This window comes from Streptococcus sp. NSSLK0004, assembly GCF_059039125.1.
Map to the genome: position 1 here is coordinate 1,187,100 of NZ_CM180142.1, position 115,343 is coordinate 1,302,442.

Genomic DNA, 115,343 nt, shown 5'->3' on the forward strand with positions numbered 1-115,343 from the left:
TCAAGTTCCCGCGGAATATTCCAAAAACACCTTCCTTATCCGAAAGTTGTTATTCTTTTACTTCCATACTTCATTCCCCTAAAAAAGACGGGCAAACCCGTCTTAACTTACTATTTAATCAATTCATAGATGGCTTCTGCGTAGATGGCAGCGGCACGATAGAGTTGCTCAACTTCGATAAATTCGTTGGCTTGGTGCATAGTGTTGACATCACCTGGGAACATGGCTCCGTAGGCTACACCACGTTTGAGCAAGCGTCCAAATGTTCCACCGCCGATCACTTGTTCGTGGCCTTTCAAGCCTGTGTGTTTTTCATAAACAGACAGGAGGGTTGCGACCATTGGGTCATCGATTGGGCAGTAGTGTGGGGTATGACCATGCTCAGACAGGCTGACAGCTTCTACGCCAAGTTTTTCCAAACCAGCCTTGATAGCTTCAGGGTTGGTATTTTTTGGATAACGGAAGTTGAGGGCAATGGTGTTATCTGATGAAGTTTCATCAAACTTAAAGACACCAGCGTTCATAGAAAGAGCTCCCATTTGCTCATCGTAGATGGCTACGCCGAGTTTTTGGGCATCGTGGTCTTCCAGAAGGACTTGTCCTGCCAAGTCAAGATAGGTTTTGGCTGCTCCGTCAAAGGCAAATTGGCTGAGGAATTTTGCCAAATAGGTTGCTCCGTTGACACCTTCTTCTGGGGTTGAACCGTGGGCTGATTTTCCGATGACGGTCACTTGTACCAGTCCGTTTTTAAGGGTTTCCGCGTCAGCTTTTAGGCCATAGGCTGCTGTGAAATCTGCCAACTTGCGGTCCAGATCTGCAAGGTCTCCAGAAATAATAGCTGTCGCAGACTCAGGTACCATGTTCTCACGCAAACCACCTGTGAAAGTGTGCAGTTTAGCAGCTCCGCTATTTTCCCCAGCAAAATGGAGATAAGCTGTGATATTACCTTTTTCACCGTTGATAATCGGGAACTCGGCATCAGGTGAAAATCCGAAATCTGGCAATGGAAGTCCGACATGCTCGAAGTAATAGTCCATGTCCGCCCAGCCTGACTCCTCGTCCGTTCCGACAATAAAGCGAACTTTTTTAGAGGTCGGAAGGCCTAACTCCTTGATGATTTTCAAGCCGTAGTAGCAAGCCATGGTTGGTCCCTTGTCGTCAGATGAGCCACGGGCAAAGAGTTTTCCATCGATGATTTGTGGCTCGTAAGGGTCTGTGACCCAACCGCTACCAGCTGGCACCACGTCCAAGTGACCGAAGATACCAAGGACTTCGTCTCCCTCTCCAAATTCAAAATGACCCGCGTAGTTGTCAACGTTTTTCGTCGGATAGCCATCACGCTCTGCGATTTCTAGGAACTTGTCCAAGGCACGCACTGGACCAGGACCAAATGGGTGCTTAGCGTCTACCTGACTATCGTCACGCTCAGAATTGATGCGTAAAAGGTCAAAGAGATCCGCCATAAACTCGTCTTTGCGTTTGTCAACTTCTGCTCTAAAATTAACTGTCATATGTTCTCCTTTTCAGTATCAAAGTAAGTCTATTTTATCATAAAATGAAAGAGATTTCAGATAAGAAGCTAGGATAAAAAAAGAAAACAAAATCATTTTTATGACTTTGCTTCCTACTAATTATTTTATACCTAGGGCAATCCGGGCATAGCGACTCATTTTTTGAATGGTCCATGCTGGAGACCAAACTAATCTGACATCAACCTCTGTTACCTCTGGAACATCTTTTAAAACATCATGAATTTGATCTGTAATCAAGTCTGCTAAAGGACAGCCCATTGTTGTCAGTGTCATATCGATCTCAGCTTTCCCATCGATAAAACGAATTTCGTAAATTAAACCAAGATTGATAATATCAATACCCAATTCAGGATCAATCACTTCTTCAAGAGCATGAAAGATGCGCTCTTGAATGTCTTTAATTTGTTCTTCTGTATACATGATTCTCTCTTTCTCATCGTCTCTCGTTTAACACCAAGAGAGAACAGATGATTTTTTATTATTCCATTTATCAGCGAACGGTTAAAACAACACCGAAGTGCTGACTCTCGGTAAGCATTATACTCATTTCTGATTTTTGTCGAGTGGTTAAAACTCCTCTAAACCTTGCCAGCTTGCCAATTATTCACAAGTATTAGAAAGCCTATCCGTAGGCTTATTCCTCGCTCTTCTATTTCTTGGCTCGGGTTAAAAAGGTTCCCCGAACTCTCGCTCGTTTCCAGTTTTTAGCGAGCTCCAATAGTCTGGGAGACTATTGGAGGCGGGAGATGAAACAAACGAAGTTTGTGTCAAAACCTCCCCTGGACGTTGTCCGCTTTCGGTTTTCTAGGCGGACGTTGAGAAAGCCTATCCGTAGGCTTTCTCAATCCTCAATAAAGTCTCGGAGTGGTTTGCTACGGGATGGATGGCGAAGTTTACGGAGGGCTTTGGCTTCGATTTGACGGATACGTTCACGCGTTACGTTGAAGACTTTGCCGACATCTTCTAGCGTCCGCATTTTCCCGTCATCCAAACCAAAACGGAGACGAAGGACATTTTCTTCACGGTCTGTCAGTGTATCTAAGACTTCATCTAGTTGCTCACGAAGCACAACACGAGTTGTGTAATCAACTGGATTTTCAATCACTTCGTCTTCGATAAAATCACCTAGGTGGCTGTCATCTTCCTCACCGATCGGTGTTTCGAGAGAAACTGGCTCCTGTGCAATTTTCAAGATTTCACGCACCTTATCTGGTGTCATGTCCATACGCTCAGCAATCTGCTCTGGTGTTGGGTCTTGACCCAACTCTTGCAGAAGGTTGCGTTGCTCACGAACAAGCTTGTTAATAGTTTCCACCATGTGAACCGGAATACGAATGGTACGAGCCTGATCGGCAATAGCACGAGTAATAGCTTGACGAATCCACCAAGTTGCATAGGTTGAAAACTTGAACCCTTTGGAATAATCAAACTTATCAACTGCCTTCATCAAGCCCATATTCCCTTCTTGAATCAAATCAAGAAATTGCATTCCACGGCCCACATAGCGTTTTGCGATTGAAACTACCAAACGCAAGTTAGCTTCTGCCAATCGTTGTTTAGCTTCTGGATCACCTGCTTCAACAGCCAAGGCTAACTCTTGCTCTTCTTCGTTGGTCAACAAAGGCACCACACCAATTTCTTTCAAGTACATACGGACTGGGTCGTTAACCTTAGCAGAATTGCTTCCAAGTAATTCTTCATCTGTCAGTTCAGGCTCTTCTTCAACTTGCATAACACGAGCTGAAGGATTTCCTTCCTTATCAACAATAGAAATCCCCGCATCTTGAATACGTTGCAGTAAATCATCAATTCCATCTGCATCTAAAGTGAAAGGAATAATCAACTGATCGTTAATGACGTCATCAACAGCTATGCCTTCTTTTTTATGATTGCGAATAAAATCTGCAACTTGGACATCAAAGGTGGTTACTTCTGTTTTCTTTTCTTTTTTACTTGCCATATTTACTCCATTTTTCTTTTTTGTGCTATGAGTTGTGCTAACTCATCAAGTGCAGTTTCATCATTCCCTATATGAGCTTGTTCACGAATGATTCTGGACTTGTTTTGATTTTCCCGTTTTAACAATTCATGATTACGTCGTTCTTCTAATTCCTCCATTTCACGACTGCCAACCTCACTCGGTAGACGCTCTTCCAGCACCCTATACCAAGCCCTCTGAACTGCCTCGTCTTGCTGGGCTAAATCATAACTAGACACTTCTCCCTGTTTCTTCAAAAGATTAAAAAGAACCTGTAACTCTGGCGTTACGAAATGAAAATCTTCTCGAAGACGATAATCATTGAGAATATAAGCGTGCTCTTTCATACGATAGAGCATGTGATTCTCTGTCCGAATCAAGCGAGTAAGCTTGCTCTGTTGAGGTAGTTCCCGTATCTCCTGCAAAGGTCTACCCTGATAAACTTCCTGCTTACCACGTCCCTGACGGTTATGCAATCGTACCTGATTAACTGCTAACTCCACTTGACTATAATCAAAGTCCGTCAGTAAATCCGCTACCTTATAAATATAGGAATTCTGAGCCGTAATGGATTTAGTTGCTGCAATAATGGGAGCAATTTGATCTACAAAATCAATCTGCATCTGCAAATTATCAGGATTCTCAGGCTTCAATTGATGAATTAGAAATTCGACATTGGAAATACGCGACTTTGTCAAGGTCTGAGCCAGAATCTCTCCCGAATGCTTGGTTAGAAATTCATCTGGGTCCATATTATCCGGAAGACTAACGATTTCTACTTGAAAATCCTTTAATTCCTCCAAGGCCTTGACCGTAGCCGCCTGCCCAGCCTTATCTCCGTCATAAGTAATAATCACTTTCTGACAGAACTTAGAGATGTGCTGGACTTGCTCTCTTGTCAAAGCAGTTCCCATAGAAGCAATCGCATTATCCAAACCAGCCCTATGAGCTGCGATAACGTCCATGAAGCCTTCCATAAGATAAACTTCCCGCTCTTTTTTGATACTAGCTTTTGCCTTGTCCAAATGATATAATTCGTAACTCTTGTTGAAAATGGCAGTACTACGCGAATTTTTATACTTCGCTAACTGTTTATTTTCGATATCCGCTTTTGTCCAAATCCGACCAGAAAAAGCGACAACCTGCCCCTGTTCATTCGTTAAAGGAAAAATAATTCTTCCCTGAAAGGCATCGTACACCAAATTATTATCGGTGGTGTTAAAAAGACCAGAGTTTAACAAGTCTTCTTCTGCAAACTTTTTCGACAAAGCCTGATAAAGAACATTTTGCTCAGTTGGTGCCAACCCCAGTTGGAAATGCTTAATGACTTCGTCTGTCAATCCCCGCTGATGCAAATAAGCTCTTGCCGGCTCGCCCATCTTCGTGGTCATCAAGAGGGCATGATAGAATTTATTTGCCTCCGTATGGATGTCATAGAGAACCTGATAGGGGTGATGTTTCCTCTCAGACTGGCGTGAACCAACCTGTGGCTCTATCTGAATCCCTACTTTCTGTCCGATTTCTTGAACTGCTTCTATGAAAGAAAGGCCCCGTGATTCCTCAATAAACTTAAATACATCGCCAGATTTTCCACAGCCAAAACAATGATAAAACTGCTTATCTTCTAATACATTAAAGGAGGGAGTCTTTTCATTATGAAAGGGACATAACCCTAAATAACTACGCCCTGCTTTAGTAAGGGCAACTGATTCACCGATAACATCAACGATATTAACCGCATGTTTGATTTCATCAATCATATCTTTGGTAATCATTAGCCACCTCCTTCTAAATGCAGGGTATAAGCACAGTTTAACAAACTATATTATATCACACTCCTTGTCAACATGTAAATTTTTGAAACAAAATTTTCAAACATATCTCTTGTAATTTTTTTGTAACATGTTTATAATGGACAATGTAAAAAATTATGAAAGGACATATTTAGGATATGTTGAAAGAATTGAAAGCATTTTTGCTTCGTGGTAATATTGTTGACTTGGCAGTTGCTGTGATCATCGGGGGTGCATTCGCTGCAATCATCCAATCACTTGTGGATGACCTCATTACTCCATTGATTTTGAGCCCAGCTTTGAAAGCTGCAAACGTTGAAAACATTGCTAGCCTTGCTTGGAATGGTGTTACTTATGGTAACTTCTTGAGCGCTGTTATCAATTTCTTGATCATCGGTACTTCACTCTTCTTCGTTGTTAAGGCTGTTGAAAAAGCTATGCCTAAGAAAGTTGAAGAGCCAGCTCCTGCAGGTCCAACTCAGGAAGAATTGCTTGCTGAAATCCGTGACTTGTTAAAAAATAAATAATCCGAAAGACAGGTTGAGCCTGTCTTTTTCGTGTTTTAAAAAGGAGAGTTCTAAACTCTCCTTTTCCTATCCTTCATACCCATTGGGGTTATTTGACTGCCAATTCCAAGTATCACGGCACATGTCTTCAATTGATTTTTCTGTTTTCCAATTCAACTCAGACAAAGCTTTGTCTGCATTTGCAAAACAAGTTGCTACATCACCAGGACGACGGTCTACAATTTTATAAGGTATTGTTATGCCGTTGATTTTTTCAAAGGCATGAACCAATTCTAAGACACTTGTACCTTGACCAGATCCTAAGTTGTAAGTATGTACACCTGCAGTGGTCGAAATTTTTTCAAGAGCTTTGATATGACCAAGAGCTAGGTCAATAACATGAATATAATCACGTACACCAGTTCCATCAACTGTGTCATAATCATTACCAAATACGCTTAGTTCCTCACGCTTACCAACAGCAACTTGTGCGATAAACGGCATGAGATTATTAGGAATTCCTGCTGGATCTTCGCCAATCAAGCCTGATTCATGAGCACCAATTGGATTAAAATAACGTAGAAGGGCAATACTCCATTCTTTATCCGCTACTTCTACATCACGTAAAATTTGCTCTAGCATAACTTTTGTGTAACCGTACGGATTAGTTGCACTAGTCGGCATGGTTTCAATCAATGGAGATGGATTGTTAAGACCGTACACTGTTGCACTTGACGAGAAGACAATTTTTTTCACGCCAAATTCAGCCATGACTTCCACCAAAGACAAAGTTGACATGATGTTATTTTCGTAATACATTACAGGTTTAGCTACCGACTCTCCTACTGCCTTGTAACCTGCGAAATGAATGGCAGATTCAATCGTTTCCTGTTCAAATACTTTACGTAAAGCAACTTTATCAGCTACATCAAGTTGATAAAAACCTGGTCGTTTACCTGTAATCTCTTCAATACGGTCCAAAACCAAGATGCTGGAATTGGAAAGATTGTCTACGATAACAACTTCTTTTCCCAACTTTAATAATTCGACAACTGTATGGCTACCAATATAGCCTGCGCCCCCTGTTACCAATATGCTCATAGGAATCTCCTAACTTTACATTATATGTTTATAGTATAAGATACATCAAGAAATTTGTAAACTAAAAATCACATAGACTTAAGCACTAATCAGTAGCTTTTAAGATTATTCAAAACTATTTATCTTAGCTATTCACTCCGCTTTATCAATAGCATCGCGAACTTCCTTAGCATTGAATTTAGCAAAAAGATAGTTACGATCTTGGACAGGGAATCGTTGATCGAGTTGATCCACTGCTCCAACTTCAACAACTCCTTCTGTAATAACATAATCCATAACATGGCCACCGAAACTCAAATCATCCGATATAAAGTGCAAATGATAACCAGCTACACTGACGCCATGAAAAATTTCGGGTGTCCAAATCCCCACAATCGTTCCTGATATATCCGCCACACTGTACTCCGGTTGGTGAGTAGCAACCTCAGCAAATGCAACATCGCTCGTAGATTTGGGAATCATTCGGACATGCATATGGGAAAATCGTCCCTTTATCTTAAGCGATCGAAAGAGATTTTCACCGTCATAATATGATTCGATTCGCTCCTCTAATTGCTTACTAGTCATCTCAAAACGTTGCTTGAAGATGACCTCTGCCTGATGAAAAATGACTGCTGCATACGGAACTTTCATATCTCCAGCCACTTCTACGACTTGTGGTTTTTCACCCGATCCCTTAGCTTGATACGCTTTCCCATCCAGGACAATCAATTCACCATCGATAGAATCCAAAGTTCCAAGACCTAAATCACCATGCTTCAAAAGTTCTTCGACTGTCAAAGAACCACCGTAAAGCCCCGCCATTAAGGCGCCCAAGGTATTATACTGAAATAATTTATTCGCTTCCTTATTCATCTTGCCCATAAAATTCCTGTATATCTAAATCATCTGGCACCAAGTTCAAATAGGCTCCCGCCAGATTTTTTGCCTCTTCCAGACGGCCACAAGCTCGTAAGAGCTGGATATAATCCGATAAAAACTCCGGATTTTCAGCCAAATCTGCCCGCAGGCTTTCAAAAAGCTCTAAAGCTTCCTCATCTTTTTCCAAAGCCTGATAAGCCTTAGCTATATTCCACCGCGCCAAAACGTTGTCCAGCTCCTCATCAAAGAGAGTCACAACTTCGTCAAAACGCTCCTGTTCCAAGTAAAGATTAGATAAGCGTAGACTTACCTCATTAACATCGTCTGCCAAGGACTTGGCTTTTAGCAAGTAATCCTCTGCTCCCGTTTCATCATGCGCCTCATAGGCATACTGAGAAGCCAGTAGTAACAAGGTTGCATCAAATTCATTCTTAGCCAAACCCTTTTGCAAAATTCCAATCGCCTCGTCTAACCTATGTTCTGCATGCAAAGCCTGAGCATAGAGGTACTCGTAGCCCTCAAATTCTGGATTAATAGTATCGAGCTGTTTAAAGTAAAGACTCGATTTCTGATATTCTTCCTGTTCCAATAGCAGAGCTGCCAACTCAAAGACTGTTTGATCATCGTATTCCAACTCCACTGCCTTTTCCAGATACTCCACTGCCACTTCAAACTTACCGAGACTAGCATAAGCCAAACCGATACGCTGGTAGGTCGAAATCCCTGTTAGATCATAAATAGCACGATTATCCAACTGAGCATAAAAAGAAATAGCTTCCTTGAAATGTTCCAATTCCATGTCAATCTCAGCTAGTCCCAGTAGGACAATCGGGTCATCCGATAAGCTAACAGCTTCTAACAATTTCTCTCGTGCTACATCCGCCAAACCTTCAGACTGATAAAGATCAGCTTTAACCAGTAAAGCTTCCAGATAAAAAGGACTATCCTCTGCAATCTCTTCCAGATACCCCATAGCCTCTTCTACTAAGCCATCCTCAATGGCAATTTGAGCCAGTTGAATAGCCAGTTCTGGATTGTTTTCCAGTAAGCGCTCATAAATCGTTTTGGCCTGAGGCAAGAAACCAATTCCTTCCAAATAAGTTGCTAAATCCAGCAAAACTTCTTCAGAATCCTGCTCCAAGGCTCTCTTGAAATATTTATCCGCCTTGACCAAATCTTGCTGCTCCAGACAAACCAACATTTTTTCACTATTGTTCATTCACAACCTCATCTGTTTCTTCATCGTGATAAAGACCACTATATTGTTTGTACCATTCAAAAATTGCTTTAACAACTACTTTGATCGACGCATAAATTGGGATTCCCAGAAGAACTCCTAAAACTCCGTACATCTGACCCGCTGTCAATAAAACGAAGAGTATAGTAATTGGATGAATACTCAAGGAACTTCCAATAATCAATGGTGTAACAAATCGTCCTTCAATAGTCTGCTCAACCATAAAGACAATCAATACCTTGATGAGCATGAACGGCCCCGCTATCAAGCCTAAAATCACCGCAGGAATCATAGCTAAAAATGAGCCTAGATAAGGAATTAAATTAAGAAATCCTGCCAAAATCCCTAAAGCTACTGGATAGCTTAGGCCAATGATTGAAAACATAATCGAGAACATCAAAGCGACAATGATCGCTACCGTCACCTGACCACGAACATAATTTGACAGTTGACTATTGACATCCGTTAACACCTGCCCTACTGACTCTCGCCAATCCGTCGGCAAATACCTGGTCACATGTCCACGTAACTGGTGTCCATCCCTCAAGAGATAAAAGAGAATGAAGGGCATAATCAATATCGCTACAATAATCTGTGAAGCAGTTGAAATCAATTCTCCTGCCCAATTGACAGCATTAGAAGAAAACTTTTGTGCATACGTAACAATCTGATCATTGATTTTATTCAATTGCTCTAAAATAGTAGGTCGGAATTGCTCAAATTGTTCATTTTCCAACAAAGTTGTCACACGGCTCTCAATCTCCTGTATGTAAGTTGGAACATTTTTAGAAAAAGACTCAACCTGTTGCTGAATATTAGGAATAGCAACGGCGATTCCCCAAACTAATAAGAAAGCAATAACAATAAACAAGAAAGAAATTGCTAAAGTCCTTGAAATCCTGCATTTTTCAAGCCAATCAACAATTGGATTTAGCAAGTAATAAAGCAAGCCTGTTAGAATCGTTACAGGGGTAACAATATTAATAAAATCCCCAACTGGTTTAAAGATAAAGCTAACCTTTGTAAACACAAAAATTGTCAGCAAAATCAGCAATGTAACTAAGAAAAAAGTCACCGCTTGATTATTGATAAACCATCGAAACAACCATGACTTTCGAAATGCATTCTTTTGATCGTCCATATCTAACTCCTCATGTCTTTTTTACTATTGTATCATGTTCTCTACTATTTTTGAAAAATCATCTCGGTAGAAAGACAGACTTTTAAAAATTTTTATGCTATAATAAATCTAATTTTTTACATTAAGGAGCCTTCTATGACAGTTTATTTTGGAACCTACACCAAGCGCAGCTCACAGGGTATCTATGCTGCAGATTTTAATCAACAAACTGGCCAGCTCAGCAACCTCCGCCTCGTTGTCCAAGAGCCGAATCCAACTTATTTAGCTTTTGCTAAAGATGGAAGTCTTTATTCAGTTGGTGCAGAGCAAGGACTCGGAGGAATCGCTTCTTTCTCTTCAGATTTATCCCTTCTCAACCATGTTGTCGAAGAAGGAGCTCCACTTTGCTATGTTGCAATAGATGAAGAACGTGAACTAGTCTACGGAGCCAATTACCACAAGGGACAAGTACTAGTCTATAAGCGCCTAACAGATGGTAGTTTAGAATTGGCCGACACAGTGACCCATACAGGATCTGGTCCTCATGAAAATCAGGCCTCACCACATGTCCATTTCACCGACTTAACTCCCGATAAATACTTAGTGACTTGTGATTTAGGAACTGATCAAGTCGTAACTTATACTGTATCTGAGGCTGGAAAGCTTGAAAAATTAGCTAGCTATCATTCCGTAGCAGGTGCTGGACCACGTCACATCGCTTTTCATCCGACTGCTAAGATTGCCTATTTAATTTGCGAACTCAATTCCACTATCGAAGTCCTGATTTATGACGGATTGGGCCACTTCGAGCTCATGCAGACCATCTCTACCCTTCCAAATGACTACACAGGTTTCAACGGTACTGCTGCTATTAGAATTTCCAAGGACGGTCGATTTGTCTATGGCTCTAATCGCGGACACGATTCCATTGCTGTTTACAAAACTCTAGGAGATGCAAGTTTGGAGCTCGTCGAGATTGTCCATACACAGGGACAAACTCCCCGCGACTTCACGCTCAGCTCTGATGAGAAGCATCTCATTGTAGCTCATCAAGACTCTGATAATATAACGGTCTTTGCTCGTGATACAACAACTGGACGCCTGACAGAGATTTCTCATGATTTCCAAGTCCCAGAAGCTGTCTGTGTTACATTATTAACAGACTAATTTCTGGTCAAATTTGATTTATTCTGTTTTAATAACTATATAGGAGGTGATTCATATGAATCCTGTAGATCTTTTTAACCAAATAAAAAAATTGATCGAAAATAAAGATTTTGACGGTGCTAAGCAATTCATCGAAGATAACAAAGATGAGCTCGGCGAATACTTGGACCAAGCAAAACAATTACTTGCCGGATCTGAAGGTGCTAATGGCCTTTTGAATAAGGTAAAAGACTTGTTCTAGAAAACTAGACTGAATTTTCTCAGTCTAGTTTTCTATTTTTTTAGCAGTCTTAATTTCTTGTAAGAAGATACATTTGCAATCACTCATTCCCTATTTTCCTTCTTGGGACCAATCAATTATCTAAAATTTCCTATAAATACGATAAATCTAAAATAGATCAAAAATAGACTACGAGTGCAGTCTATTTTCCATCTATTACTATTTTGATTTCCTTTGGTTTGCCTTTGCTATATTATGGGTGCAAGCGGTGCAACATACGTGGGAATGGAATAGCTTCACGAATGTGTTTTGTACCAGCCACAAAGGTCACCATACGCTCGATACCAATACCGAAACCACCGTGTGGTACAGAACCGTATTTGCGAAGGTCTAGGTAGAATTCGTATTCTGATTTGTCCATACCAAGCTCATCCATCTTAGCTACCAAGGCATCGTAGTTGTCTTCACGCATAGATCCACCGATAATTTCACCATAGCCCTCTGGTGCTAAGAGGTCCGCACAAAGTACACGTTCGGGATTGCCAGGAACTGGTTTCATGTAGAAGGCCTTGAAGCTTGCAGGATAGTTAACAACGAAGGTTGGCACACCAAAGTAGTTTGAGATCCATGTTTCATGTGGAGAACCAAAGTCATCTCCATGCTCGATGTGCTCATAGTCTGTATCTTCGTCTGCTTCATGCTCTTGAAGAAGGCTAATGGCATCATCATAAGAAACACGTTTGAATGGCTCCGCAATGTAGCGTTTCAAAGCATCTACATCACGCTCAAGAGTTTCCAAGGCTTGAGGAGCACGGTCAATAACACCTTGGATTAGGGCTTTAACATACGCTTCTTGCAAATCAAGTGACTCTTCATGGCTGAGGAATGAATACTCCGCATCCATCATCCAGAACTCTGTCAAGTGACGACGTGTTTTTGATTTTTCAGCACGGAAAACCGGACCGAAGTCAAATACACGACCAAGAGCCATCGCACCTGCTTCTAGATAAAGCTGACCTGATTGACTGAGGTAAGCTGGTTGACCAAAGTAGTCTGTTTCAAACAACTCTGTTGAATCTTCAGCAGCATTTCCTGACAAGATTGGGCTATCAAATTTGATGAAACCATTTTTTTCAAAGAACTCATAAGTCGCATAGATAATGGCGTTACGGATTTGCTGGATAGCAACCTGCTTACGTGAACGCAACCAGAGGTGACGGTTGTCCATAAGGAAGTCTGTTCCGTGTTCTTTAGGTGTAATTGGGTAATCTTGTGATTCACCGATGACTTCCAAATCAGTTACATCCAACTCGTAACCAAACTTAGAACGCTCGTCTTCTTTGACAATCCCTGTCACATAGACAGAAGTTTCTTGGCTCAAGCGTTTTGCCACATCAAACTTTTCAGCACCCGCTTCTTCACCGAATTTCTCGATAAAGTTTGGCTTGAAAGCTACTGCTTGAAAGAAAGCTGTACCATCACGCAACTGCAAGAAGGCCAATTTCCCTTTTCCTGACTTGTTGGCAACCCAGGCACCAATGGTCACTTCTTGACCGACATAATCTTTGACTTGGTTGATCGTAATCAATTTTCTAGACATTATTTTTCCTCTTTTTCATTTTTCATAAATGTTTGTAGGCGAGCTACTGCTTCTTTAAGCGTATCCATATCTGTCGCATAACTGAGGCGGATATTTTCAGGAGCTCCAAAACCTGCACCTGTCACCATTGCTACCCCTACTTCTTCTAAGATGGCCGTTGTAAACTCAGTCACATCTGTATAGCCCTTCATTTCCATTGCCTTTTTGACATTTGGGAAAAGATAGAAGGCACCTTCAGGTTTGACCACTTCAAATCCTGGGACTTGAGCTAAGAGTGGATAAATGGTATTAAGCCGTTCTTCAAAGGCCTGACGCATGGTTTCTACTGTATCTTGCGGACCAGTAAAGGCTTCAATAGCTGCGTACTGAGCAACTGTTGTCAGATTAGAGGTTGTTTGACCGACAATCTTGCTCATGGCCGCAATAATCTCAGGATTTCCAACCGCAAAACCAACCCGCCAACCAGTCATAGCGTAGGCTTTGGCCACCCCATTGATGACAATGGTCTGCTGACGAATGCTTTCTGAAATACTTGAAATCGGTGTAAAGGTATTGCCATTATAGACCAAGCGACCGTAAATATCGTCTGCTAAGATGAGAATATCATGCTCTACAGCCCAGTTTCCGATTGCTTCCAACTCTTCGCGATTGTAAATCATACCTGTCGGATTAGACGGAGTATTGAGCAAGAGCACCTTGGTCTTATCTGTCCGAGCTGCTTCAAGCTGTTCAACCCTTACTTTAAAGTTGTGTTCTTCTGTAGCAGTGACAAAAACAGGCACTCCTTCATTCATCTTAATCTGGTCGGCATATGAAACCCAGTAAGGTGTTGGGATAATCACTTCATCACCTGGATTGATAACCGCTGCAAAGAAAGCATAAAGAATAAACTTAGCTCCTGTACCAACCACAACTTGATTGCGCTCAATCGAGTAGCCATAAAAATTCTCAAAGTAAGTATTAACTGCATCTTTTAACTCTGGAAGACCAGATGCCACTGTGTAAAAGCTTGCTTTACCATTTTCAATAGACTTGATGGCTGCTTCTTGGATATTTTTCGGTGTAACAAAATCTGGTTCACCAAGGGTTAACTCCAAAATATCACGACCCTCTGCTTTTAAGGCTTTAGCACGCGCACCTGCAGCTAAGGTTACACTCTCTTCCATCTCTAAGACACGTTTCGATAATTTGCTCATAAGCCCTCCTTCTTGATAAACGCTCCTGTTTCGAAATTTACTAAATAATATGCCGTTCCAGATTTAACTTCCCAAATTGGTTGATTATCCGAAAAACCTAAAATTATTCGATCTACTACTGATGCCCCATTTTCTTGAGCAATTTGCCCAGCCTCTTCCTTTGATATTCCACCATTAGTAGGATAGATACGAATTTCTGAGGAACTCTCAGGGATTAAGACCCAAACTTCTTCCTTTTCGGCTGTTTCACCCAACACAGAATAATAAGTCTCAAATCCATTGTAAATCGTTACGTCTTCGATTGTGGTTAGGTTTGCATAAGTTTTGGCAATCTTCTCTGCCTTATTATTAGCTTCCAAAAATGGACGAGCAGCATTCTCTAAGAAATACAAACTAGAAAAGACTACTACTGAAAGTAGCACAAAACTCCCAATTAGATATTGATTTAAGGGGGTAAGAATAGATTGCCGTCTGTTTCTACGAGATTTTTCCATAATGGTATTATTATACTACAAACTAAACATTATGGCTATTGATACTCGTAATTTTCTTGTTAAAAGACTACGATTACTTGTCACAAAAACTAATTATTGATAAAATAGAGCTATGAAGAAAATAGATGAATCCTTAGAAATGCATCGTGATGCTTTACATTGCTTGGTCGTTTTTCGTCGGGCTGAAAATACCATTGTTAAACAAGAAATGGAAACTATTAAAAAATATAATCTGACCCCCAGTCAATTTGGTGTGTTAGAAGCGCTCTATAACAAAGGCGATTTACGTATTCAAGATTTGATTGACAAGTTACTCAGCACCTCTGGAAATATGACCGTTGTCATTCGCAATATGATTCGTGATGGCTATATTACTAAAGTTCCCGACTGTACTGACCGACGTGCTTCCCGAATCAGTTTGACTTCTGTTGGTCGCGAAACTATTGAAAAAATATTGCCTGAGCACTACGATAATATTGGTAAAATTTTTTCCATACTATCTCAAGAAGAGCAAATAGCCTTAGCAGATTTATTAAAGAAGTTCAAAAATGCTCAATAAAGCACTTCAAACTTAAAAATTTTCTATACTTAAAATCCCCCAAGAAACTAGATGTTACATCTAATATTTTTGGGGGATTAATTGTATTCTAATGTATAAACTTCATAAAGAATAGGGTCCACTCCTACTTTGATTTTTCCCTTACAAAGACAATTTTATGTAATTGAGACAAATGTTCCGCGTAGTGAAAACCATCAAATTCCAAATTTATGAGTTCATTTAAATCAGTTATCTGTTCTTGAGCCATGAGAGAAACAAGGCGACCTCTGCCTTTCTTAGATATGGTTGAATGAACTTTATACTGTCCATTCTTTTCCTCCATAAATACAATCCGAACCAATTTCTTTTGAATTCTCGGTGAAAAAACTTGCTCAAACTCCGAAGACAAAAGAGAAATAAGCAATTCATCCTCTTCTACAAGACTATCATACTGCTCTCGCCAGTACTGTTTTAAGGATTTCCCTTCAATCTCTAGATTACCTTGAAAATCTAAACGATGGGGGGAAATGAGTTCAAATGGAGAAATCAAACCATACAATCCCGTAGCGATACGTACATGTTCGGCTAGATACGCCTCTTCAGGGCCAGTCAAGTCATAACGATTCATATAACGATACATGAGACCATCGTATAGCTTAAAAGCAGGATAAGATTTAGCTTGTCCCTGTTGAATCCGCTCCCATCTATCCGCTTCTAATTGCGCTCTCTCTTCACTCATTTTATAGAAATTTGCTAAGTCAGCTGTGGAAAGACTTGCTAGTCGCATCCCTACTGGCTGACTATAAGCTGACAAAGGAGAAAAAGGCTGATTATCTAGATTAGTATTCAATTCTTTAGCATTTGGAAGGAATATTTTCATATAACTAGTATACCATATGAAAGTATTTTTATACTTTTTTATATTTCAACCAAAGTTGTTCACGTACCTCCATTATCCACTAAGCTCTTGCCTTCTCACTCTATTTAAGCTACAATAAAAAAAACTGTATGGGGACAGCTAATGACAATTTATCAGACTATTGTACAAGATATCCTGACAGGCATCGAACGCCAAGACTATAAACGCGGACAAAAACTACCATCTATCCGTCAATTGAGCCAAATCTACCAGTGTAGCAAGGATACTGTTCAAAAGGCTCTCAAAGAACTTACATATCAGCATCGCATCTATGCTGTAGAAAAGAGCGGTTACTACGTTTTAGATGACCCAGATTTTCAAAATAAAAGTTTGGACTTAAATCCTGAAGATTTCCAACAACTACCTTACAAAGATTTCCAGACTTGTCTAAGTGAGACTTTGGTTGGTCGAGAAAACTATCTTTTCAATTACTATCACCAACAAGAAGGATTAGAAGAATTGATTGAATCCTTACAAAGATTGCTGGCTGATTACCATGTCTATACAAAAAAAGACCAGCTAGTAATAACTGCAGGTAGCCAGCAGGCTCTGTATATTCTCAGTCAAATAGACTTTGGTCCTAATCGCACAGAAATCTTGCTAGAAACTCCTACCTACCACCGTATGTATGATTTGGTAGAAAAACAAGGACTTCCGTATCAAACGATCGAGCGCACACTAGCGGGGATTGATTTAGATGAGCTAGAACGAATTTTTCAGACAGGTAAAATCAAATTTTTCTATACGATTCCACGATTACACAATCCTCTAGGAACTAGCTATAATACAGATACTTTAAAAAAAATTGTGGAATTAGCAGCTCGATACCACGTTTATCTGGTAGAAGATGATTATCTAGCAGATTTTGATAAACAAAAAGCACTGCCACTACATTATCTAGACACAGATGACTTAGTTATCTATATCAAATCCTTTACTCCCACTCTATTCCCTGCTTTGCGATTAGGTGGAATTTCTCTCCCCGCCCAGCTACAAGAGAACTTTTTACAATACAAAAGTCTGATTGATTACGATACAAATCTAATTATGCAAAAAGCTTTATCTCTCTACATCGACAATGGTATGTTTGCAAGAAACAATCAGCACTTGTACGACTTGGCTAATCAGACTGAACAAAATATACTGGAAATTGTAAAACAGGAAGCACTTGATTTTCCATATCAAGTGACAAGGAATCAACTAACCATCGAGCTACCACTCAACTCTCTAACTGCTCCAATCAAACACAATGAATTGGGAGCTCTGATAATTGAAGGCCTTTCTAACTATTACTTGCAAATGACTTTCGACAGAAGCTTGGCAGAACGATTGGGACAATTGATAAAATTGATAACAAAACATCCCTAGCTTTTTACCAGTCTATCTTTCCTCCAATCGCCTCAACTTGCTCCAGACCACCTAAATCGTAAACATGTTGAAAGCCTGATTGTCGAAAAAGTTTCACAGACTTATCAGAACACATGCTAGTTTTACAATACACATAAATTGGAGTTTCTTTATCTAAATCAGGAAGCTTCCCCAATTCCAAGTTCATCAAAGGAATATTTTCAGAAAATTCAACATGCCCTAGCTGATAACTGACCGCATCACGGGCATCATAAAGCTTGGCACCATTTGCTACCGCATCTCTCACTTCCTGGTAATCAATCTGATAACGTCTTGCATCCACGCCTGCCTTACTCCAATCAACTGCTTGATGATACTGATTGTTTATCCTCCCCTCCTGTAATATTTCTTCGCTAGGCTCCTGCCTTAAAAACCAGATAAAGACACTCAAACCCAGAATAATAAACAATAAAATCAATCCATACTTTTTCATTTAATAACCTCAAAAACAGGTTGGCTGAGCCGACCTGTTTTATCATTTTAAATTTCATAGCCCATAAGTAGACCGCCCTCTTCAGCATAAAATGAACACAGTCCAGATGTTGCAACTAAATCAATAACTACTTTAGGAAAATGCTCTTTAACTAACTCTGAAAATTGTTGACAAAATTTCTCATTATTGCGGTGAGCAATAATAATACGTCCACCCTTGTAACCTGCTTTTTTCAGTTCTTCCCAAGCAGCTTTAACGGCTTTCTTATGGCCTCTCGCTCTCTGAAGCAACTCCAATTTTCCCTCTGGGCTGGCTTCTCCAACCATGCGGATATTGAGAAGGCCAACAACTGTTCCGAGTAGCTTACTTAAACGACCATTTTTCACTAAATTATCTACTTTTTCAAGAACAAAAAGAAGTTTCGTTTTCTGTTGATAAGCAGTTATCTCTTCTACAACCGTCGCAAAGGACTTCCCATCCCCAATCAATTGATTAATTTTCTCAACAAGAAGATCCATTTCCCCCCCTGCTGAAAGACTATCAATTAGATGGATATTCATATCTGGATGCTCCTCTAAATACATTTCCCGTGCCACTCTGGCACTATTAAAACTACCTGACAGGCTTCCAGTTATAGTGACTACAATGATATTTTCAGCACCTTCAAAAGCTAATGTATAAGCCTGCGGACTAGGGCAAGCAGAACCAGCTGCCATCGACGATTGATACATATCCGACATCATCTTGTCTATATCCAAATCCGGTCCATCTACAAATGTCTCTTCTCCTACTTGTATTGTCAGCGGAACATTCACAAATTCTGTATTAGGAGCTAACTGAGGCATATAAAAGAGGTCACAACCTGAATCTGCAATAATTTTCCATTTGACCATGCAATTTCCAACTTTCTGATTCTTTTCGTTTTTACTTTTTTATTTGACAAGCAAAGTATCTTACTCTACAATTATACCATGAAAGCATTTCATCTGAAAGCATTTTCCATCCGATGTAACAGAAAGGAAGTCTATGGAACCACGTAAGATTCATCCTAAATCTCTAAAAAATCTCAGCCAATCAAACAAAGAAATGAATCAATTAACCAGAGAATCCATTGAGACTGCTCTGCTATTTCTCCTAGAAAAAAAAGATTTAAAGCAGATTTCTGTTTCAGAACTAGCTCGAAAGGCTGGTGTATCACGAAACGCCTTTTATCGCAACTATAAATCTAAGGAAGAGATATTAGAGGCCTATTACGAAAGAACTTCAGAACAATGGAAGAAAAAATGGCAACGAGTTCAAGACAAAGTTCAAAGAGAGGGAGTTCAACAGAGTTTTGTGGACTTCATTCAACAGCAACGGACCAATGTCGAAAATAGTAAAACACTGATCAATGTCAGTCAATGGATAAAAGAAAAGACAAAACGTGATTAATCAGTAGAGTTACTAGTTGATTGCAGAACAAATTACTAGTCTAAATACAAGCTAAATATGATGAGCCTCGGGTAACAAAAATCCTGGCTCTTTTTTAATGTGCTTCTGTCAAATTTTCCAAAAAATAATCTACATCTAAATAAGTCAATTTCTTATGGCTATAGCAAATTCTCTTTTCCTCCCTCAATTGTTTCAAAACATGACTAGCCGTTTCTCGAGTCGTGGCTGCCAAGCGAGAGATTTCTTGAATATGAATATCAAAAGGTAAAGTTTCTAGTTGTTCCCTTTGGCAAATATCCCAATACAGGAGCGCTAATATCTGTACAACTCGTTCACTTGCTTTTGAAATCATCGCATTACGGAGTCGTAATTCCTGAAATTTCAAAATCTTTGATAGCTTGCGACTGATATAAACCAGTTGGGCAGGATTTTTTCGTGCCACTTCCTCATACAAAGCCATTGGCACAATAAAATACTCTAAGTCTGTCGTTGCAATAGCTGTATAATGATAGTAGGGATTGTAAAAAATATCCCCAAATGGAAATGCACCTCCCTCTCGAATATAATCCAGATAGGAATAGGTGTCCGTCTCATCATACTGCTCAATTCTAGCATAACCTTTTAATAAGACAAATAAGTATTCCCGCTTATCACCAGCATAGAAAAAAATTTGCCCCTTTGGAATTTTTCGAAAACGAATTTCCCTTGCCAACTGATCAAAATCTTCAACCGGTAGGCAGGAAAATGATGGATGTTTTTTCAAGAATTGGTAATGTTCCTTGTTTATCATAAGCACTTCTCCAGATTGATGATACTAACAATAGTATAGCAAAATTCTATATTTTTTGGAAGCGGTATCATTTTTGTTGTAAAAAAATAATTGAATCTGCTTTTTCCTATCGAATTTTTCTTTGCTTGCAGATAAAGGACTGTAAGAGAGAGCAGATAATAACTAGAAGAGCGCATAACAAACGCATGTCACCTCCTATTTTAAACAAAGATTGCTTAGGAGTTTCTTGACCTAGAGTTCGAGAGGAATTTGCACTACTGTTTATTACCATTTGTAAACATTCTAGGTCAATTGTCTTACCGATTCTGTCACGCTGACAATGATTAGCGTAGAGTTAAGAACACAGGCATCGAGAATCTTAGTTTTGACAACAGTATTCGCAACAGGCAACATTCACAAAAATCGATTGTCCGTTGGAACCTATCTACGGAATGCCGTCACTATTCATCCGCTGAACAGTGTAGTTCGAGCGTTTGCCCCCGTATCCAGTCCAACTACGTATTCTTGTATAAGTCATTGAATAAAATATCATCAACTTAGTACTTGACAAGTTTATTGTAACATTACTTTCTTCAACGTTTAACCAAAATCTTCCAAGATGTGCTTCTTTATTATTTATGGGAAAAATTCTAATAAAAAATCCTAGCTCAGAAACAAGCTAGGATTCCTATTTATACAAACAGTTTCTTCGAAAAATTAATTGTTAAGAGCTTCTTTATATAGCTCATCAACTTTATTCCAGTTGATAATTTCAAAGAAGGCTTTGATATAGTTTGGACGGACATTGCGATAGTTAAGGTAGTATGCATGCTCCCAAACATCCAATGCCAAGATTGGTTTCAAACCTTGCATAATTGGTGTGTCTTGGTTCGCAGTTGAAATGACTTCTAACTTGCCTTCTTTATTAACAACCAAGAAAGCCCAGCCTGAGCCAAAACGTGTTGTTGCTGCTGCTGTAAAAGCATCTTTGAAGGCATCAAATGAACCAAAGGTCGCATCAATGTCTGCCGCTAATTCAGCAGGTACTTCTGTTTTTTCTGGAGAAAGTAATTCCCAGAACAGAGCGTGGTTAAGGTGACCACCACCATTATTAATCAATGCTTGACGGATGTCCGCTGGAATATTGTCCACATCTGATAAGAGTGCTACCAAGTCTTCACCAATTTCAGGGTGTTTTTCAAGAGCAGCATTGGCATTTGCAACATAGGTCGCATGGTGCTTATCATGGTGTAATGTCATTGTCTCCGCATCAATGTGTGGCTCCAAGGCATCATATGCGTACGGTAATTCTGGTAAAATAATTGCCATTTCTTTTTCTCCTATACCTATTTGATATCTTTAGTTTACTCTACTGAAAGTGTTTTTTCAATTTTTTTGTCTGAGAATTATGAGGTTGCGATTTTCAATAAAGCCAAATCAAACAGATAATCTTTATCAAATTGACCTGTCTTAATCTTAAAGTCTGTTTCTATTAATAATCTCACCACTTTTTTTAAAAATCCAATAGATAAATTCCGAGAATCTCTTAGGGCAAATTTTACTTGGTAGGGATTTACCTTACGACCAGTTGCTTCCGATAATGCTACAACAATTTGCTGTTCTCCCTTACCTTGCTCTTTTAATAGTTGCACCTGCAAATAAGTTCGAAATTGGGTCAACATGATAGCAATGAGCTTAATTTCATCTTCTCCTTGTAACCGTAGATCACGAACAAGATTTCGGGCTTCATCCATGTTAGAACGTAGGACTAATTGAGTCAAATCAAAGATATTGTCCTGCAAGGTTTTGGGAATAGCCAACTTTATATCTGCTACAGTAATCGTATTTGTCCCTTTAAAAGATTTAAGAAACTGTAAATTTTTCGTTAGTTCTGAAAAATCAAAATTCGACTTATTGAGTAGATGTTCGAAGGCACTCGACTCCAGGTTTAAATCTAGATTTTTTATCTGTCTATGGAAATAAGTCCGTAAATCCGCCTCCTTGAGGGGATTCGCTTCTAAAACCAAACCATCCCGCTTGAGAATTTTGACCAGACGGCGCTTGCTATCCAGTTTACCTCTTGCTAGAATAACCAAACGCGTTGTTTCCACTGGATTCTCTAGATACTGTTCAAATTTTTTGAGTTCCTCATCGCCTAAATAACGCTTTTTATCTGTAGTAATATCTGAAAAATAGTCCAAAATAACAATCTTTTCATCCGCAAAAAAAGGAAGGGATACCATGTCAAGCTCTATTTGTGCATAGTCTGACTCAGATAAATCAAAGTATGTGTAACTTAGGTCAGCTACATCAAAATCAATTACCTCTAACAGTTTATCTCTTGCCACCTGATATTGTCCCACATCCTCGCCTGACAACACTGTCAACAGACCAAGTTTGTCCTTGCTCAGTGTTTCAATTTGGTCGATTATTGTCATTATTATTTCTCCCTTCTTTTTCGGTACCATAACCACATAAGTACTATAGCAAAGAGCATTAACGCACTGACTGTTCCAACAAGATACAAATTCTTCTCCTTAGAAGGCACCGATTTGACGGCTACTTTTCTCTCTACCAGAGACACTCCGTAACTAGGATCGATAGTTAGAGCTAGACCAAGCGTCGAGTTTCTAATTTCAAGTGCGGTGTCCTCTCCTTCTTGTGCCAAGCCATACAAGTCATTCGCAACTTCAATAGTTTCACCGTTTACTTCTACTTGTCCCTTGCTTACCAGCACCTGTCGGCTATAATGACTAAAGATATTCTCCAACAAAGCATTAGTAAAGTAATGACGAATATACTCACCATTTTCATTATCCCATTGACTAGCCCCAAAGATAACACAAATCAATCGCAAGTCACCACGTTTTGCCGTTACAATCGTATTATAGTCCGCTGTAGGACTGGAGCCTGTTTTTAAGCCATCTACTCCCTCTATTCCTGTCTCTGCATCGCCAGAAAGTGAATGATTAGCTGAGGTCAAGACCTGCTCAGAATCTGTCCCCTGCATGATGGTCACTGAACTTTGACTCGTAAAGGTCAAAATCTCTGGGTATTCTTTTAATAAATAGTAGGTCAGTATGGCCATATCCTTCGCTGTCGAGGTGCTAGGAACTGTTGGGTCAAATCCTTCTGGCTGATAGTATCCATTAAATGACTCCGCTGTTGCTCCGGTGGCATTTGTAAAATTCGTCTGGGGCATACCTAAATCCTGTGCCGTCTGATTCATCAAATTCAAAAATGAACTATCTCCACCTGTATGGATTGCATGTGCCAACATCAACGTCGCACTATTTGAAGACTGAATCATTGTCATGGACAGTAAATCTCTAACAGTATAGCGAACACCTGCTACAATTCGACTATTACTCAAAGCATAGATATCAGAAATAGCTTGGTCTGTTTCATTTGCTGTTACTTCTGTATCCAAGCTAATTGTCCCATTCGAAATCGCTTGAAAAGTTAGATAAGCAACCATTACTTTGGCTGTACTTGCGGGATCATGCGCTATCTCACTACCGAAATCATATACAATTTGACCAGTGTCCGCATCAATCACAATCGCTCCAGTAGGAGTATCTTCTGCCGTTACCGTATAACCAGCAGCCTGGGTAATCGCTAGCAAATCTTCTTGAGCAAAAATCGTATTACTTGTTACCAAGCTACAAAATACTACCAAAGATAGCAAAAACTTCTTCATCATTCTCTTCATTTTATAACTCATACAAACATCTCTTTCCAAACACTTTCTTATTTTAACATAAAATAGTACATTTCACTGTTGAAAACAGAAGCCTCCAATAGAAGAATTTCACACCTCACTAACTCTAGAAAATAGTCTCCGTCTACCTGCCATCAAAATAAATTTTTCTATTAAAACAAAAAAGAAGCCAACAAAGCTTCTTTTTAAGGAGATTATGAAAAATATTTAGGATTGATTATAGTATAACCTAATCTCATCCTTCCCTCATCAGTCTTGGGACTGATTTTTTTCTTTATTGGCGAAGTATTCTCGGACAATTGGTGCTACCTTGGTACCGTAAAGCTCGATAGCACGGAGGACATCTTCATGGGGCATAGAGCCGATTGGTAAGTGGAGGAAGAAGCGGTCCAAGTCCAAGGTTTCAATGGTCTGAATCATCTTCTTGGCCACGTGTTCTGGATCACCGACGATGGTTGCCCCTTCGTCTGTCAGGGAGTAGAGATATTGCGCCTTGGTCATCTCGCTCCAATGCGGGCGATCTTTGGCAATATTGTCTGTCAAGACCTTGGTTGGATGGTAATACTCCTCCACTGCCTTGTCGTGATCATCTGCAATCCAGCCCCAAGAATGAGCCGCTACCTTGATTTTCTCTACTGAATGGCCAGAGTTGCGGGCTACCTTGCGGTAGGCATCTGCCAGCGGTTTAAAGCGTTTAGCGGCTGTTCCAATCACCGCATAGACGATTGGCAGACCTTTCTTGGCAATCTTAATGGTGGACTCTACATTGCCCCCTGTCGCCACCCAGATTGGAAAATCTTCCTGAACAGGACGCGGATAGACGGGTTTGTTATCGACAGACTGAGTAAACGTCCCTTCCCACTTGAGATTAGTTTCCTTGTCGATTTCCAAAAGCATATCTAGCTTTTCATCGAACAACTCCTCATAGTTGGCCAAGTCATAGCCAAACAAAGGGAAGGACTCCGTAAAGGAACCACGACCCGCCATGATTTCCGCTCTGCCATTTGACAAAGCATCAATGGTGGTGTACTGCTGATAGAGCCTTACAGGGTCCATGGAGGAAAGGATTGAAACTGCTGATGTTAGCTTGATATGCTTGGTATTGACGGCACCAGCTGCCAGCACAATCTCAGGTGCAGAAACCGCAAAATCTTCACGGTGATGTTCCCCAATCCCATAGACATCAAGCCCCACCGCATCTGCTAGCTCGATCTCTTTGACCAGCTGACGGATCCGCTCGTCGTGGCTGTATGTTTCCCCTGTCTTTTCAAGAGGGGTTGTTTCTCCAAATGTTGAAATGCCTAATTCTACCATGATGTTTTCTCCTTTGGTATTTTTATTGTAAGGATGATTGTATTTTATCTTTAATTAGTGATACAGTCAAAGAGTTTGCTCACAAGAAAAAACGACTAGGAAAACCTAATCGTTTGGGAGTGTTCTAGTCTTTTAGTTTGCTTTTAGTACTAGTCCCAACTAGCTGGGGGACAGTTGGAGCTTGGAGATAAAACTTGCGAAGCAGGTTACTTCTGCAAGGTACGGCACAACGAGTTCTCTAATAATTAAATTATTTGAAGTCGGAAATAAGGAAACGGAGTCTCCTCATAAGCCGCGGTAATAAAAGATAAACTAAATGTCCTTATTCGTAACGTAGTGCTTCGATTGGGTCCAACTTAGAAGCCTTGCTTGCTGGAAGGACACCGAAGACAACACCTACAAGGGCTGAGAAGGCAAGACTACCAAGGACGACTGGTATGGAGACTTCTGCTACCATGTCTGCTCCCATCAACTGCCCTGCATTGATAGCAAAGACCGCTCCTTGAGCAATCATTAAACCAATAGCACCACCCAGAGTTGTCAAGACCATAGCTTCAATCAAGAATTGTAAAAGAATATTGCCACGGGTTGCTCCCAGTGCCTTACGCAGACCGATTTCGCGGGTCCGCTCTGTAACGGATACCAACATAATATTCATAACACCGATGCCACCAACTAAAAGAGAGATACCAGCAACGGCACCAATAAATATGGTCACCCCGCTCATCTGGCTTCTAAACTGTTCTAGCATAGCTGACATATCAAAGATAGCATAGCGAGCTTCTTGCAAACCAGTTTCTTTCGTCAGATAATCTGCTGCTGCTTGACCAACCTCGGCTGCACGCGCGACATCTTCTACGTGAACATAGAGGGTACTATTTTCTTTCATCCCCATTTCAGCAGCTAGTTGGGTATTGGTCATCACCGCATTTCCACCTGAGTTCATTCCATACATGGCTGAACCAGCTTGCGGATCCTTGTAAATCCCTACAACTAGGTAGGAATTTTGGTTGATACTAACCGTCTGATTGAGAGCCGCTTCCATGGTACCAAATAGTTTTTCTGCCAAATTAACATCCAGCATAATAATCCGTGCAAAACGACTGTAATCTGTTTGTGTGAATTTACGACCAGCTAAAATATCAAATTGTTTCACATCAAAGAAGGATTGGCTGACACCATTGATGCTGACATTCTCTGCCTTTTTATTGCCGAAAGAAATTTCAGCCATATTGCTAATACTGATATAGTAGTTAGAGACACCATCAATTTCTAGCAAGCCTTGTAGCATGGCATGAGTCAAGTCAGGCTCTTCTTCCATCGACATTTCCCCGCCAGTTGTATAGAAAAAGCCACCACTATTGACTTCCTCTTCTCCAAAAATCGGGGAAAAGTAGACCTGTACATTGTCCTGATCACCAGCCAGAGATTTTTCAATACTCTTACTCATCCCATTTCCCATAGCAACAATAATAACGACAGAAGCTACACCAATGATAATACCCAGCATGGTCAAGAGGGAACGCATCTTATGGGCGAGGATTGATTTGAGAGCAAATTTCCAATTTTCCATTTACACTCCCTCCTTTCGACTGTCTTCTGTAATGACTCCATCCCGTAGGACGATTTTCCGAGTGGCATAGGCTGCGATTTCTGGCTCATGCGTGACCATGATAATGGTTTTTCCCTCTTTGTTAAGGGCTGTTAGCAGGTCCATAATCTGCTCACCTGTCTTGGTATCCAAGGCACCTGTCGGCTCGTCTGCCAAGATGATAGACGGACTGTTTACCAGGGCACGGGCAATGGCCACCCGCTGTTTCTGTCCACCTGATAATTCAGACGGTATGTGTTCCATACGGTCCGCCAGCTCAACCTTTTCTAAAAATTGTTTGGCTAAGCCCTTGCGTTTTCCTGCGGGAACTCCGGCATAAATCAAGGGCAACTCTACATTTTGAAGGGCATTTAATTTTGCCAAGAGGAAGAATTGCTGGAAGACAAAGCCTATCTGGTTATTGCGGACCTGTGCCAGTTTTTTCTCAGACAGCTGACTAACTTCGGTGTCTTCGAGAAGGTATTCTCCTGAGCTAGAACGATCCAGCAGGCCGATGATGTTCATTAAGGTTGATTTACCCGATCCTGACGGTCCCATAATGGCTACAAATTCACCTTCTTGAACTTCCAAGCTGACATCTTTCAAGACACGCAGTTCTTGGTCACCATTTTTGTAGCTTTTGTTAATGTCGGTTAGCTTAATTAACTGTTTCGTCATAGGCTTCAACCTCTTTTCCATCTTCCAAGCTGTCATTTGGAATGGAGATTACTTGGTCTCCTGCGGTTAAACCTCCAGTTACTTCCTGATTGATAGCATCTGCATTTCCAAGTGTGACTTCAACTTTCTTAGCTTTTCCATCAACAATGGTCCACACATAGGTCTTGTCCTCTTCTGGCACCACAGCAGTTAGAGGGATGAGGATTGATGTGCTAGTATTAACCACTTCAATATTCACTGAGAAACCTTGTTTCAATTCACCAACCTCACTAGTAATTGCCACTTTAAATGGATATTTAGCGCCTGAATTATTTCCACCTGTAGCAGTTGCAGAAGACGCCTGATCTCCTTCTGGATAATTGGAAATGTAAGTAATTTTTCCTGTCCAAACTTTATCAGGATAAACTTTCGAAGTTATCTTTACTTCCTGATCTACTGAAAGGTTCGCAAGGTCATATTCTGTCAAAGTACCAGAAATTTGTAAGCTTCCTTGATTCACTACATGCACAATAGTCTGATTTGTACTAGTATTTGATTTTGATACAGATTTATTGATTTCCACAACAGTACCTGCAACCGTACTGGTTACAGTCGCTTCATTAAGAGCTGTAGCTGCCTTATCTACAGCAGCTTGCGCATCTGCATATGAATCGTTCAAATCTTGCAATTGCGCATTGAGACTACGTTGTGCACTTGCTGTTGCTGAACTATCTGTTGCTTCATCACCTGTTAATTCAACCGTTTGACCATTAGTGCGAAGATCATAAATCTGACGCCCTACTTTATCACGCGCACGAATAGCACTATCATATGTCGCTTGTAATTCTGCTGTATCATACTGAACCAGTGGCGTTCCTACTTGTACTTGATCTCCTTGATTCACTAGAACCGCATTCAAATCCCCTTTAGAACCATCATAGTAAACGTACTGTTCTTCCGCTGCTGACACAGTTCCAGATAGCAAGGTTGAGGAGGCGATAGAGCCTTCCTTGACAACAGTGTAGCTCAACGACTGGTCCACTGTTTCTTTTGAGGAAGTAGACGTGCTACCCCCAAGATACAGAGCTCCACCTATCAAGGCAATTGCTGCTACACTCAAACCTGAAAATAAAGCAATCTTAGCTTTTTTTGTCTTTAACATACCAACTCTCCTTTTAAAAAATCTTAATGAGCTTTCACTCTTGTGTTAGATATATAATACATCAACACACCAAAAAATGCAAGCACTTTTATAAAATAATTGTAACTTATTTTACAAAAAGAAGGAAGTACTCCAGCCTTACAAGATACTTACAGTTTTGTAAGAATGCCGTAGCAGATTTTTGCAGATACACTTTAAAAACGATACAATATGGCTAAAACAATAAGGAGTTAGATCGTATGAAGAAATTTGATTTGATTACAATCGGCGGGGGTAGCGGAGGTATTGCTACTGCTAATCGTGCTGCTAGCTATGGCGCAAAAGTAGCGGTAATAGAAGGAAAACTCCTCGGAGGTACCTGCGTCAATGTTGGCTGTGTTCCAAAAAAAATTATGTGGTATGGTGCATCCGTCGCAGAAGTTTTTCAGCACTACGGTGGAGAATACGGATTTACTACAAATGGGGTTCATTTTGACTTTTCTGTTTTAAAAAAACACCGAGACGCCTATATTCAACGGTCACGTACATCCTACGAAAACACTTTTGCTAAAAATGGTGTGGAAGTTATTGAAGGATATGCTCGTTTTATTAATTCTCATACTATTGAAGTAAATGGTGAACAGTTGGAAGCTGACCATATTGTTATTGCTACCGGAGCACAACCCGTCATTCCAAATATCCCAGGAAAGAACTTAGGCCTAACCTCAGACGATGTCTTTTCCTGGGAGGAACTTCCTTCTTCTGTCGCCATCATTGGAGCTGGCTATATTGCTGTGGAATTAGCTGGTGTTCTACACCAACTAGGTGTACAAACTGATCTCTTTGTTCGTAAAGACCGCCCTTTACGGAATTTCGACCCTTATATTACAGATGCTCTTATGGAAGAGATGAAACGTACAAATCTTCCTTTACATACCCATAAGATTCCTAGTCGATTGGAGAAAACAGACGAAGGCCATATTTGTATAACCTTCGAAGACGGTAGTTCACACACTGCTGAAACCTTAATCTGGGCTATTGGACGAAAGCCTCAAACATCAAGCTTAGATATTGAAAAGGCTGGAATTGACTTAACTTCTTCAGGCCATATTGCGGTCAACGCTTATCAAGAAACTTCTGCTCCTGGCGTTTATGCCTTGGGAGATGTTACAGGAGAAAAAGAATTAACCCCTGTAGCCATCAAAGCTGGTCGCCAGCTGGCAGAACGTCTGTTCAATAGCAAACCAAATGCAAAAATGGACTACTCCGTCATTCCCACTGTAGTCTTCTCCCACCCAGCCATCGGCACTGTCGGTCTGACTCAAGAAGAAGCTGAAAAAACTTATGGTTTAGATCAAGTTAAGACTTATACTTCCAGCTTTACCTCCATGTACACTGCTCTTGCTAGCAATAGACAGGCTGCAAAATTCAAATTGATAACAGCCGGTCCAGACGAGACAGTTGTTGGCCTTCATGGGATTGGCTACGGAGTTGATGAGATGATTCAAGGATTTGCTGTTGCGATAAAGATGGGAGCAACCAAGGCAGATTTTGATGCTACCGTAGCCATTCACCCGACAGGATCTGAAGAGTTTGTTACTATGCGGTAATCAAAAAATAGTCCTCGTTTAGACGGGGACTATTTTTTTGATTGTACGGTATCAACCATAGCTTGCGCTAATAGCGCATATCCTTGAAAACCAAAATGCAGGCCATCATCAAGGCTTCCCTCCAGCAAGACCTCTATTGGAAGTTGACTAGACTCAAACACTTCCACAAGGGAAATAAAATCTGAACCAAATTCCAAAGCGATTTGTCTTAAACGCTGCTCGTAGCTTTGAACCAACCGATTTGTCCGATAAAACTGCTTATCTTGGTCTACAGGTGGAGGACTGATTAAGCAGATTTTTTCCACTAAACAGGCTTGATTTAAGTAGGTGAGAATTTCTTTCACATTTTCTTCGAATTCTGGTAAAGGAATCTGTTGATTCGTTGCTAAATCATTGCTGCCAACCATAACAAAAACAACATCATAACTTTGTAATTCAATTTTTCGAAGTTGCTGCAAAAGACAGCCACTCGTTGCACCAGAAATGGATACATTTTGAAAAGTCCAGGACGGATGTATCACTTCAAGCGACCATTCAATATGTGGTTTATTTTTCCCTTCCTTACGTACAAAATGACTGTCCCCTAAGAGTAGTACTTTCATTTGAATTCCTTTCTATTTTTCTAATAGTAGTAGTGCAGACGCGTTATCCAAAACCAGATGCGTAATGTAATCTTTTTTTAATAGAGCTAATAGAGCAGGCAGGCGCTTTTTAGAAGGAAGAATGGTAATGACAGTCGGTACTTTTTCTAATAAATCCAATGGAATTGCAACCGTTCGACGATTTACAGTTGTTTTTAATTCATCACCTTCACTGTCAAAAAATCGTCCGCAAAGATCCCCGACAGCTTCAAAAGCGACAATCTCATCTAAATCCTCTTCACTGAGCATATGGCGCCATTGGCTCCAACTATTCATGCTACCAATAGCAGTAACAACCATGTCTAGTGTAGCCCATTTCTCTCGGATTGTTTCAAATGCGGTATCAAGCTCTACTTTCTTTTTCACTGCAACATCCGATTCAACAACTTGGGCTTGCATATAGTAAGGTTTTCCCTCTATCTGTCGGCTAAGATTATATACTAATTCGTTTATATGGTGATTCAAACGATGATGACCTGAACCTCCTACTAAAGGAACAACTTCCGCTCCCAATTGACGCTTAATGTTCAATGCTTCAATCAATTTAGCCATCGTAGTTCCCCAGGCCAAACCAATTGTTTGATGTTTACCTAGTTCAGAATTCACAAAACTAGCTGCTTCCTGAAAAAAATAAGATTGTTTCGCGTGGTTTGACTGATCTGATGTGTCAATAATATGCACAACTTTTAGGTCATATTTTTCAGCGATTTCCTGTTCCAAATGCAGTTTTTCAAGGTTTTCACTTATAAAGTTTATAGAAATCAATCCAAGGTCCCTAGCTTGTTTAAGATAACGACTAATACTACTGCGATCAAGATTTAGGCGTTCTGCTATTTCAGACTGCTTCAAATTTTTTATATAGTACAAATAAGCGACTTTTTCAATCAAATATACTTTGCTCATAAATACATTTTTGCACAATTGTGCAATTTCCTCTTTTATTTCTTACTATTATACCCAAGAAATTAGCATTTTTTCAAGTCTCTTATCATCAGATAGCGATATTTTCCGATTTATTCCTTTATAATAAAAGAAAAAACTAGAGAGGTGTCTCCATGGTAGAACTGCTACTTGATACTGTTGATTTACTCGCAATACAAGAGGCTCAAAAAGTCATGACCGTCAGTGGTCTAACTTCTACTCCTAGCATCATCAAGAGAGAAGGAAAGATTGACTTTGTCCCTCATATGCGAAAGAGTCTAGATTTAATTGGCCCCCAAGCCAAACTCCATCTTCAACTAGTTGGGCGAACCAGCCAGCAGCTCATTGATGACGCCCATTTCACATGGGAAAATATCGACCATCGTATTTATACAAAAATTCCTGTTACCTCAGCCGGTCTAGAAGCTATTCGCTTTCTCAAATCAGAAAATCCTGATTGCTTGATTACGGCAACAGCAATCTACAGTCCTATGCAAGCTTATTTAGCTATCGATGCCAAAGCTGATTATATTGCCATCTATACTGATCGGTCACTGACATTGGGCCTTGATCCATTTACTATCATCAAAGATTCTAAATATTATAGCAAACAAGTAAACTGCCCTACCAAAATTATGGCTTCTAGCATCAAAAACGTCCAACAAATTTCTTCAGCTATTCAAGCTGGAGCTGATGCCGTTACCTTCTCACCCAGCCTGTTAGACAAGGCCTTACAACATGCTACAGTTCTGCAAGCTGTCAATCAATTTACCGAAGACTGGATTGAGCTCTACGGTCAAGAAAAAATTTTCTAGGAGTAATGATATGAAACTAATCTTAGATACTGCAAATATTGAAAAAATCAAGGAATATTTAGACTACTTACCCGTACACGGTGTTACAACTAACCCAAGTATTCTCAAAAAAGAAGGTAAGATTGATTTTTTTAATCACATGAAACAGATTCGACAACTCATTGGCTTTGAACGTAGTTTGCATGTCCAAGTCATTGCGAGTGATTACGAAGGAATACTGGCTGATGCCAAAAAGATTTTAAATGAAATTGATAAGCAAGTATATGTAAAAATTCCTGTTACTAAAGATGGACTGAAAGCTATCCAGACATTAAAACAGGAAGGTGTTTCTATTACTGCCACTGCAATCTATACAGAAATGCAGGCTCTGCTTGCACTGGAAGCTGGTGCAGATTTTTTAGCTCCCTATGTCAATCGTATGAGCTTGTTACAAACTAATCCTTATCAGCTCATTCAAAGAGTTCAAAAACAGATTGATCGGCACCACTACCCAAGCCAACTATTAGCTGCTAGCTTTAAGCAAGTCTCACAGGTTACTGACTCACTAGAAGCAGGTACAGACTATGTAACTCTTGGAATAGAGGTGCTTGATCAACTCTTGAACTATCCAATGATTGATAAAGCCGTCTCTGATTTTGCCGCTGATTGGCAAGCGGTATTTGGTAGTGATCAACTATAACTAATAAAGAATGTTACATCCGATTAGCAACTATTGACTTTGACTTCCATACATTCTATAATTTTGTTATCCACTTTTTTAGGAAAGGTTAACAAAAAATGAATTCCAATCGACAACTAACATTTATAGCTATCGGTGCAGCTATTATCGCCTGTCTATCACAAATCAGTATTTCAATCGGACCAGTACCATTCACACTACAGACACTAGCAATCGGCTTAATAGCTAGTCTCTACAAACCCAAAGAAGCTCTTGCTAGCGTAGCAATCTATTTGACTTTGGGTGCTATCGGTTTACCAGTTTTTGCTGGCTTTTCAGGTGGATTTGCTGCTCTTGCTGGACCAACAGCAGGCTTTTTGTGGGGCTTCCTGCTCTATGCAGGCATTACCTCTAGTCTAACAAAATCCTCCTCCTCACCAGTCACAGTTTTTCTATCCTGCCTACTTGGCACAGTTAGTTGTTTCCTCGTCGGCTGTTTTGTATTTAAACTTGTTTCTGGTGCCAGCTGGACAGATACACTAGCTTGGACAGTCCTTCCATTCATTCTTCCAGATTTGGCAAAAATAAGCTTGATTACCCTTTGCCACCACTTACTACAACCTGTTACTAAAAAAGAAGCCTATTTTTCCTAGGCTTCTTTCATTTATTTATTTGAAAATGCATCTAAAAGTACTTGAAACTCTTCGTTACTGAGAGTGATTCCCTTTCCCATTTTACTGTGATCCGGGCTCCATGTCCGAATATCATACTTAGCTGGTGCACCATTAAAAGAAACGCGGTTAAGCTCCTTGGTCCACCCCTTATCATTTTCAGACAAGACCAACAGTTTTTCTTCAATTTCAAATGTAAATTCTGCCATTTGTTCCCCCTTCACCTATTTATTCGAAAAAACTTGTCATTTTTACGAAAATTGGATACTATAATTATATCAAGTTTGAAAGGATAATGCCATGAAGAGATTTTTAGAAGTCATTTTAGAACAGGTTAATATCTTTTTGGGCAATGGCAAAGCTCCTAAGACTATCGAGCCAGACAGCAAGGAAGAGATAAAAAATACTTTAGAGCTTGCCCTATACAAGAAAGCTGCCATTCATGTTATCTATGGGGACCGCAGTTTTACAGGTGATATTGTCAAATACGATATAGAGCGCCAACGAATCATCATGAAAAATTTCAAACGACGGGTAACTAGTATTATCAAAATCGAAGATATTAAAAAAATTACTCTGGTTCCAGATAGTATCAAAACATCTCAAAAACAAACAAAAGGCTGAAATTCAGCCTTTTTAATTTATAGTTGTTTAGTTTGCTTTTAGTACTAGGCAACGAGCTGCAGGCAGTACTGGAGTACGGCAAAGCGAGTTAACGAAGTAATAAAAGATAAACTAAACGACTATATTATGCTCGAATGGTCAGGGATTGCCCGTCCTCTTGATAGAGATTGATAAGGCCTGATTTGCAGGCACGGATCATGTCACCAGGGTAGATTTCACGATCCAGTTTGATGGTTAAGAGCTCCATCGGTTTGTTAGCACGTTCAACCTTTTCACCTATCGAATCACGAAGATCCCGAATAGTGGTTTCAAAATGGCGGAAACCTGGTCCGTAGAACTCCACTTGGTCGCCTTCGTTGATAACATTGCGTTGGCGAATGGTAGCTGTCATCGTTTCCTTATCAAAGGCTACTACTTCCGCGATGAATTTGTATTCTGGAATTTTACGGCGGGCACCGAAGAGCTGTTCGTTTTCACTCGGTGGGCTATAGTAGAAACCTGTTGCCAATTCGCGTTGGGCAACCTTCCACATTTCATCAATCAGGTCTTGTTTGATCGCTTCAAACTTTTCTGGGCTTTCAAGATAGGCATCTACCGCAGCCTTGTAGCAGTTGGTTACGGTTGATACGTAGTGGACGGATTTCATCCGACCCTCGATTTTCAGGCTATCGACCCCATTTTCAATCATGTCTGGAATATGGTCAATCATACACATATCCACCGCAGACATGGAGAACTCCTCTGGGATTTCCCCCTTAATCGAACGACGTTCTTCGCCAAATGGGAGGTCGTAAAGATTGTACTTCCAACGACATGACTGGGAGCAACCGCCACGGTTGGCATCACGCTTGCTCATGTGGTTAGAAAGAACGCAACGACCCGAGTAGGAGATACACATAGCTCCGTGAACAAAGGCTTCGATTTCAACGTCAGTCCGTTTGCGGATTTCTGCTACTTCTTCCATGGTCACTTCGCGAGCCAATACGACACGGGTCAAGCCAAGCTCTTTCCAAAATTCAAAGGTTTCGTAGTTGGTAGATGAAGCTTGAGTGGACAAATGAATCTCAAGTCCCGGTGCTTCTGTCGCACAGATAACGATGAGGGCTGGGTCAGATACGATAACCGCATCTAAGCCCATATCCCGCAACTCACGGAACCAGGCACCAGCTCCTTCTTCATTTCCTTCGTGGGTAACCATGTTGGCCGCTACATAAACCTTGGCACCACGGGCATGAGCGTATTCAATTCCTTCCCGCATCTCGTCCATGGTAAAGTTACCAGCACGGCTACGCAGACCGTAAGCCTGCCCACCAACAAAGACAGCATCGGCACCATAATCAATGGCTACCTTCAATTTTTCCAAAGTCCCAGCAGGTGATAAAACCTCAGGACGCTTTAATGTTTTTGACATAATGTAAAATCTCCTCTATTTGCAATATAGATGATTTAAAATAGAAATTGGTAAGCTATTCCAAGTGAATTGAAAATCAAGCAAATATACCCCTATAAATTATATGGAGCAATGTTGTATGATAGGCACGAATCAATATAGTTTCAAAACGCTATTTAACCTTATTGCGATCAAATTCGTAAAAGCCAGTATCCAAACCACGATCGGCAGGGTGGAGCTTACGGACCTGCTCATCTAGAAGAAAGGCTTGGTCGTAAGTGAACTCCCCTTTTTCGATTAAATCTCTTGCTTGGACAAAGAGTTTAGCAATCTCAACAAAATTCTGACCAGGGCAGTAAATACCATCTAACTTCCAATTATGGTAGCCGTGTTCATCTAATTCTGACAATTTGGTCATCATATCAATGTCATTGTTGATAAAGATGTGAGTACCATGCTTGTCTTCAAAAATCGAATAGTGGCTATCTGGGTCACTCGGTTCTGCTAAGAAGAGCCCTCGTCCACGTGACAAGTCTGTTTCATCAGCCTTTGTAAAATTGTAGTAATTTTGTAATAAAGTCCGTTTAGAATGATGAATAACAGAAGCACCATAAACTAGGATTTCAGCAGGCATTTCTAAATTTTTAGCAATGTCAAAGAGTTCTTCTGATGGAATCTCTCTTGCCAAAACTGCCTCTACTGCTCCATGGTCTTTCCAGAAGTTAATCTGACGGCTAGAAGTCACAAAGACTGATGTGTCATAGATGAGTTTGAAGTTATAACCATCACGCTTGTTGATATAAAAAATTCCAGTATCTCCGACAACCAGATAATCGACCTTAATTTCTTTCATCAACTCCATAAACGGTTTGATATTGTCCATCATGTCTTGGTGCATGAGGGCATTAGCTGCAACTGTCAACTCCTTCCCAGCGCTGTGAACCAGATCTGCAATTTCCCGAAGCTCGTCATAAGTAAAATTAGTAGGAATCCGAAGCGAATGGTCTGCTTCACCGACATAAATACGGTCAACACCCGCCACAAGCAGTTCTTTGACCTGTTCGATACTTTCAGCTGTTGCTGTAATGATAATTTTTTCCATAACTTTAATTATATCACAAATACAGCAACCTGATAAATGAAAAGTGCTCTTTCATTGGTAGAAATTACCATATTTTTGTAACCGTTTTGTAACATAACTGACATATGTTTCAAGCAATGTTATGGTATGCTAGGGAGGAATAGAAGGAGACGATATGGCACTTAGACAATATCGACCTGAGGACTACCAGTATGAAGAGTATATCCCGAAAGAGAAACAGGTCCAATATCAAGCATATCACAGACAATACCCGCAAAAAGAACGTGTAATGGAATTCATCTTTTTTGCCAATATTGCTCTGTTTAGTATTATTACAGTTTTATCAACATATGCTTACCTATCATTTAAAATCCCTACCCTCTTAGCCTTTCTTTTGGCTATTGCTACAGGACTTATTGGACTGAGAATCGTACAATTTCTTATCAAGAAACAGTTGCGTAACTCTCAAAAAAAGTAAATTGAACAATTTCATAAAAAATATAGAGGAACAATACCGTTCCTCTATATTTTTTATTTTCATGAGAAAAGCATGAGAAAATACACTAGAGCATTATTAAAAGTATGTAAAGCAATCGGATAACGGATATCTTTCTTTATCAAGTAAAGCCATGATAAAATGATTCCATGAGTAAAATACATCAGAAAAATTATTCCATTTTCTGGACCATGTATTAAACTAAACAATGTTCCTGTCATAAAACCGTAGAGACTAATAGACAGTGCTCCTCTTTGTTCAGAGAAAAAATAAGTAGCAAGAATTCCGCGAAAAAGTAACTCCTCAATCACTCCCGCAAACACAACAACTAGAAAAAATGTTTGAACTGGAAATAAGTCTAGCATATCTAAAATTGCAGACTGGTTACCTGAATTGGTAATCGGGAAAGCAAGTTGGAGAAAGAACAATACTATATAAGCCAAAATCGGCCAATACGTTTTGGAATACCAAGCATGTCCCAAATCCATCTGAAGCCTTTGGGGGCTACCTAGTAACTTCCAAAGGTATAAGCCCAATCCCACTAAGACCCCGAAACCAAGAATCGCACTATACCAACTAGCACCAATTACATGATTGGCTGCATTCCCTTGACTTTGATTCATAAAGTAAGGTGACATGAGCAATCCAATGGCTACTTGATAAACTATGAAATAGAAAATAAATAGAACGGTCTTTTTTAGCAGGTCAAGCATATCTCCCCCTAATTCATAAAGAATATAAAAATAGCAGATAAGAGATTGTTTAAGAAATGAATAGCAATAACGTATTCCAATTTTCCACTATAACGATAAACAAGACCAAGCACAGCCCCCATTCCTCCGTAAATAACCCAACTAGCAATATCTGTCGGCATGTGAAGTGCTCCAAATAATAGACTACTTACCACAAGACCAAGCCAAGATTTTTGACCAAAAACTCGTCCCATAAGTAAACCTCTGAAAATTAGCTCTTCTATCATCGGCGCTAATAATACAGCCATAATCGCATAGGTAAATTTGGGAATTGAATTCAATGCTTCTTGATTAGCAGTTGTGCCCTCTGCTCCTTTTTCAATCGCAAGAATAATAGCTCCTACAATTTTCGTTGCATAGGTTGCCCCAAAACCTATACCAACAACTTTAACCATCTCATTGATATCTAGACTTCCTTTGGATACCCAAAGACCAACTCTCTTTGCAATCCACCATCCTACAACCGTCATCCCTAAAAAGACTAGCCAGCCCCCTACAGTCTTCAGCACACTTGGTGCCCCGGTCAAAAACAGGGGCAACGTTAACTGCTCAACCAGACAGATACCAACTGCAAATAGGAAAAATAACACTCTTCCAACAACACTATCTTTTTTAATTTTCATACATATCTCCATCTAAAACTTCCTTTTTCTTTTTCGTGGCCAATAGCAGAGCTGGTAAGCCAAGTACAAACGGTGTCAGGATTTTCAGAGGTGACACATCAATCTGCCCACTAGCCAGCCACTCTCCGAAAATATAGCCAAAACTGTAAAGAGTCAAACCAATCAGCCCCACGTAATACGCAATTTTTAGAATATTTATTAATTTTTTATTGTCTTTCATACTATCTACCTAAACCTTTCATTATTTAAAGTATTTCCGTACCATGCGATACTGCATGATATTGATGTATAGATGAATAAAGACAACTACCAGATAGGCAACTAGCTGCTGCTCTTTGAGAATAGCCGAGATGACAAAAAGCACACCGTACAAACATGGAAGAACAAGTTGGTTTAAGGTAAAGACAATCCAATGTGCCATTTCATAACTTGCCTGCTTTTCCCCTTCATCATAAGAATCAATATAGGCCTTAACCTCTTCAAAAGTTGAAAAGATAGAGAGCTTGTAATTCCGAATCTTGTGAATCAATTTCAATACGATATAGTTTGCCACAAATAGAATGACAAAGAGCACAGCATCAACAAGTGAGTCCACTAGAGGAATTTTTCCGTCCGAAACCAACTGCATACTCACAAATAAACTCATAACCACCAATGCACCAATACAGTTAGAAAGAATGACCGCATACTCTAAGCTACGGTACATTTTATTGGAAATCTGGTCCAGCAAGTCCTCCTCATCTTCATTGACCGACTCATATTCTTTATGGGCCTGCGAAGCAGTACGAGCAAAGTAGGCACCTACAAGCAATAAAACCAAAACGAGCAGACGCACTCCCCACAGGATTGTTCCAATGTCAACTAATTTTGGCAGGTCAGTGTGTTTTAGAGCTGAAGCCCCTGCCCCAGTCGCCCACCCTAAAATAAACAATAGACCTAATTTCCAATATTTTTTTACAAGTCCTTTTTTCATTTTCCTACCTCCACTAATTGAAAGACATTCTCCACATTTTCATTAAAAATCTGTGCAATCCGCATGGCAATGACCACGGAGGGCGTATATTCACCCCGCTCAATCAAGCTAATGGTCTGCCGTGATACTTCTGCTAATTTTGCTAGTTCTGTCTGATTGAGACTATCTCTGGCTCGCAATTCCTTGAGCCGATTTTTTAAGACATATTCCATGAGTTTTCCTTTCTAGGCTTGGTAGATAATCAAGCCTGTTTCTGTGTCTTCGACAGCTATATTTCCCTTGGCAAACTTAACTAATAAAAGATAAGTATAGTAGAAATCGCCTGCACAAGAGGCCGCGTGAACGGTTGCCAGCATGAAGTAAAGAGTGGTATTCATCAGCCCAAAACCTGCTAACATGGTCAAGACCAAACTAATCACAACAAAGGGAGCCAGGCTGATTACTAGCATTTGCATTCGATTGTAGAGTGAACCTGGACTGGTCGCATAGGCCATGCACAATTTCCATTTAAACCCGTATTTGACAGGATTTTCAGGACAAAAAACTTTGAAGAAGATGCCGTGGATAGCCTCATGCACAACTATTAAAAGAATATAGAGAGGGAAAAGCAACCATACCTCTGATACATTTAGTTCCGAGTATTGTGAACCGTTAGCTATCAACCAACTGCCTATCATTCCAAATACGAAGTCAAATGGAAAGATGAGGGCAACCGCAAGAATATTCAATCCCCAGACAAATTTCTTATTTTCCATGATATTGACTTCAAATAATTTCATTTTCGCTTCCATGTTTCTTCTCCTTCATTTTCCTACAAGCTAGACTAAACTATATAGTCCTAGGGCAACTCCAATCAATAAACCGATAATACATGCCCCTGCAATCACAATCGCTGCCACATCTGCTGAAATGTTACGTTTCACGGTCTATCTTCTTTTACTTTTTTCCTTTTTTATCCATTTGTAAACTTGCTTCAATACAAGCAATTGAAGCAATTAGAGTAGTCATTAGTGCTGTGTCCATATCGCTCCAACCCAGCAAATCAGAAAGAAGAATGTAAACCAATAATAGAATGGACCCTATTTCGACCGCACGCGCAATGGTTGTTCCTGTAATCAAAATCCCTTTTTTATTGATATTATTTTTCATAACTTTCCACCACTTACTTTCGACTAATTTTTCCTTTTACTCTTTTCTGCTACCTAGTTTCCTCAAGCGCTCATCTGTCACAGCAATGGTGCAAATGGCAAGAATGACATAGGTATTATCCAACTGCTGCCACTTCATAATGTCAGCCAGTAGGACAAAAACTAGATAGATGATCGCCATAAGTTGTACAAAACGTGTAATGTCACTATTGTTTATCTTTTTCATATTTATTTCCTACTTTCTGTTTATTTACCTGATGAATTCGTTTTCATCTCTTTATCTTGATATCATTGTAACACTTCTTTTTCTTTTTGACAAGTATCTTTGTCAAAAAAATAATAATTTTTGTCAAAAAGTTTATGAAACTTGTCAAAATGTAGTGAATACTGGTCAGAAAAAAAGACCTTTCGAGGTCTTTACAATATTTTATTGAAGCATTTGATTACAGAATGTTCAACAGACTCCTCAACTCTTCATACATGTGACTTGGTAAATGAACACCCTGTGTAGTAACAACATGACTAGCGACTCGGTTTGCGAATGCGAGTGACTCAGCCACCGTTTTCCCAGTGACCAAGGAAGCCATAAAGGCACCAACATGACTATCACCAGCACCGATTGTATCTACGACTTCTGTTGATACACTTGGTGCCTCGTGCCAAACTCCGTCAAATGCGACGGAACCGTCTGAGCCCTTAGTCACAATAAGGAGCTTCTTGGTTTTGCCGTATAGCACACGAATCGCCGTTTTAACCTCTGTTTCTTGAGCAAGACTCAGTATCTCTTGCTCATTCAGATGCAGAATGGGAGATAGCTCTAATAGTTCTGCCATTCGCTTTTCAGGAATAAGATTCCCTCGCGGTCCAGGAGCAAAGATGATTTGCTTGCCACATGATTTCAACCAGTCAACCAAGGCTTGTCCCGTCTCTTCCTCCACTTCCAATCCACAAATATAAACATAGTCATACTGAGATAAATCATATCCATCTAACCAAGAAGGATCAAATCTATATTCTACTCCATGATGTGATAAAAATGTCCGTTCCCCATCTGACTCTACAAAGCAATAACAACAGCCATTTGCTCCATCTATTGAAATCGGTGTTTGAATCCTCAGTTTCTGCAATTCATTTTTTACAAATCTACCGTAAAGTCCAGTACCAACTGGTGAGATAAAATCATAATCCACCCCAAGATGATGGAGCATATTGACAACATTAAAGGCACAACCGCCAAGAGACATGACTTGTTTATTTATATGCGCATCACCCTGTCTTCCAGGTAGCTTATCTACATAAATCATCACATCGCAAACTGTTGAGCCTATAACCAAACATTTCCCCATAAATCTCTCCCGTTTCAACAAAACACTAGTTAGCCAAATTCAAATAAATTATATTACTAAAATGCAGATATTTGTATTATACCAAAAAAACTCCTTCATCCAGAGGATAAAAGAGTTTAGTGAGCGATTACAGATTTTCAGCCACACTATTCAAAAGGGTTTGAATTGCAGATGCATCACTACCACCTGCCATGGCCATGTCTGGTTTACCACCACCACGACCTGCTACGATTGGAGCAAGAGCTTTGATGAGGTTTCCTGCATGCACATCACTTGATTTGCTTGCAACAAGGACATTGACCTTGTCACCGATTGCCGCAACAAGCACCAAGACATCAGAGTAATCTTTTTGTTTCCAGTTGTCTGCAAAGGTACGAAGGGCACCTGCATCAGATACTTGGACTTGGCTAGCAATGTAGCGAACGCCAGAGCTTTCTTTCACTTCTTTGAAGACATCTCCAGCTGCCGCAGCTGCCGCTTTTTCTTTCAGAGAAGCATTTTCTTTTTGCAATTCGCGTAACTGCTCTTGAAGGCTTGCAACCTTATTTGGTACTTCCTTGATTTGTGGAGACTTGATAGTTGCTGCTACTTCTTTAAGAGCGTCTTCTTGGTCACGATAAGCAAGGAAGGCTTCACGACCCGTTACCGCGATGATACGACGTGTACCCGAACCGATACCTTCTTCTTTCAAAATCTTGAAGATTCCGATTTCAGCTGTGTTGCCAACGTGTGTACCACCACAGAGTTCGACAGAATAATCACCGATAGTTACAACGCGAACTTCTTTACCGTATTTTTCACCGAAGAGGGCCATTGCTCCCATTTCTTTAGCGGTGTCAATATCTGTTTCAACCGTCACAACTGGAATGGCTTTCCAAATTTGCTCATTGACTTCTTCTTCGATACGACGAAGTTCTTCTGCTGTAACAGCTTCAAAGTGAGTGAAGTCAAAACGAAGGAAATCTTGCTCATTCAAGGAACCTGCCTGAGTAGCGTGTTCACCGATAATGTTGTGAAGAGCAGCATGAAGCAAGTGAGTTGCCGTGTGGTTTTTCTCAACACCCTTACGACGCTTGGTTTCGATTTCAAGCGTGTAGGTTTGACCAACTGAAATACTTGCGGACAATTCAACTGTATGCAATGGCTGACCATTTGGTGCTTTCTGCACATCGATAACAGTCGCAACGACATCGCCGGTAGCATTTTTCACGAAACCGTGGTCTGCAACCTGTCCACCCATTTCAGCATAGAAAGGCGTTTGGTCAAAGACGAGAAGAGCTTGACCTTCTGATACAGCCTCTGTACGCTCGTTATTGGCAACGATAACAGACAAGTTGGCTTCAAGAGCAGTTTGACCGTAGACGAAAGTTGAAGTTTCAGTGATAGCTGCTAGGGTTTCATTTTGCATGCCCATTGAACCACCCTTGACAACTGAAGCACGCGCACGGTCTTGTTGCTCTTTCATAGCAGCTTCAAAGCCAGCAATATCAAGAGTCATACCACGGTGCTCTGCCAATTCTTCAGTCAATTCAACTTGGAAGCCATAAGTATCGTAGAGTTTGAAAATGTCACGACCATCAATCTTAGATTTACCTTCTGCTGCCAATTTATCCATCAACTGCTCCGCAAATTGTGAACCTGTATGAATGGTACGAGCAAATGACTCTTCTTCACTCTTAACAATCTTCTCAATAAAGGCACGTTTTTCAAGTACTTCAGGATAATAGCTTACCATGATATTGCCAACTGTTTCTACCAACTTGTACAAGAATGGCTCGGTAATTCCTAAACGTTGACCATGCATGGACGCACGACGGAGCAAACGACGAAGAACATAACCACGACCTTCATTACCAGGAAGTGCTCCATCACCAATCGCAAATGAAAGGGCACGGATATGGTCTGCAATGACCTTGAAGCTCATGTTATCGCCATCTGGGTCGTAGGTCTTACCAGAAATCTTCTCTACCTCACGAATAATTGGCAAGAAGAGGTCTGTTTCAAAGTTAGTCTTAGCCCCTTGGAAAATAGCTGCTAGGCGCTCCAAACCTGCGCCCGTATCAATGTTCTTGTTTGGCAATTCCTTGTACTCAGAACGTGGAAGAGCTGGGTCAGCATTGAATTGTGAAAGTACGATATTCCAAATCTCGATGTAGCGGTCATTTTCAATATCTTCTTCCAAAAGACGGATACCAATGTTTTCAGGGTCAAAATCTGTACCACGGTCAAAGAAGATTTCCGTATCTGGACCAGATGGGCCCGCACCGATTTCCCAGAAGTTGTCTTCTAGTGGAATCAAGTGACTTGGCTCGACACCAAGGGCAATCCAACGGTTGTAGGAATCCACATCATCTGGATAGTAAGTCATATAAAGCTTGTCTTTCGGAAAAGCAAACCATTCAGGACTTGTCAAGAGTTCAAACCCCCACTCAATCGCTTCATCACGGAAATAGTCGCCGATAGAGAAGTTTCCAAGCATTTCAAACATGGTGTGGTGACGAGCTGTCTTACCAACATTCTCAATATCGTTAGTACGAATTGATTTTTGAGCGTTTGTAATACGAGGGTTGTCAGGAATGACAGAGCCATCAAAGTATTTCTTGAGGGTTGCGACACCAGAGTTAATCCAAAGAAGAGTTGGATCGTTAACTGGGACAAGATTTGCAGAAGGCTCAACAGAGTGGCCTTTCGATTTCCAGAAATCCAACCACATTTGGCGAATTTGAGCAGAAGATAATTGTTTCATAAATTTAATATACCAAGAGCGTTAAGAAAGCGAAAAGAAAATAGGAGACCGACGCTGTGCGCTCGCGCACTAAGCAGTCTATCTTTTTCTCGACGCTTTTAGCTCGGGTTCAGTTTAACTATCCAGTTAAACCAAACCTTTCCTTTCGTTTAGATGTTTTGAGAAGTTATTACTAGAAAGAAGCAAGCCTTCCGGGCGGGTTCAATTTAGCAAACCAGCTAAATCAAACCATTCCTTTCGTATAATATTTAAGTTAGCGATACCAGTTTCAAAGAAAACCGATAATGTCCTTGTATTTGAAACTTGCAGTAATACCTGCAAAAGTGAGAGTTACGAACTTGATGACTCAAGCATCTCCACATAGTCTATTGCGACCACCAAGGAAATGACCAAATCAGCATAATCATCCTCGACAACAGTCACAGAATAATGAGAGGTCATATGAAAAAGTTCTTTGGAAATTTCAGCAATCAACCGTCCATCTGGTGTTTTCAGGCGAAAATCCAAATCCCAAATATTTCCCTCTATGGCCAAGCCTAGATTTTCCACAGTATAGCGGTCTTTGAGAAAGGTAAATTCTTTTCTCAAATAGAAAGAATGGCCGTTTGCCATATTAATCGTGAATTGCGGTAACCAAGTCAGGAATTTCTTGGTAATCTGACAAACTTCTCCGCCATGGGCATTCATCACGATAAATCGTTTTGGAATTTCGAGAAAAGAACCTTCCACTTGATAGGCAAGTTGTCCATGACTATCATGAATGTCAAACTTTTCACCACCAAAAGTAAAGCGTTGTTTTACTTGAAATTGTTTCATGATAACCTCCAAAAAAATGACAAGAAACCAAACGAAGGGCGAAAAACCGCGGTACCACCTTCATTCAATGACTTGTCATTCTCATTTCAGAACCTGTATTCACAAGTGAAGTACTTGTATATAAGAGATAGTATTTCGCTAATCAAGGCAGTTTTTTTAAAGGAATACTGACTGTATTTTGAAAAAAAACTAACGATGAGTAGATGAAAAACCAGACTTAGATAAAAGTGCTGAACTGTGAATACAGGTTCTCATATTCAATTGATAAACTAGGTAGCAAGATTTTTCGCTTAGATGGCTCGCAACAACCGCCATTTTTCTGAACTAAGTGGGAAAAATCCATTCCTAATTTTATTCATCAGATGAGGAGCTTGAAGTTTCTGTAGAGCTGGAAGTTTCTGTAGAACTTGACTCCGCTGTTGATGTAGATGAGCTAGTTGTGATGTATTGAGAAAGAAGAGATTGGAAAGCCTCATCTTTCACTTTTACATTGGCTTCTGTAAGAGCCTCTGAAATCACTTGCGTGATAAACGTACTATCTGCTTGTTTCTCAGCTAAGATGATTTCTTTTAATGTATCTTTGTAATCTTCCCAATTAGCTGATTTCTCTGTTTTAGATTCCAATTTAACAACATAGTAACTTGCTGTGTAAGTCGTCAAATCAACTGAGGTAATAACTGATGCTCCAACTTGTCCTGCATCCAATGCAAAAATCGCTGTTTGTACATCTGTAGGTACTGTAGTAGAAGTTGAATCAAATTTGACTTCTCCACCATTATCTTTCGTAGTAGTATCAGTAGAGTTATCTTTTGCTAATTGAGCAAAGTCCGCTCCTTCTGCTTGAGCTGCTGCTAATACTTCTTTTGCTTTCGCCTCGTCATCTAACTTAATGATACGAGCTGTTACTTCTGGTGTGTAAGCTTCATAGGCTGCTTGGTAATTAGCATCTGTCAATTCTTTTTCTGCAGCTACTTTAACAGCATACTCAACTAATTTATTTGTACGAATTTGCGCTTTATAGGTTTCTTCAGTTAATCCAGCAGAAGAAAGAGCTGTTGCGAATGAATCGCCATATTGATCCGCCATTTCTTGATACGCTTTATTAACTTCCTCAGTTGTAACTTTATCGCCGTATTTTTCTTCAAACACATCCGAGATAATCATCGTCAAAAGTACTTGTTGAGCTGAAGTATTTGTTTTTACTTGTTCATAAAACTCAGAAACTGTTATAGTTGAACCTTTCATCGTGATGATATCTTTATCGGTAGCATTTGAACAAGCTGCTAGAGTAATCGCCGCAAGCAAGGTCACAGCACCTGCCATAATTTTTTTTGTTTTCATCAAAAAACTCCTCAAATTTGTTTAACTTTTTTATTATAACACAAAATCTTAAAGATTGCTTAATTTTCATTAAAATCCAAATTGACTCTTGCAACATTTTTTCGAATCATAAGAAGACCATCGCTCATTGGAACAATACTCACGGTTAAGTCTGGATTATCCAAGGTAGCATCAAATAGCTTATGGAGCCCACGGTAAATTGTCCGTTGCCCACGGCGAACCTCTTCAATATCCTTTGCAATGTCTCCACCTTGGAAAATATCATCGATGACAATCAAACCACCAATTTGAAGCTTTCTTAATATTTCAGGCAGAAAGACAATGTATTTTGACTTAGCAGAATCCATAAATACAAAATCGTAGCTATCGTCTGGAAGGCCTGGAAGTAAGTCCATCGCTTCACCTTCTAATAATTCAATTTGCTTACGGCTATCAAATTTGGCAAAATTTTCCTTGGCAAATCCAATCATCTCTTCGTTGCGATCAATGGTCGTGATACTAGAAGCTGGGCTATTTTCAGCCATTAAGAGTGCAGAAAAACCAATAGCTGTTCCAATTTCCAATATTCTTTTGGGTTGTACCAATTGAAGTAATAATCGAAAATATGCAACTGTCTCGTGTGGAATAATAGGAATATTTTCTCTCTGAGCAAATTCTGCTAATTCTTTTAAAAAACCAGTATTCTGTGCCTGACGGCTACGCATAAAATCCACAATTTCTTCCTTTACAACTGGGCGACGCATATTGTGGTTTGCGTTCTCACTATATGATTTTACCATGTTTTTTAGTATATCATAGAGGCCCAAACAAGGTCAAGGTAAGCAACTTTCTAATCCCGCCAAGAAGAGTGACCTTATCCTCACTCTTCTTTCACTAGTTTAATGGCATATCCTAATTGTTCTGCTAAAATCCTCAAACGCTCATAAGTTATTTTTGAACAAATGAAGATGATATCCCAGTCCACTTCCATAGCAATCCGAGCCACACAGTAGTCTGATTCTTCCAGTCGATTTTGAAGTATTGCAAGACAATCCGTTACGCTTGTTCCATTATGGAAGGATTGCTCTAACTGATTCTCTCCGAATTCAATAACATTCCAGCACTGTAGCTCTCTTATTCTAGCCCAAAATTCTGCTTCTTCTATATTAGGCTCTATCATACATAGATGCCCTCTATTAGCCAATAAATAAAGCATTATCCACCAAGCATTCTCGACTTGGGAGTGACTAAACTGGTCAGATAGATTCTGAAAATCTCTTTCCTGTAATCTTTCTATCAAGAAGTCGAGAATGACGTTTGAATCATCCTCAAAAACAATCAACCGTAACTCTTCATAGATTTGCTGATCTCCTTGTGAAAGAAGATCAGCTACTTCAAATAAATCTAGTAAACTTTCCTCTGTAAACATTTAAATTTCCTATTTTTATTTTAATATTTTACTCTACAAACAGAATTGTAACTAATCGTGAAGCAACATTTATCATTATCATCACTCCACGAATAGCTTACAAATCGTCAGTTTAATCCTTATCAGATAAATGCACACCTTTTTCAACAAGTTCTTCAAGCTCTGTCAAGCGGGTTTCGAAAACTTTGAAAGCATCATTGAGATAGTCTTCTTTGGTCATATCCACACCAGCTTTTGCAATGACATTGAGTGAATAATCGGAGCTACCAGCTTTGAGGTAGTTGAGATAGTTTTCTTTGTCTTCTGGACTACCGTTGACGATTTTATTTGCTAGAGCAGATGCTGCCGCAAAACCTGTCGCATATTGGTAAACATAGAAATTGTAATAGAAGTGTGGAATACGTGCCCACTCATATTGAATTTCTGGATTTTCTTCTGCAGAAAGTCCGTAGTATTTCTCATTTGTCTGACCGTACAGTTCGTTTAGGAAATCAGCTGTCAAGACCTGACCTTCTTGGTCAGCCTTATAGATAGCTTGCTCAAATTCAGCGAATTGAGTTTGGCGGAAGACTGTTCCACGGAAGCCATCTAGGTAGTGGTTAAGAATAGCAAAGCGTTCCTTGTCATCTTCTACTTCTGCCAAGAGTTTTTCTGTCAAAAGATTTTCATTGGTTGTTGAAGCAATCTCTGCCAAGAAGAGTGAATAATGACCGTAGACATAAGGTTGCGTTTTACGTGTCAACATAGAGTGGAGCGAGTGTCCTGTTTCATGGATAAGAGTGTACATGTTATCCAAATTATCTTGCCAGTTAAGAAGCATGAAGGCATTGGTGTCATAAGCACCGCCCGAGTACGCTCCTGAGCGTTTCCCTTCATTGACATGAACATCAATCCAACGATTTTCAAAAGCTTCTTTTACAATCGCCGCATAATCTTCTCCGAAGATTTCCAAGGTTTCTTGACATTTTTTAAGGGCATCTTCGTAAGAAATTTTTGTACTAAAGTCTGACAAAGGTGTATACATATCGTACATCTTCAAGTCATCAATTCCCAAGAGTTTCTTACGCAAATTGATGTAACGGTGCAAGAGCGGAAGGTGCTTGTTGACTGCCGCCACTAATGTATCGTAAACAGATTCTGGAATAAAATTGGCTGCAAGTGATGCGTGGCGTGCTGAGTCGTACTTACGCAAACGAGCTTTTAGGTTATTGACCTTGACATTAGACTGGAGTGTCTTAGCGTAGGTATGCTGGAACTGCTCGTAGGTACCGTACATAGCTTCATAGGCTTCTTGGCGAACCTCACGGTTTTTAGACTCCATAAAGTGGATGTAATTGCCGTGAGAAAGTGGCACCAAATGGCCTTCTTCATCCGCAATCTCTGGGAAGCGTAAGCTGGCATTATCCAGAACAGAGAAGGTTTCAGCAGGGGACTCGAAAATCTCACTAGTCGCTGCAAGAACTTCTTCAACTTCTTGTGATAAAACATGCTCTTTTGCTGCTAAAAGCTTTTCAAATTGATGGCTGTATTGCTTCAAAGCTGGTTCTTCCTCTTTAAAGACTTCCAACTGCTCCTCTGTAATAGCCATAAATTCTGGCTCATAGAAGGCAAAAGCCTGTGAAAAGGCTGAGTACAAGCCCATGGCTTTCGCTTGGAATTCCTGATATTTCCCTTCACGCGTATCTTGGTCATTTTTCATAGACGCGTAAACATATAGTTTTTCAATGCGGCGCATAAGACCAAGTTGCGTTTCACTAATATCCAAAAGGCTCTTAGCCGAATCCAGCAAGTGACCTGCAAACTCTTTTGTTTTTTCTGTTTCTGCTTGTAAGTCGGCAAGCTCTACTTCCCAAGCTTCATCTGTTGGGAAAATCGTAGTCAAATCCCACTGGTACTTTTCTTCAATTTCATAACGTTGTTTAGACATAATAATTCCTCCGTGCTTAATATTCTAACATAAAAAAGCCCCTCTTTCCAATGGAAAGCGAGGGCTTACAAGTTACTCATTATCTGTAAAATAGGTCTTCGCGTCCGCAACTGCTTCTTTGACAAAGGTTTCATAAAAAGCAAGGTTTGGAATACCGTATTTGTTTAATAAGTTATCGACATAGCTACGTCCTTCTGCTTCTTCTATATTTCCATTTTGCTCTTGGTCATTCGTTTGATGAATGAAATTTCCTTGCAAATCAACAGTTAGAGTTCCATCATTTGCAAACGAAATAGAGTAGCCACTTTCTGTAGAATACTGACCAACCTGTCCCTTGGCTTCACTGCTTTTCTCTGCACCTTCATATTCATCTGTCGCTACGATATAGCTTTCAGACTCGACGAAATAGGTTACCGTGCAACCACTAGGATAATAAAGCATGTAGTATTCACCCTCAATCGAATCAAACATACGGATAAACTGGGTTTCATCTTCAAAAGCTATAACGCCGCCTCCACCTTCTAGTTCTTCTTTGGATACTATCTTCGAACTATGTTGAGAGGTAAACTTCTGAGCTTCTTCTGCATTGACTTCGGTCACTTGCTGACTAGATGAAGTTGCTGTTCCTTGCTCAGACTTGACAGCACAAGCCGTTAAGCAAGCTACCATCAGTAAGGAAGAGCTCAGTAATGCTAGACGATACCATTTCATAGCAGAAACCTCCTTGTAAATCTTTTTTCTTTTATTATATCATTATTTTTATTTTTTGTCTATACATTATAGGAGGGTAAAGAACCTGTTTTCCCTTATCCTTTCTACCATCGTAAAAGTCATTGAAAGCCTGATAAACAGGGGTTAGGTCTTGGTTTATTTGGGCAAAGCCAATAGCAGAGCTGGGCAGACGATAATGGGGATACCAGTCTAGTACAGTCTTGGTTAGCAGATTTTCCCCTCTTTTATAAGCTTCTGCTTGCAGGGCTAGCCATTTGGGAGAACGATAATACAGTTGGCGAGCAATAAAACGAGGTAAATCCTTATCTAACTGACAAACCAAGCTAGACAAGAACTGTCTGGAAAAAGGCTGCCGTAGAATATCCAGTAAATTTCCCTCACCAAATGGATAAGTTTTCGTCAAACAGTGAACCTTTCCACGCAAATCCTCATGGATAAGGTAACGAAGTCGTAACTCCTTCTTCTCATCATCCAATTCCCAAAGATGAAAGCCCATATTCATACTAAAAGAGAGAAATTGCCTGTGTAAGTTGGTCAATCTTTCCTTGAGCCAAAGATCTTTTCCTAGCAACCAAATAACCTGATAACCAGCCTTCTGATAGACTTTCGTTCGGACCTGCAAACGTGAAATCGCTAGACTAGAACACTGAACTTCTAAAGCAAGACAATCATTGACAAATAAATCAGCTACTTGACCTATCCTAGGTAAACATTTTTCCAACTCAACCTTTTCTTTGTCAACCAACCACCTATAAATGTTTGATTTCAACGACAGGTGTTGGGCAGACTCATTCTCGGAGAAGTATTGGCAATCCCGTAGGGTGACATGGGCAAAGTGCGAACGCAGAATTTTTCCGGATTTGTATCGGACCAGGCCTCCACAACCTGGACAGGAATAGCGACCTTGTGGCGCAGGATTTTCCAAAAGATTAAAAATTTGTCGGTCTTCATCAAGTGCAACTAGCATACAACCTCCTTTCTTTATTAGTTCGTAACTTGTGGTAGAATAAGGGAAAGGAGATAGAAAATGACCAAAAAAGTTGCTAAGTGGGAGAAAGATGGCTTCATTCTGAAATCGTTTGAGGCTGGTTTTGCAGAAAAATATTACGAGGACTGCTTTACCAAGCCTTCTGCTGAAATCGATCGCCTGACAGGGAGTTCGGGAACGTATCCAAAAGACGATGTGATTACTTACTACAATCGGATTGTGAGTAATCCTGAACGATACGACTTTATGCTGATTGCACCTGACGGGACTTTTATCGGCGAGTCGGTCATCAATGAGTTGGACAGGGAAAACAACTCTGCTAACTTCCGTATCGTTATCTTTGACGAGGACTATCTGGGGCAGGGACTTGGTTCTTGGGCGGTTGAGAAAACCAGGGATTTCGCTTTTGAGCAGGTCGACCTGCACCGCTTGGAACTAGAAGTTTTTTCCTTCAATCCGCGTGCCAAACGTGCTTATGAAAAAGCAGGCTTTCGCTTAGAAGGGATCAAGCGTGATAGTCTTAAGACTACAGATGGCTACGCCGATACTCTTATCATGGCCATTCTTGAAGACGAATGGAAAACACTCAAAAAACCAGCTGATTAGAGCTGGTTTTTGTGTGTCTTGTAGCTCATTTTACCAAATCTGGCTGCCATTTGGCACAGATAGATCGACTGTCAACAGTGTTAAATTGCCCTCGTGTTCGGCAGATAAAATCATGCCCTGACTGAGCAAGCCCATCATCTTACGAGGCTTGAGGTTAGCAACGATTTGGACTTTCTTACCGACCAACTCCTGCTCATTTGGATAGTACTTGGCGATACCCGACAGGATTTGGCGGTCCTGACCGTCACCTGCGTCCAGACGGAATTTGAGCAACTTATCAGAGCCTTCCACCTTGGCCACTTCCTTGACTTCGGCCACACGGATTTCCACCTTGTCGAAGTCCTCGAACTTGATGGCTGCTTTCTCGTTTTTGAGTTCCACATCAGCTGGACTCCATTCCTTTTCTTCCTCTTGGGAAATAGCAGAGCCGCCACCCATTTGAGCTTGGATATAGGCGATTTCCTCATCCATATCTAGACGTGGGAAGATAGGCGTACCTTTTGCGACCACTGTCAAACCTGTTGGAAGACCTGCAAAGTCAAGGTTTTCAAGGTCAAATGCTGTCCCCAAACCAAGCTGTTCCATAATAGCATTTGAAGTGGTCATCATAAACGGTTGAATGAGATGTGCTACCACACGAAGACCAGCGGTCAAGTGCGCCATAACTGCTGCCAACTTGTCACGGTCTGCTTCATCTTTTGCCAAAATCCACGGTGCTGTCTCATCGATGTACTTGTTGGTACGGGAGATGATATTCCAAACAGCTTCCAGAGCGCGTGGATAGTCAACAGCTTCCATATACTTGTGGTAGCTTGCCAAGTTTTCAGCTACAACTGCCGCCAAGTCCGCATCAAAATCTGTCACATTGGCCACAAAAGTTGGTACCTGACCACCAAAATACTTGTTAATCATAGCAACCGTACGGTTGAGCAAGTTTCCAAGGTCGTTGGCTAGTTCGTAATTGATACGACCGACATAGTCCTCTGGCGTAAATGTTCCGTCAGAACCAACTGGCAAACTACGCATGAGGTAGTAACGTAGCGGGTCCAAACCAAAACGCTCTACCAACATTTCTGGATAGACCACATTTCCCTTAGACTTAGACATCTTGCCGTCTTTCATGACAAACCAGCCATGAGCAACCAAACGGTCTGGCAATTTCATATCTAACATCATGAGCATGATTGGCCAGTAAATGGAGTGGAAGCGAAGAATGTCCTTACCAACCATGTGGTAAACTGTTCCATTCCAGAATTTGTCATAGTTTGCTGTATCTTCCTGACCATAACCCAAGGCAGTTACGTAGTTGAGCAAGGCATCAATCCACACATAGACAACGTGCTTAGGATTGGACGGAACAGGCACGCCCCAGGTAAATGAGGTACGGGATACTGCCAAATCCTCCAAGCCTGGCTCGATGAAGTTTTTCATGATTTCATTCAAACGACCGTCTGGCTGGATAAAATCAGGATGAGCGTTGAAAAACTCGACCAATTTATCTTGATACTTGCTAAGGCGGAGGAAGTAAGATTCTTCTGAAACCCAGGCAACTTCGTGACCGCTCGGAGCGATACCACCTGTTACCTCACCGTTTTCATCTCGGAAGACTTCTTCTAATTGACTCTCGGTGAAAAATTCCTCGTCTGATACGGAGTACCAACCTGAATACTCACCCAAGTAAATGTCGTCCTGCGCCAGCAATTTTTCAAAAACAGCCGCTACTACTTCCTCATGATAATCATCTGTCGTGCGGATGAACTTGTCGTAAGAAATATCCAGCAAGTTCCAAAGTTCCTTGACGCCAACCGCCATACCATCAACGTAGGCTTGTGGGGTTAAACCAGCATCCTTTGCCTTCTCCTCAATCTTCTGTCCGTGCTCATCAAGTCCTGTTAGATAGAAGACCTCGTGGCCCATGAGACGCTTGTAACGAGCCAAGACATCGCAGGCAATGGTGGTGTAGGCCGACCCGATATGGAGCTTTCCAGACGGATAGTAAATCGGCGTAGTTATATAAAACGGTGTTTTTGTCATGTTTTTTCCTTTCAAATTCAGGGCAAATGAAACCCTGTTATTGATAACATCTCATTATACCAAAAAATGGTATATAAAACAAAGAAAGCCAGTAAAGAATCATTCCCTTTGTTGTATTTTTCAAAACCCGTTCGCTTTTCTGACAAAAATATTTGGTTTAACTCTCTTAAACTCAAGAATTTTCCTCCACTGATGGATTGAGATGGCTCGAAAACTGAAAAAAAGGGCGTACTACCCCCTTGGTTTTTGAACTATTTTTTATTTTTAGACTACCCAGCTGGCTAAATGAGTATTCTGGCCTTGTTTGAGTTTGGCTAAGGCAAATCCAACCATCACTAAAAAACTCATGGCAATAGCTAGACTCATCTTCTTAAGCCCTCGGATAGTGTGCTTCTCGAATCGAAAGTCGCGGTCTATACGCCCATTCACCCTCTCCACAGCTGTCCGCTTCTTGTAGAGTCGTTTAAACTTCTGACTATCTCTAGCTACTTGATTAAAGATAATAGGTTCTACCGACCGTTTTAAACGGAAGATGCGATTGTCCTGATAACGGGGATGAAAACCATACCGCAAACTGTCACAAGACTTATCGTACCCCTTATAGATAAGCTGAATCGCTTTGCCCTTGTCATCCACCCAAAAGACTTCTCCAGATTGATTGTAAATCACATCCGTATCAAGGTATTGCCTGGTTTCATCTTCTTTCCACTTATGAGGATGATCAATGATAGGAATAATCGTGGCTTCTTCTATGAGATTCTGAAGAGGAATTCCACTATAACCACGGTCTGCCATCAAATATTCCGCTCTCTGCATGGTCGTTTGACGCATGTTTCGAATCAGCCTTTTGGCAACAGTAGGTTCCCCTTCTGAGGCCGTCGTCACTTCCCAAGCAACAGGCAGTTCATAGGTCGCATCAACCACAAGATGACAACGATAGCCATAGTGTTTCTCCATAGAGACCGTTCCATTTTTATGATGACGTTTTTTTATAGCCATATCGGCATCACAGTCAGAGCGTCTATCCTTTCTTTGTTTCTTACCATATGGTGTTGCATAACTATCAATGAACTTGCCATCTAGGGCTAAGTCAACACCAAATTCCGGAAGAAGGTTGTATAGTTCAGATATGCCAGATAAAACCCACTCGTCAATGTCTGGACAGACCTCTTCCAAATCCTGAATAAAACGAGAATAAGCAGACTTAGAGGGAGCATGAACAAGTTTAATAGTACCATTTTTGAGCTTAACACCGTGAGTTTCAAAGCCACAGATTTGACGGAGCTGGCTATTCATATTAAGCTGACGAATCAACTGTTGATCGGTTTCCAATTGAAGAACTATTTTAGCAATATAGGCAATGAAGTAAGATTGAACAGAATAATCCTTACGCCCGTGTTTGCGTTTGGCTTCTAACTCATCAAATAGACCCGTTTCTGGAAGACCATCTAATACCATCAAAATTTTTTCTAAATCACCTAGTTCCTGATCCTCAAAAAGGTTAAGCTGTGTTATAATTTTCATAGTGAGACCTCGCTAATAGAGATTTTTGACTTAAAACTATTATAACGCTTTGACGTTGCATTGAGGCTCACAAAAGGGAAAAATCGCTACTTAACGTGGCGATTTTTCTTTTTATAGCGTGCTAATCTGGTGATAGGACGGGAATAAATAACTACGGGAATGATTCGTAAAAACTGACTTTCCTTTCGGCACATTTCTCTTTTAACAATTTAAATCTGTTATAGTCAAGTGAATGGTATGTTCTACTTCTTCAATAGGTAACTCAAACCATTCATTAGCTGAAACTTTTTCCCTGTTGAAGAAACAGTTTCTAATTGGACACGCTTATCACTGAAGGAGTTGTAGCTTGTTCCACTTCTTATTATTTATCCTTTATATGTAATTGTTCAAAGACATCTTCCAAATCAGCAATTAGCTCTTGATGAAAATCCAAATAATAGGTTTTCTGGTCCGAATCTGGTAATTTTTCAATATCGACAAGAATATCTCGATAGCGTTGGAGAAGCTTCCTACCATCTTCTTTGTCCTTTTCATCAATTTCTCCATTTCCTGCCGCTACTTCTTCCAAATAATCATTTTCTTCATATTTTGAGAGAATGTATTCAGTCCACTCACGCTTATCTTTACTAAGTGTGAGGATTTTATCTGTCAACCAGTCTTCATATCTTTCCTCTTCGGAAATGACAGTTTGGATTGGTGGAGCTTGATGTGGCAAACTTTCTCTACTTGGACTGAGATAATTGCGGTAAAACCAAATCGCAAAGATAAGTGCGATCATGATATTGACTGGAAATAGAAAACTAACTACAAACAGTAAGGTCAGCCATAAAATCAATTTTACAGTTCGAGCTACTTTTTCTGCTCGTCTATTCCGCTCTTCCCAATTATCTAAGATGTTTTGAGCTTGCGCGGTATATTTTTCAACTAATTTTGCTAGTTTTAACTTTTTTTCTGGATTATCTTCTAATTCCATGGCCAAATAAGCCTCGTTCATACGGGCTTTGGCAGCTTCATAGGCTTGAACAGTTGCTAGATATTCTGCATTGTTGTTCATTTGCTGAACAATTCGATCGGTCTGCCCCTTTATAAAAGTTCGATCACTTGATTTTAAATTACGATAAGCCATAGACTTACTCCTTTAATATCTATAGGATACATCCCTATTCTACGATAGTTTTTCTATTTTTGCAATGGTAGAAAGACATTATTTCCTTCTACCAAATAGTAGACTTAGAATAACAAAGCCACCTGCCAATGCAATAATAATCACGGATGAAGCTCAGAGCAAAATCAAAAACCAAATAACGAGTTTGTCCATCTACCCTTCCCCCTATTTTCTACGAAAGAATGAGTAGGCGATTGCTATGGCGATAATGCCCACCAGATAACAAATTGCAAATGTAAAAATAGAAACGCACCCATAAATAATCTTCTACAAGGGAGCGAAAGATGTCTCGGTAACCTATCCTCTCACGATTTCTAATAGTTTTTCATAGGAATCAACCACGTCGTATATGCGGTCGTCCGCAATCAATCCTTTTTCTTTCAAGGCTCTAAAATGAGCTTTGGCACACTCAATTTTGGCCAGCTCCGCCCCTTTCAACTGCAATGTAGACATGGAACCTTTGGTCTCGGCCACAAAGTAGACATGCTTAACAGACCCATCACGGAAAGCAATCGCCCAATCAGGATTGTAGTCCCCTAAAGGAGTTGAAATCTTAAACCTACTTGGCAATTTGGTATAAACCATGACATCTTCAAATTGATCCAACTCTTCTTTGAACTTCCGTTCCGTATCCGAATCGACCTTCACATAATTATACACGCCTTTTTGCGATTCCAGTATCCGTTTGTCCGATAATTTTCCGCTTTCTGGGTTATCCGTAAAAACAGAAGTGTCAAAGGTTTCTTCCAAGATATTGTAGCGGATATGCTCAATCACCTGACTGGCCTTTTGTTCATTGATCAGGCGGCTTGTTCGTTGGATAAATGCCTCAGGGTTATAGGCGAACATGTCAAACTTGCTAGGCGAAATCTGTTTCAAGATATTGGCAACTGTTTTTCGTTTCAGCTCCGTGCGACTGGCGATTTCACCCAACAAATCATAGCGGAGTTGAATAGAAGACTTATCCAATTCAGCCTGACGCTTTCCGTCCTTATTGACCCTAAAATCCAAACCTTGTTCAGCCTTCATTTCTCTTACTTCTGCCTCTGTAATCATATAGCTTGGCTTTTTGACAAACATGGACTCATTCAAGGCCTTAACAGACTTTTCAATCAACTCATCATCGTCAAACTCGACATAATAGGTGGACTTGTGATGAATACTTTCCCACAAACGCTTAAACTCTTGACGATTGTAGTTATCAGGGTTGATTTCTCTAGCAAAGACAACTTCCGAATCATTTTCACGCTCAATCTGGTAACGATTGGCATCGTAAATAGACTCCAAGATGTCTTTTACAGCCACTTCGTAGCCAGCCAGATTTTCAGATAAAACAAACTGACTTGTTTCTTTTTGCTCAAAGTAAGTGGTGGTCAGATTTCCCTTGCTGTCAATATAATCTTGCTTAATCAACTGGTGTTCAATCTCTTTAGCTACTTCCTTGGTGACAGTCAGTTTTTGACCTGCTTCATTTTCCAAGACTTTATCGACAAAGAGGTCCACTTCCACCTTACTTGGACGATCAGCCAGAATTTCCTTGAGTTCTCTTTGTAGGTTCTTGGCAAAGTCTTCATAGCTTTCATTGGCGATAACGGTTAGCTTGTTGATGTTATGGACATCTGCTCCCAAAAGTTCCTCATCCTGACGAACACCTTTTTGATCAACAGCAAGACGCATCCCACGACCGATTTTTTGCCGTTTTTCAGTTTCTGTCCCTGTGTTTTTCAGCGTACAAATCTGGAAAACATTGGGATTGTCCCAACCTTCTTTAAGGGCTGAGTGGGAGAAGATAAAGCGAACTGGCTCCTCAAAGGATAAGAGTCGTTCCTTGTCTTTCATAATCAAATCATAGGCATCCTTGTCATTGGACTGGTTATTTTTCTTCTCCGTAGCAGACTTGTAGTCTACAAACTTGACCTTATCCGACTTTTTCACCTTGTCTACCGAGAAATAGCCAGCATGGACAGGATTGCCTTCTTGATGATTATTGAGATAATGCCAAAAGTTTGTCCCATGTAGATTTGGATTGGCCAACAAAGCCTTGACCTGGGCTTCATACTCTTCTTCAAAAATCTGAGCATAGGTGCCATTGTAGGCATCATTTTGCTCGTCGTAGCACTTGTACTTAGCTACCTCATCAATGAAGAAAAGGGAAAGCACCTTGATACCTCGTTTGTAAAGGCCTTCTTCTTTTTGCAGGTGACTGGCAATGGTTTCCCGAATCTGAATACGACGGATGTCATCTTCGTTGGTTTCCCCAATCACTTCGCCCACATGGAGTTTGCGATTGGCACCGATTTGAATGGAGTTTTCACCTTCATGGGCATCGAAATGACTCAAGGTCCAACCGCCTTGATATGCTGGGAGATTACCTGACTCTTCAAAAAGGGAAAAAGGCTCTTCCACCAATTTGGTCACACGCTTGACATCACCTGACTTGGTCCGCACTTCAAACTCAATCCGAGCCTTTGGAGCTCCTGATTTTTGCGGAACGAGTTCTTGCAGATAAAGATAGCCTTGTGTACCTGTGGTAGAAGTCTGCTCCACGGTCTTAACGGCAATCTTCTTGACCAACTTTTTATTATAGGCGTCCAAGGCATCCAGACGATAAATCATATCGTGCTTGTCCTTATGGGTCGCTGAATAGCGGAGGGTAAATAGGGGCTTGAAGTCCTCCAAGCGTTCTTTAGTCTTTTTCCCCTCAACCGACTGAGGCTCATCGATAATCAAAATTGGATTGGTCGCCGCGATGACATCGATGGGCTTTCTCCATCGGAAACTTTCCTGCTCGGTGTGAATCCGACGGGCATCTGCTCCAGTGGCATTAAAGGCTTGTGAGTTGATAATCATGACCTGAATGTCCGAGGAGTTGGCAAACTTGTCCAGCTCTCCCAAACGGCTAGAATCATAGACAAAATAGCGTGGCTTCTTGCCATACTCCATCTGGAAATGGTCAGCCATGATTTCAAAGGACTTGAGGACACCCTCTCGAATAGCAATGCTAGGCACCACGATGATAAACTTGAGCCAACCATACTGCTTATTGAGCTCCATCAGGGTACGGATATAGGTGTAGGTCTTCCCTGTCCCTGTCTCCATCTCAATGGTCAGATTATAGGACGGACGACCATCCACTTTTTGGATGGATAGGTTTTCTGAAGGTTTAAGTCCATAGCGGAGCTGCTGAGTTCGTACCTGCTGGCTGATAGTATCCTGTGAAAGCTGGATGGGAGCATTGCGGAAACCGATAAAATTCATATCCAGTTCCGCATCCATTCCCTGACCCTTGTCAATGTGGTAGTCAAAACCGCTGTGCTTGCCCTGACCAGCAAAAACATCCACAACAGAGGCCACTGCATCTAACTGAAATTGCTGCTGCTTAAATTGAAGTTTCATCCCCTACACCACCTTCACTTTGGTATTTGGCGCTTCTTCTTTGAAGATTTGACCGAGGTTGATTTTGGCTGCGGAGTTGGCGAAGGATTCGTCCTTAAAGACAGCACGGAGTGGCTCTTCTTTAGCGATTTGGCGGAGGACACTTTCTGAAATCTCATCGGCGAAGCAGGCTATCAAGGCACCGTCTGCCACATTGTAAACGTCTGTGCCGTCTATTTGAGTTTTCACAATCGGAAGAGATAACTCCATACCCCATGTCAGCATAATCTGGAAGAGGAGGTCAAGGTCTGTCCGACCGTCTTTGATATTGGAAACACTGTCAAATAGGCTTTCTTGGCTAAAGCTGTCTGGTGTTTGGCTGACATCCTTGAAGTTTGAAGTGTCTAGCTTATAAGCTCTAAATCCAAAATCTTGCTTGCCGACGGTTTCTGGATGTTCTTCCTGAATCTTTTTAGCTGCCCGACGAATCCGCTCACGAGAAATTTGGTCAATGGTTTCGTAACCAGCCTCCTTGGCAGCTGACTTGTCTGCCACCTGTTCGTCCAAGGTACAGAGAATGTACTTGCGGTTACCACCGTCTTCTGCATTCAGCTGCATAACCGCATCAGCCGTGGTTGCTGAACCAGCGAAGAAGTCTAGGATGAGTGCTTCATTCGATACAGCACCTAACCCCAAAAGATTCAACAATAATTTAGTCGGTTTTGGAAAATCAAATACTCTTTTATTTTCAAATAAATACTTAATTTCATCCGCAGCATTTTTATTATTTCCAAACTCAGAACCCCAAAAATCAGAAGGTATTTGTCCCTTCTTTAAAGCATCCTTTAAGTATATTTTCCGCATTGGATTTCCCCCATTTTGAGGCCAATGAATCAAATTTTCTAAATCAAGTCTACGAAATTCCTCCTCAGGAAGCATCCAATTTTTATCTAGGATATTACCATTAGGTAATTTTACTTCATAGAAATATCTTCCACGTACACTATCAATGCATGGTCTTCTTGCATAGATTCCTCGCTCATCTTCATACTGATATTCTTTCTTTGCTGTATCAGATAATGGTATTCTACCTAATTCTAATTTCATTCTATCTTTAGAATAAAGTAATATTGTATCCTTTACTGTTGAAAAAATACCTATATTTGCTTGTGAGTTAAACCTTCTCCAGGCAATATTTCCAATATTGTTCTCCTCCCCAAATATCTCATCACAGATAGCTTTGAGGTTGGCTTGTTCGTTATCGTCAATGGAGATAAAGATAACGCCACTGTCTTTGAGGAGGTTGCGGGCAAGAACTAGGCGGGGGTACATCATATTGAGCCAGTCAGAGTGATAGCGGGCTGAGGATTTTTCATTCTTGGTCAAGCCCACCCGTTGCAAACCGTCCTCATCTCGCAGATCCATTTCATCTGCTAGTTCTTCCTCGCTCATCTGGAATTTATCCGAGTAGACAAAGTCCTTACCTGTATTGTAAGGTGGGTCAATGTAAATCATATCAATCTTGCCCAGATAAGATTCCTGCAAGACCTTGAGGACTTCCAAGTTGTCCCCTGTAATAAAGACATTTTCAGACTTATCAAAGTCAACACTTTCCTCAAGATCTGGGCGGAGGGTCTGGGTCGTCGGTTTACCTGCCTCCGCAATCGCTCCGCGTTTGCCGACCCAGGTAAACTCATAGGACTCCCGCCCCTCAACAATCTCTCTTGAAAGGAATTGGCGTAGCTTGTCAAAGTCAATAGCCGGACGTAACCTGCCATTTTCATCGCTACTTTCTGTTAGAACCTCAGGAAAAAGCTGACCAATCTTTGCAATATTGTCTGATAAAATATCTTTTGAAGTCAGGTCTAGCTTTTCAACTTGAGTGTATTCTCCAAACTTTGCTGTGCTCATGGTAATCTCCTTTTCTTAGGCTGTCAAGCCTTTTTTGATGATGTAGATAAAAAATTGTCAAACGATTTTAGTTTGTGATATAATAAGGGTGAAGCGCCAACTCAATCCGCCGTATTCGTTTCCTTACGTTTTTTAGGAAACGACCTCAAACAGTCTCCCAGACTGTTTGAGCATTTTAAAACGGTGGCTCATTTTTAACTATTCAGAAATAGCCGTTACTAACCAAAGTATTGACGGCTATTTCTTTTGGTCATCATCTTTGAAGATTTTATAGCACAACCCTATCAAGTCGAAGGTAAAACCACCAAAACTCAATAAAGTTTGTACCACTTCAATTGCTGATAACTCCGCGTCCGACGTTCAATTTTTGAAACGATATTTTTCAAAAATTGAACTAGTGCGAACCTTAGACAAATCCTAAACGATTTGTCGTTACTTGATGAGCAAGTTTACTTGCCATCAAGTTTAGGTTAGCCTCTCACTTAGAAAGTAACCACCGTCTTTCTCCTACATCCATTCATGGATACAGGACCACTTTTCTACTGTTCTATTATACCATATTTTCCACAGGTCTTACTGTGGATTTTTTAATTGTTGGATTTCTTCTTCTAGGGCTTTGTAGGCTTTTCGAAGTTCCATTTGTTTGCGCATGGCTTTTTCGGCAAACATCTTTTTCTTGAGCTGGGCTGCTTGCTTTTCCATTGCTGCTAAGCGTTCCGTCTGCTCAATCTGGTCTTTGATAGAGGCTCCGCCCCCGACCAGTTCTTCTTCCCCCGCTTGTTTGACCAAGTTTTCATAAAACTGGTCCAAGTCCCTTTCTTGGTAGGTCAATGCCAGAGGTTTGTCTGTTTGAAAGTGACGAACAATCTTAAAATTCCGTCCCTCTCTCGATTGTGCCAGCTTTTCCTTAAAATGAATCAAATACTGGCTAGTCCCATCTGGAAATACCAGATGAAAGAGAGTGTAAAATCCCAGATAAGTGTCCAGCTCTGCTAGTAAGTGCGGGTCTAGTTGCTGGCTCAAAAGGTCAATCCGAAGGACGATAATTTGCTGAATGGTCTTGCCCACTGGAATGGGGAGGGTCTTGGCATCTAATTGATGGGTAGCGGTAATCTGGCCGATTTGTTGCCGGAGGAGCTGCTTATCAGCTGTAGACAGGCCAAAATTATCTAGAAAGTCCTTGTTGCCTTTTTGATAAGGCTTGTAGAGGACTTTGGGTCTTGGAATCTGAGTAGAAGGTAAAAATGGCATCTTAGTCTTCTCCTTTCAAAACGGCAAAGAAGGCCAGCAGTTCAAAATCATCACTTCCGTCCACCCCGCTATCCATAAAGTCAATGGTATCTGACGTGAAGAGGGACTCATTAAAGGTCTCCTCATCGCTCTCCACGAGATTTTCAAGACTTCTTTGCAAGAGGTCGGAGTAATGCTCCATTTTGGCACCATCATCAGTGGCACGATTGTAGGTTGCCACCAAATCTTTCTCAGGCTGATGTTTCCCCTTGGTAATCATGCGTAGGTGCTCCAGCAATGCCTTTGTATCCGCAATGGAGTAGACCGTCTCTCCTTCGTCACTGATATAGACCAGATAGTAAGGATGGAGACGATTTTTCTTGCTGAGATGGGTCTGGTTAGCAATATTCTTCAAGAGGAAGATGGCTCCAGCTGGTTGACCTTGCCCTGCTTGAACCACTGCTTGAAGACCTTTAGGCATAGCTTCTAACTCTGGGTGTTTGGCTAAATAGCTGAGCAGGTCCATACGGTAGTCTTCCAAACCTAGATCCATAATGGAAATCCCCTCATTCATATCTTCCAAATCAACGACCTCTGTCTGGAGGCGTTCGAGCTGTTTCTTCCGATAATTATTCTCCTCGATTTCCTCATTAGTCAAGACATTGTCGTCAGCCGTTGAAGTCAGTACAGAAATTTTCATTCTGGATTCCACACGCGCCTTGAGATCGATATAAGCGTCCAAAGCAATGTTGGGCCAAAAATTGACCAGCTGGATGTATTTGTTCTGACTACCGATACGATCTACCCGACCAAAGCGCTGGACAATACGGACAGGATTCCAGTGAATGTCATAGTTAATCATGGTATCAGCGTCTTGCAGGTTTTGACCTTCAGAGATAACATCTGTCGCAATCAAGACATCAATTTCACGAGGATCATCTGGATAGAGCAAGTCTTTTTGCTTGGATTTTGGTGAAAAATAGGTCAGAAGGGTGTTCAAGTCCTTATTTTTGAGTGGCAAAGTGGTCGAAAAACCTTTTGTCCCTGAAATCTGGACTGTATGAAGTCCATACTTATCCAAGAGATAATGGCTAATATTTTTATAAAGATAGTCTGTTGTCGTCGCAAAGGCTGAGAAGATAATCACTTTCTTGTTATCTGGATTGATTGGCTGTGCCAATTTGTCATCAATCAAGTTAAACAAGGTCTGTAATTTCTGATCTTCCTTTGGGGTAATTAAATTGACCAGATTTTCTAATTCTCTCAAAACTGTTTGGTCAGCCTGTAAATCTCTCTTCCAAGATAGATAGTCCATATCAGCCAGCTTGATAGGGAATTTCTTTCCAACAAAGAAATCCGTGTTGCTATCTTCGACATCAAAATCATCTTCAGCCAACTCTTGCAACTGAACACTTCCCTCACCACCTGCAACTTCAAACTCTTCTATGCTCAGAATTGTTTTGTCTACATAAGCCTTGACCACGTCAATCAAGGTATAGCGAAAGGCCTCAATAGAACTTTCCAAACGTTTCAAGAGGTTGATCATCATCAGTTTCTTAATACCCGTTTCCCGTCCAAGCTGGGTCAAACCTTGCCCTTCCGCTTTTTCATAGCGGGAACGTTTTGAGGGATGAATGAAAAGACTTGGCTGATAAATGGTCAGTTGTAGCTGATCCAATAGAGAATAAATCCGTTCGTAAGTAATGTCTCTTCGATTGACCGTCAAGTCCGGATAGAAGTTTTTAGGGGCCAGTCGCTCTGGAAAATCACCAATCGCATTTCTATCATAAAATTGTCGGATATGCTTACGGCTTCGTGCAATGGTCACGCTATCAAGGACTTTGAAGAAATCAAAATCAAGTCTATCTAGTAAAGCTGCTGTCGTCCGTGATTCTGCTGGTAGCTCTGCCCATTGATTATAAGCAGCCTGTGCCATACGGAAAATGTCATTGATAGAGGACTTGGTGTCTAGTATGGCATCAAGCTGTACCGAATCACCTTCATAGGCTAAGGCTATCTGATTTTTCAAATCATTAAAGCGATTATTGACAGGTGTCGCAGACAACATGAGAACCTTTGTCGGAACACCACTTTTAATGATGCGATTCATCAAACGTGAATAACGATTTTCGCGTCCTGCTTCTAGCTCTGCCTCTGATGAGCCCCCATTTCTAAAGTTATGAGATTCATCAATAACAACTAAATCATAAGTATCCCACCTATTCAAAGCCAAATCAATACCATTTGATACTCCCTTATCTCGACTAAGATCTGTATGGTAAAGAACGTCATATTGGAGATAACGATCATAAATAGGATTATTGACATAATCATGTCGGTACATATTCCAGTTATTTTCCAATTTTTTAGGACACAATACCAAGATACGCTTGCCACGATAGGCATAGTAGGTCATAACGGCCAAGGCTGTAAAGGTCTTACCAAGACCAACAGAATCCGCTAAAATACAGCCATTGTAACGTTCCAATTTTGAAATCAGTGACTTAACAGCATCTTTCTGAAAATCATACAAGAGATTCCAAATTTTTGTTTCCTTATATTGAACATGCTCATTAGGTAGTTGATCTTGGTTAACATCTTCTAGAAACTCACTAAAGATATTATAAAGCATGACATAGTAAAGAAACTCTGGCGAGTGCTCTTTGTGAGCCAATGTCAAGTTTTCCAAGACTTCCTCAGTTACATCTCGGAAGTATTCGTCGTTTTCCCAATATTCTTCAAAGTTTCGCAGATAGGTCAAACTTTGTGGTTCTGTGTAGAGATTACGACTGGACTTAAAAAGAGAATTTTCATACCCCAGTTCTTTACGGTCAAAATTTTTCAGTTTATCTACTGCAATAACAGTGTCATTTTCAATTCGAATACCATTATCAATTTCCTCATTGACGTTGATAGACTTAAAGCGTGCTTTTCTTCGTACCCAGTCTGCACATTCTCGAGCAAGAGATTTTTGAGTCAGTTCATTCATCAATTTCAACTCGTATTCGGCACCAAAGATGGATGATTCCCTACGCTTCTTAGGTATGGTATATTCTCGGTATTCCTTTGCGACTTCATTGGTCGTAAAAGTTGGACTTGTAAAAATAAATTTTAGTTCCTCTATTTGCTCTAATTCTTCCTTCAAAGATTGATAAGCAAACATGGAGAAGGTTGCAGCAGCCATTTTTACCTTACTACCTTTTCCTAGATGTTCTTTTAACTGATCCCCCAACAGAACCAGTCGGTTATCAATTTCCATAAATAATCTCCTTCAAATTCCCCTGACTATGAATAGTATAACATCTTTGGAAAACGTTTTCTATCCCTTCACCCTCTTCTCCATCTCCTCCATATCATAGTCAAAGAGGAGGTCGTGGCAGTCAGTAAAGAGCTGGTATTGCTTAGCTTTGTCCACTACTGCAATATCCACTCCCCTATCATCATAGCAATGATAAATGACTTTTTCCTTGCTAGACAAAAAGAGTACGGAGCTTGAAAGATAGTTGAAACCACCATGGTCAGCTCTGATAATCTCCCGCAGAAAAGCCTTCAAATCTTGGTCAGCGACAGGGAACAGATACCGCTCAAAAACCAGCACATCCCCCGTCCAGTCCACCACTTCTATCCGTTCAGGTTCTGGACACTTGTCAAAGTTATATTTTGATGTAAAATGCCAAAGGTAACTGTCGATATCCCTATCTTCCTGCTGAAGAAGAGAAAGAACTAGATAATCATATTCTGAACTAGCTTGCTCAAAAAGCTGGACTGCGCGCTCATAGGCACGATTCAAATAAGCACCCATTGGAAGATTTTCAGCCTCGTCAGCTGGACCGATTTCAAATCGCAAAGCAAGAGGTGTTGCATAGAAAAATGGACCTACTAAGTGATGATTTGATAATTGAAAGCTCTTTAGCCAGTCATTCAATTCCATGAACCGCCTCCTTTTTTACTTTTGTATTTCCTTTTAGTTTGGTTTAGTACTCGCTCCAAAGAGGCCCTGCTCATGGTTTACTGTTTTCAATAACTTAATTTGCATTGATGGTAAATTTTGTCAAATAATTATTCTTATCCAGTTGACCTGTAAAGCTATCCCCAACCTTGATAAATGGCAAATTATCTGTACTGTCTTCTGTTGCCTTGACCTTATAAATCTGACCTTCTGATTGGATATAGTAGACTGTTGAGCCAGCAATCATCTGGCTAGCCAAGGCTTCTACCTTACCAGAAATGACTTCCGCTTCTTCGTTAGTCTCACCAGTTCCGGTCACAGTCAATCCTGCTAGGCTTGATGCATCTGTACCAGTAACCTGTGAAATCAGATTGGCAACGTCATTGTTGACTGTCACTTGCTGGTAATCTTCCGCATCGACCAGAGCATAGGATTTGACCAAACCAGCATCATCTTTTAGAGAAACCAAGTAGTAGGCTGTGTCTGCTAGCTTGACCAGACTTGGTGCTGTTGCCTGATAGCCTTTTTCCTGTACTTCTCCTTCTGCTGATTCTTGGGCAGCTGTTTCAGTGGCAGAAGCTAGTTTGTAGTTGGTGATTTCACGGGTCCGCATATTGACCAGGATAAAGCCAAGGTTGGAAGAATCAGCTGTAGCTGAGGTAATTCCTGTATAGAGGTAAATATCTGAACCGATAGAAATATAATTGTAGCTATCCGTTGTGTGTTTGACACCTGTTTGGCTGAAAATGGTATTCCAGAAACCATTTTGATAGGTATAATGGTGATCGACACGGCTGATAACATTACTCGCTGAGTAGACACGGTCTGCCCACTCAGGAATATCTGCCAGACTGTACTCCTTGCTCTCCCCTGTCACGGCATCCAAGACAATGGCACCTGTCGGGTCATTGGAAGACAGACCAAATTTTGGCTGATAGGTCGTTGCGATATAGTAAGGATTGCCCTCATCATCCACTTCAAAGGACGGTTTTCCAAATATTGTTGTTGGGTATTGAAGGCGGAGATGACGCATAGTATCATTGAGCAAATACTCGGAATCTGAGTAATGCATGGACTTGCTCAGCTTGGCAAGCTCTGCTTTCCCTGTCGTCTGATTGACCTTGACATAGTAGCCAATGCCATCTTGATGATTGCTCAGCCATTTCCAAAAAGACTTATACTCCAAAGGAGAAACTCGGAAAGGTTGCTGACCGATGGTAATCTGACGGTAATCATCCGAAATACCGAACTGGGAAACCTTGTCGATGGTGCCAAGATAGGTGTCACCGATTTTCTCAGCCGAAGCACGGTCCAAAAGAGCCAGCTTGGAAATATCCGTTTCAGGAAAGTCCGACTTGAAGTCCGCATCCGTTACCGAAATGACCGCCGCATAATCTTTAGCTCGAAAGATAGTAGAGTTGAAAATGCCCAGTCCAACCAAGGCAAGGACAACTAAGAGCCAGAGGCGACCAGTCCATGATAAGAAAGCTGGCAACTTGGGATTGATGTTGTAGGTGGTCACCTGACGCTGCCGACCTGTTATCTTGGTCGCTTGCTGAATAATCCCAGCTGGGTTACTAAAGAGTAAAATCAACCAGGCCAAGGCTGTCGACTGCAGAACAAAAATCCAAAACCCCAAGCTAAACACATTGATAGCTGGCAACTGAAACCAGTAGTAGACCACCATCTCCAATATGAGGGCTATCCAGGCAAATCCGATTAATTTTCTTTTCATAATAACCTCCGTAAACAAAGATTTATTTGTTTCTATTGTACCACACTTTTAATACTATGACACAAAGGAGAGAAAGTTTTTCAAGTTCCCTCATTCGCTTGCAGGAAGGATTTTTGATATAATATAGAACAGTAAAACTAGAAAAGGAATATATATGAAACTCATTTCTTGGAATATTGACTCCCTAAACGCCGCTTTAACCAGTGATTCTGCGCGTGCCTTATTATCACGTGCTGTGATTGAAACACTTGTTGCAGAAGATGCTGATATTATCGCCATTCAAGAGACCAAACTCTCTGACAAGGGACCAACTAAAAAACACTTAGAAATTCTTGAGCAGTATTTTCCAAACCATAAAAACACTTGGCGTTCATCAGTCGAACCTGCTCGCAAGGGCTATGCAGGCACTCTCTTCCTTTATAAAAATCACCTAACTCCTACTATTACTTTCCCGGAAATCGGTGCACCAACTACCATGGATTCTGAGGGGCGCATCATCACGCTTGAATTTGACGACTTCTATGTTACTCAAGTTTATACGCCAAACGCTGGCGATGGCTTGAAAAGACTAGCTGACCGCCAAATTTGGGATGAAAGATATGCAGATTACTTATCGCAACTTGACAGCCAAAAGCCTGTCTTGGCTACAGGAGACTACAACGTTGCACATAAGGAAATCGACCTTGCAAATCCAGCCAGCAACCGCCAGTCACCAGGATTTACAGATGAAGAACGTCAAGGTTTTACCAATCTATTAGCAAAAGGTTTTACCGATACCTTCCGCCACTTGCATGGTGATGTTCTGAACGCCTACACTTGGTGGGCACAACGCAGTCGCACCAGCAAAATCAACAACACTGGCTGGAGAATTGATTACTGGTTGGTTAGCGACCGCATTGCTGACAAGGTAAGCAAGTCCGATATGATTGACTCTGGTGCTCGCCAAGACCATACACCGATTGTCATGGAAATTGACCTTTAATATCACTAAAAGAGGGGCTCCCTCTTTTTGTTTTGGGCAAGATTTTTGAAATCGGTTCCAAAATATAGTATAATAAATATGATAAACCAGTTAAGGAGGAGTTGAAATGGATCCAAAAAAAATTGAAGCGCGCTCTCTAACCATTTCTGCCCTAGTCAATGGGCTCAGTGGTTTTGCAGGTCTTGCTGTCTATATTATGACCGATTTAAACTCTCTTCTCTTAGATAGTGTCTTCTCTTTAATTGCTTTTGTATCATCAGTTGTTGCTGTATATATCTCAAAAAATAGTCACCGCAGAACCGCAACTTTTCCACAGGGTCTACACTTTTTAGAGCCACTTTATGCCATTATGAAATCCTTGGCTACCTTGTTATTATTGGTTTTTGCTGTTTTAGAAACAGCAGCGACTGCCTTTGCCTATTTTGTTCATGGCATTGGACACCAGATGACGACTGGACCCGTTATCCCCTACACCACCATCATGCTCTTCGTCTGTTTTGCTCTCTATGCCTATAACCGTTACATGAATCAAAAAATTGGCAATATCTCGACCATCATTGCAGCAGAGGCCAAGGGCAACTTGATTGACGGTTTGATTTCTGCAGCCATTGGTATCGCATTTTTGTTCCTAGCTTTTATCCCTACCGATAGTCCCTTGCAGTTCCTACATTTTACAGGCGATTTCTTTGTGACAGTTGCCCTTGCAGTCATTTCCTTTAAAGAACCGCTCCAGCTTTTGATATCAGCCTTTATGGAATTGGCACACGGTACCATTCAAGCTCCTGATTTGAGGGACAATATCTACGATATCCTCGCTCCATATTTGGAAGAAGAGGAGGATTTGGAAATCTTAATCTACAAACAAGGAATGCAGCTCAAGGTCAAAATCCACTTGCACAAGGTTAGTCCAACTAGCTTTGCCGAACTTCGTGCCAACAAGCAAGATATGCTCTACCAGTTACGCAAAGACTATGAATATATCTCCATTGAATATGCCTTTTAACAAAAAATCTCGGCTTATAAACCGAGATTTTCATATTTTGTACGATATCCAATTTGCAGAATTTTTCCATCCTGAATAAGCAACGGTCGTTTAATCAGCATACCGTCATTGGCAAGTAAATCTAAAGCTTGCTCCACAGTCAGACTATCAAACTTGTCTTTCAAACCAAGTTCACGGTAACTATTTCCAGACGTATTGAAATACTTTTTCAAGTCTAGATTTGTTGCTTCCATCCAATCTTTTAACTGGTCTGCACTTGGTGGAGTTGCCTTAATATCAATAGCTTCAAATTCTATACCTAAACTTTTCAGCTCTGCTTTTGCTGCTCGACAAGTTGAGCATTTAGGATACTCATAAAATAAAATCATTTCTTCACCTCAAGAGATGGATTTTCGTGTTGTAAAAGCCACATTTTCTTATCCAGACCACCAGCATAACCTGTCAACTGCCCTTTCTGGTTAAGAACCCGATGACAAGGAACAATGATAGAAAATGGATTTCGCCCAACTGCTCCGCCAATCGCCTGCCATGAGCAAACACCTAACTGCTGGGCGAGCTGACCATAGGTAGTCGTTTGACCATGTGGTATATTTTTAAGAAGTTGCCAGACTTTTTCCTGAAAATCAGTTCCAATGGCTTCGAGTGGTAGGTGAGAAAAATTCACCTCTTCACCAGAAAAATAAGCATCCAACAAGATACTGGTCTGATCTAAAATAGGATGTGAGCCTAGAATTGGTTCTTCTGTTAGCCCACGTTCAAAGTATTTCTGGCCTTCAAACCACACTCCTCGTAGACCTTTGTCACTTGTTACAAGAGACATGGGACCAAGAGGACTAGGGTAGATTGTTTTCACATACATATTTAGTTTTTGTTTTTAATCACACGAACTTTAACAATGGCGTCTGTCGCTTCAAATTTCTCAACAAGCTGATCAATTTTGATCTTGTCTGCTTCATCCAAATCAAGCAAGGTATAGGCATAATCACCTTTCGATCTGTTAATGATGTTGTCAATGTTGATTCCTAATTCAGATACGGCTGTTGTGATTTTGGCAACCATATTTGGAATATTTTTGTTAATCAAAGTAATCCGATATGGTGCATCAAGGAACTGTTTGACATTTGGGAAATTGACTGAGTTGATGATTTCACCTGTTTCCATAAAACGGCGAATGGTTTGACCTGCTGCAATAGCACAGTTAAGCTCAGCCTCTTCTGTTGAGCCACCAACGTGCGGGAAGACAATGATATTATCTTTATTAAGGACTTCTTCTGTACCGAAGTCAGTGATGTAGTTTTTGATGACTCCAGCCTCGATTGCTTCAAACAAATCAGCATTATTAACCAACTCGCCGCGGGCAAAGTTAATTAAGGTTGTTCCTTTTCTCATTTGACCAAAGCTGTCTGCATTGAATAAACCACGAGTCTTATCTGTCAAAGGAACATGAACAGTTATATAATCTGCATTGGTGAAGATTTCTTTCAAATCATCTACACGCTTAACATGACTTGAGATGCTCCAGGCTGTTTCTATAGATACATATGGATCGTAACCAAGAACATTCATTCCTAAACGGCGAGCATCATTGGCAATGCGAGCACCGATAGCGCCCAGTCCGATAACTCCCAAAGTCTTTCCTGAAATCTCAGTACCAGCAAATTGTTTTTTACCTGCTTCCACTTGTTTTGGCACATCATCACCTGAAAGTGTATTTGCCCAAGCTGTTGCACCGATATAGTCACGTGCTGATAAAAGGATAGAAGCAATAACCGCTTCTTTTACCGCATTAGCATTGGCACCAGGGGTATTGAAAACTACGATCCCTTTTTCAGTCGCTTCTTCAATTGGAATATTATTCGTTCCAGCACCTGCACGTGCGATAGCCTTCAGATTTTCTGGAAAATCAAATCCATGCAAGTTTTCAGAGCGGATGATAAAGGCATCTGGATTAGCCGCATGGTCTCCGTCAATCTGGAAACGATTGCCCAACTCCTTCAAACCAACCTGGTTAATATTGTTAAACGTACGTACACTAAATACCATTTTTCTTACCTAAAAAGACGGAAGAGCTACCGCCTTTTTCTTTCATTTTTTATATTTACAGTCTTTTAGTTTGCTTTTAGTACTAGCTTCAAAGGTTCGGCGAACCTTTGAAGGCTGGAAATAAAGCGAACAACGTTCGCATCAAAAGTCGTAGACAGTACTGGAGTACGGCAAGACGAGTTAACGACGTAATAAAAGATAAACTAGGAGACTGGTCCTAAAAGCCAACGGTCGTCTTCACTTATTTCTTGATACAGACTCCGTTCGCTCTTGTGTTTGATTTTCTGATAAGCTAGGCGTTCACCGTCCAAGGGAACCTTTCCACAATAGACAAAGCCCAACTTTTCTAAAATATGTTGCATGGCTAGATTTTTCTCATGGGTATCACAACGGAAGTCCGGTCCTTTTTGTCCTTCAATAATCCCTTGCAAAAAGGTCTGAACGACTCCTTGCCCTTGAAATTCCTCCGCTACTGCCACGCGATGAATAGTCGTATAGAGTGGATTGTTGTGTTGCCATTTGCCGTCATAGATGGCTTCATAGGCAGCCTCAGTCCCACGCAAGACAGCTGCATAAACCGCAACTTTTCCATCCACCAAACCGACATAACCTTTTCCAGTCAAAATATCATCAAAAATCGTTTCTTGATCAGGGTAGGTTCCTTGCCACTGGCTACTACCAGAAGCAGCTAGAAAGGCTCTAGCTTGTTCAATAATCTGACTAATAGCCCCAACTTCATTGGGATGAGCTAGGCGAATTTCCATTAGGCATTCTCCGCTTCAAATTTCTTCATAAAGTCAATCAAATCGACCACACCTTGACGTGGAAAGGCATTGTATAAAGAGGCACGCATACCACCAACCGAACGGTGTCCCTTGATGTTCTTAAAGCCTGCTGCAGTCGCTTCTTTAACAAACTTGGCATCTAGTTCCTCACTTGGTGAAACAAATGGGATATTGGCTACAGAACGCTCTTCTTTTTTACGGACTGGGTTGCTATAGAAACTTGAGCTATCAATGTAGTCGTAAAGCAAACCAGATTTTTCACGGTTGATTTTTTCCATCTCATCCACACCACCGATTTCTTTCACCCATTCGAAAACAAGTTTAGAAATGTAGATAGAGTAAGCTGGCGGTGTATTGTAGAGTGACTCGTTATCCGCTTGGATACGATAGTCCAACATGCTTGAAAGCATTGGTTGGTCGTTCAAGAAATCCTCGCGAACGATAACTACTGTCACACCAGCAGGACCAATATTCTTTTGTGCTCCTGCATAAATCATAGCAAAGTCTTCAACATTGTAGCGAGCAGCCAAAATGTTTGATGACATATCGCCAATGATAGGCACACCATTAGTATCTGGAAGTTCATAAACAGCTGTTCCTTCGATGGTGTTATTCGTTGTCAAATGCACATAGGCTGCAGATGGATCAATATCGTTTTTATCAAATGTTGGCAATTCTGCATAGGTAATATCTTCAGTTGAGCCGAGCAAAATTGGTTCAAAGGCAATCGTCTTAGATAGTTTTACAGCCTCTGTATAGGCTTTTTTACCCCAAGAACCACCAGCTAGATAATAGGCTTTTTTACCCTGAGCAAAGTTGAGTGGAATCATTGTAAAGGCGAGAGATGCTCCACCCTGTAAAAACATAACCTTATAGTTATCAGGAATGGCCATGAGTTCTCGAAGAGTTGCTTCAGCTCCCTTGATAATATCATCGAAGTCTTTGGAGCGATGGGACATCTCCAAAACACTCATTCCCGAACCATTGTAGTCCAAGAATTCAGCTTGAGCGCGTTCAAGCACTGGTTTTGGCAATACTGCAGGACCTGCAGAAAAGTTATAGATTGTCATAAAATCCCTCCAAAATTGTAATATGCTCATTATATCACAAGAATTCAGAAAATTCCATTAAATATTATTATTTCGTGATAGCATTCGGATTGCCTTATATCTATTCAATTAATAAGGTGTTCTTAAACTAGCTACTCTCTCTAATCTATAAATTCAAATAAAAAACTAGGCTTCAGCCTAGTCCATGATATGCATTATATACTTCTTGTTTTTTAAGTTGGTAATGTTTAGCTACCTCTTTAATGGCCTGATTGGGCTTCCGACCTGCTACGATTTCTTTTTCTACCTCAGCTTTTAAATCTACCTCACCAACAGATAGAGGGATTTCCTCTGAAGTCCCCGCAACAATCAGCAGGCACTCTCCCTTTAGAGGAGCCTCTTTCAGATATGCTAGTAATTCAGAAATACTGCCTCTTTGGTATTCTTCATAGAGCTTGGTCAATTCACGAACAATAGTCACCTGACGATCTCCATAAACTTTTTGCATGTTTTCCAATGTATTTTCTACACGATAAGGAGACTCGTAAAAAATTTGCGTTTCTGGATAATGCCGTTTTTCCTCGAAGAAATCTTTTTGTTGCCCTGCTTTTCTCGGTAAAAATCCATAAAAAATGTGTGGTTGCGGAGCTAATCCAGAGGCAATCAAGGCTGTAATCCCTGCTGATGCACCTGGAAGGGCAACAACTGGAATATCCTCTGCAATCGCAGCTCGCACCAAGTCATGACCTGGATCAGAAATAGATGGAAGACCTGCATCAGATACTTGAGCGATGGACTGACCAGACTTAAGCCAATCAAGCAAGACCGGAATTTTCTCATGGGCATTATGTTCATGAAAAGAAGTCTGCCTAGTCTCAATTTCAAAATGCTTGAGCAACAGTCCTGTATTTCGTGTATCTTCTGCCGCAATCACATCCACTTCCTTCAGAATCTGAATAGCTCGAAAAGTCATATCTTGCAAGTTTCCAATGGGAGTCGGTACCAAGTATAGACTCCCAAAACTTGTCTTTCCTTTAAATGATTTTTGTACTTTCATTCTAATCTCGATTCAATAATTCTAAACAGAACATGCAAGGACCATCCTGTTCTCTGCGCTTACCATACTCATAAGTACAAATATGAAAACCATCCTCGTAAATATTCTCTAAATTTTCTTTACCAAAATTCGAAGTCTTGACACTACTCTTTTCCTCTTTTTCCAAACGTTCACGCAACTTAGAATTTTCCAAACGAAGAGCTGTATTTTCATCAATCACTCCTTGTAAATGTTTTTTGACCGCCTCAACCTCAGCCAAAGTCATCAACAAATGTTGTGAAAAATCATCTAAAGCATCAAAAATCTCTTTCTTATCCATAGTCTCCCTTTCGTATTATTTTTAAAGCGTTAAGTATTCTAAACAATTTTGCAAACTAACATTAGCCTGCCACATCTGTTTTGCCTTTAAACAATGATTCAGTAAATTACGAGCTTTTTCATTTGTTAACTGTTCAGCTAAAAGTAAAGAAATGATGTCAAATACGCGACCTTGCTCTGCTTTTTCAGGAAGCAAGGTAACCAAGCTCCCAACTTGCAAATAGGCATCATCAGGACGAAGTAGGAGTTTATCAACAAATTTCCGCATTGAACCTAGCAATTCCATAAAAGACTTATTTTGTGATAGTTGCGTTGCTTCTTCTATACTGGAAACAAGCTGGGCTAATAAAACAGCCTGACTGCGCAATATTCCTTTTTCCTCTAGAAAACGTTCTAAAACTTGTAGATTCTTAGGAAAATGAATAATCTGTGCTCTACTTTTTATAGTGGATAATACCAAATCTTCCTGATTTGTTAAAAGAAAAATATGGATATCACTCTGAGGCTCTTCAATAACCTTCAACAATGCATTGGCAGCATTTGCATGCATTTTCTCAGCATCACGGATAATGAAAACCTGCTTGGTTGATTCAAAGCCTGATTGAGAGAAATTTTTGACCAATTCTCGGATGATATCCGTTTTGATGATATTTCCCTGCGGTGCAATAAGAGTCACATCTGCAAACTCATTATCTTCAATCAGACGACAAGAACGGCAATTTTGACAGGGAATCACACCACTTTTTTCTTGACAAAATAAGGACTGGCTGAGAAAGATAGCCATATCAAAACTAGCAAAATCACCTGAAAATAGATAGGCATGGGCCAAACGATCATGCTCTAAAGTAGTCACAAAACGCTGGAATACATTTGGTTGTAACTGTCTAAGTTCTTCAATCTTCATGTTCTTTCTGCAAACCGTTTCTTAATAACTGCCAAGGCATCTGCAACAACAACTTCTAAAGGCTGACTAGCATCAATCTTGACCATCCGCTCTGGTTCTTGCTCCAAAATACTGATATAGCCTTGACGCACTCGTTTATGCATATCTGCTTTTTCCATATCCAAACGATCTACATCACGATCAGCATTGCGGGCAATCCGAGCCAAACCTTCCTCTGCGTCAATATCAAAATAGAGCGTTAGGTCCGGTTTTAAGCCATCGGTCGCAAACTGATTGAGCCAATTAATATCCGCCACATCTAATCCACGACCAAAACCTTGATAGGCAATAGACGAGTCAATAAAGCGATCAATCAATACTAACTTCCCTTGAGCCAGAGGTGGTAAAATCTTCTCTTTCAAATGCTGACGCCGTGCGGCAATAAATAGCAAAAGCTCAGTCTTATCATCCATTGCTGTGTTTTCAGGATTCAGAATGATATTGCGAATTTCTTCTGCAATGGCTACTCCACCTGGCTCTCTTGTCGTAACAACTTCTGGTCCAAGCTCCTGCAAAGCTGGTAATAGCTCCCGCAATACCGTTGTCTTACCAGCCCCATCTGGACCTTCAAATGTAATAAAAAAACCGTTTCTCATCTTTTCCTCGCTCTTAGATAGTTACTCCATTTTACCAAAAAATAGCCAAAAAATCACTTGAAAATTGTCTTGTATTTAGTAAGAAAATCTTTTACAATTGATATATACATGAATTTGGAGATTACTATGGTGCGTTGGAAAAATATATTGTTGATTTTGATTGGTGCTGGCCTCTTCGCCTTTGGACTAAACTATTTGATAATGCCGAATCGCTTATTTGAAGGTGGTGCAACTGGTTTGACCTTGATTATTTACTACCTCTTTCATATTCAACCTTGGATAATGAATATCGTCATTAATATCCCCTTGTTTATTCTTGGTTGGAAAATTCTCGGGAAGAGATCTCTCTATCTCAGTATTTTGGGAACTTTAGCCGTCACTATTTGGCTAGCAATTTTCGAAAAAATTCATTTTTTGATCAATTTACAACAAGACTTGATACTCGTCAGTATCCTAGGTGGTATCCTTATGGGGCTAGGATTAGGAACTATCTTCAGGGCTGGGGGTACAACAGGTGGTAGTGACATTATCGCTCGAATTGCTCATAAATATACTCCATACTCCATTGGACAAATTATTTTAGCCATTGATATTCTCATCCTGACCCTCATTGTCATTGTCTTCAAGGATTTACGGACTGTATTATACACCTTAATGATGGTAGCTATCGGCTCTCGCGTTATTGACTTTGTCACTGAAGGTGGTTATGGCAGTAAAGGCGTTATGATCGTTTCACAAAAATCCGAAGAATTAGCCCAAGCGATTGATAGTGAAATCGAACGTGGCGTCACCTTTATCAAGGCACAAGGATTCTACAGCAAAAAAGATGTTAATATGATTTACTCAGTCATCTACAAAAGCCAACTCCAAGAGATGAAGGAACTCATTCGTCGCATTGATCCTCATGCATTCATCACTATTACAGATGCTCATGAAGTTCTTGGAGAAGGATTTACCTTGGATCAAGATAAGCAACCACTTGAACGAAATTAATGATAAAAACTGCAGATTTATTAGTCTGCAGTTTTCATTTTTCTACTACCATATATATCTATATTATCTACTAAAAAATTCCTGCAGATAAACAAGAAAAACCGAGAAAAACTCAGCTTTTAGATACTTTTTGCAACAGTAGGAATAAGACTATCAATTTTTAGTCCTGCTCCCTCAAATAAATTACGAACTTCTTCGACATCAACTTTGCCATCAATCTGAACTTCTATTACAACTTTGTCAGACTTAGTAGCTAATTGAACAGTTGATACGATATTGTATTCTTTATCCGCAACCAAACGAATGATTTTTTCCAACTCACCCGCCTTATTGTCAACAAGGAAACGAGCACGGACACCCTCTTCACCATAGCCTGAAACATTGAGAAAGGCTGCGAAAACATCTCGATCAGTAATGACTCCATAAAGCTGATCGTTATCCACAACTGGTAAGATACCAACCTTGTTTTTATACATGAGGTAAACAGCATCTTCAAGACTTGCATAACCTGAAACAGTGATGACATCTTTAATCATAACATCCTTAACCTTGGTCTTGTTTAGCAGATAGTTCATCTCATAGATAGACAGACTGGTTGCTTTTGATGGACTGGCTTCTGCAATAGTCCCTTCGGTCACCAAACCAACCAATTTATCATTCTCAATAACAGGCAAACGATGTAGCCCTTGCTCTCGCATCAAATCTGCCGCATGGGCAATGGTTGTATCTGGTGAAATATAGACAACCTTACGGGTCATAAAATCTTTAACAGACATAGGTATTCCTCCCTTAGCAATTCATACTTCATTATACCACAAATACGAAAACGATTTCAATATTTTATGAAAAAATATGAAAATCAGCGATAGAAAACCGCTGATAATCTCAAATATAAATAAGTATATTACCCTTTAACAGCAAAGTAGTGACCACTTGGACTTGCAAAGTTAAAGTTAGGGAATGGTTCCGCATTGACTGGACTACAAGTATCTGTCAAGCCAGCGATGCGTTCTTGAAGACCTTCAATATCGTCTGTTTCAAACAAGATACTTGGCTTCATATCGATCACTTCTGGTGATACTTGGCGAATAAACTCTTTTGCATAGACTGTAATGGTTGTCGTTGCATCTGCGTGTGGTTTCATGTCAAAGGTTTCAAAGCCCATCATCTCAGCTTCATTCAAAATCACAAAACCAGCTGCGGACCAAAAAGCCTTTTCAACAGCAACATCATCCATGGGACTGACTGCCTGACGACGTTTAGTCATTTTTTATCCTCCAAATAAAGTGATTGAGAAATATTCTCTACCTATTTATTCGAAGTTCCTAGTTATATTATAGCATTTTGGGGAACAGTTTTCAAAACCAAATAGATGAAAAAAGCAGAGCTAGTAATCCAACTCTGCTTCTCAACAAAAACATGTGTTTAGTAAGTCAGGAATAAGGTGGGTAAACTAAGTTCCTTCTCCTATTTCAACTTCTCCAGAAAAGCTGTCAGCTCTGCCTGTGCTTCTGGTGTGGTACCGACTAGCTGACCAAGCATGCTTTCAAGTTGGGCTGTGGTTGCTGCGATTTCCTTATCAGTTTGAGCAAGCTTATCCGCAAGCTCTGTTAGTGGAACAACTGGCTCTTCCTCAAAGGTATCAACATAGCGAGGGATGTTGAGGTTGTAGTCATTTTCCACAATCTCTTCAAAGCTAGCTAGGTGGGCAAACTTGTCCACATCTTGCCGGTCTTGATAAGCTTTCAAAATCTTGGCGATATGGTCATCGGTCATGATATTTTGGTTTTTTCCCTTGTCAAATTCTTTAGAAGCATCGATAAAGAGAACATCTTTACTGATGCGGTTTTTCTTGAGAATGATGACTGTGGTTGGAATGGATGTATTATAAAAGATGTTGGCTGGTAGACCAATCACGGTGTCAATGGCTCCTTCTTCTAGGAGATGCTGACGGATTTTCTGCTCTGCATTTCCCCTAAAGAGAACCCCGTGGGGAAGGACAATAGCCATAACACCCGAATGCTTGAGGTGGTAGAAACCATGTAAGAGAAAGGCGAAGTCAGCCTTGGACTTGGGTGCTAAGACACCGTAGCTAGAGAATCGTGCATCTTGCAGGAAACCAGCATCCCCACTCCACTTTTGAGAATAAGGTGGGTTCATGAGAACACCGTCAAAGTCCGTCGGCTCGGTCGTTGGCCAGTCCGCATCAAGGGTGTCCCCGACATGAAGTTTTTGGTTTTCAATGGCAACACCGTGGAGCATCATGTTCATGCGGGCCAGGTTGTAGGTCGAGGTGTTAATCTCCTGACCAAAGTAGGAAACGGTCGAAGCTTCTTTACTGTAACGCTTGGCGTTAAGAAGGAGAGAGCCAGATCCCATGGTTGGATCATAGAGGGTCATGCCCTTTTGATGCTCACGTCCGAGGAAGACAATCTGAGTCATGAGGTGGGAAACCGCTTGAGGCGTGTAGAACTCACCTGCTTTCTTACCTGAGTCGCTGGCAAACTGACCAATCAGGTATTCATAAGCATCTCCCAAAACATCTCCATCATGGTTGCTGAGGTTGAGTTCATGGAGTTCTTTAATCAGGGCTGAAATAACCTGATTCTGCTTTTGCGGTGTTGGACCCAGCTTTTTAGAATATAGGTCAATGTCTTCAAAGAGGTTTTCAAAAATCTCGTTAGACTGCTCAATGTCACGGAAGCCCTGGGCCAAATCTTCCAGCTGGAAGTTGCTGGTGTGGACTTTTGCTACCAAGGCCGTAAAGGTCAGACCAGGCTCGATAAAGTAACCCAGCTCATCATCAAGGACATCTAGTAAATCTTCCTTAACATCCGGATCCGCAAAATTTTCCTCATAGAGCGCTTGAGCCTGTGACAAACTATCAAAGGATTCATCAAGGTTGTCACACACTGCCAGAAGCAACTTGTCTGACAGGTATTTGTAGAAAATCAAGCCCAAAAGATAGGACTTATATTCGTTAGCGTCCATCTTGCCACGGAGAATATCCGCCGCATTCCAAAGGGACTGGTAGAGGGATTGTGAGTTGTTTGAATTGTTCATGTCTGTGATTCTTTCTAAAGATATGGTATAATAGATAAGTAGAGAAATATGACGGTGGTTCCAACTTTCTAACTGGAGGTGGTGCTTATGGAAATAAGTCCGAAATCTTACAGAAAGGCTAGCCTATACTTGATGGTAAGTAAACTTACTCATCAAGTAACGACAAATCCTATTCGATTTGTCTAAGGCTCGCACTAGCTCGATTTTTGAAAAATATCGTTTCAAAAATCTCACGTCGGAGGTACCTGCTCAAATTAGCATTAGTTGAACCAGTCTAATCTAATAATTCTTTATATCAAATAAAAAAACAAAAAATAAAACCGTCAATATTTTGGGACACTGACGATTTTATTTTAACCCAATTTGTAAAATTAAGCTAGACAGAAAAAGCCATCTATGTTAGGCTCAGATAAACTACCACATTTGTCTGAAAGGAACTAACATAAATGACCTATACCCATCTTACCACAAATGAGCTCGTAATGATAGAGGCATACTACCAAGAAGGCGTAAAAATTGTAGATATTATGACATCTCTGGGGAGGTCAAAGCAGACTATCTATAATGTTATCAACTTTCTCAAAGACGGCCATTCCGCCTATGACTACTACGAACGCTATATAGCCAATAAGAAACGCTGTGGTCGGAGGAAAACAAGTCTTTCGCAAGCAGAAAAAGACATTATTCAAACTCATTTGGATTTAGATTGGAGCCTTGATGTCATCAAAGGATCTTATTCGGATAACATTTCTTGCTCTATGAGAACTCTCTATCGACTGGCTGACCGTGGTATTTTCAAGAAAGAGGATTTCCCCTGGAAAGGGAAGAGAAAGCCAAATGGTCATAGTGAAAAACGAGGAAAACAAACGTTTCGCAGAGATTTACGTGAAAGGGCTGAACTCTATCCTGATTTTAATGCAGAATTTGGACACTTGGAAGGAGATACCATTGTTGGGGAAAAGCACAAAAGTGCGGTTATTACCTTGGTAGAACGCCTTTCAAAATCCATCATCACACTGAAAACCAAGGGACGAAAAGCAAGTGATATTGAGGCTGCCATCAATCAATGGCTGTCTCAACTTCCTAAACATCTCTTTAAGTCGATAACCTTTGATTGTGGGAAAGAGTTTTCTAATTGGAAGTCTATTTCGAATGCACATGACATTGATATTTTCTTTGCTGATCCAGGTTGCCCTGGGCAGCGAGGTCTAAATGAACACTCGAACGGTTTGTTAAGACGACACGGACTTCCGAAACAGATGGATTTTACTGATATTTCTCAGCAGTTTTTATCAGCTATAGCTGATAAAAGAAATAGAATCCCTAGAAAGTCTTTGAATTATCAAACACCTTACCAAGTTTTTCTGAGTTATATAAAAAGTCTAACTTAATTTGACAATTTAAATAATATAAAACAAACATTGTGAACCACCGAAATGGCTCTACTAGGAGTTGGATTGCCGTCCAACTCTTTTTCTATGCTTATTTTAACAAAATATCGTCAGTTAATCAAGATTTTTACATGATGACTTAGGGGGAGTGAAACATCTGATGAAAACAAAAAATAATCCGTCCCCACTTTCGGCAAGTTGAACGGATTATTTCTGTAAATATGAGCCACCGTCTTAAACGGTTCTACTGAGAGTTGGATTGCCGTCCAACTCTTTTTCTATGCTCATTCTATCAGAATATCAACCGTTCGTCAAGAAATATAATGGGAATTAAGAGGGCGAACCTGTCTCCCAGACAGGTTGAATTATACAAATAATTTACGGAGTAGAGTCTTTTTCATATCTTTCAAGCTAGCTAGCTTGTCCTCCACCTGAGCAATCTCTTGGTCAAGGGTTTGGAAGAAATTGCCGATAGCTTCCTGTTCGAGGAGGGAAGGGAGGGAGATTATTACTAAACTAAGAACATCTCTAGTCAGCTGTGGCTGAGCTCCTCCACTAACATATTTTTTAAAATCGTAGGCTAAAAAATTTGAATATAGAAACTTCTTATCTATGTCCATATTCTCATCCACATTAATTACCATTGAATTCCCAGTAATCCAAACTGGTGCCTTAACAAAGTTAGGTGTCCCAGTTCCTTCACCTCGAGCAGATATTGTCACTTGATCTGTGACATGATTACAATCCGAATAATAGCCAATATAACCATTTGCACCAAATACAGGTATCCCTTCTTCGATTAAATCGCCCCCAGTAATGGTTTGAGGTTGATACATTTTTGCAACCTCCCCTAACTTCACTTCTTCCCAGTCGTCTTCAAAGCCTTGGAAGCGGAGGGCTGGTTTGGTTTGTCCCTTAGCTGGAAAGAGGAGTTTGAGATAGGTCTTCTTCTGCTCCTTGAGCGTGTCCAACTTACGCTGATGAAGGGTGATATGGCGGTCCAGGGTGGAGAAGAAGGTACCTATGGCGGATTGTTCGTTCTCATTTGGGATTGAGATTTCAAGTTCCATCATTTTTGTTTTTGAAATATTATACCTAGAAATTCCTTGTGCCAAAAATGATATTTTCCTTCTCATTCCTGACGAACGTAGCAAATAAGCAAGGTAATACGGGTTAACTTTCTTAACTGGTCTAAAACCAAAACAAAAGCTATTCAAATAAGTATTTTCAGTATTTCCCAGCCATACTGATGACATCCCAACTTCTTCAGGAGTTTCGGAAGATGTTGTAAATAAGACATCTCCATACCGAACAGTATTCTGACTTTCATCAATCTCTACTGCTTCGACCATTTCTGGTAAACTAATAGGATTTGAAAAAACATTCATATAAGTAACAAATCTTCCGTCACCGTGTCCAAAATCATCCTTAGTTTTTCCAGATAAGCCTGTATAAGTATTTCCAATTTCTCCAAGTGGACGCAGTTCCCAAGCGTCAGTGTAGCCTTGGAAACGATAGGCTGGGATATTGTTGTTTGTTTTCATTTAATCTCCTTACACTATTATATTTGTATTGGTATCAATAAACCTCAATTGGTGGGCATTCTTAGCTCCCCAAGATTGTAAAGTTCGTTTGATATTACGTTCCTTTTCTTCGCTATATTTGTAGTTATCGATGAAAATATCCACCTGAGGTACACGTTTAAATATTTCCTCAAAGTATGGTCTATCTACTGTATTGCTATCCTCAAGATTAAAACCAATTACATAGAGTTCTTTAACATCTTTTAAGCCATCAAAAAACATCTGATGATTGTTTAACTGCTCGATGACTGGTTTTTTTAGTGCATTTTGTAATCTATTCATCGAATAAGTTAAATCCCTATAAAATTCTGGTTCTTCATCTGGTAGAAATCTATGACCGTGACCATAAATAAATGGCTCATCAACTATACTACCATGAATATGACAAATTCTTTCCTCCGATATTTGATATACTTCCTCTAATACCATCGTGTAATTAAACGTTAAGAAAAGACTATTTTTATTATTAAGAATTGTTTTTTTAATAGGCTGAAGTCCAAGGTATTGCTCAGTATCAGGTAATGATTGAACCCAGTTTGGAAATAAGTCGTCCTTTAGAGGGAGTATTGCTTCTAGTAGCGAGTTATTCAAGTCTTCTAAATAATACCGATTTTGAAAATGATCAAAGTCACCATCTTTATCATAAAAAGTATTAACATCAATCTCTAAGTCAACTATCTCTCCAAGTGAGGATTCAAAATTATGCCAATCACCTTCAGTTAATTGAGATACCAATCGGAAAAAGAACTTAAAAATATCATCTTTCAGAAATTCTTCTCCACCATCGGGTATAGTCATTGACTGCGGTAATAAAAAATCACTAATAAAATACGCTTCTGCTTCAAACTCATTTCTTTCAGTTTCTGTTAACTCTAATTGATCTAAAATCCATCTTTTGAAATCATAATAACTAGTTGGCAATCCATGTGCCAGATCAAACCCATTTCCAATAATAAATAGTTTATCCATCTTTCTACCTCCCCCTCAATGGCAGGATTTCTTCCGCAATCATGTTCATATAGTCCTCTTTGAGGGCTTTTTTGTATTTGAGCTTGTTGAGGGCTTGGTCGCCCTTGTTTTCCTTGTAGCTGGTATAATCGTAGGTATCAACCAGGGCTTTTTCGCCGATTTGCTTGTCCTTGCCGACTCGGTAGTTGTCCACGATAAACTGGAGTTCGTCTTCGCCAACACACCAATCTCGTGCTGTGGATACGACTTGCTCACGGATGGTTAGGTCAATCATCTCGTCTAGCTTGTGGGCGATGGATTGGCCCTTGTAATCTTGAGTATTGGTCTGGGCTTCCTGCCAGATTTTGGAGATGAGTTGGGAAAGTTTTGGATTGGTCTTGTCTAAGTCAGCGATGTAGTTGTCCACCATCTTTTTCTCCTTATCAGGAATAACTTGATTTTTACTGTCAATCAGGTTCTGGATAAGAGAGATGATATAGTGGTAGTTGATTTCATCCGTACGGACAGACTCCAGCTCGTATTCAATATCAAAAGGCGTATCTTCTATGCCCTCGTCATCCTTCCTCCGTCTGCGGAGTTCTTCGATGACATTTTGGTATTGTCCAGAAAAATTCTCAATATCCTCCAGACTAAGCCCGATTTCCTTGAGCAGGTCCTCTTGCTCGTAGTCGGCATAGACCTGGACGGAGGCAAAGAGCTTGTCAAATTCCTGAAAGGCCTTGGCAAAGCGTTTCAACTCGGCATCACTGCTGGCATCCAGGTCTGGCACCATTTCAGGGCTTGGGGCAATAGCCAGCAACTGCTGAACTTTTTCCTTGAACTTGGCTTTTTCTTCCAACCAAGTCGGAGCCAGCACCGCAAACTCGCCACCATTTGAGTAAAGACTGAGGGCTTCGTCAACCTTTTCCTTGAATTTATTAGGTGTTTGAAATGAAACTACTTGGCCAAACTTCTTGCCCTCGTCAAAGAGTCGGTTGGTTCGTGAAAAGGCTTGAATGATGTGCTGGGGTTTCATAGGCTGTCTGTCCATGAAAATGGTAGACAAGCACGGAGCATCAAATCCCGTCAAGAGGCGATCCACTACAATAACCAAGTCCAACTGCTCCTCACGGAAGGCATACTTATCTTTTTTGCGTGCCAAGCGTTCATTGAGGTCAGTATTGTAGGAACCAAGGGTTGCCAGAGTGAAATGCGTACCAAACATAGCATTGTAGTCGTCCAAACTCTTGCTCATGTAGTCTTGATTAGCAAAGGAAGACTCTTCATTTTCAGATACTGAGTATGTGATGGCAACTTTTGGAAAATCAGGCAAGACTTTTTTGACTGATTCCGAAATTGTCAGGCTCTTCTGTCCAGCCTTGACTTCCTGTATCAAGTCATAGTAGGCTTGGGCACGGGCGATGGACTTGACAGTCAGTAGGCCCTCGTAGGTTTTCCCTACACCGTTTTGGAAACCAAGTTTGCGTTTGGATTTGTTTAAAATAGCATCCAACACCGTCAGCATGTGACGTTCATCGTCGTAAAACTCGTCTTCGATTTCATCCTCAGCCCATCCAGGCATGGTGGTCTGGTATTCCACTTGGAAACCAAGAACAGCTCGGTCATGGATGGCTTCTTTAACCGTGTATTCATGGAGACATGGCCCATACTGTTCTTCTGTCGTCTGGGCTAAATCACCTTTTTGTTCTCGCTTGTTCTCCTTGAAAATAGGAGTACCTGTAAAGCCATACCAGAGTGAGTTAACAAAGAATTGTTCCAAAATCCGCTGGCGTTCTGGGGTGATAGCCCGGTGGCATTCGTCCACAACAAAGGCTAGATTCAGATTCTTAACACGTTGGTGGAATTTCTCATGAAGCCCCTCTTCAAATTGACGCAGGAGGGTATTGAGTTTCTGGATGGTTGTGACCACGACACGACGGTCTTCTGAAGACAGATTTTTCAACAAGTGCTGGGTATCGTCCGTCTGGTCAATATCTATCATGTCATTTTCCGCGTAGGATAGAAAGGCAGAGGTAGTCTGCTGGTCAAGGTCTGTCCTATCTATGACAAAAATGGTCTTCTCAATGGATGGAATTTGCAGGAGATTGCGAGCCACCTTGTAGGAAGTCAGGGTCTTACCTGAACCAGTCGTGTGCCAGATATAGCCCGACTGACGAAGACGACTAGCTTCTCGGATGGCTTCGATGGCATGGATCTGATAGGGACGAAGCAGGATAAGGGCTTTTTTGTCGTCGTCAATCACCGAAAATTGCATGACCAATTGGTGAGCCATCGGGATGGAAAGGACCTCTCTGGCAAAGTCAAAGAGATGGGGTTGAGCTTGGTTATGCTTGTCTACCCACTTGGTCAAAAAGCGGTCGTTGAGTTTGGATTCCTTGGCTGCTGCTATGTAGCGGGTTTCCGTGATGTTAGACACTACAAACATCTGCAGGCTTGAAAAGATACCCTTAAACTGACCTTCTTGCTCGTATTTGCGAATCTGACGGAAGGCATCCATATAGGGATGGGAACGGCTCTTGAGTTCAATCTGAATCATGGGAAGACCGTTGATTAAGAGGGTCACATCACCCCGTCTTTGTCTGGCAGCATCGCCACCTGTCACAACTTGGTTGACAACCTCATAACTGGACTTGCCTCCTGCGACATTGTGCCGCCAGATAACCTCTAGTCGGATGGTGCCCAGACTAGCATCTTCCCGCTGGACTTGGACCTTGGCAATACCATTCTCACCTGCCAGCCACTTGGCTGCTTCGTAGAAATTGACAAAGTTGAGCTGGTTCTTGATTTGGTGCTTTTCTTGGTCTGTCAGAGGATGGTCAGCTAGGTGGCGGACGTTATTGGCCTCTAGCTTGGCGAAAAAGTTGGACCAAAGGAGTTCTTCACTATTGAGTTCAGGACGGTAGACCCACTGACTCTCTCCGCTAGTCAGATGGCGGATGAGTTCGTCTTCCATCTGCACTTCATTGGCTGGCTTTTTAGTCTGATAAACAGCTTGAGGCTCAACCAATTCCCGCTGACCAGGCAACAAGCGTAAGCTAACTTGAAAATCTTTTAAGTCCTCTTCATTGACCTTTTGCAAGAGTTTGTGGAGATGCTTACGGAAACCGATTAACTGACCATGGGCATCTGCCAATTTCTGCTCGGCTTGGGCATAGTGGTCAGGCTTACGCTTGATGTCCAGATACCCTTTGACAATATCGGTCAGGCGGGCTTGTTCCACTTGGTAAACAGCCTCCAACTCTAAGGCATTGTCCTGTCTTTCTAGTTTTTCCAGCAAGCCTGTTTGGTATTCCTCTATGGCTCTCATTTCTTCCAAGAGCTCTGGTGCATAGACTGGTATGTCTAGCATAAGTTGTTTCCAAGTCATCTAGACACCAGCCTTTCGATAACGCAAAAAGCCTGCCAAGACTGGCAGGTTTCGTTTACTATAGAATTGAGCAAGTGTTTTAGATTGCTTTGATATATATATATATATATATGCAAATCTGTTTAGAAGTTTCATATCTCTCTCCTAAAATACAAATAGGTATTATTAGAATAATTTTATCATATTATGGTTCAAAAATACATACTATCTTATGCAATTCTGTGAAATCGTAAAAAAAATCAGTGATAAAGACCACTGATTTTGGAGTTCTGTATTCCTATCCCTTCACTGCAAAGTAATGACCACTTGGACTTGCAAAGTTAAAGTTAGGGAAAGGCTCCGCATTGACTGGACTACAAGTATCTGTCAAACCAGCGATGCGTTCTTGAAGACCATCAATATCATCTGTTTCAAACAAGATACTTGGCTTCATATCGATCACTTCTGGTGATACTTGGCGAATGAATTCATTGGCGTAAATAGTGATGGTTGTCGTTGCTTCTGGATGTGGCTTCATATCAAAAGTTTCATACCCCATCATCTCAGCTTCATTCAAAATCACAAAACCCGCCGCTTTCCAAAATGTCTTTTCAGCAGCAACATCATCCACATAAAACATCAATCCAAATTCTTTGGTAAACATCATAAACTCCTTTACATTATGAAAAGTAGGATTCAAAAAAATTCCACCTTAATGATTCGATTTGCTCTACTGTCTTAGCATTTTCTTTACTGTAAAATATAGTTCTTTCTAATGACTCTCTTCTTACTAATCGACTTCACTTTTTAAAGATAAATTCTTTGTCAAACCAAGCAAATAGTGAACGGACCTACCAATTAAGAACTTGTATTCACAGTAATGATAAGCAACTACCTCTTGACGATTTGCTAAAGAAAGCACAGCGGTCAAAATGATGACGAGTAATAAACCACTCAGTGTTCATTTCTGTTTCATCCCATCTCCTTTTCTACTATGACAGTCTAGCATATGAAGACAAACTTGGCAAGGAAGTCAACTTTCACGATGGAGAATAGAATATAAAACCAGATTGATTACCGCAACTTCCTTTTCCAGATTAACACAGCCCAATCTTGATATAAAGAAAACTGCCTACCGGCAGTTCCCATTTCCAACCTAAAAAGGTCCCCCGGAACTTGATATAAAGAAAACCGCTTGCCAGCGGTTCTCATTTCCGACCTAAAACAACCCGTCAGGGTTACGAACAAACCAGCAACGTACATTGCTGGTTTTCCTATTTCCGACCTAAAAAGGTCCCAAAAATGAATAAAAGGAAAGACCGTCTGCCGACGGTCCCTATTTCCGACCTAAAACAACCCGTCAGGGTTGTTTTAGCCACCCAGATATGCTTTTTTGACTTCTTCTGAGGCGAGGAGTTCTTTTCCTGTTCCTGAGAGGACGACTTTTCCTGTTTCTAGGACATAACCGCGATCTGCAATTGCAAGGGCTTTGTTGGCATTTTGTTCAATCAAGAGGACGGTTGTCCCTTGTTTTTGGATATCTTGAATGATATCGAAAATTTCTTGAATGAAGATTGGTGCCAAGCCCATTGATGGTTCATCGAGTAGCAAGAGTTTTGGTTGGCTCATAAGAGCACGTCCCATCGCCAACATCTGTTGTTCACCACCTGAAAGGGTTGCAGCATCTTGGTTTTTCCGCTCTTCCAAGCGTGGAAAACGAGAGAAGATTTTCTTCAAATTTGCCTGATTTTCTTCACGATTATTTCGAAGAAATGCTCCCATTTCCAAGTTTTCCATAACAGTCAAGCCCGCAAAGACATGACGACCTTCTGGAACTTGTGACAAGCCATCTGCTACGATTTTACGAGCAGGTACTTTTTGAATTTCATTGCCGAGGAATGAAATAGTACCAGCTGATGGACGAACAAGTCCTGAAATAGTTCGAAGAATAGAGGTTTTACCAGCACCATTGGCACCGATTAGCGTAACAACTTCTCCTTCATTAACCTCAAAGCTGACATCTTTAACAGCTTCGATCACACCGTAGTTAACGGAAAGATTTTTTACTTCTAACATTGCCATTATGCTTCACCTCCAAGGTAGGCTTCAATTACACGCTTGTTATTACGGATTTCTTCTGGCGTACCATGGGCAATCAAGCGACCGTACTCCAATACATAAATGCGCTCCGTCACTTCCATAACCAAGCTCATATCGTGTTCTATCAGGATAATGGTAATGCCAAATTCTTCCTTGATTTTACGGATGAGTTGGGTCAATTCTGCCGTTTCCTGCGGGTTCATGCCAGCCGCTGGCTCATCCAAGAAAAGAATTTTTGGCTCGGTCGCAAGGGCACGAACGATTTCCAAACGACGTTGTTGACCATATGGAAGGTTTTTAGCCAACGTGTCTGCATCGCCATCCAAATCAAAGATTTTTAAAAGTTCTATTGCTTTTTCTTTCAAACTCTCTTCATTTTTGTAGAAAGCTGGCAAGCGAAGGAAACTTGCAAAGACATGAGCCTTCCCATGATTTCCCAATCCGATCAAAACATTTTCCAAAACAGTCATATTCTTAAAGAGACGGATATTTTGGAAAGTACGTGCCAATCCTAAGGCTGCAATCTTAGAGGGAGCTTTGCCATTTAAGACTTTTCCTGCCAGAGTAATCGTGCCCTCGCTTGGCTCATAGACGCCGGTCAGCAAGTTAAAGAGAGTCGTCTTACCCGCACCGTTTGGCCCAATCAAACCGACCAACTCGCCTTCATGTAGCTCCATGGTCACATCGCCAACCGCAGTCAAACCACCGAAGTTTTTTGTTAATTTTTCTACTGTAAGAAGTGCCATTAGTTAGCCTCCTTTTTCTTTTTGAACAAGCCTGAAAAGCTGAGTTCTTTTGTTCCCAAAAGACCACCTGGACGGAAAATCATCAGGAGAATCAAGGCTAGGGAATAGATAATCATGGAAATATCTGCGTAGCTCTTGAGGAAGACGTTGAGAATACCAAGAACAATCGCAGCCACGAAGGTTCCTGTGATAGAGCCTAGACCACCAAGTACGATGATAATCAAGACATTAACAGAAGCCATGAAAGCAAAGTCTTTCGGCACAATTGTTCCAACATAACCTGCGTGCAAACCACCTGCAATCGCTGCTGTCATAGCACCGATAACAAAAGCAGTTACCTTGACTGCTGTTGGATTCACACCAACGGATTCCGCCGCAATCTCATCCTCACGCACTGAAATAGTTGAGCGACCGATTGGACTACGTAAGAAATTGACTGTCAAAATGGTTGTAATCACTACAAATACATACACTAATTGCCAGTTTGTAAAGAGGGGAATAGACATGATACCCGCAGCACCATTTGTCAATTCACCACCGTTGATAATCAAGATACGGATAATCTCTGCCACCCCAAGGGTCGCAATAGCCAAGTAGTCACCTTTCAAACGAAGAGTCGGCAAACCAACCAAGAGGGCCACCAAACCAGCCAAGACCATTCCGACAATCAAAGCAAGAGCAAAACCGCCATAAGATGGCAACATTTTCCCGATGACACCAACAGAGTAAGCACCAATCGCCATGAAGCCTGCATGCCCTAGTGAGAATTGACCAGAAAAACCAACAATCAGGTTAAGACCTACTGCAAGAATAATGTTAATACCGATTTGTTGCACAATCTGAACATAGTAAAAATTCAAAACACCCGCTGCAATCAAACCTTGAATGATTCCAAAGCCAGCCAATAAGAAGGCAAGCCAAATCAAATTTACTTTTAGATTTTCTTTCATGCTTACACCTTCTCTTTCACGTTCTTACCAAGAATACCACTTGGTCTTACAAGGAGAATAATAATCAATACAATATAAACAATGGCATCACGGAAAGTATCTAAGCCAACTACATACGTTAAGGTTTCAATAATACCGATAACAAAACCACCTAGAGCTGCACCAGGAATAATACCAATACCACCCAATACTGCTGCGACAAAGGCTTTAATACCTGGCGTCATTCCCATCAATGGCTCAATTTGGTTATAGTACATTCCCAAAAGAACACCTGCCGCACCTGCCAAGGCTGATCCCAAAGCAAAGGTAAAACTGATGGTCCGATTGACGTTAATCCCCATAAGTTGTGCCGCGTCACTGTCTACAGATACTGCACGCATGGCTTTCCCCATTTTTGTCTTTTTAACAATTAATTGTAGAGCGACCATAAGAATGAGTGAAACTCCTAAAATCATCAACTGGATATTAGATACTGACACTGGGCCTAAATCAAATTTTACAGTCTCAATCGCTTGTGGAAAGGCTTTGACATCTGCTGTGAAGAAATATACCATTGTGTATTCAAGGAAGAAGGAAACCCCAATAGCTGTAATCAAGGCTGCAATTCGAGTTGAATTCCGTAAAGGTCGGTAAGCCAAAAATTCAATGACAACACCTAAGATAGCCGTTCCAACCATCGATAGAATTAGGGCAATAAAGAATCGCAATCCACCATTCTCAATAAAGGTCAATTGATTGAGGAAATAATATCCCATAAAAGCCCCCATCATATAAAGGTCTCCATGGGCAAAGTTAATGAGTTTGATAATTCCGTACACCATGGTATAACCAAGTGCCAAGAGGGCATAGACAGAACCGAGAATCAAACCATTGACGAGTTGTTGAAGCATGTGTTCACCAAACTTTCTAATGTATTCGTTCTATTGTATTAAATTTTCTGAAAAGTTGCAAGGACACCTCCCCTTTAACAAGGGAAAAGAGGCTGAGACAAAAGTCCAGGCCTCTCCTATAATCCTTACTAGCTTGACTAGCATTATTTTGTAACAGAAACTGTATCAACAGTTGACTGCTTACCTTCTTTCAAACCAACAACGTAAACTGATTTCACAACGTTGTGTTCTTTATCGATAGACATTGTACCGGTTACACCGTCAAAATCTTTCAAGGCTGCAAGGTTGTCTTTCAATTCAACAGAATTTTTCGCACCTTTCGCTGCTTCTGCTGCCATATAAACTGAGTCATAAGCAAGAGCTGAGAACATTGATGGCTCTTCACCATACTCTGCTACGTATGCATCGTAGAATTTCTGTGCCTTGTCGCTAGCTGATGTTACAAAAGCTGAAAGGTAGTAAGTGTTATTTGTAGCTGAAGCTGTTGCTAATTCAGCAAATTTAGGTGAGTCAAAACCGTCTGAACCAAGAATTGGAGCATCGATACCAAGACCGCGAGCTTGTTTTACGATAGTACCTGTTTCATTGTAGTAACCTGGCATAATAATCGCATCAAAGTCAAGGTCTTTCAACTTAGTAAGAGCTGCTTGGAAGTCTTTATCCCCAGAAGCAAATGTGATTTCAGAAACGATTTCACCTGTATAAGCTTTCTTGAAGGATTCTGCAATTCCTTTACCATAGTCAGAAGAGTTATCGTAGTAGAGAACAACTTTCTTAGCTGACAAGTTTGTTGTCGCATATTCTGCCATGATTTCTCCTTGGTATCCATCTGTAAAGGTTGTACGGAAGAAGTATTCTTGTACTTCGCCTTTGTCGTTTACAACCAAGTTTGTTTGAGTCCCTGAAGGAGTGATCATTGGAACACCCGCAGAAGTTACGTTAGCGATAGAAGCTGCTGAGGCACCTGATGTTGCAGGACCAATGATAACATTCGCTCCTTCGCTGACCAAGCTCGTTGCTACAGTAGCTGCTTCTGCTGTTTCTGATTTGTTGTCTTTTGAAATGACTTCAATCTTTTTACCGTCTACACCACCTGCTGCGTTGATTTCTTTGACAGCAAGCTCTGCACCATTTTTCTCAGTCTGTCCGTAAGATGAAACTTCTCCTGACAATTCCAAGTTGTAACCAAGCTTGATAGTATCACCAATCTCAGTACCTGTAGCAGATGAATTAGTACTTGAAACGTTACCACAAGCTGCAAGAAGAGCTGCTGAAGCAAAGGTTACAAGAGCCATTGCGAATTTTCTAGTTTTCATGAAAATCTCCTTAAATCTTTCTTAAATTTTCCGATGTATCTAATATACTGAATTATCTGAAAATTGTCAACAAAAAAGAAAAATATTTTACAAAACAATATTTTTCTCTTCTTCTCTCCATAAACTCCCAACAAAATCATGGTCCAACTCTTTGATATAAGAGGGGAGGACTTTTTTGACAAAACGCTCTTTTTTCAGACGCGCTAGCAATTCCTCAACACTTTTCTGTTCCACATACAAAATTAAATAACGCAAACGCTTCGAGTGATAAACAATATCACCAAATTGGCTTAATTTACGCGCATCTCGATTATAGTGGAGATAAACTGTTAGTCCTGTACGTTCTTTTTTCTCAAACATGAAAAACTCCTCATTCAATTTACTCCTCTATTATACATTTTTCTGAAAAAAATGAAAAGGACCGAGCGGTCCTTTAATAAAATATCAAAATACTTCTTCGTTATCATCCTTTTCATCACTATCATCTGTTTCCTTTAAATTTAAAAGGATTAGTTCACCTGTTTCTTCATCATAATCCCAATATTCACGGTCATCATCCTCGTCTTCAAAAGGTTCATCTTCATCATCATACACTCGCTCACCGTGAATTTTGATGTACTCCTCACGTTGTCTTTCCAACTCTGCCCACAGTGGCTCGTCAATCAGTTCCATTTCAACTATTTCTTTCAAACTAATTTCATTCGCTTCGTCAAAGGTCAAGGAAAGAATGTCGCTATGCTTTGCGGTAAACTCCTCCACCATTATCCAAGTTTTTTTTGTCATCTTCACTAATCTGGCCGTCCAGTGCAGTCGCAACTTCAATCGCCATAATATAAAAGGCGCGCTTATCAACGGTTAGGATATTCTGATGATTTGATATAAGCCGTAAATAATTCCCTTTTTCTCGGTAGTCGCTAATAAATGCATTCTCGAATTCTATATGTAAATATTCCATGGTAAGAAAAGAGGATAGCATAGTTATCGATTCAGAATCCCACCTATCATCGTTATCCCATTTATTATAAGACAGGCTCAGATAGTTGTCTTCTTGTAACATCTCATCATTCCCTGAATGTGAAATGCTTAATTCTTTCCCATTAATCCTCTCAGCCCACATTCTATAGGCTAATTCTTCGTATCCAAAAGGAATCTTCTTTTGAAAATCGCTTTTAATGTATAGTAACATCGCTTCTTTACCTCTTAAAAGCCAAATACTTCTTCGTCATCATCCTTTTCATCACTATCATCTGTTTCTTTTAAATTTAAAAGGATTAGTTCACCTGTTTCTTCATCATAATCCCAATATTCACGGTCATCATCCTCGTCTTCAAAAGGTTCATCTTCATCATCATACACTCGCTCACCATGAATTTTGATGTACTCCTCACGTTGCCTTTTCAACTCTTCCCATATAGGATCCTTAACACATTCAATGGTAAAAATCTCTTGTAACCCCATCTCATAAGCTTCTTCAAAGCTTAAAGAAAGAACATCATCATGCCGTTGCTTAAAATCATCAACACTAATCCATGTCACTTTATCATCCTCACTAATCATACCATCCAAGGCGGTCGCCACTTCAATTGCCATGATATAAAAAGCACGCTTATCTACAGTCAGAATATCCCGATGAGAGGAGGCAATTCTAAGATACTCCCCTGTTTCACGATAGTCGCTTACACGAGCTAATTCAAATTCTAAACTTATATTTTCCATTTTCAAAAAAGAATGCAAAGCAACAATATCGGAATTACTCCATCTGTCATCATTCAACCACTTATTATGATAAAGGCTGATAAGATTTTCTTCCTGCAATGTCTCATCATTCCCTGAATGTGAAATACTTAGTTCCTTCCCATTAATCTTCTCAGTCCACATTTTGTGGGCTAATTCTTCATATTCAAAAGTTATTTTCTTTTTAAAATCGCTTTTAATGTATAGTAACATAGAGTCTTAATCCACTTCACCATGAATTGCGATATAGTCTTCTCTTTGTCTATCCAGTTCCTTCCAAAGTGGTTCTGCTGTGGCATCTATAGATGAAATCTCTTCGAGACTCATCTCGTGAGCTTCTTTGAAAGTCAGAGACAAAATTTCTTGGTGACAACCTTTGAATTCGTCAATAGTTAACCAAGTTTTCTTATCATCTTCACTGATTAGCCCATCAATAGCTGTCGCAACTTCAATTGCCATAATGTACAGAGCACGTTTATCGACAGTTAAAAGTTCTTTGTGAGTTGAGATAAGTCTAAGATGATGACCTTTTTCGCGATAATCGGAGATATAGGCATCTTCAAAATCTAAAAATAACCACTCATCAGTATGAGAAAAGAGCCGAGATAACTCGGTATCCTTCAAGGGAACTGTATTCCATCTCACATCAAACAAACTTTTGCCCCACATCAAACTAACTGTTAAATCATCTTGTAGGGAATCGTTGTTGCCAGCATTAGAATAGTTTTTTTGAACTTCCTCAGGTACCCACATCTTTCCTGCCAACTCCAAATAGCCATAGGGAAATTGCTTGGAGTAGTCGCCTTTAATGTATAGTTTCATGTCTGATTTTCTTCATCCTTTAATTCTTTTTGGTAGTATAAGTCCCATCTACTCTATCTAAAATATGCGTAAAAAAATCTCTTAGTCCTTCAAAATCAGGACCCAGATTATATAGACTGCCAACTAGCTTTGACAAGGTAACTTACATAATATCTGTCCAAAAAGGTACATAAATAAAATCAGATAGCAAAGCTCCGTAAGGAATTTTCTCTTCTGATAAAAAACCAGCTAAATCATGAGAATAGTAAATAATATCTGCCCCAACCACAGAGAGAACAGGTGACCTCTCTGCATCTCCTTCTACAATATAACGATGACCGCATATCGGTATTAATTTAGGAGCTTTTTCTAATCTGCCCACTATAATTTGGTTACGCTGTTCAATCTCTTCTGGCTCGCCTCCCCATCCATCACTCCAATCAATATCATCAATATCTTCAATGATGTCTGATTTGACTTTTTCTATCAAAAATTTTAATCTAGTAACATTTTCTTCTGAAAAGTCTCGCCAATTATAAAATTCATCAGAGATAGGCATCGATTGAGAATAAATATCTCTGAATTCCCTAGGAAGTTTTATGCCATAAACTTTTTCAATTTCTAAAAATTCTAATTCTGATAATCCGTCAGTATAAGTAATATTCATTTTTTCTCCTATTCTATTCTTATAAATGTATCATAGTGGTCATTAGTGTACCAAACAGAACCATCATCTCCAATAACAAGTCTCTCACGACCACGAGAAACTCCCTTAATTTTAGGATGAACGTCATATTCTTTATATGTTGGTCCTTCTGGAAGTTTACTACCTCCATTCTTGGGATTGTTATTATAGATTTTCCCACCTTTATAGCCTTCCGGTGGATTGCCCTTGTTATTTCTTATCTTGTTGAGAGTATCCGTAACATGGTCTGGAATATCCGTATTATCAATATTATTTTTATTGCCCCTATTCCAATCATCATACCCCTTCGCAAAACTAATTTGCAGGTCGGCATTGGCTGCTCGCAATTGTATTAGGCTATCCACTGTTGTGGCTACTCCTCCAACAACCAGGGTGCCCGATACCGCAAGGCCAGCTCCCGCAACTGCTTCTATTGGGACAGTCACTGTACCTCCTGTCGGCAGCGCCAGAACTAAGCCACCTGCTCCGAGAGCTGAACTGGCTGCTCCCAAGCCTATCCCACCTATTATCTCGCCTAGTCCAAGTAACAGTTGACCCAGCTGGTCACCTAGATTTTGTAACATCTGAGCGTTAGTTTCCTGATTGACCTGAGCTGTGTAGACCTTGTCATAGTCGCCGTTCTTTAAAACGATATAACCATCACCTGCCCCAACATTGATGGGGATAATCGTCAAAAGATTGCCTTGGTCATCAAATAAAAGGGTCTGGTTATAGGCCGCAATGATAAAGGGCCACTCAGTTGCGGGCTGGCCATCTAAGAGAGCAGTTAGTTGTTTACAGCGAGGCAGACTGGACCAGTCCCTTATGAAAAGACACCGACTTAGGTTGTAGGTCCGTGCCTCAAACATCTTCTTTTGAAATCTATCGCTTCTTTACCTCTTAAAAGCCAAATACTTCTTCGTCATCATCCTTTTCATCACTATCATCTGTTTCTTTTAAATTTAAAAGGATTAGTTCACCTGTTTCTTCATCATAATCCCAATATTCACGGTCATCATCCTCGTCTTCAAATGGTTCATCTTCATCATCATACACTCGCTCACCGTGAATTTTGATGTACTCCTCACGTTGTCTTTCCAACTCTGCCCATATAGGATCTTCAACACATTCAATGGTGAAAATCTCTTGTAACCCCATCTCATAAGCTTCCTCAAAGCTTAAAGAAAGAACATCATCATGCTTTTTTTTAAATTCGTCAATGCTAAGCCAAGTAACTTTATCATCTTCACTAATCATCCCATCCAAGGCAGTCGCCACTTCAATTGCCATGATATAAAGCGCACGCTTATCAACCGTTAACACTTCCTCATGTATAGAGGCTATCCATAAATGGTCACCTGTCTCGCGGTAATCACTTATACGAACTAATTCAAATTCTAACCATATACTTTCCGAAACTAAGAAAGAATGCAAAGCAATAATTTCATCATTATCCCACCTACTATCATTAATCCATTTATTATGACTAAGACTAACATTATTGTCATTTTGTAACATCTCATCATTTCCATAATGAGAAAGACTAAGTTCTTGTCCATTAATCCTCTCAGTCCACATTTTATGGGCTAATTCTTCGTATCCAAAAGGAATCTTCTTTTGAAAATCACTTTTAATATATAGCTTCATTTTGTTATCCTCCTTGGGCTCTCAACCACTCCACTGCTCTCCAGATATTGTTCACTAAATCGTCTAATTTACCTTTGCTCAAGTTCTTTACTTCTGGAATTTTTAGATTGTTTAAAGCCTGATAGATACTCTTTTTATCAGTAATTTCTGATAACCGTATATGCTCTTTCAACTGCGAGCCTTTGCCTCCACCTACTTGGATGTGAACGCTGTTACTATCAGGCTCCGCATCAACACGAATATGTGCCTTTCTACCATTAACCCTTGCTTCCACTGGTTTCCCGAAGGTCTTGCTAGTTGGCTTTGCGACCTTCCAATCATCATACCCCTTCGCAAAACTAATTTGCAGGTTGGCATTGGCTGCTCGCAATTGTATTAGGCTATCCACTGTTGTGGCTACTCCTCCAACAACCAGAGTGCCCGATACCGCAAGGCCAGCTCCCGCAACAGCTTCTATTGGGATAGTCACTGTACCTCCTGTCGGCAGTGCCAGAACTAAGCCACCTGCTCCAAGAGCTGAACTGGCTGCTCCCAAGCCTATCCCACCTATTATCTCGCCTAGTCCAAGTAACAGTTGACCCAGCTGGTCACCTAGATTTTGTAACATCTGAGCGTTAGCTTCCTGATTGACCTGAGCTGTATAGACCTTGTCATAATCGCCATTCTTTAAAACGATATAACCATCACCTGCCCCAACATTGATGGGGATAATCGTCAAAAGATTGCCTTGGTCATCAAATAAAAGGGTCTGGTTATAGGCCGCAATGATAAAGGGCCACTCAGTTGCGGGCTGGCCATCTAAGAGAGCAGTTAGTTGTTGGCGGTAGTATGCTGTCGCTTCATCAGACAACATCAAGTCTCGTGCATAGTCATTGATAAGAGAGACCTTCGGATCAGTACCTCTATCTGTGGTAAACAGTACCGTTTCTGTCATCGAGTTTAACCAGCTCATATCACTACCGTTAGAATAATAGTTTCCATGCTCATCCATAGTGATATTGCTTAAGGCAAGAGCTCCTTGGATGGCAAGTTGAAGAACAGTCAAGCTATCCGAAAAATACTTGGATACATCTGTGTTGAACCAATTTAACTTTTCAATACGCTCTTTTACGTCATCTATCCCCATCTGAATCTGGGCTTTCAGCTCATCTAGTGCTAGGTTTTGAGACCAAAGTTCTCCTATCTCTCCTGAAAAGAGAGCACTAGCTTGTGTCGACAATTTCGTGTTAATTTCCAGCTGGTCCTCTACGATACTTAACTGTTCATATTTTAATTCCAGTTGCTGTTCAAGATTGTCTAAATCAAGGATGCCGTACTCTGCAACGATTGAATCTGCATACTCATAAGAAGTCAATTCTGCCTGAATATCATCAATCGCGTCCTGCAATTTCTTAATCGCTGGTATGATGACCTCGGTAAATAGGCCTTTCCCCGCTGTATAAGCTGCTCCTTTTAATTCGCCTGATTCCAGTGTAGCAATTAAATGGTCACAACCACTGGATAACCGATCTGTGATTTGATTAGCCAAGATAAGATTCGTACGCATGGAGGTGATCAGATTCTGAGAATCCGTGCTACTGTATTTTAATCCCATGGCAGTTTACTCCTCTCATCATACAATTGTTCTAATCGCTCATTCGTTACTCGTCGAAATATGCGTTTAGCCTCTCCTACTTCCGCAAAACAAGCATCGACATAATTCGTCATTCTTCTGTAAAGCTCCTGGTTTGTATCCAGGTCTGCCCAAAACTGCTGACTGCGTTCCATTGGCTGTTCCTCCAATAGTCCTTCTTGTCTACGGATTAGTTGCTGAAATCGAGCATGAAACTGTTCAAGAGATTGCTCATAATGCTTCATTAACTGCGCAAACTCATCTTCCTTCATTTCCAGTTCATTCATTTTTTGTGTCAGTAGGTAACGCTGTTCTTCATTCTTATCTCTTGTCATTTAGCCCCTCCCAACGTTTTGCTGTTTCTACATCTCTTTTAGCTAGTGCATCTGCAATTTTGGGAAACTTATTTGCTTGAAGTAGGGTAGCTTCTGTAAATTTACTCACAGCCTCTAACATCTGATTGGTAGTTTGCCGAGCCTGTTCCATACCGGCTATTCCACTAGCAAAACCAAACTCCACTGACTGATTCTGGAATGTTTGAGTATCCACTTCTACCAATTGTTGAATGGCCAACTGAGCAGCAATTGTACTAGATTTGATTTCTCCCTCTGCCATGGTTAATCCCCCTAACATTTCTAGTTCCTAACTTTATTATAGCATACCCTTTTCAAAAATGTTCAAGTAAAAAAACTAGAGGCCTGTTTTCCTCTAGTTTTGTGCAATGAACGTTATGGAGTTCTTATTTAGCCATTTTATCCATGACTTGATCAATAAAACCGTAAGCAAGGGTTTCTTCTGCTGTCATCCAGTAGTCGCGCTCTGCGTCTTTATGGATCTGCTCGATAGACTTGCCAGAATTGTCTGCCAAGATTTGCTCCAACTTATTACGGGTTTTGAGCAAGTGTTCGGCTGCAATCGCCATGTCTGTCTGCTGGGTACCGCCACCAGTACCACCCATTGGCTGGTGAATCATGTATTCGGCATTTGGCAACATGAAGCGTTTGCCCTTGGCACCACTTGAAGCGATAATGGTTCCCATGCTAGCTGCTGTTCCCATAACAATGGTCTGAACGTCTGCTTTGATGAAGTTCATGGTATCGACAATAGCAAGACCTGCTGATACAGACCCACCTGGTGTATTGACATAAAGATAAATGTCTTTAGTTGGGTCTTGGGCATCCAAGAAGAGCAACTGGGCAATGATAGAATTTGCCATGTTGTCTTCAACCGGGCCTGTCAACATGATAATACGATCTTTGAGCAAACGTGAGTAAATGTCATACGAGCGTTCGCCACGGCTAGTTTGTTCAATAACTACTGGAATCATACGAATCCTCCTTTATACAATAACAAATATGAGACCATTATATAGAATTAGTCAAAAATGGTCAAATAAAAAACACACTTTCTACGATTCGATGAAAAAAGAAACCAGCTGAACTGATTTCTTATCTACTTCTACTATTTTGTACCAAACAAGCGGTCACCTGCATCTCCCAAACCTGGAACGATGTAGCCTTTTTCGTTCAATTTTTCATCCAAGGCTGCGGTGTAGATATCGACATCTGGATGGGCATCTTGAAGAGCTTTGACACCTTCTGGTGCTGCAACAAGTGCTACGAATTTAATGTTAGAAGCTCCGCGTTTTTTCAAAGAATCAATAGCCAAAATTGCTGAACCACCTGTAGCCAACATTGGATCCACAACGAAAATATGACGTTGATCAATGTCCTCAGGTAATTTCACAAGGTATTCTACAGGCTGTAATGTCTCTTCATCACGATACATACCGATATGACCAACCTTTGCAGCTGGTACAAGGCTGAGCAAACCATCTACCATACCAACACCTGCACGCAAGATTGGGACAATTGCTAATTTTTTACCTGCAATCTGCTTTTGAACAGTCTTGGTAATTGGCGTTTCAATTTCCACATCTTCAAGTGGTAAGTCACGCAAAACTTCGTATCCCATCAACATTGCGATTTCATTGACTAATTCACGGAAATCCTTTGTCGAAGTGGACGTACGACGAAGGATAGACAACTTATGTTGAATGAGTGGGTGTGAAATGACTTGGAATTTCCCCATGGTGATAAAACCTCTCTTTTTGTTTTTTCTATTTTACCAAAAAATGGGAAAAATTGCTTGAAAAATCCTTCAGAACCTGTATTCACAGTTCAGCCCTTCCACCTAAGGCTAATTTTCAAAGCTAGAGGTGATAAAGTAATAGATTTCGCCCATGCTAAAAGAGGCTGGACAAAGGACCAGCCTCGCATCACAGAGTTCGTGTCAACATCTCAGCGCAGTGGTTGATTGGCTTTAACAGTCCAGTGGACTGTTAAAGGTGGGAGATAAGATTTGCGAGGCAAATCTCAGCAATTCGTGTTTCACACCCCAATCTGACCATTATGACTGTTGCGAACAAAGTTCGCTCTATTTCCAACCTCAAAAGGTTCACTGAACCTTTTGAGCTGTGCGGGGGTGGGAGTTTAAAAGGTCTGGGAGACCTTTTAAAGTGGGAGATATAAGCTGACGGCAGTCAGCTCACATAAATTGATGTCTGGGGATAGACTGTTTCAGCTCAACAACTGGAAATAAGGACTTGTTGACGAACTCATTTTTGAAAAATAGAGTTCTTTTCTCACTCCCTAATTTTCTAAGTCTTTACGATTATTCAACAGGTTGTTATTACAAATTAATCTGTTGAACTTGTCCGTCAACTATTTCAAGAATTTCAAATGTTTTCTCTTTTAGATTTGCAGTCAGACGAGCATCCGTGTGGGCATCTGTATTGGTCCAGCTGATGTGGATAGTATTAGCGTCTTCCATATCAACAGCAAACTCTCCATCAAATGCTGCACTGGTATTGCGGAACTTGAGCAGATTGAACAAGGACTGCACAACTGGGCGTTGAACTTCTCGCTCAATTTCTTCCAAATCATAATAGTGACGGTTGATGTTGCGGCCTTCTTTGGTGGATTCAAGCAATTCGATATCATTTTCTCCTGCCAACAAGCCAACGTAGTAAATCTGCGGAATACCTGGTGCAAAACATTGGAGCACACGTGCCAAGAGATAGGCTTGGTCATCATTGCCTAGAGCTGAATAGTAGGTACAATTGATCTGGTAGATGTCCAGATTGTTGTAAGCCTCTGTGCTATAAATCTTCTTGACATTTGCTCCTTGGGCATAGAGGGCTTCTCTTGTCGCCTCTGTTTCTTCATCTGTCAGCAAGTCCTTGACATCGACCACTCCGATACCATCATGCGTGTCCAGCGTTGTAAATTGCTTGCGAGGGCAGATTTCCATCCAGTGAACAAGTCGGTTGACATTTCCTGAATAAAGAGCATGAAGAACCAGCATCGGAAGGGCAAAGTCATAGACATAGTAGTCTTGCTCAGCGATTTTTTGCTGAATGGTGTAATGTTCATGGATTTCTGGTAAGATTTCCACTCCTTTTGGTGCCAATAGCTGACGCGGAAAATGAAGCATGTCCCAAATATCTGGCTCAACGAAGAAACAGTTGGTTCCAATTTTCTTATTGGCGTAGGCAAAGGCATCCAGGCGAATAATAGAAGCCCCGTGGTCCGCCAGCTGTTCCAGATTTTCCTGAATAAAACGACGAGTTGTTTCCGTTGTCACATCGAGGTCAATCTGTTGCTCATCAAAGGTACACCAAACTTTTTCCTCACTACCATCAGCAAACTTGGCAATGCGATAGGGAGCACGAGGTTTCCGTTTGTAAATCAGGTCTACATCTTCCTGAGTCGGCTCACCGTTTGGCCAAAAGTTTTTGTAGCGAATAAACAAATCTGCATAGACAGACTCATCTTTCTTTTCTAGGAAGTCAAGGAAATAAGGCGACTTGGCTGAAATATGGTTGATCATGAAATCAAACATGAGGTAGTAGTCTTGACTGAGTGCCTCAATATCGCTCCAATCTCCAAAAGCCTCATCAACCTTGGTATAGTCCATGGGTGCAAACCCGCGGTCACCCGATGATGGAAAGAAGGGAAGGATGTGGACACCACCGACCACATCTTTCAAAGGACCTTCCAAGACCTGCTTCAAGTCTTTCAGATTTTTTCCAAGACTGTCTGAATAAGTGATTAACATTGCTTGATTTTTTACTTTCATTTTCTTCTCCTTTTGAAAGCCTTTTCTAATTGTTTTTTTGGTAAAAGGTTGAGTTGCCTCAACCTTTCGAGTTTTATTTTACAGATCCACTGGTCATACCTGAAATGATATGCTTTTGGAAAATGAGATAAACCAACAGAATCGGAATAATGCCTACTACATAGGACGCAAATGACGGTCCATAATCGCTGAAATACATTCCTTGATAGTTATACTGGAAGAGCGGCAAGGTCCACATTTCTTGGTCACGGTTGAGGACCAAGAGTGGCAAGAGGAAGTCATTCCAAACCCAGAGGGCATTGATGATCAAAATCGTAGCGTGCATAGGTTTCATCAATGGAAAGATAATTCGCCAGTACATGGTAAATTTATCACAGCCATCAATTGCTGCTGCCTCATCCATCTCCTCAGGAACAATGGTCTTGATATAGCCAACATAGAGGAAGAGTGCCTGCGGCACTGCATAGGTCAGATAAAGAATAATCAACCCCAAAATATTGTTCAAACCGAGACTAGACATCAACTTGGTCATAGGAAGCATGATTACTTGGAAGGGAACAAAAATTCCGATAATCAAGAAAAAGTAGATAAAGTTGAAAGCTGTTTGCCGCTTCATTTGACGGGCTACTGCAAAGGCTGCCATTGGAATAACCAGTATAATCAAACCTACTGCAGCAATGGTAATTAGGGCAGAATTCCCAAAATATTGAACAACTCCATCTTCAAACAAACGACTATAGTTGTCTAGTGTGAAATTTTCAGGTAAGCCAAAGAAGTTACCTGTAATTTCTTTGGTTGGTTTGAAGGAACTAATCACCGTCACCAGTAGCGGAATAAACATAAAGAGAATGCCGCTGAATAGAACGAGATATACCCACCAATTGCTTTGTTTGGTCTTATTCATAAACATACCTCCCTATACTTCAAATTTCTTAGAAATCCGCATCTGAATCAAGGAAATAACAATGATAAAGATGAAGAGAACGACTGCCAAAGCGTTGGCATACGAGAATTTATTGTCAACAAAAGCGTAGTTATAAACCAGCAAGCCAAGTGATTCTGTCTTACCATCTGGACCACCGCTAGTTAAAGCGAAGATAAGGTCAAAGGCAGTCAAGCCAGATTTCATTGCTAAAATAAAGACCATGCTGATAGACGGTAAGAGGAAAGGCAATTCAATGTTGAAGAACTGCTGTGAACGTGTTGCACCGTCAATAGCTGCTGCTTCTTTCACATCGTCTGGAATACTTTGTAGACCAGATAGGAAAATGATGACCGGCATCGCCAGACCTTGCCAAAGAGCAACAAAGAGGACGGAAGGAATAACTGTATTCTCTTGAACCAATAAGTTTTCCATCAACCAGTCAATGTGCAGGATTTCGCCAATCTGTGTAAAACCATAGTTAAAAAGTTGAACAAAGATGAGCCCCAAAGTCACTGTTGACAAAACTGCTGGGAAGAAATACCAAGTCCGGAAAAAGCCAACTGCTTTGATTTTCCGATTGAGCAGGGTTGCCAACCAAATACCAATCACAATTTCCCCGATGACTAGACCGATAGTGAAGATAATGGTGAAAGTGATACTGGTATAGAAGTCAGGGTCCTTCAGAATATCGATATAATTTTGAATCCCAATCACATCATAACTGCTGGACAGCCCGTTCCAATCTGTTAAGCTATAAAACACCCCAGTTATCAATGGATAAAAGAAAAAGATTAACTGAAGAGCAATTGGTATGGCTACAAATAAATAGGGCCAATATTTTGCAACAAATCCTTTTTGACTCATAAGGAACTCCTTTACTAAATTCATATATTATAGTTGTTTAATCTCCACTCCAATAAGAGTCAACTTCTCTTCTTCAACCGGAGATTAAACAACTATAAGGGGACTGGTTTGGGAATACCAAACTGCAGCCCCTCAGTTGTTTATGCTATTTATTATTTCATCGGATCAAAGAAGGCATTGAGTTTCTTCACAAGTTCTGCTGAATCTGGTTTTTTCACCATTTCAACGGTGATATTCCAAAACTCATCTTCTGAATCCCACTCGCTCTGCAACCATACGACGTGCTTGTCTGTAAAGGCATATTGAGTGACACCAGCTGTTTCTTCAAATTTACCTTCGGTATCCACACCTTCAACAGAAGTTGGTGAACCATCTACATCATAGTATTTTTGAATAACTTGTGGACGTGAGAGGTATTCTAAGAACTTCTTAGACTCTTCTGGGTGCTCTGATTCAGCTGATACAGATAGGGCTAGGTCTGCCGCACCGATCGTGTAATCGCCTCCTTTTTCATCTCCTGGGAAGGCAAACATGCCGTATTCAAATTCTGGCTCTTGCTGGTTAATCGCTGTTGCTGCCCATGTTCCTTGTGGCATCATGAGGGCTTCTCCTGCTGCAAATGAAGCAACCGCGTCAGCGTAAAGTGCTCCTGTAAAACCTTTTTGACCATTGTCAGTCAAGAGTTCCAAACGCTCCAAGACTTCCTTAGTTGTTGCATCATCTTGGATAGCACCCTTGGCACTGCGAATCAAAATATCCTCTGCACCGTCAAATCCACCTGCAACTGTTACCCAAGCTAATTGGTGGTAACCATTGAGCGACCAGGCATCATTTAGAGAAAGGGCAAATGGTGCCACACTGCCATCAGCCTTAACTTTGTCTACCAAAGCAACAAATTCTGCATAGGTAGTTGGTACTTCCAAGCCAAGTTCTTCGAATTTATCTTTGTTGTAGTAGATACCATAGGCATTGGCAGTCAGTGGAAGAGTGTAGTTTGTATCATTTACAAGATAAGGTGTTACTGCCCCATCTTTCAAATGGCTGAGACCTGCATCATCCCCAATTTCAAGGAAACGACCGTCTGCTGCAAACTCTTTGAAATCTGCATTCTGAGGATAGATATTGATAACATCTGGTGCTTCATCATTGGCCATCCGTGTTTTCAAGACAGTTCCTGCATCTGGCACATTTGAAAACTTAACTTCAATATCTGGATTTTCTTTCTCAAAGTCATCAATAATTTCCTGCAAGGTTGCTTGCATTTCGGGCTTTTGTGAGAAAAATTCAATTTCTACCTTGTCACTGCTGCTAGAATTTCCGCAGGCTACAAGGAAGCTTGCAAAAGCACAAACCGACGCACATTTGAGAAATCTTCTCATGTTCATAATAAAATCCTCCTAGATTTTGTTAAAAATATATTGTACACTAAAATAATCTTCTTGAACATGGGGCATGGTTAAGCCGATGTTCATGAGCTCATCTCCATAGAAACTTGTTTCCAACTGTGGACAGTAATAACAAGCTTCTGGGTCTAGCCCTTTCAATCTTACCTGCAACAGAGGAGCTTCTGGCTGAGCTAGTATTTTTACGAAGGTGAAAACAGCTTGACTCTTATCTGCATCAACATAGTTGGCTGCCCAGGTATTTGCCGTTTTCTTCAAACGATAGAGGTCACCGAACTGGACTGTTGAACGAATCTGCTTGAAAGTTTCAACCTGTTCAGCAAGAGTTTCTAATTCTTCTTGGGACAGTTGAGTAACATCTAACTCGTAACCAAAGGCTCCGCCCATCATAGCCACATTTCCTCGGGTTTTCAAAGATGTAATCCGACCGACCTGATGGTTAGGAACCGCTGACACATGGGCACCCATTGAAGAGGTTGGGTAAAGTAAGGTCGTTCCTTCTTGGATAGAGAGGCGACCAATCGCATCTGTATTGTCACTAGCCCAAGCCTGTGGCATATAGTAGAGCAGACCCAAGTCATTTCGACCGCCACCTCCTGCACAGGATTCAAAGAGAATGTCTGGGAAACGACTGGTCAGAGTTTCTAATACTTGGTACAGCCCCAGCATATAGCGATGATGGAATTCATAGGACTCCGCATTGGCCAACTCTTGCGACATACTGGTGATGTTGCGGTTCATATCCCACTTGACATAATCGATTTTGGCAGATTGCAGTACATCGGATACAGCTTGGATAATGTAGTCACAAACTTCTGGTTTGGACAAATCCAGTACCAACTGTTCTCGACTGTAAATCGGTTCGCGTCCATCAATATGAATAGCCCAATCTGGATGCTGGCGATAGAGGTCACTATCGATTGAAATCATCTCTGGCTCAAACCAAAGACCAAATTTCATACCCAAGGCCCGAATCGAATCTGCCAGACCGGCTAAACCATTGGGAAGCTTGTCTGTATTAACAATCCAATCTCCCAAGGAAGACTCGTCATTGTTCCGTTTTCCAAACCAGCCATCATCAAGTACAAATAATTCAATCCCTGCCTGACTGGCCAACCTTGCCATGGAAAGAATCTTCTCCTCCGTGAAATCAAAGTAGGTTCCTTCCCAGTTATTAATGAGAATTGGCCGTTCTTGATTGACAAATTGAGAACGAATCAAGTGTTTTTTGATGAAGTTATGACTATCCTGAGTCATAACTGTAAAACCTTTATCCGTAAAGGATAGGAGGACTTCAGGTGTCTGAAAACTTTCTCCGGAAGCCAAATTCCAGCTGAAGCTCGTGTCATTGATTCCCATGCCCCAACGGACTGTTTCCAAAGCAGTTGTCTCCACAAAACCAGTAAAGTTCCCACTATAAACCAGTTGGGCGGTATAAACTTCGCCACTATCTTCTGTAGCAGTTGGGGCCGCCAAGGCTAAGAAAGGAGTACGTGAGTGGCTTGAAGCTCCTCGAATGCTTCCGATAGAGTAGGTTCCGCTCGTAATCGGTGTTTTCGTCCACTCTTTTTCATAAGCATAACGACCTGTCAAACTATGGATGACAAAGTCCTTATGAGGCATATCCAAGGTGAAAGATAAGACTTTTTCTATCTTAGAAGGATAGCGTCCCGTTTGGATACGAGCAGAGCGGGCTAGATAGTTTCCTTCTTCAAAAACCGCATACTGTAAGGTAACTGTCACATCTGCTACAGCATCATAGAGGTCAATTTCTAAACTTTCCACTTCCTCTTCAGAAGCAAAACTGGCTGGCAGACCTTCCAAGGATGACTTTCCTTTGTAAATCCGGTGTTGCTTGTACTTCAAATCCAAGGCAACCCCAACTTCATTTCGTACATCAATAGAGGCCGTCCGAAAGTCTCCTAGACCATTACTAGAATATTCCAAGGACAAGGTATCCAGTGAGTAGGTCCGATTGCCAGTAATTGGACTGGGTGAAAAGGAACGGTCCAAATATGTTATTTTGTTTCCATTGCTAAATTGTTGAATTTTCTTACCGAAATAACGATGAACCAAATCGCCTGTTTCTAGCACCTCTATCACATATGAAAATTCTCTGGTTTTCAAGTGAAATAGGCTACTTTCTTCTGTGTATTGAATCATACTGTCAGCTCCTATCTGTATTACATGAATTATTCTAACAAATGTAAGCGTTTTACAAAATAGGGTTTTGTTGTCAGAATATGGTATAATGTTTCCTAAGGAGAAGAGCTTATGAACATTCTAAATAGCTACAATGAACTAGACAGCCATAACTTTGACCTAAATATCGACCATTACGGTGCGGAACAATGTGATAAAAACTATTCTTTTGGGCCAACTATTCGAGATAATTATGTCCTCCACTTTATCACTGAGGGCAAGGGGAAAATTAGCATTCTCGGAGAAACAACTGAACTGACCGCAGGCGACTTATTTGTCCTCCCTAAAAATAAGTCTATCTTCTACCAGGCTGACGGTCAGGAACCCTGGACTTATATTTGGGTTGGTTTTAGTGGCTCAAAAGCTGAGTTAATTCTTGAACATAGTCGTTTATTGGAAAAATTTTATCTGCATTCCAGCCTCCAGTCTCCCATTTTACAAAAAATGACAGACATTACCCAAACGGACAAACACCCCTTACCAATGGTGACAGAGCACATCCTGGTCGGCCATCTTCATCAATTACTCGCTTACCTTGTTGCAGAATTTCCCAATCAACAACTGAAAGAGGCCGGCATTCTTGCCAAAAGCTATGTTCACCATGCTATTAAGCTGATTCACAGTCACTACGCTCGACCGATTAAGGTGGCAGAAATTGCAGAGCAGCTCGCTCTAAGTCGAAGTTATCTCTATAAAATCTTCAAACAGGAAACTGGCTACGCCATCAAAGACTACATTCTTCAGGTAAAGATGAATCGAAGTTGCCAACTTTTAGAGGACCCCGATCGGACGATTACAGAAGTTGCAAATTCCGTTGGTTACTATGATCCTTTGACCTTCAGCACAGCCTTCAAGCATTACTTCCATATGAGTCCCAGCGATTACAGAAAACAGCAAAATAAGGATTAGTGTTACTAACCCTTATTTTTTAGGTCCATAGCAGAGCGGAGCCCTATTTCCCAAAGCTAGAGGCGATGCGGTGGCAAATTTCTTGAATGGTTGTCAAGGGAGCCGCAGCATTCAGTCGGGCATGATAGAGTCCTTCCTTGCCAAAGGTTTGACCGTCGTTGAGAACAACTTTGGCCTCCTTAACCAACTTGTCAAAAATCGCTTCATGACTGAGTCCGTAGGCAGAAAAATCCAACCAAACCAAGTAAGTCCCCTGTGGCTTCATGACCTCAATCTTGGTATGCTGCCCCAGATAATCTACAAGATAGTCAATATTGGTTTCCAAAACAGGTTTCAAGCTGTCCAACCAGGGCTTGCCATAGCGAAAAGCAACTTCTGTCGTAATCAGGCCAATGGTGGCAATTTCATGCTGGTTATTGGTTAACTGCCGCTTGGTAAACTTCTTGCGAAGGACAGGGTTTTCAATAATAGCAAAGCTGTTCTTCGTGCCTGCAATGTTAAAGGTCTTAGTCGCTGATGAGAGAATCAGAGAAAATTCCTTGAAGGCTGGATTGACAGTATTGAAGGAATGGTGCTCATGTCCAAATAAGGCCAGGTCTTGGTGGATTTCGTCAGAAATCAAGATCACACCATACTGCTGACAGAGAGAGCCAATTCTTTCCAGCTCTGCTTTTGTCCAAACACGGCCGCCGGGATTGTGGGGATTGCAGAGGATGTAGAGTTTGACCTCATTTTCTATCAAGTCCTTCTCCAGCTGGTCAAAGTCCAAGGCAAACTGCTCGTCTTGCTTAATTAGCGAATTGGTAACGAGTTTGCGGTGGTTGAGGCGGACAGACCGAGCAAAAGGTGGATAGACAGGTGTATTGATGAGAATGCTGTCACCCTCTTCTGTCAAGGCCTGAATGGCAATCGAAATAGCAGGGACAACACCCTCCACCAAGACGATTGATTCTCTATCTATCTCGTAACCATGCTGGCCCTCCTCCCAGTCCAAGATTGATTGAAAAAGACTGTCACTGGCATAGTTGTAACCGAAAATATGCTGGTCGGCATAGTCCCGAATGGCCTGACGAATTTCAGGGACTGGCTCAAAATCCATATCCGCTACCCAGGCTTGCAAAAGCTCGGCATCTTGCTCGGTTGCCTGCCACTTAACACTGTGCTGGCTCAAGCGGTCAGGTCTCTTTGTAAAATCGTAGGTCATATTATCCCTCCAAGGCTTGCTTCAAATCATTAATCAGGTCCTGCGGATCTTCAATTCCAATGGATAAGCGGAGCAGGTCATCTGTTAGTCCGTAGGCATGACGGACATCAGCTGGAATATCAGCGTGGGTCTGGGTTGCCGGGTAAGTAATCAGACTTTCTACCCCACCCAAACTTTCTGCAAAGGTAAAGACCTGCAAATTGTTAAGAATATGAGGAATGCGGTCTTGATTAACCAGTTTGACTGAAATCATGCCTCCTTTTCCTGTGTAGTACACTTGGTGAACGGCTGGACTGGATTGGAGGTAGTCCACAATTTTCTGGGCATTCTTAGTAGAACGTTCCATGCGAATGGAGAGGGTCTTGAGTCCTCTCATCAGCAGGTAACAATCCAGCGGTGACAGGGTTGGACCTGTTGTATTTTGATCGTAGAAGAGCTTGTCATAGAGCGCCTGATCATTGGTCATGAGAACGCCAGATAAGACATCGTTGTGACCTGACAGGTACTTGGTCGCTGAGTGGAGGACGACATCGGCTCCTTGGACCAGAGGATTCTGGTAAACAGGGCTATAAAAGGTGTTATCGACAATAACCTTAGCACCTTTGGCATGGGCGACAGCCGAAACCGTAGCAATGTCAAACTCCGCCATGAGCGGATTGGTCGGGGTTTCCAGATAGACATAATCGGTCTGGTCATCAATAGCCGCCAGCAAGTCCTCTTCAGTATTGGCATAGGTGAACTGGAAGCGACCCAGTTGCTCCTGTTCATTAAACCAGCGGAAAGAGCCACCGTAGAGGTCACGTGCCGCCACAATGCGACTGCCAACTGGAAAGCCTGAGAAGAGCAAGACGAGGGCAGCCATACCCGAGCTGGTCACTAAGGCGTACTGGGCTTTTTCGATGGCAGCTAGGGTTTGCTCCAGACTGGTCCGAGTCGGATTCTTGGTCCGGGTATAGTCAAAGCCAGTGGATTGGCCAAACTCGGGGTGTTGGTAGGTGGTCGAGAGGTAGATAGGGGAAATGAGGGCCCCTGTTTTTTCATCATTCTTTATACCAGCTTGAGCCAAAAGGGTGTCTAATCTGCGTTCTGTCATCTGCTACTCCTCCATTACTTTCTTCCATTGTAGCACTTC

General features: G+C 40.8%; 109 protein-coding genes and 2 pseudogenes. 18 read left to right on the forward strand and 93 right to left on the reverse strand.

The window, feature by feature from the left end; all coding sequences use genetic code 11:
• Positions 1-110 precede the first annotated feature (110 nt).
• From pepV to dnaG, 4 genes are all read right to left on the reverse strand, one after another.
• On the reverse strand, positions 111-1,511 hold the full coding sequence (gene pepV / locus AC4CS8_RS06085) for a dipeptidase PepV (RefSeq protein WP_493892386.1): 1,401 nt from the start codon (positions 1,509-1,511) through the stop codon (positions 111-113).
• Positions 1,512-1,631: 120 nt separating this feature from the next.
• A complete protein-coding gene (locus AC4CS8_RS06090) occupies positions 1,632-1,952 on the reverse strand; it encodes a metal-sulfur cluster assembly factor (RefSeq protein WP_493892387.1) in 321 nt (106 codons plus the stop codon).
• Between the two features lie 421 nt (positions 1,953-2,373).
• The gene (gene rpoD / locus AC4CS8_RS06095; RefSeq protein ID WP_493892388.1) at positions 2,374-3,492 is read right to left on the reverse strand and encodes an RNA polymerase sigma factor RpoD; all 1,119 of its coding nucleotides are present in this window, start codon (positions 3,490-3,492) and stop codon (positions 2,374-2,376) included.
• A 2-nt stretch (positions 3,493-3,494) separates the two neighbouring features.
• Entirely contained in the window at positions 3,495-5,285 is a 1,791-nt protein-coding gene (gene dnaG, locus AC4CS8_RS06100) for a DNA primase (RefSeq protein WP_493892389.1), read from the reverse strand.
• A gap of 176 nt (positions 5,286-5,461) precedes the next feature.
• On the opposite strand from dnaG, the gene mscL reads away from it, so the two are divergent.
• Positions 5,462-5,830, forward strand: coding sequence for a large conductance mechanosensitive channel protein MscL (gene mscL / locus AC4CS8_RS06105; protein ID WP_493892390.1), 369 nt, complete (start codon positions 5,462-5,464; stop codon positions 5,828-5,830).
• A 66-nt stretch (positions 5,831-5,896) separates the two neighbouring features.
• Here mscL and galE read toward each other — a convergent pair whose 3' ends face one another.
• From galE to AC4CS8_RS06125, 4 genes are all read right to left on the reverse strand, one after another.
• Complete coding sequence (gene galE / locus AC4CS8_RS06110; RefSeq protein ID WP_493892391.1) at positions 5,897-6,910, reverse strand: UDP-glucose 4-epimerase GalE; 1,014 nt, start codon at positions 6,908-6,910, stop codon at positions 5,897-5,899.
• Between the two features lie 132 nt (positions 6,911-7,042).
• On the reverse strand, positions 7,043-7,765 hold the full coding sequence (budA, locus tag AC4CS8_RS06115; RefSeq protein WP_493893873.1) for an acetolactate decarboxylase: 723 nt from the start codon (positions 7,763-7,765) through the stop codon (positions 7,043-7,045).
• Positions 7,758-8,990, reverse strand: coding sequence for a tetratricopeptide repeat protein (locus AC4CS8_RS06120; protein WP_493892392.1), 1,233 nt, complete (start codon positions 8,988-8,990; stop codon positions 7,758-7,760). The genes budA and AC4CS8_RS06120 overlap by 8 nt, the downstream gene beginning before the upstream one ends.
• Complete coding sequence (locus AC4CS8_RS06125; RefSeq protein WP_493892393.1) at positions 8,980-10,149, reverse strand: AI-2E family transporter; 1,170 nt, start codon at positions 10,147-10,149, stop codon at positions 8,980-8,982. Before AC4CS8_RS06125 ends, AC4CS8_RS06120 begins: the two co-directional genes overlap by 11 nt.
• A 135-nt stretch (positions 10,150-10,284) precedes the next feature.
• Between AC4CS8_RS06125 and AC4CS8_RS06130 the strand changes: the two genes are divergently transcribed.
• Positions 10,285-11,295: a lactonase family protein gene (locus AC4CS8_RS06130; protein WP_493892394.1), complete on the forward strand. Its 1,011-nt coding sequence runs from the start codon at positions 10,285-10,287 to the stop codon at positions 11,293-11,295.
• A 55-nt stretch (positions 11,296-11,350) separates the two neighbouring features.
• A complete protein-coding gene (locus AC4CS8_RS06135) occupies positions 11,351-11,536 on the forward strand; it encodes a hypothetical protein (RefSeq protein WP_493892395.1) in 186 nt (61 codons plus the stop codon).
• A 232-nt stretch (positions 11,537-11,768) separates the two neighbouring features.
• Here the strand turns inward: AC4CS8_RS06135 and asnS are convergent, their stop codons facing one another.
• The 3 genes from asnS to AC4CS8_RS06150 are packed head-to-tail and all read right to left on the reverse strand — an operon-like array spanning position 11,769 to position 14,733.
• On the reverse strand, positions 11,769-13,115 hold the full coding sequence (asnS, locus tag AC4CS8_RS06140; RefSeq protein WP_493892396.1) for an asparagine--tRNA ligase: 1,347 nt from the start codon (positions 13,113-13,115) through the stop codon (positions 11,769-11,771).
• A complete protein-coding gene (locus tag AC4CS8_RS06145; RefSeq protein WP_493892397.1) occupies positions 13,115-14,311 on the reverse strand; it encodes a pyridoxal phosphate-dependent aminotransferase in 1,197 nt (398 codons plus the stop codon). The genes asnS and AC4CS8_RS06145 overlap by 1 nt, the downstream gene beginning before the upstream one ends.
• The gene (locus AC4CS8_RS06150; RefSeq protein ID WP_493892398.1) at positions 14,308-14,733 is read right to left on the reverse strand and encodes a cell wall elongation regulator TseB-like domain-containing protein; all 426 of its coding nucleotides are present in this window, start codon (positions 14,731-14,733) and stop codon (positions 14,308-14,310) included. The genes AC4CS8_RS06145 and AC4CS8_RS06150 overlap by 4 nt, the downstream gene beginning before the upstream one ends.
• 184 nt (positions 14,734-14,917) lie before the next feature.
• Here AC4CS8_RS06150 and AC4CS8_RS06155 point away from each other — a divergent pair, with 184 nt between their 5' ends.
• Entirely contained in the window at positions 14,918-15,364 is a 447-nt protein-coding gene (locus tag AC4CS8_RS06155) for a MarR family winged helix-turn-helix transcriptional regulator (protein WP_493892399.1), read from the forward strand.
• Between the two features lie 124 nt (positions 15,365-15,488).
• Here the strand turns inward: AC4CS8_RS06155 and yaaA are convergent, their stop codons facing one another.
• A complete protein-coding gene (gene yaaA / locus AC4CS8_RS06160) occupies positions 15,489-16,223 on the reverse strand; it encodes a peroxide stress protein YaaA (protein WP_493892400.1) in 735 nt (244 codons plus the stop codon).
• 141 nt (positions 16,224-16,364) lie between these two features.
• Here yaaA and AC4CS8_RS06165 point away from each other — a divergent pair, with 141 nt between their 5' ends.
• Complete coding sequence (locus AC4CS8_RS06165; protein WP_493892401.1) at positions 16,365-17,630, forward strand: aminotransferase-like domain-containing protein; 1,266 nt, start codon at positions 16,365-16,367, stop codon at positions 17,628-17,630.
• Between the two features lie 4 nt (positions 17,631-17,634).
• Here AC4CS8_RS06165 and AC4CS8_RS06170 read toward each other — a convergent pair whose 3' ends face one another.
• A complete protein-coding gene (locus AC4CS8_RS06170) occupies positions 17,635-18,102 on the reverse strand; it encodes a rhodanese-like domain-containing protein (RefSeq protein ID WP_493892402.1) in 468 nt (155 codons plus the stop codon).
• Positions 18,103-18,149: 47 nt separating this feature from the next.
• Positions 18,150-18,995 (reverse strand): DegV family protein, encoded by an 846-nt coding sequence (locus tag AC4CS8_RS06175; RefSeq protein ID WP_493892403.1) that lies wholly within the window; start codon positions 18,993-18,995, stop codon positions 18,150-18,152.
• A 133-nt stretch (positions 18,996-19,128) separates the two neighbouring features.
• Between AC4CS8_RS06175 and AC4CS8_RS06180 the strand changes: the two are divergent.
• Positions 19,129-19,365: pseudogene (locus tag AC4CS8_RS06180) on the forward strand (TetR/AcrR family transcriptional regulator); the annotation flags it as partial.
• 262 nt (positions 19,366-19,627) lie between these two features.
• Here the strand turns inward: AC4CS8_RS06180 and AC4CS8_RS06185 are convergent.
• The 8 genes from AC4CS8_RS06185 to AC4CS8_RS06220 all read right to left on the reverse strand — a co-directional run bounded on the left by AC4CS8_RS06185 (position 19,628) and on the right by AC4CS8_RS06220 (position 28,747).
• Positions 19,628-20,323: a Crp/Fnr family transcriptional regulator gene (locus AC4CS8_RS06185; RefSeq protein ID WP_493892404.1), complete on the reverse strand. Its 696-nt coding sequence runs from the start codon at positions 20,321-20,323 to the stop codon at positions 19,628-19,630.
• Between the two features lie 696 nt (positions 20,324-21,019).
• Positions 21,020-21,631 carry a superoxide dismutase SodA gene (sodA, locus tag AC4CS8_RS06190; RefSeq protein ID WP_493892405.1) on the reverse strand — a complete coding sequence of 204 codons (612 nt, stop codon included), beginning with the start codon at positions 21,629-21,631 and terminating at the stop codon, positions 21,020-21,022.
• Between the two features lie 77 nt (positions 21,632-21,708).
• Positions 21,709-22,740, reverse strand: a complete 1,032-nt coding sequence (gene holA / locus AC4CS8_RS06195; protein ID WP_493892406.1) for a DNA polymerase III subunit delta — start codon at positions 22,738-22,740, stop codon at positions 21,709-21,711.
• 2 nt (positions 22,741-22,742) lie between these two features.
• A complete protein-coding gene (locus AC4CS8_RS06200; RefSeq protein ID WP_493892407.1) occupies positions 22,743-24,026 on the reverse strand; it encodes a DUF1958 domain-containing protein in 1,284 nt (427 codons plus the stop codon).
• Between the two features lie 246 nt (positions 24,027-24,272).
• Complete coding sequence (locus AC4CS8_RS06205) at positions 24,273-25,337, reverse strand: LLM class flavin-dependent oxidoreductase (protein WP_493892408.1); 1,065 nt, start codon at positions 25,335-25,337, stop codon at positions 24,273-24,275.
• A gap of 322 nt (positions 25,338-25,659) precedes the next feature.
• Positions 25,660-26,910: an ABC transporter permease gene (locus tag AC4CS8_RS06210; protein ID WP_493892409.1), complete on the reverse strand. Its 1,251-nt coding sequence runs from the start codon at positions 26,908-26,910 to the stop codon at positions 25,660-25,662.
• The gene (locus tag AC4CS8_RS06215; RefSeq protein ID WP_493892410.1) at positions 26,911-27,606 is read right to left on the reverse strand and encodes an ABC transporter ATP-binding protein; all 696 of its coding nucleotides are present in this window, start codon (positions 27,604-27,606) and stop codon (positions 26,911-26,913) included.
• Positions 27,587-28,747, reverse strand: a complete 1,161-nt coding sequence (locus tag AC4CS8_RS06220) for an efflux RND transporter periplasmic adaptor subunit (protein WP_493892411.1) — start codon at positions 28,745-28,747, stop codon at positions 27,587-27,589. Before AC4CS8_RS06220 ends, AC4CS8_RS06215 begins: the two co-directional genes overlap by 20 nt.
• A gap of 239 nt (positions 28,748-28,986) precedes the next feature.
• On the opposite strand from AC4CS8_RS06220, the gene gorA reads away from it, so the two are divergent.
• Positions 28,987-30,336 (forward strand): glutathione-disulfide reductase, encoded by a 1,350-nt coding sequence (gorA, locus tag AC4CS8_RS06225; protein WP_493892412.1) that lies wholly within the window; start codon positions 28,987-28,989, stop codon positions 30,334-30,336.
• A gap of 29 nt (positions 30,337-30,365) precedes the next feature.
• Here the strand turns inward: gorA and AC4CS8_RS06230 are convergent, their stop codons facing one another.
• Positions 30,366-30,938, reverse strand: a complete 573-nt coding sequence (locus AC4CS8_RS06230; protein WP_493892413.1) for a GDSL-type esterase/lipase family protein — start codon at positions 30,936-30,938, stop codon at positions 30,366-30,368.
• A 12-nt stretch (positions 30,939-30,950) separates the two neighbouring features.
• Positions 30,951-31,880 (reverse strand): sugar-binding transcriptional regulator, encoded by a 930-nt coding sequence (locus tag AC4CS8_RS06235; RefSeq protein ID WP_493892414.1) that lies wholly within the window; start codon positions 31,878-31,880, stop codon positions 30,951-30,953.
• 152 nt (positions 31,881-32,032) lie between these two features.
• Here AC4CS8_RS06235 and AC4CS8_RS06240 point away from each other — a divergent pair, with 152 nt between their 5' ends.
• The 3 genes from AC4CS8_RS06240 (at position 32,033) to AC4CS8_RS06250 (ending at position 34,024) form a co-directional block, all read left to right on the forward strand.
• Positions 32,033-32,713, forward strand: a complete 681-nt coding sequence (locus AC4CS8_RS06240; RefSeq protein ID WP_493892415.1) for a fructose-6-phosphate aldolase — start codon at positions 32,033-32,035, stop codon at positions 32,711-32,713.
• A gap of 10 nt (positions 32,714-32,723) precedes the next feature.
• On the forward strand, positions 32,724-33,392 hold the full coding sequence (locus AC4CS8_RS06245; protein ID WP_493892416.1) for a fructose-6-phosphate aldolase: 669 nt from the start codon (positions 32,724-32,726) through the stop codon (positions 33,390-33,392).
• A gap of 98 nt (positions 33,393-33,490) precedes the next feature.
• Positions 33,491-34,024, forward strand: coding sequence for a biotin transporter BioY (locus tag AC4CS8_RS06250; RefSeq protein ID WP_493892417.1), 534 nt, complete (start codon positions 33,491-33,493; stop codon positions 34,022-34,024).
• Between the two features lie 11 nt (positions 34,025-34,035).
• On the opposite strand, the gene AC4CS8_RS06255 is transcribed toward AC4CS8_RS06250, so the two are convergent.
• On the reverse strand, positions 34,036-34,251 hold the full coding sequence (locus tag AC4CS8_RS06255) for a YdbC family protein (protein WP_493892418.1): 216 nt from the start codon (positions 34,249-34,251) through the stop codon (positions 34,036-34,038).
• A gap of 91 nt (positions 34,252-34,342) precedes the next feature.
• Here AC4CS8_RS06255 and AC4CS8_RS06260 point away from each other — a divergent pair, with 91 nt between their 5' ends.
• Positions 34,343-34,666, forward strand: a complete 324-nt coding sequence (locus AC4CS8_RS06260) for a hypothetical protein (protein WP_493892419.1) — start codon at positions 34,343-34,345, stop codon at positions 34,664-34,666.
• Between the two features lie 124 nt (positions 34,667-34,790).
• Here AC4CS8_RS06260 and AC4CS8_RS06265 read toward each other — a convergent pair whose 3' ends face one another.
• Positions 34,791-36,077 (reverse strand): peptidase U32 family protein, encoded by a 1,287-nt coding sequence (locus AC4CS8_RS06265; protein WP_493892420.1) that lies wholly within the window; start codon positions 36,075-36,077, stop codon positions 34,791-34,793.
• Between the two features lie 151 nt (positions 36,078-36,228).
• A complete protein-coding gene (locus tag AC4CS8_RS06270; protein WP_493892421.1) occupies positions 36,229-37,158 on the reverse strand; it encodes a peptidase U32 family protein in 930 nt (309 codons plus the stop codon).
• 154 nt (positions 37,159-37,312) lie between these two features.
• On the opposite strand from AC4CS8_RS06270, the gene AC4CS8_RS06275 reads away from it, so the two are divergent.
• Positions 37,313-37,615, forward strand: coding sequence for a DUF3270 family protein (locus AC4CS8_RS06275; RefSeq protein WP_493892422.1), 303 nt, complete (start codon positions 37,313-37,315; stop codon positions 37,613-37,615).
• Between the two features lie 59 nt (positions 37,616-37,674).
• Here the strand turns inward: AC4CS8_RS06275 and AC4CS8_RS06280 are convergent, their stop codons facing one another.
• From AC4CS8_RS06280 to AC4CS8_RS06360, 17 genes are all read right to left on the reverse strand, one after another.
• A complete protein-coding gene (locus AC4CS8_RS06280; RefSeq protein WP_493892423.1) occupies positions 37,675-38,256 on the reverse strand; it encodes a CPBP family intramembrane glutamic endopeptidase in 582 nt (193 codons plus the stop codon).
• A 98-nt stretch (positions 38,257-38,354) separates the two neighbouring features.
• Positions 38,355-39,008, reverse strand: a complete 654-nt coding sequence (locus AC4CS8_RS06285) for a CPBP family intramembrane glutamic endopeptidase (RefSeq protein ID WP_493892424.1) — start codon at positions 39,006-39,008, stop codon at positions 38,355-38,357.
• Positions 38,998-39,228 (reverse strand): hypothetical protein, encoded by a 231-nt coding sequence (locus AC4CS8_RS06290; protein WP_493892425.1) that lies wholly within the window; start codon positions 39,226-39,228, stop codon positions 38,998-39,000. The genes AC4CS8_RS06285 and AC4CS8_RS06290 overlap by 11 nt, the downstream gene beginning before the upstream one ends.
• A gap of 21 nt (positions 39,229-39,249) precedes the next feature.
• The gene (locus AC4CS8_RS06295; RefSeq protein WP_493892426.1) at positions 39,250-39,981 is read right to left on the reverse strand and encodes a DUF3169 family protein; all 732 of its coding nucleotides are present in this window, start codon (positions 39,979-39,981) and stop codon (positions 39,250-39,252) included.
• The gene (locus AC4CS8_RS06300; protein ID WP_044774566.1) at positions 39,978-40,193 is read right to left on the reverse strand and encodes a helix-turn-helix transcriptional regulator; all 216 of its coding nucleotides are present in this window, start codon (positions 40,191-40,193) and stop codon (positions 39,978-39,980) included. The genes AC4CS8_RS06295 and AC4CS8_RS06300 overlap by 4 nt, the downstream gene beginning before the upstream one ends.
• 12 nt (positions 40,194-40,205) lie before the next feature.
• The gene (locus tag AC4CS8_RS06305; RefSeq protein ID WP_493892427.1) at positions 40,206-40,772 is read right to left on the reverse strand and encodes a DUF3267 domain-containing protein; all 567 of its coding nucleotides are present in this window, start codon (positions 40,770-40,772) and stop codon (positions 40,206-40,208) included.
• Positions 40,773-40,917: 145 nt separating this feature from the next.
• On the reverse strand, positions 40,918-41,130 hold the full coding sequence (locus AC4CS8_RS06310) for a hypothetical protein (RefSeq protein ID WP_493892428.1): 213 nt from the start codon (positions 41,128-41,130) through the stop codon (positions 40,918-40,920).
• A gap of 36 nt (positions 41,131-41,166) precedes the next feature.
• Positions 41,167-41,355: a hypothetical protein gene (locus AC4CS8_RS06315; protein ID WP_257104429.1), complete on the reverse strand. Its 189-nt coding sequence runs from the start codon at positions 41,353-41,355 to the stop codon at positions 41,167-41,169.
• A gap of 217 nt (positions 41,356-41,572) precedes the next feature.
• Entirely contained in the window at positions 41,573-42,475 is a 903-nt protein-coding gene (locus AC4CS8_RS06320) for a carbohydrate kinase family protein (protein ID WP_493892429.1), read from the reverse strand.
• A gap of 127 nt (positions 42,476-42,602) precedes the next feature.
• Complete coding sequence (gene alaS, locus AC4CS8_RS06325) at positions 42,603-45,221, reverse strand: alanine--tRNA ligase (RefSeq protein WP_493892430.1); 2,619 nt, start codon at positions 45,219-45,221, stop codon at positions 42,603-42,605.
• A gap of 330 nt (positions 45,222-45,551) precedes the next feature.
• Entirely contained in the window at positions 45,552-46,037 is a 486-nt protein-coding gene (locus AC4CS8_RS06330) for an LURP-one-related/scramblase family protein (protein ID WP_493892431.1), read from the reverse strand.
• Positions 46,038-46,388: 351 nt separating this feature from the next.
• Positions 46,389-47,378 (reverse strand): peptidylprolyl isomerase PrsA, encoded by a 990-nt coding sequence (prsA, locus tag AC4CS8_RS06335; RefSeq protein WP_493892432.1) that lies wholly within the window; start codon positions 47,376-47,378, stop codon positions 46,389-46,391.
• A 59-nt stretch (positions 47,379-47,437) separates the two neighbouring features.
• On the reverse strand, positions 47,438-48,157 hold the full coding sequence (locus AC4CS8_RS06340) for an O-methyltransferase (protein WP_493892433.1): 720 nt from the start codon (positions 48,155-48,157) through the stop codon (positions 47,438-47,440).
• Positions 48,158-48,237: 80 nt separating this feature from the next.
• Positions 48,238-48,786, reverse strand: a complete 549-nt coding sequence (locus AC4CS8_RS06345) for a DUF6630 family protein (RefSeq protein ID WP_493892434.1) — start codon at positions 48,784-48,786, stop codon at positions 48,238-48,240.
• A gap of 112 nt (positions 48,787-48,898) precedes the next feature.
• A complete protein-coding gene (gene pepF / locus AC4CS8_RS06350) occupies positions 48,899-50,713 on the reverse strand; it encodes an oligoendopeptidase F (protein WP_493892435.1) in 1,815 nt (604 codons plus the stop codon).
• A 72-nt stretch (positions 50,714-50,785) separates the two neighbouring features.
• A complete protein-coding gene (locus tag AC4CS8_RS06355) occupies positions 50,786-51,424 on the reverse strand; it encodes a hypothetical protein (protein ID WP_493892436.1) in 639 nt (212 codons plus the stop codon).
• Positions 51,425-51,458: 34 nt separating this feature from the next.
• Positions 51,459-52,412, reverse strand: coding sequence for a competence protein CoiA (locus AC4CS8_RS06360; RefSeq protein WP_493892437.1), 954 nt, complete (start codon positions 52,410-52,412; stop codon positions 51,459-51,461).
• 60 nt (positions 52,413-52,472) lie between these two features.
• Here AC4CS8_RS06360 and AC4CS8_RS06365 point away from each other — a divergent pair, with 60 nt between their 5' ends.
• Positions 52,473-53,039, forward strand: a complete 567-nt coding sequence (locus AC4CS8_RS06365; protein WP_493892438.1) for a GNAT family N-acetyltransferase — start codon at positions 52,473-52,475, stop codon at positions 53,037-53,039.
• 30 nt (positions 53,040-53,069) lie between these two features.
• On the opposite strand, the gene metG is transcribed toward AC4CS8_RS06365, so the two are convergent.
• The 9 genes from metG to AC4CS8_RS06410 form a co-directional block, all read right to left on the reverse strand.
• A complete protein-coding gene (gene metG / locus AC4CS8_RS06370) occupies positions 53,070-55,073 on the reverse strand; it encodes a methionine--tRNA ligase (protein ID WP_493892439.1) in 2,004 nt (667 codons plus the stop codon).
• Positions 55,074-55,337: 264 nt separating this feature from the next.
• The gene (locus AC4CS8_RS06375; protein WP_493892440.1) at positions 55,338-56,597 is read right to left on the reverse strand and encodes a transposase; all 1,260 of its coding nucleotides are present in this window, start codon (positions 56,595-56,597) and stop codon (positions 55,338-55,340) included.
• A gap of 361 nt (positions 56,598-56,958) precedes the next feature.
• Complete coding sequence (locus AC4CS8_RS06380; RefSeq protein ID WP_493892441.1) at positions 56,959-57,723, reverse strand: hypothetical protein; 765 nt, start codon at positions 57,721-57,723, stop codon at positions 56,959-56,961.
• 336 nt (positions 57,724-58,059) lie between these two features.
• Entirely contained in the window at positions 58,060-61,158 is a 3,099-nt protein-coding gene (locus AC4CS8_RS06385; protein WP_493892442.1) for a type III restriction-modification system endonuclease, read from the reverse strand.
• Positions 61,159-61,161: 3 nt separating this feature from the next.
• Positions 61,162-63,048 (reverse strand): site-specific DNA-methyltransferase, encoded by a 1,887-nt coding sequence (locus tag AC4CS8_RS06390; protein ID WP_493892443.1) that lies wholly within the window; start codon positions 63,046-63,048, stop codon positions 61,162-61,164.
• Between the two features lie 573 nt (positions 63,049-63,621).
• Positions 63,622-64,299, reverse strand: coding sequence for a DUF4391 domain-containing protein (locus AC4CS8_RS06395; protein ID WP_493892444.1), 678 nt, complete (start codon positions 64,297-64,299; stop codon positions 63,622-63,624).
• Position 64,300: 1 nt separating this feature from the next.
• Entirely contained in the window at positions 64,301-67,537 is a 3,237-nt protein-coding gene (locus AC4CS8_RS06400; protein WP_493892445.1) for a helicase-related protein, read from the reverse strand.
• A gap of 60 nt (positions 67,538-67,597) precedes the next feature.
• Positions 67,598-68,209, reverse strand: coding sequence for a DUF3885 domain-containing protein (locus tag AC4CS8_RS06405; RefSeq protein ID WP_493892446.1), 612 nt, complete (start codon positions 68,207-68,209; stop codon positions 67,598-67,600).
• 94 nt (positions 68,210-68,303) lie between these two features.
• Positions 68,304-69,962: a hypothetical protein gene (locus AC4CS8_RS06410; RefSeq protein ID WP_493892447.1), complete on the reverse strand. Its 1,659-nt coding sequence runs from the start codon at positions 69,960-69,962 to the stop codon at positions 68,304-68,306.
• A gap of 154 nt (positions 69,963-70,116) precedes the next feature.
• Here AC4CS8_RS06410 and AC4CS8_RS06415 point away from each other — a divergent pair, with 154 nt between their 5' ends.
• Positions 70,117-70,944, forward strand: a complete 828-nt coding sequence (locus AC4CS8_RS06415; RefSeq protein WP_493892448.1) for an exodeoxyribonuclease III — start codon at positions 70,117-70,119, stop codon at positions 70,942-70,944.
• A 106-nt stretch (positions 70,945-71,050) separates the two neighbouring features.
• Complete coding sequence (locus tag AC4CS8_RS06420; RefSeq protein WP_493892449.1) at positions 71,051-71,947, forward strand: cation efflux transmembrane domain-containing protein; 897 nt, start codon at positions 71,051-71,053, stop codon at positions 71,945-71,947.
• A gap of 14 nt (positions 71,948-71,961) precedes the next feature.
• Here the strand turns inward: AC4CS8_RS06420 and AC4CS8_RS06425 are convergent, their stop codons facing one another.
• The 9 genes from AC4CS8_RS06425 to tmk all read right to left on the reverse strand — a co-directional run bounded on the left by AC4CS8_RS06425 (position 71,962) and on the right by tmk (position 78,738).
• Positions 71,962-72,315, reverse strand: a complete 354-nt coding sequence (locus tag AC4CS8_RS06425; protein WP_493892450.1) for an arsenate reductase family protein — start codon at positions 72,313-72,315, stop codon at positions 71,962-71,964.
• Positions 72,312-72,806 carry a methylated-DNA--[protein]-cysteine S-methyltransferase gene (locus tag AC4CS8_RS06430; RefSeq protein ID WP_493892451.1) on the reverse strand — a complete coding sequence of 165 codons (495 nt, stop codon included), beginning with the start codon at positions 72,804-72,806 and terminating at the stop codon, positions 72,312-72,314. The genes AC4CS8_RS06425 and AC4CS8_RS06430 overlap by 4 nt, the downstream gene beginning before the upstream one ends.
• Positions 72,807-72,808: 2 nt before the next feature.
• On the reverse strand, positions 72,809-73,990 hold the full coding sequence (locus AC4CS8_RS06435) for a phosphoglycerate dehydrogenase (RefSeq protein ID WP_493892452.1): 1,182 nt from the start codon (positions 73,988-73,990) through the stop codon (positions 72,809-72,811).
• Positions 73,991-74,193: 203 nt separating this feature from the next.
• On the reverse strand, positions 74,194-74,754 hold the full coding sequence (locus tag AC4CS8_RS06440; RefSeq protein WP_493892453.1) for a GNAT family N-acetyltransferase: 561 nt from the start codon (positions 74,752-74,754) through the stop codon (positions 74,194-74,196).
• On the reverse strand, positions 74,754-75,845 hold the full coding sequence (serC, locus tag AC4CS8_RS06445; RefSeq protein ID WP_493892454.1) for a 3-phosphoserine/phosphohydroxythreonine transaminase: 1,092 nt from the start codon (positions 75,843-75,845) through the stop codon (positions 74,754-74,756). Before serC ends, AC4CS8_RS06440 begins: the two co-directional genes overlap by 1 nt.
• A 172-nt stretch (positions 75,846-76,017) precedes the next feature.
• On the reverse strand, positions 76,018-76,881 hold the full coding sequence (rsmI, locus tag AC4CS8_RS06450; RefSeq protein WP_493892455.1) for a 16S rRNA (cytidine(1402)-2'-O)-methyltransferase: 864 nt from the start codon (positions 76,879-76,881) through the stop codon (positions 76,018-76,020).
• Position 76,882: 1 nt separating this feature from the next.
• The gene (gene yabA / locus AC4CS8_RS06455; protein ID WP_493892456.1) at positions 76,883-77,200 is read right to left on the reverse strand and encodes a DNA replication initiation control protein YabA; all 318 of its coding nucleotides are present in this window, start codon (positions 77,198-77,200) and stop codon (positions 76,883-76,885) included.
• Between the two features lie 21 nt (positions 77,201-77,221).
• Positions 77,222-78,103 (reverse strand): DNA polymerase III subunit delta', encoded by an 882-nt coding sequence (locus AC4CS8_RS06460; protein ID WP_493892457.1) that lies wholly within the window; start codon positions 78,101-78,103, stop codon positions 77,222-77,224.
• The gene (gene tmk, locus AC4CS8_RS06465; protein WP_493892458.1) at positions 78,100-78,738 is read right to left on the reverse strand and encodes a dTMP kinase; all 639 of its coding nucleotides are present in this window, start codon (positions 78,736-78,738) and stop codon (positions 78,100-78,102) included. Before tmk ends, AC4CS8_RS06460 begins: the two co-directional genes overlap by 4 nt.
• 126 nt (positions 78,739-78,864) lie before the next feature.
• Here tmk and AC4CS8_RS06470 point away from each other — a divergent pair, with 126 nt between their 5' ends.
• Positions 78,865-79,731 (forward strand): YitT family protein, encoded by an 867-nt coding sequence (locus AC4CS8_RS06470; protein WP_493892459.1) that lies wholly within the window; start codon positions 78,865-78,867, stop codon positions 79,729-79,731.
• A gap of 119 nt (positions 79,732-79,850) precedes the next feature.
• On the opposite strand, the gene AC4CS8_RS06475 is transcribed toward AC4CS8_RS06470, so the two are convergent.
• The 3 genes from AC4CS8_RS06475 to AC4CS8_RS06485 all read right to left on the reverse strand — a co-directional run bounded on the left by AC4CS8_RS06475 (position 79,851) and on the right by AC4CS8_RS06485 (position 82,794).
• Positions 79,851-80,507: a CBS domain-containing protein gene (locus tag AC4CS8_RS06475; protein WP_493892460.1), complete on the reverse strand. Its 657-nt coding sequence runs from the start codon at positions 80,505-80,507 to the stop codon at positions 79,851-79,853.
• A 128-nt stretch (positions 80,508-80,635) separates the two neighbouring features.
• Positions 80,636-80,998: a VOC family protein gene (locus tag AC4CS8_RS06480; RefSeq protein ID WP_493892461.1), complete on the reverse strand. Its 363-nt coding sequence runs from the start codon at positions 80,996-80,998 to the stop codon at positions 80,636-80,638.
• A gap of 200 nt (positions 80,999-81,198) precedes the next feature.
• The gene (locus tag AC4CS8_RS06485) at positions 81,199-82,794 is read right to left on the reverse strand and encodes a type I restriction-modification system subunit M (protein WP_493892462.1); all 1,596 of its coding nucleotides are present in this window, start codon (positions 82,792-82,794) and stop codon (positions 81,199-81,201) included.
• Between the two features lie 446 nt (positions 82,795-83,240).
• On the opposite strand from AC4CS8_RS06485, the gene AC4CS8_RS06490 reads away from it, so the two are divergent.
• Positions 83,241-84,185, forward strand: a complete 945-nt coding sequence (locus tag AC4CS8_RS06490) for an IS30 family transposase (RefSeq protein ID WP_172095684.1) — start codon at positions 83,241-83,243, stop codon at positions 84,183-84,185.
• A 365-nt stretch (positions 84,186-84,550) separates the two neighbouring features.
• Here the strand turns inward: AC4CS8_RS06490 and AC4CS8_RS06495 are convergent, their stop codons facing one another.
• The 26 genes and pseudogenes from AC4CS8_RS06495 to AC4CS8_RS06620 all read right to left on the reverse strand — a co-directional run bounded on the left by AC4CS8_RS06495 (position 84,551) and on the right by AC4CS8_RS06620 (position 112,059).
• Positions 84,551-85,729, reverse strand: a complete 1,179-nt coding sequence (locus tag AC4CS8_RS06495; protein WP_493892463.1) for a restriction endonuclease subunit S — start codon at positions 85,727-85,729, stop codon at positions 84,551-84,553.
• A gap of 9 nt (positions 85,730-85,738) precedes the next feature.
• A complete protein-coding gene (locus AC4CS8_RS06500; RefSeq protein ID WP_493892464.1) occupies positions 85,739-86,737 on the reverse strand; it encodes an AbiH family protein in 999 nt (332 codons plus the stop codon).
• A 4-nt stretch (positions 86,738-86,741) separates the two neighbouring features.
• Positions 86,742-89,690, reverse strand: coding sequence for a type I restriction endonuclease subunit R (locus tag AC4CS8_RS06505; protein ID WP_493893874.1), 2,949 nt, complete (start codon positions 89,688-89,690; stop codon positions 86,742-86,744).
• Between the two features lie 691 nt (positions 89,691-90,381).
• Positions 90,382-90,747, reverse strand: a complete 366-nt coding sequence (locus AC4CS8_RS06510) for a VOC family protein (protein ID WP_493892465.1) — start codon at positions 90,745-90,747, stop codon at positions 90,382-90,384.
• Positions 90,748-91,454: 707 nt separating this feature from the next.
• Entirely contained in the window at positions 91,455-92,165 is a 711-nt protein-coding gene (locus tag AC4CS8_RS06515; protein ID WP_044766412.1) for an ABC transporter ATP-binding protein, read from the reverse strand.
• Positions 92,165-92,929 (reverse strand): ABC transporter ATP-binding protein, encoded by a 765-nt coding sequence (locus tag AC4CS8_RS06520; protein ID WP_493892466.1) that lies wholly within the window; start codon positions 92,927-92,929, stop codon positions 92,165-92,167. Before AC4CS8_RS06520 ends, AC4CS8_RS06515 begins: the two co-directional genes overlap by 1 nt.
• Complete coding sequence (locus AC4CS8_RS06525) at positions 92,929-93,879, reverse strand: branched-chain amino acid ABC transporter permease (protein ID WP_493892467.1); 951 nt, start codon at positions 93,877-93,879, stop codon at positions 92,929-92,931. The genes AC4CS8_RS06520 and AC4CS8_RS06525 overlap by 1 nt, the downstream gene beginning before the upstream one ends.
• Before the next feature lie 2 nt (positions 93,880-93,881).
• Positions 93,882-94,769, reverse strand: a complete 888-nt coding sequence (locus AC4CS8_RS06530; RefSeq protein ID WP_125265567.1) for a branched-chain amino acid ABC transporter permease — start codon at positions 94,767-94,769, stop codon at positions 93,882-93,884.
• A gap of 143 nt (positions 94,770-94,912) precedes the next feature.
• On the reverse strand, positions 94,913-96,085 hold the full coding sequence (locus AC4CS8_RS06535; RefSeq protein WP_125265568.1) for an ABC transporter substrate-binding protein: 1,173 nt from the start codon (positions 96,083-96,085) through the stop codon (positions 94,913-94,915).
• A gap of 87 nt (positions 96,086-96,172) precedes the next feature.
• Positions 96,173-96,445: a YlbG family protein gene (locus tag AC4CS8_RS06540; RefSeq protein ID WP_493892468.1), complete on the reverse strand. Its 273-nt coding sequence runs from the start codon at positions 96,443-96,445 to the stop codon at positions 96,173-96,175.
• A gap of 213 nt (positions 96,446-96,658) precedes the next feature.
• Positions 96,659-97,271: pseudogene (locus AC4CS8_RS06545) on the reverse strand (hypothetical protein); the annotation flags it as partial.
• 14 nt (positions 97,272-97,285) lie between these two features.
• Positions 97,286-98,032, reverse strand: coding sequence for a hypothetical protein (locus AC4CS8_RS06550; protein WP_493892469.1), 747 nt, complete (start codon positions 98,030-98,032; stop codon positions 97,286-97,288).
• 6 nt (positions 98,033-98,038) lie between these two features.
• The gene (locus tag AC4CS8_RS06555; protein ID WP_493892470.1) at positions 98,039-98,641 is read right to left on the reverse strand and encodes a hypothetical protein; all 603 of its coding nucleotides are present in this window, start codon (positions 98,639-98,641) and stop codon (positions 98,039-98,041) included.
• 142 nt (positions 98,642-98,783) lie between these two features.
• The gene (locus tag AC4CS8_RS06560; RefSeq protein ID WP_493892471.1) at positions 98,784-99,287 is read right to left on the reverse strand and encodes a hypothetical protein; all 504 of its coding nucleotides are present in this window, start codon (positions 99,285-99,287) and stop codon (positions 98,784-98,786) included.
• A gap of 8 nt (positions 99,288-99,295) precedes the next feature.
• A complete protein-coding gene (locus AC4CS8_RS06565; RefSeq protein ID WP_493892472.1) occupies positions 99,296-100,174 on the reverse strand; it encodes a ribonuclease domain-containing protein in 879 nt (292 codons plus the stop codon).
• A gap of 31 nt (positions 100,175-100,205) precedes the next feature.
• Positions 100,206-100,952, reverse strand: a complete 747-nt coding sequence (locus AC4CS8_RS06570) for a hypothetical protein (RefSeq protein ID WP_493892473.1) — start codon at positions 100,950-100,952, stop codon at positions 100,206-100,208.
• A gap of 4 nt (positions 100,953-100,956) precedes the next feature.
• Complete coding sequence (locus AC4CS8_RS06575; protein WP_493892474.1) at positions 100,957-102,546, reverse strand: LXG domain-containing protein; 1,590 nt, start codon at positions 102,544-102,546, stop codon at positions 100,957-100,959.
• The gene (locus AC4CS8_RS06580; protein ID WP_493892475.1) at positions 102,537-102,899 is read right to left on the reverse strand and encodes a cingulin; all 363 of its coding nucleotides are present in this window, start codon (positions 102,897-102,899) and stop codon (positions 102,537-102,539) included. The genes AC4CS8_RS06575 and AC4CS8_RS06580 overlap by 10 nt, the downstream gene beginning before the upstream one ends.
• Positions 102,886-103,179, reverse strand: coding sequence for a TIGR04197 family type VII secretion effector (locus tag AC4CS8_RS06585; RefSeq protein WP_493892476.1), 294 nt, complete (start codon positions 103,177-103,179; stop codon positions 102,886-102,888). The genes AC4CS8_RS06580 and AC4CS8_RS06585 overlap by 14 nt, the downstream gene beginning before the upstream one ends.
• A 124-nt stretch (positions 103,180-103,303) precedes the next feature.
• Complete coding sequence (locus AC4CS8_RS06590; protein WP_222290270.1) at positions 103,304-103,891, reverse strand: ATP-dependent Clp protease proteolytic subunit; 588 nt, start codon at positions 103,889-103,891, stop codon at positions 103,304-103,306.
• A 134-nt stretch (positions 103,892-104,025) separates the two neighbouring features.
• Positions 104,026-104,655 carry a uracil phosphoribosyltransferase gene (gene upp / locus AC4CS8_RS06595; RefSeq protein WP_493892477.1) on the reverse strand — a complete coding sequence of 210 codons (630 nt, stop codon included), beginning with the start codon at positions 104,653-104,655 and terminating at the stop codon, positions 104,026-104,028.
• A 600-nt stretch (positions 104,656-105,255) separates the two neighbouring features.
• The gene (gene gtfA, locus AC4CS8_RS06600; RefSeq protein WP_493892478.1) at positions 105,256-106,704 is read right to left on the reverse strand and encodes a sucrose phosphorylase; all 1,449 of its coding nucleotides are present in this window, start codon (positions 106,702-106,704) and stop codon (positions 105,256-105,258) included.
• 73 nt (positions 106,705-106,777) lie between these two features.
• Positions 106,778-107,608, reverse strand: coding sequence for a carbohydrate ABC transporter permease (locus tag AC4CS8_RS06605; RefSeq protein WP_172095463.1), 831 nt, complete (start codon positions 107,606-107,608; stop codon positions 106,778-106,780).
• A 12-nt stretch (positions 107,609-107,620) separates the two neighbouring features.
• A complete protein-coding gene (locus tag AC4CS8_RS06610; RefSeq protein ID WP_222290266.1) occupies positions 107,621-108,493 on the reverse strand; it encodes a carbohydrate ABC transporter permease in 873 nt (290 codons plus the stop codon).
• Between the two features lie 152 nt (positions 108,494-108,645).
• Positions 108,646-109,878, reverse strand: a complete 1,233-nt coding sequence (locus AC4CS8_RS06615) for an extracellular solute-binding protein (protein ID WP_493892479.1) — start codon at positions 109,876-109,878, stop codon at positions 108,646-108,648.
• A 12-nt stretch (positions 109,879-109,890) separates the two neighbouring features.
• The gene (locus AC4CS8_RS06620) at positions 109,891-112,059 is read right to left on the reverse strand and encodes an alpha-galactosidase (RefSeq protein WP_493892480.1); all 2,169 of its coding nucleotides are present in this window, start codon (positions 112,057-112,059) and stop codon (positions 109,891-109,893) included.
• Between the two features lie 111 nt (positions 112,060-112,170).
• Here AC4CS8_RS06620 and AC4CS8_RS06625 point away from each other — a divergent pair, with 111 nt between their 5' ends.
• Entirely contained in the window at positions 112,171-113,007 is an 837-nt protein-coding gene (locus AC4CS8_RS06625) for an AraC family transcriptional regulator (protein WP_493892481.1), read from the forward strand.
• Between the two features lie 43 nt (positions 113,008-113,050).
• Here AC4CS8_RS06625 and AC4CS8_RS06630 read toward each other — a convergent pair whose 3' ends face one another.
• The gene (locus AC4CS8_RS06630) at positions 113,051-114,211 is read right to left on the reverse strand and encodes a MalY/PatB family protein (RefSeq protein WP_493892482.1); all 1,161 of its coding nucleotides are present in this window, start codon (positions 114,209-114,211) and stop codon (positions 113,051-113,053) included.
• Position 114,212: 1 nt separating this feature from the next.
• Positions 114,213-115,304: a cystathionine gamma-synthase gene (locus AC4CS8_RS06635; RefSeq protein WP_493892483.1), complete on the reverse strand. Its 1,092-nt coding sequence runs from the start codon at positions 115,302-115,304 to the stop codon at positions 114,213-114,215.
• Positions 115,305-115,343 lie beyond the last annotated feature (39 nt).

Coding starts and splice junctions, on each gene's coding strand:
- pepV (WP_493892386.1), bottom strand. CDS start 1,511: ATGACAGTTAATTTTAGAGCAGAAGTTGACAAACGCAAAGACGAGTTT.
- AC4CS8_RS06090 (WP_493892387.1), bottom strand. CDS start 1,952: ATGTATACAGAAGAACAAATTAAAGACATTCAAGAGCGCATCTTTCAT.
- rpoD (WP_493892388.1), bottom strand. CDS start 3,492: ATGGCAAGTAAAAAAGAAAAGAAAACAGAAGTAACCACCTTTGATGTC.
- dnaG (WP_493892389.1), bottom strand. CDS start 5,285: ATGATTACCAAAGATATGATTGATGAAATCAAACATGCGGTTAATATC.
- mscL (WP_493892390.1), top strand. CDS start 5,462: ATGTTGAAAGAATTGAAAGCATTTTTGCTTCGTGGTAATATTGTTGAC.
- galE (WP_493892391.1), bottom strand. CDS start 6,910: ATGAGCATATTGGTAACAGGGGGCGCAGGCTATATTGGTAGCCATACA.
- budA (WP_493893873.1), bottom strand. CDS start 7,765: ATGAATAAGGAAGCGAATAAATTATTTCAGTATAATACCTTGGGCGCC.
- AC4CS8_RS06120 (WP_493892392.1), bottom strand. CDS start 8,990: ATGAACAATAGTGAAAAAATGTTGGTTTGTCTGGAGCAGCAAGATTTG.
- AC4CS8_RS06125 (WP_493892393.1), bottom strand. CDS start 10,149: ATGGACGATCAAAAGAATGCATTTCGAAAGTCATGGTTGTTTCGATGG.
- AC4CS8_RS06130 (WP_493892394.1), top strand. CDS start 10,285: ATGACAGTTTATTTTGGAACCTACACCAAGCGCAGCTCACAGGGTATC.
- AC4CS8_RS06135 (WP_493892395.1), top strand. CDS start 11,351: ATGAATCCTGTAGATCTTTTTAACCAAATAAAAAAATTGATCGAAAAT.
- asnS (WP_493892396.1), bottom strand. CDS start 13,115: ATGTCTAGAAAATTGATTACGATCAACCAAGTCAAAGATTATGTCGGT.
- AC4CS8_RS06145 (WP_493892397.1), bottom strand. CDS start 14,311: ATGAGCAAATTATCGAAACGTGTCTTAGAGATGGAAGAGAGTGTAACC.
- AC4CS8_RS06155 (WP_493892399.1), top strand. CDS start 14,918: ATGAAGAAAATAGATGAATCCTTAGAAATGCATCGTGATGCTTTACAT.
- yaaA (WP_493892400.1), bottom strand. CDS start 16,223: ATGAAAATATTCCTTCCAAATGCTAAAGAATTGAATACTAATCTAGAT.
- AC4CS8_RS06165 (WP_493892401.1), top strand. CDS start 16,365: ATGACAATTTATCAGACTATTGTACAAGATATCCTGACAGGCATCGAA.
- AC4CS8_RS06170 (WP_493892402.1), bottom strand. CDS start 18,102: ATGAAAAAGTATGGATTGATTTTATTGTTTATTATTCTGGGTTTGAGT.
- AC4CS8_RS06175 (WP_493892403.1), bottom strand. CDS start 18,995: ATGGTCAAATGGAAAATTATTGCAGATTCAGGTTGTGACCTCTTTTAT.
- AC4CS8_RS06185 (WP_493892404.1), bottom strand. CDS start 20,323: ATGATAAACAAGGAACATTACCAATTCTTGAAAAAACATCCATCATTT.
- sodA (WP_493892405.1), bottom strand. CDS start 21,631: ATGGCAATTATTTTACCAGAATTACCGTACGCATATGATGCCTTGGAG.
- holA (WP_493892406.1), bottom strand. CDS start 22,740: ATGACAATAATCGACCAAATTGAAACACTGAGCAAGGACAAACTTGGT.
- AC4CS8_RS06200 (WP_493892407.1), bottom strand. CDS start 24,026: ATGAGTTATAAAATGAAGAGAATGATGAAGAAGTTTTTGCTATCTTTG.
- AC4CS8_RS06205 (WP_493892408.1), bottom strand. CDS start 25,337: ATGGTAGAATTAGGCATTTCAACATTTGGAGAAACAACCCCTCTTGAA.
- AC4CS8_RS06210 (WP_493892409.1), bottom strand. CDS start 26,910: ATGGAAAATTGGAAATTTGCTCTCAAATCAATCCTCGCCCATAAGATG.
- AC4CS8_RS06215 (WP_493892410.1), bottom strand. CDS start 27,606: ATGACGAAACAGTTAATTAAGCTAACCGACATTAACAAAAGCTACAAA.
- AC4CS8_RS06220 (WP_493892411.1), bottom strand. CDS start 28,747: ATGTTAAAGACAAAAAAAGCTAAGATTGCTTTATTTTCAGGTTTGAGT.
- gorA (WP_493892412.1), top strand. CDS start 28,987: ATGAAGAAATTTGATTTGATTACAATCGGCGGGGGTAGCGGAGGTATT.
- AC4CS8_RS06230 (WP_493892413.1), bottom strand. CDS start 30,938: ATGAAAGTACTACTCTTAGGGGACAGTCATTTTGTACGTAAGGAAGGG.
- AC4CS8_RS06235 (WP_493892414.1), bottom strand. CDS start 31,880: ATGAGCAAAGTATATTTGATTGAAAAAGTCGCTTATTTGTACTATATA.
- AC4CS8_RS06240 (WP_493892415.1), top strand. CDS start 32,033: ATGGTAGAACTGCTACTTGATACTGTTGATTTACTCGCAATACAAGAG.
- AC4CS8_RS06245 (WP_493892416.1), top strand. CDS start 32,724: ATGAAACTAATCTTAGATACTGCAAATATTGAAAAAATCAAGGAATAT.
- AC4CS8_RS06250 (WP_493892417.1), top strand. CDS start 33,491: ATGAATTCCAATCGACAACTAACATTTATAGCTATCGGTGCAGCTATT.
- AC4CS8_RS06255 (WP_493892418.1), bottom strand. CDS start 34,251: ATGGCAGAATTTACATTTGAAATTGAAGAAAAACTGTTGGTCTTGTCT.
- AC4CS8_RS06260 (WP_493892419.1), top strand. CDS start 34,343: ATGAAGAGATTTTTAGAAGTCATTTTAGAACAGGTTAATATCTTTTTG.
- AC4CS8_RS06265 (WP_493892420.1), bottom strand. CDS start 36,077: ATGTCAAAAACATTAAAGCGTCCTGAGGTTTTATCACCTGCTGGGACT.
- AC4CS8_RS06270 (WP_493892421.1), bottom strand. CDS start 37,158: ATGGAAAAAATTATCATTACAGCAACAGCTGAAAGTATCGAACAGGTC.
- AC4CS8_RS06275 (WP_493892422.1), top strand. CDS start 37,313: ATGGCACTTAGACAATATCGACCTGAGGACTACCAGTATGAAGAGTAT.
- AC4CS8_RS06280 (WP_493892423.1), bottom strand. CDS start 38,256: ATGAATCAAAGTCAAGGGAATGCAGCCAATCATGTAATTGGTGCTAGT.
- AC4CS8_RS06285 (WP_493892424.1), bottom strand. CDS start 39,008: ATGAAAATTAAAAAAGATAGTGTTGTTGGAAGAGTGTTATTTTTCCTA.
- AC4CS8_RS06290 (WP_493892425.1), bottom strand. CDS start 39,228: ATGAAAGACAATAAAAAATTAATAAATATTCTAAAAATTGCGTATTAC.
- AC4CS8_RS06295 (WP_493892426.1), bottom strand. CDS start 39,981: ATGAAAAAAGGACTTGTAAAAAAATATTGGAAATTAGGTCTATTGTTT.
- AC4CS8_RS06300 (WP_044774566.1), bottom strand. CDS start 40,193: ATGGAATATGTCTTAAAAAATCGGCTCAAGGAATTGCGAGCCAGAGAT.
- AC4CS8_RS06305 (WP_493892427.1), bottom strand. CDS start 40,772: ATGGAAGCGAAAATGAAATTATTTGAAGTCAATATCATGGAAAATAAG.
- AC4CS8_RS06310 (WP_493892428.1), bottom strand. CDS start 41,130: ATGAAAAATAATATCAATAAAAAAGGGATTTTGATTACAGGAACAACC.
- AC4CS8_RS06315 (WP_257104429.1), bottom strand. CDS start 41,355: ATGAAAAAGATAAACAATAGTGACATTACACGTTTTGTACAACTTATG.
- AC4CS8_RS06320 (WP_493892429.1), bottom strand. CDS start 42,475: ATGGGGAAATGTTTGGTTATAGGCTCAACAGTTTGCGATGTGATGATT.
- alaS (WP_493892430.1), bottom strand. CDS start 45,221: ATGAAACAATTATCTTCTGCTCAAATTCGCCAAATGTGGTTGGATTTC.
- AC4CS8_RS06330 (WP_493892431.1), bottom strand. CDS start 46,037: ATGAAACAATTTCAAGTAAAACAACGCTTTACTTTTGGTGGTGAAAAG.
- prsA (WP_493892432.1), bottom strand. CDS start 47,378: ATGAAAACAAAAAAAATTATGGCAGGTGCTGTGACCTTGCTTGCGGCG.
- AC4CS8_RS06340 (WP_493892433.1), bottom strand. CDS start 48,157: ATGGTAAAATCATATAGTGAGAACGCAAACCACAATATGCGTCGCCCA.
- AC4CS8_RS06345 (WP_493892434.1), bottom strand. CDS start 48,786: ATGTTTACAGAGGAAAGTTTACTAGATTTATTTGAAGTAGCTGATCTT.
- pepF (WP_493892435.1), bottom strand. CDS start 50,713: ATGTCTAAACAACGTTATGAAATTGAAGAAAAGTACCAGTGGGATTTG.
- AC4CS8_RS06355 (WP_493892436.1), bottom strand. CDS start 51,424: ATGAAATGGTATCGTCTAGCATTACTGAGCTCTTCCTTACTGATGGTA.
- AC4CS8_RS06360 (WP_493892437.1), bottom strand. CDS start 52,412: ATGCTAGTTGCACTTGATGAAGACCGACAAATTTTTAATCTTTTGGAA.
- AC4CS8_RS06365 (WP_493892438.1), top strand. CDS start 52,473: ATGACCAAAAAAGTTGCTAAGTGGGAGAAAGATGGCTTCATTCTGAAA.
- metG (WP_493892439.1), bottom strand. CDS start 55,073: ATGACAAAAACACCGTTTTATATAACTACGCCGATTTACTATCCGTCT.
- AC4CS8_RS06375 (WP_493892440.1), bottom strand. CDS start 56,597: ATGAAAATTATAACACAGCTTAACCTTTTTGAGGATCAGGAACTAGGT.
- AC4CS8_RS06380 (WP_493892441.1), bottom strand. CDS start 57,723: ATGGCTTATCGTAATTTAAAATCAAGTGATCGAACTTTTATAAAGGGG.
- AC4CS8_RS06385 (WP_493892442.1), bottom strand. CDS start 61,158: ATGAAACTTCAATTTAAGCAGCAGCAATTTCAGTTAGATGCAGTGGCC.
- AC4CS8_RS06390 (WP_493892443.1), bottom strand. CDS start 63,048: ATGAGCACAGCAAAGTTTGGAGAATACACTCAAGTTGAAAAGCTAGAC.
- AC4CS8_RS06395 (WP_493892444.1), bottom strand. CDS start 64,299: ATGCCATTTTTACCTTCTACTCAGATTCCAAGACCCAAAGTCCTCTAC.
- AC4CS8_RS06400 (WP_493892445.1), bottom strand. CDS start 67,537: ATGGAAATTGATAACCGACTGGTTCTGTTGGGGGATCAGTTAAAAGAA.
- AC4CS8_RS06405 (WP_493892446.1), bottom strand. CDS start 68,209: ATGGAATTGAATGACTGGCTAAAGAGCTTTCAATTATCAAATCATCAC.
- AC4CS8_RS06410 (WP_493892447.1), bottom strand. CDS start 69,962: ATGAAAAGAAAATTAATCGGATTTGCCTGGATAGCCCTCATATTGGAG.
- AC4CS8_RS06415 (WP_493892448.1), top strand. CDS start 70,117: ATGAAACTCATTTCTTGGAATATTGACTCCCTAAACGCCGCTTTAACC.
- AC4CS8_RS06420 (WP_493892449.1), top strand. CDS start 71,051: ATGGATCCAAAAAAAATTGAAGCGCGCTCTCTAACCATTTCTGCCCTA.
- AC4CS8_RS06425 (WP_493892450.1), bottom strand. CDS start 72,315: ATGATTTTATTTTATGAGTATCCTAAATGCTCAACTTGTCGAGCAGCA.
- AC4CS8_RS06430 (WP_493892451.1), bottom strand. CDS start 72,806: ATGTATGTGAAAACAATCTACCCTAGTCCTCTTGGTCCCATGTCTCTT.
- AC4CS8_RS06435 (WP_493892452.1), bottom strand. CDS start 73,990: ATGGTATTTAGTGTACGTACGTTTAACAATATTAACCAGGTTGGTTTG.
- AC4CS8_RS06440 (WP_493892453.1), bottom strand. CDS start 74,754: ATGGAAATTCGCCTAGCTCATCCCAATGAAGTTGGGGCTATTAGTCAG.
- serC (WP_493892454.1), bottom strand. CDS start 75,845: ATGACAATCTATAACTTTTCTGCAGGTCCTGCAGTATTGCCAAAACCA.
- rsmI (WP_493892455.1), bottom strand. CDS start 76,881: ATGAAAGTACAAAAATCATTTAAAGGAAAGACAAGTTTTGGGAGTCTA.
- yabA (WP_493892456.1), bottom strand. CDS start 77,200: ATGGATAAGAAAGAGATTTTTGATGCTTTAGATGATTTTTCACAACAT.
- AC4CS8_RS06460 (WP_493892457.1), bottom strand. CDS start 78,103: ATGAAGATTGAAGAACTTAGACAGTTACAACCAAATGTATTCCAGCGT.
- tmk (WP_493892458.1), bottom strand. CDS start 78,738: ATGAGAAACGGTTTTTTTATTACATTTGAAGGTCCAGATGGGGCTGGT.
- AC4CS8_RS06470 (WP_493892459.1), top strand. CDS start 78,865: ATGGTGCGTTGGAAAAATATATTGTTGATTTTGATTGGTGCTGGCCTC.
- AC4CS8_RS06475 (WP_493892460.1), bottom strand. CDS start 80,507: ATGTCTGTTAAAGATTTTATGACCCGTAAGGTTGTCTATATTTCACCA.
- AC4CS8_RS06480 (WP_493892461.1), bottom strand. CDS start 80,998: ATGACTAAACGTCGTCAGGCAGTCAGTCCCATGGATGATGTTGCTGTT.
- AC4CS8_RS06485 (WP_493892462.1), bottom strand. CDS start 82,794: ATGAACAATTCAAACAACTCACAATCCCTCTACCAGTCCCTTTGGAAT.
- AC4CS8_RS06490 (WP_172095684.1), top strand. CDS start 83,241: ATGACCTATACCCATCTTACCACAAATGAGCTCGTAATGATAGAGGCA.
- AC4CS8_RS06495 (WP_493892463.1), bottom strand. CDS start 85,729: ATGAAAACAAACAACAATATCCCAGCCTATCGTTTCCAAGGCTACACT.
- AC4CS8_RS06500 (WP_493892464.1), bottom strand. CDS start 86,737: ATGGATAAACTATTTATTATTGGAAATGGGTTTGATCTGGCACATGGA.
- AC4CS8_RS06505 (WP_493893874.1), bottom strand. CDS start 89,690: ATGGAAGACGAACTCATCCGCCATCTGACTAGCGGAGAGAGTCAGTGG.
- AC4CS8_RS06510 (WP_493892465.1), bottom strand. CDS start 90,747: ATGTTTACCAAAGAATTTGGATTGATGTTTTATGTGGATGATGTTGCT.
- AC4CS8_RS06515 (WP_044766412.1), bottom strand. CDS start 92,165: ATGGCAATGTTAGAAGTAAAAAATCTTTCCGTTAACTACGGTGTGATC.
- AC4CS8_RS06520 (WP_493892466.1), bottom strand. CDS start 92,929: ATGGCACTTCTTACAGTAGAAAAATTAACAAAAAACTTCGGTGGTTTG.
- AC4CS8_RS06525 (WP_493892467.1), bottom strand. CDS start 93,879: ATGAAAGAAAATCTAAAAGTAAATTTGATTTGGCTTGCCTTCTTATTG.
- AC4CS8_RS06530 (WP_125265567.1), bottom strand. CDS start 94,769: ATGCTTCAACAACTCGTCAATGGTTTGATTCTCGGTTCTGTCTATGCC.
- AC4CS8_RS06535 (WP_125265568.1), bottom strand. CDS start 96,085: ATGAAAACTAGAAAATTCGCAATGGCTCTTGTAACCTTTGCTTCAGCA.
- AC4CS8_RS06540 (WP_493892468.1), bottom strand. CDS start 96,445: ATGTTTGAGAAAAAAGAACGTACAGGACTAACAGTTTATCTCCACTAT.
- AC4CS8_RS06550 (WP_493892469.1), bottom strand. CDS start 98,032: ATGTTACTATACATTAAAAGCGATTTTAAAAAGAAAATAACTTTTGAA.
- AC4CS8_RS06555 (WP_493892470.1), bottom strand. CDS start 98,641: ATGAAACTATACATTAAAGGCGACTACTCCAAGCAATTTCCCTATGGC.
- AC4CS8_RS06560 (WP_493892471.1), bottom strand. CDS start 99,287: ATGAATATTACTTATACTGACGGATTATCAGAATTAGAATTTTTAGAA.
- AC4CS8_RS06565 (WP_493892472.1), bottom strand. CDS start 100,174: ATGTTTGAGGCACGGACCTACAACCTAAGTCGGTGTCTTTTCATAAGG.
- AC4CS8_RS06570 (WP_493892473.1), bottom strand. CDS start 100,952: ATGAAGCTATATATTAAAAGTGATTTTCAAAAGAAGATTCCTTTTGGA.
- AC4CS8_RS06575 (WP_493892474.1), bottom strand. CDS start 102,546: ATGGGATTAAAATACAGTAGCACGGATTCTCAGAATCTGATCACCTCC.
- AC4CS8_RS06580 (WP_493892475.1), bottom strand. CDS start 102,899: ATGACAAGAGATAAGAATGAAGAACAGCGTTACCTACTGACACAAAAA.
- AC4CS8_RS06585 (WP_493892476.1), bottom strand. CDS start 103,179: ATGGCAGAGGGAGAAATCAAATCTAGTACAATTGCTGCTCAGTTGGCC.
- AC4CS8_RS06590 (WP_222290270.1), bottom strand. CDS start 103,891: ATGATTCCAGTAGTTATTGAACAAACTAGCCGTGGCGAACGCTCGTAT.
- upp (WP_493892477.1), bottom strand. CDS start 104,655: ATGGGGAAATTCCAAGTCATTTCACACCCACTCATTCAACATAAGTTG.
- gtfA (WP_493892478.1), bottom strand. CDS start 106,704: ATGAAAGTAAAAAATCAAGCAATGTTAATCACTTATTCAGACAGTCTT.
- AC4CS8_RS06605 (WP_172095463.1), bottom strand. CDS start 107,608: ATGAATAAGACCAAACAAAGCAATTGGTGGGTATATCTCGTTCTATTC.
- AC4CS8_RS06610 (WP_222290266.1), bottom strand. CDS start 108,493: ATGAGTCAAAAAGGATTTGTTGCAAAATATTGGCCCTATTTATTTGTA.
- AC4CS8_RS06615 (WP_493892479.1), bottom strand. CDS start 109,878: ATGAACATGAGAAGATTTCTCAAATGTGCGTCGGTTTGTGCTTTTGCA.
- AC4CS8_RS06620 (WP_493892480.1), bottom strand. CDS start 112,059: ATGATTCAATACACAGAAGAAAGTAGCCTATTTCACTTGAAAACCAGA.
- AC4CS8_RS06625 (WP_493892481.1), top strand. CDS start 112,171: ATGAACATTCTAAATAGCTACAATGAACTAGACAGCCATAACTTTGAC.
- AC4CS8_RS06630 (WP_493892482.1), bottom strand. CDS start 114,211: ATGACCTACGATTTTACAAAGAGACCTGACCGCTTGAGCCAGCACAGT.
- AC4CS8_RS06635 (WP_493892483.1), bottom strand. CDS start 115,304: ATGACAGAACGCAGATTAGACACCCTTTTGGCTCAAGCTGGTATAAAG.